This is a genomic window from Pseudoalteromonas sp. 2CM37A, assembly GCF_023161885.1.
Lineage (GTDB): Bacteria > Pseudomonadota > Gammaproteobacteria > Enterobacterales > Alteromonadaceae > Pseudoalteromonas > Pseudoalteromonas atlantica.
The window spans coordinates 390,107-505,449 of the sequence record NZ_JALNTJ010000001.1 but is presented as its reverse complement, the minus strand read 5'-3'; the positions used below and the strand labels follow the sequence as shown (position 1 = coordinate 505,449).

Annotated in this window: 105 protein-coding genes and 2 pseudogenes (2 of these 107 running past the window's edge); 68 read left to right on the top strand and 39 right to left on the bottom strand. The window is 39.5% G+C overall.

The genetic code is table 11. The annotated features are described in order from the left end of the window. The 10 genes from MTF68_RS02215 to MTF68_RS02170 all read left to right on the top strand — a co-directional run. Positions 1 to 170 carry the final stretch of a hypothetical protein gene (locus MTF68_RS02215; RefSeq protein ID WP_096041695.1) on the top strand. 550 nt of this gene lie to the left of the window's left edge, so 170 of the gene's 720 nt are visible here — the last part of the coding sequence; the start codon falls outside the window, past its left edge; the stop codon is at positions 168 to 170. Positions 171 to 264: 94 nt separating this feature from the next. Beyond that, the gene (locus tag MTF68_RS02210; RefSeq protein ID WP_157742997.1) at positions 265 to 447 is read left to right on the top strand and encodes a hypothetical protein; all 183 of its coding nucleotides are present in this window, start codon (positions 265 to 267) and stop codon (positions 445 to 447) included. Between the two features lie 156 nt (positions 448 to 603). Then, positions 604 to 2,640 (top strand): hypothetical protein, encoded by a 2,037-nt coding sequence (locus MTF68_RS02205; protein WP_248461532.1) that lies wholly within the window; start codon positions 604 to 606, stop codon positions 2,638 to 2,640. Between the two features lie 80 nt (positions 2,641 to 2,720). After that, the gene (locus tag MTF68_RS02200) at positions 2,721 to 3,158 is read left to right on the top strand and encodes a hypothetical protein (protein WP_248461530.1); all 438 of its coding nucleotides are present in this window, start codon (positions 2,721 to 2,723) and stop codon (positions 3,156 to 3,158) included. A 234-nt stretch (positions 3,159 to 3,392) separates the two neighbouring features. Next, positions 3,393 to 5,387 carry a hypothetical protein gene (locus tag MTF68_RS02195; protein WP_248461528.1) on the top strand — a complete coding sequence of 665 codons (1,995 nt, stop codon included), beginning with the start codon at positions 3,393 to 3,395 and terminating at the stop codon, positions 5,385 to 5,387. A gap of 19 nt (positions 5,388 to 5,406) precedes the next feature. After that, complete coding sequence (locus tag MTF68_RS02190) at positions 5,407 to 5,832, top strand: hypothetical protein (protein WP_248461526.1); 426 nt, start codon at positions 5,407 to 5,409, stop codon at positions 5,830 to 5,832. Next, a complete protein-coding gene (locus MTF68_RS02185) occupies positions 5,829 to 6,266 on the top strand; it encodes a hypothetical protein (RefSeq protein WP_096041701.1) in 438 nt (145 codons plus the stop codon). Before MTF68_RS02190 ends, MTF68_RS02185 begins: the two co-directional genes overlap by 4 nt. A gap of 79 nt (positions 6,267 to 6,345) precedes the next feature. Continuing rightward, positions 6,346 to 7,509 carry a hypothetical protein gene (locus MTF68_RS02180; protein ID WP_248461524.1) on the top strand — a complete coding sequence of 388 codons (1,164 nt, stop codon included), beginning with the start codon at positions 6,346 to 6,348 and terminating at the stop codon, positions 7,507 to 7,509. An 89-nt stretch (positions 7,510 to 7,598) separates the two neighbouring features. Then, on the top strand, positions 7,599 to 8,393 hold the full coding sequence (locus tag MTF68_RS02175) for a hypothetical protein (RefSeq protein ID WP_248442284.1): 795 nt from the start codon (positions 7,599 to 7,601) through the stop codon (positions 8,391 to 8,393). A gap of 382 nt (positions 8,394 to 8,775) precedes the next feature. Next, positions 8,776 to 11,832 (top strand): ATP-binding protein, encoded by a 3,057-nt coding sequence (locus MTF68_RS02170; RefSeq protein WP_248461523.1) that lies wholly within the window; start codon positions 8,776 to 8,778, stop codon positions 11,830 to 11,832. A 17-nt stretch (positions 11,833 to 11,849) separates the two neighbouring features. On the opposite strand, the gene MTF68_RS02165 is transcribed toward MTF68_RS02170, so the two are convergent. The 6 genes from MTF68_RS02165 to MTF68_RS02140 form a co-directional block, all read right to left on the bottom strand. Further along, a complete protein-coding gene (locus MTF68_RS02165; RefSeq protein WP_029773612.1) occupies positions 11,850 to 12,689 on the bottom strand; it encodes a UDP-2,3-diacylglucosamine diphosphatase in 840 nt (279 codons plus the stop codon). A gap of 229 nt (positions 12,690 to 12,918) precedes the next feature. Further along, positions 12,919 to 14,643 (bottom strand): proline--tRNA ligase, encoded by a 1,725-nt coding sequence (locus MTF68_RS02160; protein WP_248461522.1) that lies wholly within the window; start codon positions 14,641 to 14,643, stop codon positions 12,919 to 12,921. 90 nt (positions 14,644 to 14,733) lie between these two features. Further along, entirely contained in the window at positions 14,734 to 15,438 is a 705-nt protein-coding gene (tsaA, locus tag MTF68_RS02155; RefSeq protein WP_029773613.1) for a tRNA (N6-threonylcarbamoyladenosine(37)-N6)-methyltransferase TrmO, read from the bottom strand. 292 nt (positions 15,439 to 15,730) lie between these two features. After that, entirely contained in the window at positions 15,731 to 16,300 is a 570-nt protein-coding gene (locus MTF68_RS02150; RefSeq protein WP_248461521.1) for an outer membrane beta-barrel protein, read from the bottom strand. A gap of 240 nt (positions 16,301 to 16,540) precedes the next feature. Then, entirely contained in the window at positions 16,541 to 17,005 is a 465-nt protein-coding gene (locus tag MTF68_RS02145) for an acyl-CoA thioesterase (protein ID WP_004586653.1), read from the bottom strand. Between the two features lie 133 nt (positions 17,006 to 17,138). Further along, a complete protein-coding gene (locus MTF68_RS02140; RefSeq protein WP_248461520.1) occupies positions 17,139 to 18,785 on the bottom strand; it encodes an electron transfer flavoprotein-ubiquinone oxidoreductase in 1,647 nt (548 codons plus the stop codon). Positions 18,786 to 18,991: 206 nt separating this feature from the next. Between MTF68_RS02140 and MTF68_RS02135 the strand changes: the two genes are divergently transcribed. Further along, positions 18,992 to 19,741, top strand: a complete 750-nt coding sequence (locus MTF68_RS02135; RefSeq protein ID WP_004586651.1) for an electron transfer flavoprotein subunit beta/FixA family protein — start codon at positions 18,992 to 18,994, stop codon at positions 19,739 to 19,741. Beyond that, positions 19,742 to 20,668: an FAD-binding protein gene (locus tag MTF68_RS02130; protein WP_248461519.1), complete on the top strand. Its 927-nt coding sequence runs from the start codon at positions 19,742 to 19,744 to the stop codon at positions 20,666 to 20,668. A 50-nt stretch (positions 20,669 to 20,718) separates the two neighbouring features. On the opposite strand, the gene MTF68_RS02125 is transcribed toward MTF68_RS02130, so the two are convergent. Together MTF68_RS02125 and asnS are read right to left on the bottom strand one after the other, a co-directional pair. Next, a complete protein-coding gene (locus MTF68_RS02125; RefSeq protein WP_064387319.1) occupies positions 20,719 to 21,651 on the bottom strand; it encodes a substrate-binding domain-containing protein in 933 nt (310 codons plus the stop codon). A 151-nt stretch (positions 21,652 to 21,802) separates the two neighbouring features. Then, positions 21,803 to 23,200, bottom strand: coding sequence for an asparagine--tRNA ligase (gene asnS / locus MTF68_RS02120; RefSeq protein WP_024033570.1), 1,398 nt, complete (start codon positions 23,198 to 23,200; stop codon positions 21,803 to 21,805). A gap of 447 nt (positions 23,201 to 23,647) precedes the next feature. Between asnS and MTF68_RS02115 the strand changes: the two genes are divergently transcribed. Beyond that, positions 23,648 to 24,082, top strand: a complete 435-nt coding sequence (locus MTF68_RS02115; protein WP_004586647.1) for an ATP-binding protein — start codon at positions 23,648 to 23,650, stop codon at positions 24,080 to 24,082. Between the two features lie 18 nt (positions 24,083 to 24,100). Here the strand turns inward: MTF68_RS02115 and MTF68_RS02110 are convergent. From MTF68_RS02110 to bioA, 7 genes and pseudogenes are all read right to left on the bottom strand, one after another. Further along, positions 24,101 to 24,547, bottom strand: a pseudogene (locus tag MTF68_RS02110) (CatB-related O-acetyltransferase); the annotation flags it as partial. Between the two features lie 265 nt (positions 24,548 to 24,812). Beyond that, positions 24,813 to 25,001: pseudogene (locus MTF68_RS02105) on the bottom strand (chloramphenicol acetyltransferase); the annotation flags it as partial. Positions 25,002 to 25,019: 18 nt separating this feature from the next. Further along, complete coding sequence (locus tag MTF68_RS02100) at positions 25,020 to 26,033, bottom strand: ABC transporter ATP-binding protein (RefSeq protein WP_004586644.1); 1,014 nt, start codon at positions 26,031 to 26,033, stop codon at positions 25,020 to 25,022. Positions 26,034 to 26,047: 14 nt separating this feature from the next. Further along, entirely contained in the window at positions 26,048 to 27,547 is a 1,500-nt protein-coding gene (locus tag MTF68_RS02095) for an iron ABC transporter permease (protein ID WP_126007128.1), read from the bottom strand. After that, the gene (locus MTF68_RS02090; protein ID WP_248450965.1) at positions 27,548 to 28,588 is read right to left on the bottom strand and encodes an extracellular solute-binding protein; all 1,041 of its coding nucleotides are present in this window, start codon (positions 28,586 to 28,588) and stop codon (positions 27,548 to 27,550) included. Beyond that, positions 28,589 to 29,401 (bottom strand): hypothetical protein, encoded by an 813-nt coding sequence (locus MTF68_RS02085; protein WP_248461518.1) that lies wholly within the window; start codon positions 29,399 to 29,401, stop codon positions 28,589 to 28,591. It abuts the gene before it with no gap. A 163-nt stretch (positions 29,402 to 29,564) separates the two neighbouring features. After that, on the bottom strand, positions 29,565 to 30,866 hold the full coding sequence (gene bioA, locus MTF68_RS02080; protein WP_248461516.1) for an adenosylmethionine--8-amino-7-oxononanoate transaminase: 1,302 nt from the start codon (positions 30,864 to 30,866) through the stop codon (positions 29,565 to 29,567). Between the two features lie 92 nt (positions 30,867 to 30,958). Here bioA and bioB point away from each other — a divergent pair, with 92 nt between their 5' ends. The 6 genes from bioB (at position 30,959) to htpX (ending at position 37,584) form a co-directional block, all read left to right on the top strand. Then, positions 30,959 to 31,999 (top strand): biotin synthase BioB, encoded by a 1,041-nt coding sequence (gene bioB, locus MTF68_RS02075; RefSeq protein ID WP_004586639.1) that lies wholly within the window; start codon positions 30,959 to 30,961, stop codon positions 31,997 to 31,999. 11 nt (positions 32,000 to 32,010) lie between these two features. After that, a complete protein-coding gene (locus MTF68_RS02070) occupies positions 32,011 to 33,168 on the top strand; it encodes an 8-amino-7-oxononanoate synthase (RefSeq protein ID WP_248461515.1) in 1,158 nt (385 codons plus the stop codon). Continuing rightward, a complete protein-coding gene (locus MTF68_RS02065; RefSeq protein WP_248461514.1) occupies positions 33,165 to 34,061 on the top strand; it encodes a methyltransferase domain-containing protein in 897 nt (298 codons plus the stop codon). Before MTF68_RS02070 ends, MTF68_RS02065 begins: the two co-directional genes overlap by 4 nt. A gap of 29 nt (positions 34,062 to 34,090) precedes the next feature. Then, on the top strand, positions 34,091 to 34,774 hold the full coding sequence (gene bioD, locus MTF68_RS02060) for a dethiobiotin synthase (RefSeq protein WP_096739629.1): 684 nt from the start codon (positions 34,091 to 34,093) through the stop codon (positions 34,772 to 34,774). Between the two features lie 145 nt (positions 34,775 to 34,919). Then, the gene (locus MTF68_RS02055) at positions 34,920 to 36,491 is read left to right on the top strand and encodes an FAD-dependent oxidoreductase (RefSeq protein ID WP_248461513.1); all 1,572 of its coding nucleotides are present in this window, start codon (positions 34,920 to 34,922) and stop codon (positions 36,489 to 36,491) included. A 229-nt stretch (positions 36,492 to 36,720) separates the two neighbouring features. Next, positions 36,721 to 37,584: a protease HtpX gene (htpX, locus tag MTF68_RS02050; RefSeq protein WP_024033579.1), complete on the top strand. Its 864-nt coding sequence runs from the start codon at positions 36,721 to 36,723 to the stop codon at positions 37,582 to 37,584. 82 nt (positions 37,585 to 37,666) lie between these two features. Here htpX and gloA read toward each other — a convergent pair whose 3' ends face one another. Beyond that, complete coding sequence (gene gloA / locus MTF68_RS02045; protein ID WP_248461512.1) at positions 37,667 to 38,194, bottom strand: lactoylglutathione lyase; 528 nt, start codon at positions 38,192 to 38,194, stop codon at positions 37,667 to 37,669. Between the two features lie 185 nt (positions 38,195 to 38,379). Between gloA and MTF68_RS02040 the strand changes: the two genes are divergently transcribed. Continuing rightward, positions 38,380 to 38,889 carry a YetF domain-containing protein gene (locus MTF68_RS02040; protein ID WP_248461511.1) on the top strand — a complete coding sequence of 170 codons (510 nt, stop codon included), beginning with the start codon at positions 38,380 to 38,382 and terminating at the stop codon, positions 38,887 to 38,889. A gap of 82 nt (positions 38,890 to 38,971) precedes the next feature. Here the strand turns inward: MTF68_RS02040 and MTF68_RS02035 are convergent, their stop codons facing one another. Continuing rightward, positions 38,972 to 39,592, bottom strand: a complete 621-nt coding sequence (locus MTF68_RS02035; RefSeq protein WP_058550084.1) for a trimeric intracellular cation channel family protein — start codon at positions 39,590 to 39,592, stop codon at positions 38,972 to 38,974. Between the two features lie 415 nt (positions 39,593 to 40,007). On the opposite strand from MTF68_RS02035, the gene MTF68_RS02030 reads away from it, so the two are divergent. From MTF68_RS02030 to MTF68_RS02005, 6 genes are all read left to right on the top strand, one after another. Next, positions 40,008 to 40,616 (top strand): cold shock domain-containing protein, encoded by a 609-nt coding sequence (locus MTF68_RS02030; RefSeq protein ID WP_248461510.1) that lies wholly within the window; start codon positions 40,008 to 40,010, stop codon positions 40,614 to 40,616. A 300-nt stretch (positions 40,617 to 40,916) separates the two neighbouring features. After that, positions 40,917 to 41,390 (top strand): hypothetical protein, encoded by a 474-nt coding sequence (locus MTF68_RS02025; RefSeq protein WP_248461509.1) that lies wholly within the window; start codon positions 40,917 to 40,919, stop codon positions 41,388 to 41,390. 5 nt (positions 41,391 to 41,395) lie between these two features. Next, positions 41,396 to 42,001 carry a hypothetical protein gene (locus MTF68_RS02020; protein ID WP_248461508.1) on the top strand — a complete coding sequence of 202 codons (606 nt, stop codon included), beginning with the start codon at positions 41,396 to 41,398 and terminating at the stop codon, positions 41,999 to 42,001. A gap of 132 nt (positions 42,002 to 42,133) precedes the next feature. Next, positions 42,134 to 42,967, top strand: coding sequence for an AAA family ATPase (locus tag MTF68_RS02015; RefSeq protein ID WP_248461506.1), 834 nt, complete (start codon positions 42,134 to 42,136; stop codon positions 42,965 to 42,967). Continuing rightward, positions 42,957 to 43,442 carry a hypothetical protein gene (locus MTF68_RS02010; RefSeq protein ID WP_248461504.1) on the top strand — a complete coding sequence of 162 codons (486 nt, stop codon included), beginning with the start codon at positions 42,957 to 42,959 and terminating at the stop codon, positions 43,440 to 43,442. The genes MTF68_RS02015 and MTF68_RS02010 overlap by 11 nt, the downstream gene beginning before the upstream one ends. A gap of 11 nt (positions 43,443 to 43,453) precedes the next feature. Further along, positions 43,454 to 44,164: a hypothetical protein gene (locus tag MTF68_RS02005; protein ID WP_248461502.1), complete on the top strand. Its 711-nt coding sequence runs from the start codon at positions 43,454 to 43,456 to the stop codon at positions 44,162 to 44,164. A gap of 360 nt (positions 44,165 to 44,524) precedes the next feature. On the opposite strand, the gene MTF68_RS02000 is transcribed toward MTF68_RS02005, so the two are convergent. Together MTF68_RS02000 and MTF68_RS01995 are read right to left on the bottom strand one after the other, a co-directional pair. Next, complete coding sequence (locus MTF68_RS02000; RefSeq protein WP_248461501.1) at positions 44,525 to 45,127, bottom strand: thiamine biosynthesis protein ThiC; 603 nt, start codon at positions 45,125 to 45,127, stop codon at positions 44,525 to 44,527. 389 nt (positions 45,128 to 45,516) lie between these two features. Further along, on the bottom strand, positions 45,517 to 46,218 hold the full coding sequence (locus MTF68_RS01995; protein WP_024033592.1) for a metal-dependent hydrolase: 702 nt from the start codon (positions 46,216 to 46,218) through the stop codon (positions 45,517 to 45,519). A gap of 304 nt (positions 46,219 to 46,522) precedes the next feature. Between MTF68_RS01995 and MTF68_RS01990 the strand changes: the two genes are divergently transcribed. The 4 genes from MTF68_RS01990 (at position 46,523) to MTF68_RS01975 (ending at position 52,256) form a co-directional block, all read left to right on the top strand. Next, positions 46,523 to 47,350, top strand: a complete 828-nt coding sequence (locus MTF68_RS01990) for an ATP-binding cassette domain-containing protein (protein WP_248461500.1) — start codon at positions 46,523 to 46,525, stop codon at positions 47,348 to 47,350. Then, entirely contained in the window at positions 47,350 to 48,798 is a 1,449-nt protein-coding gene (locus tag MTF68_RS01985) for a DUF3526 domain-containing protein (protein WP_248461499.1), read from the top strand. The genes MTF68_RS01990 and MTF68_RS01985 overlap by 1 nt, the downstream gene beginning before the upstream one ends. After that, on the top strand, positions 48,795 to 50,057 hold the full coding sequence (locus MTF68_RS01980; RefSeq protein WP_096041729.1) for a DUF3526 domain-containing protein: 1,263 nt from the start codon (positions 48,795 to 48,797) through the stop codon (positions 50,055 to 50,057). The genes MTF68_RS01985 and MTF68_RS01980 overlap by 4 nt, the downstream gene beginning before the upstream one ends. Positions 50,058 to 50,147: 90 nt before the next feature. Continuing rightward, entirely contained in the window at positions 50,148 to 52,256 is a 2,109-nt protein-coding gene (locus MTF68_RS01975; protein ID WP_248461498.1) for a TonB-dependent siderophore receptor, read from the top strand. A 53-nt stretch (positions 52,257 to 52,309) separates the two neighbouring features. Here MTF68_RS01975 and MTF68_RS01970 read toward each other — a convergent pair whose 3' ends face one another. From MTF68_RS01970 to msrA, 3 genes are all read right to left on the bottom strand, one after another. Beyond that, positions 52,310 to 53,068: a transporter substrate-binding domain-containing protein gene (locus MTF68_RS01970; protein WP_248461497.1), complete on the bottom strand. Its 759-nt coding sequence runs from the start codon at positions 53,066 to 53,068 to the stop codon at positions 52,310 to 52,312. 137 nt (positions 53,069 to 53,205) lie between these two features. Beyond that, the gene (locus MTF68_RS01965; RefSeq protein WP_248461496.1) at positions 53,206 to 54,120 is read right to left on the bottom strand and encodes a 2OG-Fe(II) oxygenase family protein; all 915 of its coding nucleotides are present in this window, start codon (positions 54,118 to 54,120) and stop codon (positions 53,206 to 53,208) included. A gap of 236 nt (positions 54,121 to 54,356) precedes the next feature. Next, on the bottom strand, positions 54,357 to 54,956 hold the full coding sequence (gene msrA, locus MTF68_RS01960) for a peptide-methionine (S)-S-oxide reductase MsrA (protein WP_248461495.1): 600 nt from the start codon (positions 54,954 to 54,956) through the stop codon (positions 54,357 to 54,359). Positions 54,957 to 55,191: 235 nt separating this feature from the next. Between msrA and MTF68_RS01955 the strand changes: the two genes are divergently transcribed. After that, positions 55,192 to 55,386, top strand: a complete 195-nt coding sequence (locus MTF68_RS01955) for a CPXCG motif-containing cysteine-rich protein (protein WP_004586615.1) — start codon at positions 55,192 to 55,194, stop codon at positions 55,384 to 55,386. A gap of 63 nt (positions 55,387 to 55,449) precedes the next feature. On the opposite strand, the gene MTF68_RS01950 is transcribed toward MTF68_RS01955, so the two are convergent. Then, positions 55,450 to 55,653, bottom strand: coding sequence for a hypothetical protein (locus tag MTF68_RS01950; protein WP_248461493.1), 204 nt, complete (start codon positions 55,651 to 55,653; stop codon positions 55,450 to 55,452). A 99-nt stretch (positions 55,654 to 55,752) separates the two neighbouring features. Here MTF68_RS01950 and MTF68_RS01945 point away from each other — a divergent pair, with 99 nt between their 5' ends. The 3 genes from MTF68_RS01945 (at position 55,753) to MTF68_RS01935 (ending at position 57,934) form a co-directional block, all read left to right on the top strand. Next, positions 55,753 to 56,235: a GNAT family N-acetyltransferase gene (locus MTF68_RS01945; RefSeq protein WP_248461698.1), complete on the top strand. Its 483-nt coding sequence runs from the start codon at positions 55,753 to 55,755 to the stop codon at positions 56,233 to 56,235. A gap of 172 nt (positions 56,236 to 56,407) precedes the next feature. After that, complete coding sequence (locus MTF68_RS01940) at positions 56,408 to 57,019, top strand: MarC family protein (RefSeq protein ID WP_248461492.1); 612 nt, start codon at positions 56,408 to 56,410, stop codon at positions 57,017 to 57,019. 30 nt (positions 57,020 to 57,049) lie between these two features. Next, positions 57,050 to 57,934, top strand: a complete 885-nt coding sequence (locus MTF68_RS01935; protein ID WP_248461491.1) for an alpha/beta hydrolase-fold protein — start codon at positions 57,050 to 57,052, stop codon at positions 57,932 to 57,934. A 497-nt stretch (positions 57,935 to 58,431) separates the two neighbouring features. On the opposite strand, the gene MTF68_RS01930 is transcribed toward MTF68_RS01935, so the two are convergent. Continuing rightward, positions 58,432 to 59,568, bottom strand: coding sequence for an MFS transporter (locus MTF68_RS01930; RefSeq protein WP_248461490.1), 1,137 nt, complete (start codon positions 59,566 to 59,568; stop codon positions 58,432 to 58,434). Positions 59,569 to 59,769: 201 nt separating this feature from the next. Continuing rightward, positions 59,770 to 60,981: a porin gene (locus MTF68_RS01925; protein WP_248461489.1), complete on the bottom strand. Its 1,212-nt coding sequence runs from the start codon at positions 60,979 to 60,981 to the stop codon at positions 59,770 to 59,772. Between the two features lie 637 nt (positions 60,982 to 61,618). Between MTF68_RS01925 and MTF68_RS01920 the strand changes: the two genes are divergently transcribed. From MTF68_RS01920 to MTF68_RS01900, 5 genes are all read left to right on the top strand, one after another. After that, entirely contained in the window at positions 61,619 to 63,208 is a 1,590-nt protein-coding gene (locus tag MTF68_RS01920) for an ABC-F family ATPase (protein ID WP_248461697.1), read from the top strand. A gap of 150 nt (positions 63,209 to 63,358) precedes the next feature. Further along, on the top strand, positions 63,359 to 63,841 hold the full coding sequence (gene purE / locus MTF68_RS01915; protein ID WP_024033606.1) for a 5-(carboxyamino)imidazole ribonucleotide mutase: 483 nt from the start codon (positions 63,359 to 63,361) through the stop codon (positions 63,839 to 63,841). Between the two features lie 2 nt (positions 63,842 to 63,843). Next, complete coding sequence (locus MTF68_RS01910; RefSeq protein WP_248461488.1) at positions 63,844 to 64,995, top strand: 5-(carboxyamino)imidazole ribonucleotide synthase; 1,152 nt, start codon at positions 63,844 to 63,846, stop codon at positions 64,993 to 64,995. Positions 64,996 to 65,110: 115 nt separating this feature from the next. Then, a complete protein-coding gene (locus tag MTF68_RS01905) occupies positions 65,111 to 66,274 on the top strand; it encodes an endonuclease/exonuclease/phosphatase family protein (RefSeq protein WP_248461487.1) in 1,164 nt (387 codons plus the stop codon). A gap of 104 nt (positions 66,275 to 66,378) precedes the next feature. Further along, the gene (locus MTF68_RS01900) at positions 66,379 to 68,883 is read left to right on the top strand and encodes a prolyl oligopeptidase family serine peptidase (RefSeq protein WP_248461485.1); all 2,505 of its coding nucleotides are present in this window, start codon (positions 66,379 to 66,381) and stop codon (positions 68,881 to 68,883) included. Positions 68,884 to 68,968: 85 nt separating this feature from the next. Here MTF68_RS01900 and rrtA read toward each other — a convergent pair whose 3' ends face one another. Continuing rightward, positions 68,969 to 69,547 (bottom strand): rhombosortase, encoded by a 579-nt coding sequence (rrtA, locus tag MTF68_RS01895; protein ID WP_248461483.1) that lies wholly within the window; start codon positions 69,545 to 69,547, stop codon positions 68,969 to 68,971. A 97-nt stretch (positions 69,548 to 69,644) separates the two neighbouring features. On the opposite strand from rrtA, the gene ggt reads away from it, so the two are divergent. The 3 genes from ggt to MTF68_RS01880 all read left to right on the top strand — a co-directional run bounded on the left by ggt (position 69,645) and on the right by MTF68_RS01880 (position 74,141). Continuing rightward, positions 69,645 to 71,423: a gamma-glutamyltransferase gene (gene ggt, locus MTF68_RS01890; protein WP_004586603.1), complete on the top strand. Its 1,779-nt coding sequence runs from the start codon at positions 69,645 to 69,647 to the stop codon at positions 71,421 to 71,423. Between the two features lie 142 nt (positions 71,424 to 71,565). Then, the gene (locus MTF68_RS01885) at positions 71,566 to 73,260 is read left to right on the top strand and encodes an NAD-dependent malic enzyme (RefSeq protein WP_004586602.1); all 1,695 of its coding nucleotides are present in this window, start codon (positions 71,566 to 71,568) and stop codon (positions 73,258 to 73,260) included. A gap of 152 nt (positions 73,261 to 73,412) precedes the next feature. Further along, the gene (locus MTF68_RS01880; RefSeq protein ID WP_004586601.1) at positions 73,413 to 74,141 is read left to right on the top strand and encodes an SIMPL domain-containing protein; all 729 of its coding nucleotides are present in this window, start codon (positions 73,413 to 73,415) and stop codon (positions 74,139 to 74,141) included. Here MTF68_RS01880 and MTF68_RS01875 read toward each other — a convergent pair. Then, the gene (locus tag MTF68_RS01875; protein WP_248461482.1) at positions 74,131 to 75,489 is read right to left on the bottom strand and encodes a DUF2254 domain-containing protein; all 1,359 of its coding nucleotides are present in this window, start codon (positions 75,487 to 75,489) and stop codon (positions 74,131 to 74,133) included. The genes MTF68_RS01880 and MTF68_RS01875 overlap by 11 nt on opposite strands. Before the next feature lie 118 nt (positions 75,490 to 75,607). On the opposite strand from MTF68_RS01875, the gene MTF68_RS01870 reads away from it, so the two are divergent. The 14 genes from MTF68_RS01870 (at position 75,608) to MTF68_RS01805 (ending at position 91,025) form a co-directional block, all read left to right on the top strand. Further along, the gene (locus MTF68_RS01870; protein WP_054982679.1) at positions 75,608 to 75,982 is read left to right on the top strand and encodes an MAPEG family protein; all 375 of its coding nucleotides are present in this window, start codon (positions 75,608 to 75,610) and stop codon (positions 75,980 to 75,982) included. 11 nt (positions 75,983 to 75,993) lie between these two features. Further along, positions 75,994 to 76,623 (top strand): sulfotransferase, encoded by a 630-nt coding sequence (locus MTF68_RS01865; RefSeq protein WP_064385351.1) that lies wholly within the window; start codon positions 75,994 to 75,996, stop codon positions 76,621 to 76,623. Between the two features lie 75 nt (positions 76,624 to 76,698). Then, positions 76,699 to 77,271, top strand: a complete 573-nt coding sequence (locus MTF68_RS01860; protein ID WP_055014789.1) for a tRNA-(ms[2]io[6]A)-hydroxylase — start codon at positions 76,699 to 76,701, stop codon at positions 77,269 to 77,271. Positions 77,272 to 77,454: 183 nt separating this feature from the next. Then, positions 77,455 to 79,374 carry a pilus assembly protein N-terminal domain-containing protein gene (locus MTF68_RS01855; protein WP_248461481.1) on the top strand — a complete coding sequence of 640 codons (1,920 nt, stop codon included), beginning with the start codon at positions 77,455 to 77,457 and terminating at the stop codon, positions 79,372 to 79,374. Further along, the gene (locus tag MTF68_RS01850) at positions 79,371 to 80,048 is read left to right on the top strand and encodes a hypothetical protein (RefSeq protein WP_248461480.1); all 678 of its coding nucleotides are present in this window, start codon (positions 79,371 to 79,373) and stop codon (positions 80,046 to 80,048) included. Before MTF68_RS01855 ends, MTF68_RS01850 begins: the two co-directional genes overlap by 4 nt. A 395-nt stretch (positions 80,049 to 80,443) precedes the next feature. After that, positions 80,444 to 80,833 carry a hypothetical protein gene (locus MTF68_RS01845; RefSeq protein WP_248461479.1) on the top strand — a complete coding sequence of 130 codons (390 nt, stop codon included), beginning with the start codon at positions 80,444 to 80,446 and terminating at the stop codon, positions 80,831 to 80,833. Between the two features lie 64 nt (positions 80,834 to 80,897). Continuing rightward, positions 80,898 to 81,665, top strand: a complete 768-nt coding sequence (locus MTF68_RS01840; RefSeq protein ID WP_248461478.1) for a hypothetical protein — start codon at positions 80,898 to 80,900, stop codon at positions 81,663 to 81,665. Between the two features lie 6 nt (positions 81,666 to 81,671). Beyond that, positions 81,672 to 82,970 carry an ATPase, T2SS/T4P/T4SS family gene (locus MTF68_RS01835; RefSeq protein WP_248461476.1) on the top strand — a complete coding sequence of 433 codons (1,299 nt, stop codon included), beginning with the start codon at positions 81,672 to 81,674 and terminating at the stop codon, positions 82,968 to 82,970. Further along, on the top strand, positions 82,963 to 83,838 hold the full coding sequence (locus tag MTF68_RS01830) for a type II secretion system F family protein (RefSeq protein WP_248461475.1): 876 nt from the start codon (positions 82,963 to 82,965) through the stop codon (positions 83,836 to 83,838). Before MTF68_RS01835 ends, MTF68_RS01830 begins: the two co-directional genes overlap by 8 nt. Further along, positions 83,835 to 84,650 carry a type II secretion system F family protein gene (locus tag MTF68_RS01825; RefSeq protein ID WP_248461474.1) on the top strand — a complete coding sequence of 272 codons (816 nt, stop codon included), beginning with the start codon at positions 83,835 to 83,837 and terminating at the stop codon, positions 84,648 to 84,650. The genes MTF68_RS01830 and MTF68_RS01825 overlap by 4 nt, the downstream gene beginning before the upstream one ends. Before the next feature lie 9 nt (positions 84,651 to 84,659). After that, a complete protein-coding gene (locus MTF68_RS01820; RefSeq protein WP_248461473.1) occupies positions 84,660 to 85,823 on the top strand; it encodes a hypothetical protein in 1,164 nt (387 codons plus the stop codon). Continuing rightward, a complete protein-coding gene (locus tag MTF68_RS01815; RefSeq protein ID WP_248461472.1) occupies positions 85,820 to 88,651 on the top strand; it encodes a response regulator in 2,832 nt (943 codons plus the stop codon). The genes MTF68_RS01820 and MTF68_RS01815 overlap by 4 nt, the downstream gene beginning before the upstream one ends. 338 nt (positions 88,652 to 88,989) lie before the next feature. Beyond that, positions 88,990 to 89,814, top strand: coding sequence for an alpha/beta hydrolase (locus MTF68_RS01810; RefSeq protein WP_248461471.1), 825 nt, complete (start codon positions 88,990 to 88,992; stop codon positions 89,812 to 89,814). Positions 89,815 to 90,248: 434 nt separating this feature from the next. Then, complete coding sequence (locus MTF68_RS01805) at positions 90,249 to 91,025, top strand: DNA/RNA non-specific endonuclease (RefSeq protein WP_248461470.1); 777 nt, start codon at positions 90,249 to 90,251, stop codon at positions 91,023 to 91,025. Between the two features lie 896 nt (positions 91,026 to 91,921). On the opposite strand, the gene MTF68_RS01800 is transcribed toward MTF68_RS01805, so the two are convergent. The 6 genes from MTF68_RS01800 to MTF68_RS01775 form a co-directional block, all read right to left on the bottom strand. After that, positions 91,922 to 92,881 carry a sugar-binding transcriptional regulator gene (locus MTF68_RS01800; RefSeq protein WP_248461469.1) on the bottom strand — a complete coding sequence of 320 codons (960 nt, stop codon included), beginning with the start codon at positions 92,879 to 92,881 and terminating at the stop codon, positions 91,922 to 91,924. Between the two features lie 163 nt (positions 92,882 to 93,044). Further along, the gene (gene ugpC, locus MTF68_RS01795; protein WP_029772719.1) at positions 93,045 to 94,058 is read right to left on the bottom strand and encodes a sn-glycerol-3-phosphate ABC transporter ATP-binding protein UgpC; all 1,014 of its coding nucleotides are present in this window, start codon (positions 94,056 to 94,058) and stop codon (positions 93,045 to 93,047) included. A gap of 10 nt (positions 94,059 to 94,068) precedes the next feature. Beyond that, the gene (locus tag MTF68_RS01790) at positions 94,069 to 94,899 is read right to left on the bottom strand and encodes a carbohydrate ABC transporter permease (protein WP_004586533.1); all 831 of its coding nucleotides are present in this window, start codon (positions 94,897 to 94,899) and stop codon (positions 94,069 to 94,071) included. A gap of 2 nt (positions 94,900 to 94,901) precedes the next feature. After that, positions 94,902 to 95,774, bottom strand: a complete 873-nt coding sequence (locus MTF68_RS01785) for a sugar ABC transporter permease (protein ID WP_248461467.1) — start codon at positions 95,772 to 95,774, stop codon at positions 94,902 to 94,904. A 118-nt stretch (positions 95,775 to 95,892) separates the two neighbouring features. After that, the gene (locus MTF68_RS01780; RefSeq protein ID WP_029772292.1) at positions 95,893 to 97,197 is read right to left on the bottom strand and encodes a sugar ABC transporter substrate-binding protein; all 1,305 of its coding nucleotides are present in this window, start codon (positions 97,195 to 97,197) and stop codon (positions 95,893 to 95,895) included. Between the two features lie 138 nt (positions 97,198 to 97,335). Beyond that, positions 97,336 to 98,658 (bottom strand): hypothetical protein, encoded by a 1,323-nt coding sequence (locus MTF68_RS01775; protein WP_029772291.1) that lies wholly within the window; start codon positions 98,656 to 98,658, stop codon positions 97,336 to 97,338. 466 nt (positions 98,659 to 99,124) lie between these two features. On the opposite strand from MTF68_RS01775, the gene MTF68_RS01770 reads away from it, so the two are divergent. From MTF68_RS01770 to MTF68_RS01750, 5 genes are read left to right on the top strand one after another with little or no spacing between them, the layout of a single operon-like run. Continuing rightward, the gene (locus tag MTF68_RS01770; protein WP_029772290.1) at positions 99,125 to 99,508 is read left to right on the top strand and encodes a response regulator; all 384 of its coding nucleotides are present in this window, start codon (positions 99,125 to 99,127) and stop codon (positions 99,506 to 99,508) included. A 12-nt stretch (positions 99,509 to 99,520) separates the two neighbouring features. After that, positions 99,521 to 100,426 (top strand): MoxR family ATPase, encoded by a 906-nt coding sequence (locus tag MTF68_RS01765; protein WP_248461466.1) that lies wholly within the window; start codon positions 99,521 to 99,523, stop codon positions 100,424 to 100,426. A gap of 1 nt (position 100,427) precedes the next feature. Beyond that, entirely contained in the window at positions 100,428 to 101,423 is a 996-nt protein-coding gene (locus tag MTF68_RS01760) for a DUF58 domain-containing protein (RefSeq protein ID WP_248461465.1), read from the top strand. Beyond that, entirely contained in the window at positions 101,416 to 103,377 is a 1,962-nt protein-coding gene (locus MTF68_RS01755) for a DUF3488 and transglutaminase-like domain-containing protein (protein WP_248461464.1), read from the top strand. Before MTF68_RS01760 ends, MTF68_RS01755 begins: the two co-directional genes overlap by 8 nt. Positions 103,378 to 103,385: 8 nt before the next feature. Beyond that, entirely contained in the window at positions 103,386 to 104,708 is a 1,323-nt protein-coding gene (locus tag MTF68_RS01750; RefSeq protein ID WP_248461463.1) for a Na+/H+ antiporter family protein, read from the top strand. 209 nt (positions 104,709 to 104,917) lie between these two features. Here MTF68_RS01750 and MTF68_RS01745 read toward each other — a convergent pair whose 3' ends face one another. Genes MTF68_RS01745 through MTF68_RS01735 form a run of 3 tightly spaced genes read right to left on the bottom strand, consistent with a single transcriptional unit; the run spans position 104,918 to position 107,026 of the window. After that, entirely contained in the window at positions 104,918 to 105,352 is a 435-nt protein-coding gene (locus MTF68_RS01745; RefSeq protein ID WP_024033640.1) for an acyl-CoA thioesterase, read from the bottom strand. A 5-nt stretch (positions 105,353 to 105,357) separates the two neighbouring features. Continuing rightward, positions 105,358 to 106,176 carry a M23 family metallopeptidase gene (locus MTF68_RS01740; RefSeq protein ID WP_248461462.1) on the bottom strand — a complete coding sequence of 273 codons (819 nt, stop codon included), beginning with the start codon at positions 106,174 to 106,176 and terminating at the stop codon, positions 105,358 to 105,360. Continuing rightward, positions 106,169 to 107,026: a 6-carboxytetrahydropterin synthase gene (locus tag MTF68_RS01735; RefSeq protein ID WP_248461461.1), complete on the bottom strand. Its 858-nt coding sequence runs from the start codon at positions 107,024 to 107,026 to the stop codon at positions 106,169 to 106,171. The genes MTF68_RS01740 and MTF68_RS01735 overlap by 8 nt, the downstream gene beginning before the upstream one ends. Before the next feature lie 204 nt (positions 107,027 to 107,230). On the opposite strand from MTF68_RS01735, the gene fabA reads away from it, so the two are divergent. Continuing rightward, positions 107,231 to 107,746 (top strand): bifunctional 3-hydroxydecanoyl-ACP dehydratase/trans-2-decenoyl-ACP isomerase, encoded by a 516-nt coding sequence (fabA, locus tag MTF68_RS01730; protein ID WP_004586523.1) that lies wholly within the window; start codon positions 107,231 to 107,233, stop codon positions 107,744 to 107,746. A 66-nt stretch (positions 107,747 to 107,812) separates the two neighbouring features. Here fabA and rmf read toward each other — a convergent pair whose 3' ends face one another. Then, positions 107,813 to 107,983 (bottom strand): ribosome modulation factor, encoded by a 171-nt coding sequence (gene rmf, locus MTF68_RS01725; protein ID WP_004586522.1) that lies wholly within the window; start codon positions 107,981 to 107,983, stop codon positions 107,813 to 107,815. Positions 107,984 to 108,591: 608 nt separating this feature from the next. Here rmf and MTF68_RS01720 point away from each other — a divergent pair. The 3 genes from MTF68_RS01720 to MTF68_RS01710 all read left to right on the top strand — a co-directional run bounded on the left by MTF68_RS01720 (position 108,592) and on the right by MTF68_RS01710 (position 110,754). Continuing rightward, a complete protein-coding gene (locus MTF68_RS01720) occupies positions 108,592 to 109,224 on the top strand; it encodes a TetR/AcrR family transcriptional regulator (protein WP_024032240.1) in 633 nt (210 codons plus the stop codon). Positions 109,225 to 109,274: 50 nt separating this feature from the next. Then, positions 109,275 to 110,264 carry an MDR family oxidoreductase gene (locus MTF68_RS01715; RefSeq protein WP_248461460.1) on the top strand — a complete coding sequence of 330 codons (990 nt, stop codon included), beginning with the start codon at positions 109,275 to 109,277 and terminating at the stop codon, positions 110,262 to 110,264. Between the two features lie 73 nt (positions 110,265 to 110,337). Then, on the top strand, positions 110,338 to 110,754 hold the full coding sequence (locus MTF68_RS01710; RefSeq protein WP_004586518.1) for a VF530 family protein: 417 nt from the start codon (positions 110,338 to 110,340) through the stop codon (positions 110,752 to 110,754). 255 nt (positions 110,755 to 111,009) lie between these two features. Here the strand turns inward: MTF68_RS01710 and MTF68_RS01705 are convergent, their stop codons facing one another. Further along, a complete protein-coding gene (locus MTF68_RS01705; protein WP_248461458.1) occupies positions 111,010 to 111,441 on the bottom strand; it encodes a DUF3859 domain-containing protein in 432 nt (143 codons plus the stop codon). Between the two features lie 156 nt (positions 111,442 to 111,597). On the opposite strand from MTF68_RS01705, the gene MTF68_RS01700 reads away from it, so the two are divergent. Next, the gene (locus tag MTF68_RS01700) at positions 111,598 to 112,590 is read left to right on the top strand and encodes a YHYH protein (RefSeq protein ID WP_248461696.1); all 993 of its coding nucleotides are present in this window, start codon (positions 111,598 to 111,600) and stop codon (positions 112,588 to 112,590) included. 23 nt (positions 112,591 to 112,613) lie between these two features. Continuing rightward, entirely contained in the window at positions 112,614 to 113,138 is a 525-nt protein-coding gene (locus MTF68_RS01695) for a hypothetical protein (RefSeq protein ID WP_248461457.1), read from the top strand. A gap of 55 nt (positions 113,139 to 113,193) precedes the next feature. Here the strand turns inward: MTF68_RS01695 and MTF68_RS01690 are convergent, their stop codons facing one another. Next, positions 113,194 to 115,011, bottom strand: a complete 1,818-nt coding sequence (locus MTF68_RS01690) for a serine/threonine protein kinase (RefSeq protein WP_248461456.1) — start codon at positions 115,009 to 115,011, stop codon at positions 113,194 to 113,196. 235 nt (positions 115,012 to 115,246) lie between these two features. Between MTF68_RS01690 and MTF68_RS01685 the strand changes: the two genes are divergently transcribed. Further along, a protein-coding gene (locus tag MTF68_RS01685; protein ID WP_248461455.1) for a TonB-dependent receptor crosses the window boundary here: on the top strand, positions 115,247 to 115,343 show its start. It continues 1,919 nt past the right edge of the window; the window shows 97 of its 2,016 coding nt (coding positions 1-97); it begins with the start codon at positions 115,247 to 115,249; its stop codon lies beyond the right edge, outside the window.

Here is a 115,343-nt window from a genome sequence, read left to right as displayed (position 1 = left end):
ATCTGTGCATTTATTTTGACTACCCCGTGAGTTACAAATATGGCCTTACTGATGGCGGTGGCAGTATTATGTTTATTTTGATGCGAGTTATGTCAATGGGTGGGAATTTTGTAATGATAGGTCTCTACTTATATTGGCTAGGGGCAGGGTACTTGAAATCAATTTTTTAGCTCAAGCAGAAATTTTCAACATAAATCATTATGTAAAAAGTGTTCATAAGCACACAAAGTTTAAAACAAAGGGAATGTGATGATTAAAGGATTTGTGAGTATCATTTTAATTGCCGTACTGGGAATTACGTTATTAAATATAGGACTGTACCGGTTTGCAATTCAGCCTGAATCTCTACAAACAATGACCTATGGGTTAATGTGTATTGGCGGACTTTTAAGTATGTACGGTTTGCTCGCTATGTTTTATGAAGGGCTTACTAAAAAGGCATATTAAATCTTTAGGGTGTATAAGCTGTAGGCTTTAATTCACTTAAAGTATATACAGTTGATTGCTCTAATTATCATTTTTGATTAAATTGCATACTTTATATAAATTAGGTACAGTTTATAACTGTAAATGCTTTATGGATAAACCAACAAGGATGGATTCTTGAAAATACCCCTATTTTACCTTTCATTGTTAAGTGTTAGCTGTGCTATTAGCTCGGTAACATATACAACACACGTTCAAGCAAAAACAGTTAAATCATCCGCACATATTGGTACATGGCAAAACAATGACGAAGACGGTGATGGTGTGCCTGATGAGCACGATGATTACCCGTTTGATGCAACTAAAACTACAATGTCGGTTGTTCAAGAACAAGAGTTTAATAATAACGTTGGCCAAGCAAACCCTGTTGGGAATATCCCTTTTGCTGTTGAGGGGGTTATTTCACTTTCATCTGATATAGATGACTTTAAATTTACTGTTACTGAGGCTGATGTGCAAAGCGGTAAGTCAATGAGTTTTATTGTATTAGAGGAGTCTTCGCGGTTTCATCCTCAGCTTGGTATTTTCAAAAATAATGGTCAAGTAGTTGAACATATCGAATTAGCTATTGATAGAGTTGCGCCACTTGGCGCAGCTATTGCTTTCAATCCTAAACAAAGTGGGGAATATAACCTGTCAGTACTTGATCGAAATGGTAATCATGCTGATGATTTTAAATATCAAGCATTCGGTTTTATTGATACAGATAAAGATGCAATACCCGATAACAAAGAGCAAGCACTTAAACTAAATTATAAAATTCAGGATTCAGATCGAGATGGCATTGCAGATGGTAATGAATATTGGGTATTTAGTAGTAAAAATGTATTTGCGCATGACGTAGATGGAGACTCAGTACCTAATTGGCTAGATGACGACTCCGATGGCGATGGCATACCTGATACTTTAGAGGGCACTGCTGATCTTGATACTGATCAGTTACCTGCATTCGTTGATTTAGACAGCGATAATAACATTATTAGTGATAGGGACGAACAAGCTCAGAGTAATGGCACTTTAATTGATACAAATAGAAATGGAATCCCAGATTACATTGATATAGACGATGATGGTGATGCAGTTTTTGATGTGAATGACGAAGAGCCAAAAAAATTCCTTACTTACACTAGCGCAGAAAGTGATTCAGCAATAACGTTAGCATCAATCTACTATGAACTTTCAGACTCAATATCGCTTCCCAATAAAGGAAGAGTTTTTAGACCTCTAATTATTAAAGGCGAAAATTTCCCTGAAAAAGGTGGTTTTGTTGTAATATCAAAAGGGGATGAGCGCCTTCCCGTTGTTAATATGCCCATTACGCAAGCTACAAACACTTCAATAAGCATCGTAATACCTAATTATGAAAAAATTGCATTGGAAGGTGAAGAGCTTACATTATTTATTACCAAAGATAATATCCGTAGCAATGACTTAACATTCCAGCTTTTACATCCCAAAACGCCTCTAATAAAGTCGATATCGACATCTCAAGCAGTACCTGGCGAACAAATCCAAATTGAAGGTGAAAGCATTAACGATTTGGCTAAAGTTGTAATGGGAGAAGGTAAGTATGAAGCCGACTGGGTATCAAACAGCCTTGCAGTATTTGTGCTCCCTGATGAAGCAGCAAGTGGTTCATTTTATTTACAAAACGTTTATGGCAAAAGTAATTCCATGTACATCAATATTGATAATCAAAGGGAAGTAACACTCGACTTGAACCTCCCAGCCGCATACCACGATTTGCAAGGGGAAGTAACTGTAATACCACAAGGGGCTAAGTACTCACAATTATCATTTGTTGATGGGCAAGCGTTTAGCTTTAATAAAGAAGGCTCTACAGTCTCAATTTGGTATGACGGGATTGCTATTTTATCAGCTGGTGTTGTGGGCAATGAAAGCGCGCTGTCGCTAAGTTTGCAAAGCACAGCTGAGGAGTATGTTTTGAAACCTTTTTTTGTTTCTGCAAGTCAATCTAAACGATTGGAAGCATTAAGAAACTTACGTTCATTAGAAGAGTATGATGAGTATTTAGCGTATTTTACAAAAGGTGTAGAAGAGGATTTTAGAGTGTTTTTTTCTCCAAAAAACTACAAGCTATCCATGAAAATGCTCAAGCTTAGAAACAAAGTAAAAGCGATGTCTTATGAATAAAAAAGCTTATGATGATAGATATAATTTAACTTGCGTGAGCAAAATTCAATCAACCGAATATAAACATAATGGATTAAATAATGTTTAAAAAAATGCTTATCTCTTTACCCTTGTTATTTAGCTGTGCACATGCGTTAGCGGCTAAGCCGAATGTTGAGTTTAATGCTAAAAATAACCAAGCAGATATTTTTATAGAAAAATGCCAGTTATGGCGAAATGCAATGCGCGACGATAATAAAGAGGTTATGTGGAGCTTTGTAGAGGAAAAATATAAAGGTACGCTTAAACCTAAAATGGCTAAGAAAATGGAAAAAGTGGCTTCTAGTCATCGGCGAGCTCTAGATGAAGCTGGCTCGTACTTTAAACGCGCTGAATATTTATCCAGTGAAGTGCCAAATGATGTCGCCCAAGTTATTATCAAGTGGGATAATGGTGGTACTACTAGGAATATTGGTGCTGTAGATAGCTGTGTGTTTGAGCTGTTGCCTGGCACAACAAAATGGGTGTTAGATATATAGCTAACTAGGCATTAATTAAAAGTTGACTTTGTCATAATAAATCAGCGATATGTATCGCTGGTTTTATTTTTTAAAATTTAGTGAAGGCCCGCGCATAAATACTAACTAAATTTTAGTATTATTAAATAGTATAACTTTAAAGCTAAATTATGGATTACTAAACAGGATGGACTCTTGAAACTACCTCTATTTTACCTCTCATTATTGAGCTTTAGCAGCGTTTTTAGCTCGCTAATGTTTATAACACCATTAAACGCAAAAACTATTAAACCAACTATTCATATAGGTACATGGCAAAACAAAGATGAAGACGGTGATGGCGTGCCAGATGAGCACGATGATTACCCGTTTGATGCAACTAAAACCACAATGTCGGTTGTTCAAGAACAAGAGTTTAATAATAACGTTGGCCAAGCAAACCCTGTTGGGAATATACCTTTTAAAGCGGCGGGGGTTATTGCTAAAAATGTAGATATAGATGATTTTAAATTTAATATCCCCAGCTCAATGCTATTTGAAGACTTATCAGTGACGTTTATACTTTTTAAAGATGATTCACGTTTTACACCGTCTTTAACGATTATTAATAATAATGGCGATGTTATTTCTTCTATACCAACAAACATTGAACACGTTGGTAAAGTCGGTCAGGTTATTACTTTTTCACCTAAGCAAGCAGGTGAATATAATTTAAGTATTACTGATAGAAACAACTTAGGTGCAGATAGCTTTACATATACGGTACATGCATTTATTGATATAGATAAAGACGCAGTTCCCACAAACAAAGAGCTTGCTTTGGGAATGAACCACCTTGGGCAACATACAGATGCTGATAAAATACCCGATGGAAATGAGTACCATATTTATACAGCTAACTTTATCTTTAGTCATGATGTCGACAATGATGGTACTCCAAACTGGCTTGATTTAGACAGTGATGATGATGGCATTAATGATGCTATAGAACAAACCTACGATTTAGATGGTGATAAAAAACCAGCCTTTATAGACTTAGACAGTGACAATAATGCAGTTTTAGATTCAGATGAATTAAACTTAGTTGAATTTATCCGTTATGATCTTGATGGTGATGGCATCCCTAATTTTTTAGATACTGACGACGATGGCGACTTTTTGTTTGATGAAAATGACACTCAGCCACTAGAAAAACTAATTGGTATAAATAACTTATACCCATCAAATACACCAGTCATTAGCTCTGCAACATACTCTCATAGTGACTTGGCGGTATTTATTAACAAAGTTAGGCCGTTTTTTCCTGCTAATTTAAATGCAGAAAACCTAAAAGGTGATGCGGCACATTTGGTAATATTAAAAGGGGATGATAAACAGCCGGTCGTTAATTTACCAGTGACGATTACATCAGAGAATAAAATTGAATTTGTTATACCTAATTATCCAAAGGTAGCGTTGGGCGGAGAACCCATTACATTTTTTCTAGCTATAGATGGCTATAAAACCAACAGTATTGATGCCACGTTACTGCATCCAAAAACACCAGTTATTACAGGCATTCCGACTAAAAATGTAGTCGAAGGCGATAAAGTATTAATAACTGGTGCAAATTTAGAAAGTGGTACTGCATTAGTTTTTGCAGATGGCCCAACAATTCAGTTGGATTATATAGATGATACTAATGCTAGTTTTATTGTGCCTAGTGATGTTGGTACAGGCTGGTTTAGCTTACAAAATGTATATGGTGAAAGTAACTATTCAAGTATCAAAAAAGAACACGGTATATCCCTAAAGGTTGTCATGCCTGATTACTTACATATTAAGGGGCCTTTTTATGTAGATAATTTAGACGGCGAGTTTTATGGCATTAATGCCTTTAATAACAAACAGGTACAAATAAGCTCAACCACTGATTATATTTCTCTTTATTACAAAGATGGCATTCGATTATTCCAAAGTTACATAGCCGATGATAGTCAAATAGAGCTAAGTGTTGATAGTACGCTTAAATCTTTTGTTTTACGTGCTTTTGCATATCAAAACAAAGTTGAGAATGTGCAACAGTTAAAAAATAAAATAAGTGATTTAGTATCATACAAAGAGTTTAAATACTGGTATGAAGAAAATTTAAGGCAAGAGTCGATTGACGCATTTTTAAAAGATGACTCTTATAGCATTATTGGTAAAGCCACAGCAGTAGCCGATGATCTTTATAAAAAACTAAAAAGTGAACGTAAAAATAATAATTAAGAGTGAATAAGGGAACGTTATGTTAAAAAAAACCATGTGTGTATTGCTTGGTTCATTAGTTTTGCAAGGGTGTGTAGACTCCCACTTAGTGACGGGGGTTATTGAAGATTCAATTAAGTTTGAATCTGGCGATAGCATGTTAATCTATGATGTAAGCATTGAGGGTAGTAAGCATAGCTGCACAATGCTATTGGCTGTAATGGGAGAGGACTTATGGGCGCTAGAAAACGAAGATACCTTATTAGGGGGGTTAGCATGTATTGATAAAGAGGGTCGAATTTTATCTGGTCCTCCGGAAGTAGATGGTTTTACTTGGAAACCAGTAGAGGGCGGTTTTGAATTTACTATGAACGCGACTGCTACAGAGCAAAATAATAAAAGTGAAAAACTTAATATTTACACAACGTCCCCCTTATTTGTTCCGTTAACAAAGGATTTGAAATGAAATCACAATTAATAGCGCTTTCTAGCATCATATTTTTAAGCACAGCAGCTTTTGCTGATGAATCTAACGTAAATTTGCCAGCCAAGGATAATCAAGATCCATTATTTATAAAAAAATGCGAAGAATTTAGACAAGCAAAAGCTGATAAAGACATTGATACTTTGATGACTTTTGTACCAAAGCATTTTAAAGATACGGAAGACGAAAAAAAACGAGCTATTGCATATTTGAGTAAAGAAGCTGAGAAGTTTCAGGAGTATGCACAAGATCCTAATTTTGAGATTACCTCTATTAAAATATCTACTAAAGCACCTAAAAAAAATGCATCCGTTAGGATTGAAGCTAAATCAGGTGATAAACGTAGTTACTCTACGGGTTGTGCTTTTGAAAAAACAAAAGCTGACGGTTGGATAATCATTGTTGCGTCTAGTTAATAGCTTTTCGACTACTTTAAGTATTTATATATTATGAGAGTATGTAACTAAGCATACTTTTTTATTCAAAGAGGGAATTTTGGCTAATTCAATTATATTAAAATCACTATTAGAAACGATTAAATGGCTATTCATTTGGCTAACAGTAGCAGGGCTTGTGCTAGGTGTTTTAAGTCAAGGCTTTATTTTTGATACAAGCGATGGGCTTGATGTTTTATTAATTATTGTGCTTTTGATGTTTCAACACCGATTAAAATTTGATGAACACAATAATCAAATTGATGTAAAGTTGGGGGCTTATTTTTTTAAGAAAGAAATCTTCACGTATAGTCACCACACCATTGATATGAACAGTATAAACACAATATCGTTTAGAGCAGATAAAGCTGTAAATATCATAGATATTAATTACACTTCAGCAGAAGGTAAATTGAGCACTTATACGTTTAGGTGTTTCAAGCAAGACAAACAAGCACAGTTAGTGGTGAGTAAGCTGTCAACCGTTGAGCGCGTTTATGCAGCTAAACGTGAAGAGGCCGAGGCTGAAAAAACAAACTCAACAACGGTGAACAAATTTACAAAAATATTTCCGCAACATACTATTTTAGGTAATGCGGAGGCTAAAAATAATATTCCCATACTTAGGTGTGCGCTACCGCTCCCTGATAGTAAGAAAAGCTTAGTTCATTTTGTCGTCGTGTGTTTTGCTTTGCTTACACTATTTATTGCTTATTCATCACAAAATTGGAAATCATCTTTTGCATTTTTAGTAATAACTTATGTAAGTTATCACTTTGCTAGGGTTATTGTTTGTAATAAATACTATTTTATAAAAACAGCGCCTCTAAGCTCCATTATAGTAAATGGTGACGAGCTTTATTTACCCGCACTATTATTTACTGATAAAACACCGCGTACATTAACTAAGCAGGATATTATTAGCATTGAGGCTAAATGGAATTACAACTACGATTCAATTGATGACTCTATTGGCAGAACTACAAAAAGGTCACACTTAATATCGCTTGTTTTTAATACCACAAAAGGGCAGAGCATTTCGCTGACGCACTGGAGTGTTGATAGTGAAGCCCTAGTATATTCGTTATTAAAATACCAATACCCAGTTTCATTAGATAGAGCAAGCGAAATGGTTTACCCATTTAAGCGGCACGTAGGATTATTCGTTTTATTATTCATACTCATTATACTTGTTATGAACCTAGAAAAAGTTATATCTATTTAATCTAATAGGTACTTTATTACATGCGCTGATAACAGCTTAATATAGCGTGTTATATCGCTTTTTAGCTCCTAAGTTTTAAGGATGAAATTTTGAAAAATATTGTTAAGTTAATAGTTTTTATCACTGTGGTTTTTTGTGGTTATGCACATGCGCAAAATAGCCTAACACTTAATTATCAAGTCACTAAAGAGTTAAATCATTTCGCACATATTAAAATAAAGGTCACCGATAAATACCTTCGTACAGATTATATTTTGCCAAATAAAACCTTTACAGAAATGACCATTAAAGATGATGGCCAATATATTCTAGATCATCAAAAAAACATTGCTTACAGAACTGATTACTCAGTTACGTATAAGCGCGCAGAGGATGCTTTAAAAGGAATGCTGCAATACGCTCCAGGATTTACCAAAGAGCAAATTTATGAAATGAGCTTAGATCCTAAAAATGACCCTAATAATTACATTGCTTATGAAAAGGAAGGAGATAACTTATTTGTAGGATATTTAGATGGTGATAAAGTAAAAACAGTTAAAATAAGTGCATTCCCAAATCAATTTATATCATCTACTGAATATACTTGGCTGTTAAAACGAGCAAAAGAAGATACTTATTTTGGAAAAGCGTTGGTTGGTTTTTTAGACGTGCCTTTAATAGACTTTATGCGCAAATTTAAATACGACACAGGTCAATTACCGACGGAAATCACATTGCACAATGAAGGAAAAGCTGTTTTTTTAAAGACAGTTAGTAACGATGGCATAGATCAAGACGATCTTGAAATAGAGTCTAAGTTTATAATTAAAGACATAACACATGAATCGATTCAATTTTTGAATAATTTAAAGAATATCGCCAAAGAAACAGGGGTAATAGAATGAAAAACTTCACTGTAATAATTATTTCATCTTTAATAGCTTTATTTATATTGAGCTATGGCCTTTTTTCGATGACTCTAGACTCTGATTCGAGCCCATTAATCAACTATATCTGTATTGGAGGAGGGTTTACCTTTTGTGTGGTTATAGCGATATTTGTTGTAAAAGAAGGTTTGCATAACCAGAAGACTCCTAAGTAGCTCCTTGATTGAGCGCTTGTTCATCTTGGGTTAACTCTTTGAGGTGGTTATTTGTTTTGTCTAATACATTAGTACTTTAATTATTAAAAATATTAAAGTTAATAACGATAAGTAGTTAGTTTTGGGCTCCTTTTTAGCTTTTAATACTCTATACTGTAGCGAGTAAAATCTGTTGGTGAAGGTTAATGTTAGAAAGGAATGTATTTATAACAGCAGCAAAAGGTAATAAATTATTACTGGTTGCCATTATTGTTTTTTTAGTTATTGCATTGCCTTCGGTGTATGTGTTTGAAAAAAAAGTGCGCGCAGAGATATATAACGATGCACGTAGTGAACTCAATCGTGAGCTTGAAACAAAAGCCGCGTCTTTAAAAAATCATTTAAACGACAGTATTACCGCTATTCGCTTTTTAAACGCCACTCCACCTATTCAAGGTATATCTAGAGCGACCGACAATCAATTAATCGACCCACTATTACAAACTCCAATTGCTGTATGGCAAGACCGCCTTGCTGATATTTTTAGCGGGTTTATGCAAACCGACGATTCTATTTTGCAAGCACGTTACATTATGCTTGCTGAAAATGGCCAAGAGATAGTACGTGTAGACCGCTTTTTAGGTGACATAATTAGGCTAGAGGGCGCGCAACTGCAAAAAAAAGGCGGGCGAGACTACGTACTTAAAGCCAGTATGCTTGATGAAAAAAGCGTGTATATATCGCCTATTAACTACAACCGCGAAAACGGTGAAATACAAAAACCCTTTGTGAGTACATACCGCGTAGCTAAGCCTGTTTTTGATCATTTAAAGCAAGTGTTTGCAATTTTAGTGACAAACTACTCCGCAGATAAGTTATTTGAAAGTTTAACGTTTGAACTTCCACCTGGGATTAATATTTATTTGCTTAATAATGAAAGCGAATTTTTATACCACCCAAACCCTGATTTACGGTTTGGCTTTGAATTTAACCAAGCCAAAACCTGGAGCGATGAATTTAGCCCCACACAAAACATGAACTCTCACGAAACATTGTTAATAGGTGATGCGCCAAAACAGTACTTTTTAAATAAACGAGTAAGTTTTGAAGGCGATATTGCCATGCTGCCGTTAGAGATGGCCGTTTCTATTGATTCTGAAACCTTGTTGGAACGCGTTGCAAAAAGGCGCGAAAGTTTTATTGCCATCACCGCCACATTTTTTACTATATTTATAATTATAACGCTGTTATATCAGCGTTATATTAATCGCAAGCTGCTTATACACTCTTTAACAGAGCAAAATAATAAAGTGATTGAAAATTCACTCGACGCTATTTTTACCATAGACAGTGATGAAACTATTATTCATTGTAATCAAACGGCTAAAAAAGTTTTTGCAAGTAGGCTAGGAAATGACAACACCCGCTTTAGTAACTTATTTACCCTTGCAGATGAAGATAAAAACTGCATTAGTGAAACCATAGAGCATGGCTCTAAAATGCCATTTGAAGCGGTTTATACTGGTGATGATGGCAATAAAGAATATTATTCAATCACGCTGACCAGCGTATTTGATGTATTTAGCAATCGTTATCAGGTTGCTGCTATTTTGCGTAATATCAGCTCGTTAAAGCAAACTCAATCACAGTTACAGGGTTTAAATAGCACGTTAGAGTTAAAGGTATCTCAGCGTACTGTTGAACTTGAGCGAGCGATTGACCAAGCCCTTGCCGCAAGCCAAGCAAAAAGTGACTTTGTAGCCAATATTTCCCACGAAATACGCACACCCATGAACGGTGTTTTAGGTATGCTTGAAATGCTTAAAGAAGACAGCCTCACTGAGCAACAGCAACACTATTTAAAATTAGCCAATAGCAGTGCACATTCGTTAATGAGTTTAATTAACGATATTTTAGATTTTTCTAAAATTGAAGCGGGTAAACTAGATATTGATAATCACTCGTTTGATGTTATCTCTGTCTGTAGCGATATGATTAATTCAATTGCGCTGCAGGGCCAACGTAAAGGGCTAGAGGTCTTTTTAAATACCCAAAACGTGGTTGATAGAATGGTTATTGGTGATAGCCATCGCCTTAAGCAAATTTTAATTAATTTAATAAATAATGCGTTTAAGTTTACGCATAAAGGCGAAGTAAGTTTAACCTTAAACTCTAAATACATTACCGACAGTAAAATTTTAATGAGCTTTATAATTAAAGACACCGGTATTGGTATTGCCCCTGAAAACATCGATAAACTGTTCGATGTGTTTACCCAAGAAGATTCAAGCACTACGCGCCATTTTGGTGGCACCGGTTTAGGGTTATCTATATGTAAAAAATTGGCGCAATTAATGGGCGGTAATATCACCGTTAGCAGTGAAAAGGGCGTAGGCAGCACCTTTATTGCCACGGTAGAGTTACATGTGGCGCAACAGCAAAAACTTAATACCGGCATTGAGCTTTCTAAAGAAATCAGTGTAGCGGCGCTTATTGCTCGCGATAACGTATTTAAAAATGTATGCGGATTATTAACTCAAACCTGTAAAATTCAGCCAAGCCATATTACAAGGCTCGACTACTTTAGTGAACACAGCGAATTTGATGCCGATTTACTGATTATTGATGACGAACACCCGCAAGTTAATGCGCTAATAAGCTACTGCGAAAAGGCAGATAAAAAATATGTGCTTATATTGCGAGACATGGTGGTTAATAAGCAATCTAAAAAGGTGTTTCCTGAGCATAGCCACATTTTGCACAAACCACTTACGCAAGATCAATTTACCTATAAGCTAGGCAGTATTTTTGGCGCTAATAATGAGTTTGTTTTAACCGCGCCTAAACAAGCAAACGACATAGAGCCAGAGCCTGAGTTGTCTAAGTATCATGTATTATTGGTTGACGACAACATGATTAACATTGAGGTAGCGAAAGCTATTTTAAAACGCACAGGGATAAAAATTACCTGTGCAAGTGATGGTATAGAAGCACTCTCTGCCCTTAAATTTAATCAAGAGCAACCGTTTGACTTAATTTTAATGGATTGCCAAATGCCTAATCTAGATGGCTACGATACCACCAGCGAAATAAGAAATGCTAAAGCTGGGGTTGAGTATATTAGCATTCCAATTATTGCCATGACCGCAAGTGCAATGGAAGGCGATAGAGAGCGTTGCATTACCGCCGGCATGAATGATTATATTACCAAGCCAATAAAGCCTAAAACACTTAAAAATAGGCTACTAACCTGGTTAAACTAAATGGGCTAAGTCAGCAGTTACGCTGCTGACTTACTTGGTTTGGTATCAGTTTGAATAGGTTTAACTAAGCTGGTTACATCGGCTGTATCAAGTACTTTTTGCGTATCAGACCAATGCAACAGCTCTATTTTACCGTTTGGTTGCTCAACTAATGCGGTACAGCTTTCAATCCAATCACCATCATTACAATACACTATGCCATCTACTACTTTAATTTTAGGGTGATGGATGTGTCCGCAAATAATGCCATCGACTTTTTGTTTTTTTGCCTCATGTATAGCGGCATCTTCAAAAGCGGCAATGGCTTCACGGGCTTTATGTACGCGTGCTTTTATCCATGCAGCAAGCGAATAGTAGTTACCGCCAAACACTTTACGAACTCGGTTAGTCCAACGATTTAAAAACAGCAGTAAGTCGTAACCTGCATCGCCTGCAATACTTATGAGCTTGTTGTAGCGGGTTGCCGAGTCAAAGTCATCACCGTGGATCAGTAAAAAGCGCTTATTGGCTTTTGTGGTATGGATAAACTGCTGGTGGACTTCTACACCAAATAAAGTTTGATTTATGTAGTGGCGAAAGGTCTCGTCGTGGTTACCAGGTATGTATATTACACGGGTGCCATCAAGGGCTTTTTGTTGAATACAACTAAGCACTTGGTAGTGAGATGGGTGCCAATAAAAACTGCGCTTCATCGACCATAAATCAACAATATCACCCACTAAATAAAGCGTATCGCATTCAATTGAGTTTAAAAAATCTAATAAGTAGTCAGCTCTACAGTCTTTATACCCTAAATGTACATCCGATATCCAAACGGCTGGATAATGTTGTTTTTTACGCTGTTGATTGTTTGTCATGCCCGTCATCCATAGTGTAATAATTAAACACTGTAGATAAATCTAATGACACTTATGAGACACTTTAGCGAAGCCTCCATGACAATTTATATCAAACCAGCTAATTAAAGTTTATTGTTATGGAAAGGAGATTAGGTGACTAGCTTTTATATATATTACCATTAAACGCGCATAAAAAAGGCCGCATGTTTAAATGCGGCCTTATAGTTTGTTTTAAGCGTAGGTGTTATTAACCTTTAACAGCCGCTTTTATAGTCTCTATTGCGGTGCCTAAATCAACCATTAACTTTTCACCGGTACGGCGATTTTTAAGCTCAACCTTATTTTCATCAAGATTACGCTCACCAATCACTAAAGTATAAGGTACACCCATTAATTCCATGTCGTTAAACATAACGCCAGGGCGCTCTTTACGATCATCAAATAAAACATCTAAGCCTGCATCTTTTAAACCTTGGTATAGATTATTAGCAATATCAGGAATACGATGCGACTTATGCATGTTCATTGGCACAATAGCTAAATCAAATGGGGCAATAGATTGTGGCCAAATAATACCGTAATCATCATTATTTTGTTCAATAGCCGCTGCCACAATGCGCGAAACACCAATACCGTAACAACCCATAGTCATTACTTGGTTTTTACCCGACTCGCTCAGTACGCCTGCTTTCATGGCTTCTGAGTACTTAGTACCAAGTTGGAAAATATGACCAACTTCAATACCGCGTTTAATTTGTAAAGTACCTTGCCCACACGGGCTCGGATCGCCTTCAACAATGTTACGAATATCAGCAACTTGATATTCTTTAACATCACGATCCCAGTTAATTCCGCTAAAGTGCTCGTCATCTTTATTAGCACCGGCAACAAAATCTGCCATTACATTAGCGGTTCTGTCTACAATAATTGGCATTGTTAAACCCACAGGGCCAAGTGAACCAGGCTTTGCACCAATTGCTGCAACAATGTCAGCCTCAGTGGCCATTTCAAGTGGAGAGTCTACAAGAGGGTGCTTTTCAGCCTTTAATTCGTTTAACTCGTGATCGCCACGTATTACAAGCGCAACTAAACCACGTTGTTCGTTTTCATCTGGCGTACCGTAAACAATTAATGTTTTAACACCGCGGTGTGGTTTAACGCCGTAGTGCTTTTTAAGCTCGCTAATTGTTTTAGCATCTGGTGTAGGAAACGCTTTAAGCTCTTTAGATGGCTCAGGACGACTTTGAGTGGGTGCTAACGCTTCTGCTTTTTCGATGTTAGCTGCATAATCGCTTGCATCACTAAAGGCAATTGCGTCTTCACCTGATTCAGCAAGTACATGAAACTCATGTGATAAGCTACCACCAATAGAGCCTGTATCAGCAAGTACTGGGCGGTATTCTAGGTTTAAGCGTTCAAAAATATTACAGTACGCTTTGTGCATTACTTTATATGTGGCATCTAAACACGCTTCACTTAAATGAAATGAATACGCGTCTTTCATTGTAAATTCACGTGCACGCATTACACCAAAGCGTGGGCGTCTTTCATCGCGCACTTTAGTTTGTACTTGGTACAAAGTAACAGGCAGTTGTTTATAGCTGCTAATCTCTTTACGAACAAAATCTGTAATTACTTCTTCATGCGTAGGACCTAGCGCAAACTCACGGTTATGGCGGTCATTAAAGCGAACAAGTTCAGGACCAAATTGCTCCCAACGGCCAGACTCTTGCCATAAATCAGCAGGTTGAATAACCGGCATCAACATTTCTATTGCGCCTGCTTTATCCATTTCTTCACGAACAATATTTTCTACTTTACGAAGCACGCGTAAACCAGAGGGTAACCATGTATATAAACCCGAAGCGACGCGACGGATCATACCGGCTCTAAGCATTAATTGATGCGAAACAATTTCAGCATCTGATGGCGTTTCTTTAAGTGTTGCGAGTATATATTGACTGGTACGCATGATTTTTCCGAAATTAAGTAATATGTTCTATTTAATAGGGCGCTAAGTTTACCAGCGCTTGCTTTTACACTAAAGCGCTAACTGCACTTTTTAGTTATTTTCTATACTTGTTACTAAGTTATGCTCGCCGTTAACCTGCCAGCGTATATTATAATTATACAGTGTCATACCATAACTTTGCTCGCCTTGTTTTTGTTTTTTATAGGCGGGGCGTGGGTCTTGTTTTAGTACATTAGCAATAAAATCTTCAAGCTCAGGGTAGTGTGTTTGCTTGGCAATAAAATCAATTGCCTCGGGTGAAAACGCGACACTCATTTGTGTTTCTGGTCGGGTATCGGCAAAACCGGCACTGGCGTCGTGCATTGCATCTGAATACGGTAAGTAAGGCTTTATGTCCACAATAGGCGTGCCATCGAGTAAATCAATACCAGCAAGCAGTAAACTAAGTTGGCCGTTTTTATACTCAACACCTTCAAGTTTTACAGCGCTCATCCCAATGGCGTTGGGTCTAAATGTGGCGCGCGTTGCAAAAACACCTTTGCGCTCATTGCCGCCTAAACGTGGTGGGCGTACCATAGCTGAATACCCTTTATCGGCGGTTTCATGAAACCTAAATAACAGCCAAATATGGCTAAATTCTTCAATGCCTCGCACAAATTCTTCACGATTAAACTCAGCAGTAAAAATAAGTTTGGCTTTAGCTTGAGGCACTAAACGTGGTTGCCTAGGTATTGCAAACTTTTGTTTATAAGGGGATTGAATGTGGCCAACAGCCGAAATGCTATAATCGCTCATAATGCTCAGTTAACTAAAAAATAGGGCGCTATTCTACCTCTATTTAGTATTTATAGCAGTACAGTTAATGCGTTATATTTTAGACTAGCTGGTTTAATTGGGTATTAGACTAAGTGGTTTAAAATGTAGTAATTAGTGTTTATACCAATTTGCTAAATTAAGTGGAGTTATTTTGAGGCTGGAGCGACACGTTTAGCCCCGCAAAATGATTAGCTATTATTACGGATGGGTATTATTTATAAGCAACAAAAAGGTGAGCACATGGCTCACCTTTAAGTGTTTTAAATGCTAATTAAAACATGTATTGAATTGATACAGATGCAACATCCATTTCTGGGTCGATTTCATCATCTAGTTCGTAGCGTTCGTACTCTAAGCGCATTTGAACATTGCTAGAAAACGCGTATTGAATACCTGCGCCGTAAAACACGTCGCCGCCGTCTTGTGATGCTGAAATGCTACCAACAGGAAGCTCTTGCTCTACATCTGCATCCCATTCAAACCAACCACCTTTAGCATATACTGAAAAGCTTTCAGAAAGCGGAGCCGCTAAAATAGCTGATAATGACACACCATCAACTTCTGCTTTGCTGTCGATGTCGCTCACTTCATCAAAGTTTTGATAAGCTAACTCAACGCTAAAGTGTTCGTTAAATTGTGTACCAATGTAACCTTTTAGCATTTGTGCATCGTCATCAAATTCAGTGTCGTTTTCGCTGTCTTCAAATTCAAATGAGTATTGGCCATAACCAACACCTGTATAAATGCGAGGAGAATCAAAATCCGTAATGTCAGCGTGTGCTGCAGAGTTAAAACCCAGTGTTGCTAAAGCAATTGCAGAAAGAGAAAGTGTTTTAATCATTGTATAGCTCCTTTAAAAAAATAATAAATGTTTGATTTAACTTATCAAACGACAATTAGTTATTTGCAGTGAGCATGCCAACAATAGGGTGTGGTTACAAAATAGCCGTAAAAACGACTTATACGGCATTTTTACGGCTATTTTGTATTTTTTATAAGCAGGGTGAACTTTTTTAGTTTTTTGTTTTCTAAGTAAAGGTTGTACCTTTTACACGGTCTATGTGAATTTTACATTGTACTTTTATACTTTATGAAGCAAATTTTCTGTCTCAATTGCAATTTGTTTCATTTTAATAGCGTAGTTTTCCAATTTAATATCTTCTTCTGTTTGTGCTTTAAAAGCAGGAACCTCTACCGGGTAACCTGTTTCGTCCATTGCTACAAAGCTAATAACACAGTGGTTTGTTTCTACCATGTTTTGAGTTTTAGGATCGCCACACCTTACTTGAATAAATATTTGCATACTTGTTGAGCCTGTATGCGCAATTTTTGCTTCAACTTCGACAATTTGGCCAACCAAAATAGGGCGTCTAAATTTAACCCCAGCAACAGAAACGGTAACGCAATAATGGCCGCTCCAACCTGCAGCGCAGGCATAACCCGCTTGGTCAATCCATTTCATGACCACACCACCATGAACCTTCCCACCAAAATTTACATCGGTAGGCTCTGCTAAAAAACGAAATACAACATTTGACGACGGCATATTAAATACTCACTTTATGAAACTTACCTATGAGCATACCGTAAAAAAGGGGCCGAAGCCCCTGCAATTTAGGGTAGGTTTATAATTTATATGTAAAAGATAGGTTTTTAATGCACCTTTGTGCATAAAATAGTTACATATTAGGGTAGTTTGGCCCGCCAGCACCTTCGGGTGTTACCCAATTAATGTTTTGGCTTGGGTCTTTTATGTCGCAAGTTTTACAGTGCACACAGTTTTGAGCATTAATCACAAACTGATCTTCACCTTCAATTTGTTGCACTTCGTATACCCCTGCAGGGCAATAGCGCTGTGCGGGTTCGTCAAACTTTACTAAATTAACCGCAATAGGAATGGCGGGATCTTTAAGCTTTAAATGGCAAGGCTGCGACTCTTCATGATTAGTATTAGATAAAAACACGCTAGAGAGTTTATCAAAGCTAAGTAGGCCATCAGGCTTAGGGTAGTCAATGTGAGGGCTGTTAGCTGCATCCTTTAGCGTGTCGTAATCGGGCGTGTTGTCTTTAAAGGTAAAGGGCAGTGCACCGCTGAAGATGTTTTGATCAAGGGTATTATACGCACCCCCAGCAAACTTACCTAAGGTATGCATAGCGGGGCCAAAATTACGCGATTGGTAAAGCTCTTTATAAGCCCAAGAATTTTCAAACGCGTTTTTATAATCAGCTAAATCAGTATTAGCTTGGCCACTTTGGAGCGCTTTAAAAATAACGTCTGCCGCCACCATGCCCGATTTCATTGCGGTATGGTTACCTTTAATTTTGGCAAAATTGAGCGTACCGGCATCGCAACCTATTAATAAGCCACCAGCAAAATGCATCTTAGGCAGCGAGTGAAGGCCGCCTTTTGCAATTGCACGGGCGCCATAGGCAATGCGTTCACCCCCTTCAAGGGTTTGCTTAAAAACAGGGTGGTGTTTCATTCGTTGAAACTCATCAAACGGGCTTAAATGCGGGTTAGAATAATTTAAATCAACAATTAACCCTACAACCACTTGATTGTTATCGCAGTGATACATAAAAGAGCCGCCATTGGTATCGCCACTTAGCGGCCAGCCCGTACCATGCACTACTTTACCTTGCTGGTGTTTACTGGCATCTATTTGCCAAATTTCTTTAAAGCCTAAGCCATAGTGCTGTGGTGACACATCTTTATCAAGCGCAAACTCGTTGATAAGTTGCTTACCTAAATGGCCGCGACACCCCTCAGCAAATACAGTGTATTTAGCGCGAAGTTCCATACCTGGCATATAACCATCTTTTTCATTGCCGTCTTTATCAACGCCCATATCGCCTGTAATAATGCCTTTAACGGTGTCTTGCTCAATAATTAAAGAGTGAGCGCTAAAGCCTGGGAATATTTCAACGCCTAAATTTTCAGCCTGCTCGGCAAGCCATCGGCACACATTGCCCATAGAAACAATGTAATTACCTTCATTATGAAATGTTTTAGGGGTCGCAAAGCGAGGGAGAGTAGTGGCTTTTTCGCTGTTATTAAACCAATAAATTTCATCCTGTGTCACTTGTGTAGTGACGGGGGCGCCAAGCTCTTGCCAATTAGGCAAAAGCTCATCTAAGGCTTTGGTTTCAAATACCGCACCTGAAAGAATATGCGCGCCTACCTCGGAGCCTTTTTCTACCACACAGATAGTTTGTTCTTGTTGTTTTTCTTGCGCTAGCTGTGCGAGCTTAATAGCACTGGCAAGGCCCGCTGGGCCCGCACCTACAATAACTACATCAAATTCCATGGTTTCACGTTCGACCATAATAACCTCTTAATCAATGACGGGCTTAGCTAAATTAGATAAGCAATGCAGCCTTTTTAATACTTGCACATTAAATGTTACAGGCTGTGAATACTTTAAGGTTATTTTAGGTTGACGTTTACGTCAACAGGAAGTAGTCTGAATTCATAAAATAAATAGGTTGACGTACACGTTAGCTTGTAGGTTTAAATATAGATGGAGTTCCTATGAAAGTTCTCGTTCCAATAAAAAGAGTGATCGATTACAACGTTAAAGCACGCGTAAAGGCTGATAATAGCGACGTTGACTTAGCAAATGTAAAAATGGCAATGAACCCATTTTGTGAAATAGCGATAGAAGAAGCCATTCGATTAAAAGAAGCGGGCACAGCAACAGAGGTTATAGCGGTAACAATTGGTGCAAAAGCAGCCCAAGAGCAGCTACGCACCGCACTTGCATTAGGTGCAGATAAAGCCATTCACATCGAAACCGATGAAAAACTAGAATCGCTGCACATTGCTAAATTATTAGCAAAATTAGTTGAGCAAGAAGCCCCAGAACTAGTTATTTTAGGCAAGCAATCTATTGACTCAGACAACAACCAAACAGGCCAAATGCTGGCGGCTTTAACTAAGCGCGGCCAAGGTACGTTTGCCTCTAAGGTGGATATAAACGGTAACACAGTGAATGTAACCCGTGAGGTAGATGGTGGCTTGCAAACTGTTGCACTTAAACTGCCCGCTATTGTAACTACCGATTTACGCTTAAACGAGCCTCGCTACGCATCGCTGCCAAATATAATGAAAGCAAAGCGTAAACCACTTGATGTAATAGCAGCAGATTCGTTAGGTGTTGATTTAACACCCCGCGTACAGCTAATAAAAGTAGAAGAGCCGGCTAAGCGCAGTGGCGGTATTATTGTTGAAGATGTAGCCCAGCTGGTAGAGAAACTTAAAACAGAGGCAAAGGTGATTTAAATGAAAACACTTGTAATTGCAGAGCACGATAACGGTGCACTAAAACCAGAAACCTCAAAAACAATCAATGCGGCAAGTAAATTAGGCTTTGATATAGATGTACTTATTGCGGGCTTAAATATAGGTGCAATGAGCGAACAGGTTGCCGGTATTGAAGGTGTAACAACTGTACTCACTGCCGATAATGCACTTTATCAGCATCAGTTAGCTGAAAATATGGCCGAGCTTGTTTTAGCTATTGCCGATAATTATACGCATATTGTTGCCAGTGCAACCACCACAGGTAAAAACTTTATGCCTCGCGTTGCAGCGCTTTTAGATGTTGCGCAAGTGTCAGAAATAATAGAAGTAATAGATAGCGATACATTTAAACGGCCCATTTACGCCGGTAATGCAATTGCCACGGTTAAATCGCTTGATAGTAAAAAAGTGATCACCGTACGAGCGAGTAGTTTTGACTTACAAAACCAACAATCACCTGCCAGCATAAATGCATTAGATACGTTAAGTGATACTCAATTAAGTGACTTTGTAAGTGTTGAACAAACCGAGTCAGAGCGTCCTGAGCTAACTGCAGCAGAGGTAGTTATATCAGGTGGTCGTGGCATGCAAAATGGTGAAAACTTTGCTTTATTAAACGGTATTGCTGACAAGTTAGGCGCTGCAATTGGTGCGTCTCGTGCTGCCGTTGATGCAGGCTTTGTACCGAACGATATGCAAGTAGGGCAAACAGGTAAAATAGTGGCGCCTAATCTGTATATTGCCGTGGGCATAAGTGGTGCTATTCAACATTTAGCAGGTATGAAAGACTCAAAAGTTATTGTAGCGATTAATAAAGACCCTGACGCACCTATATTTCAGGTGGCAGATTACGGCCTAGTTGCTGATTTATTTGAGGTATTACCGCAGCTTGAAAACGCGCTATAAACATATTCTGGTTGTAAAGCCGCGGTGAACTTAGGTTCCTGCGGCTTTTTTTATTCAGCCTCAACCAAAGAATAATGATGCGCTGACAAAGTATCTAAAACACGCTTATCTTTTAATAAATTGAGCAACACCTCTGTTTGTTCTACAGAGCGGCTCGATTGGCTATTTACCAATAAAATTAGGGGGCGAACAAACGTATACTCACCATTTTTAATAGTTTCATCTGAAACGTTAACGCCATTGATACCCAGTAAATTTATTTTATTTATTTTTTTAGAGCCAAGCAGCTGCGAAACTGCACCGTAAGAGTCAAAAGCAATGGCATTTGGCATGCGTTGTACTATGCCAAGGGCTTGGTTAAATTCGTCATACATTTGCACTTCCATTTTAGGAAATAACCCGTGGTTACCTGCCTGCTTTAGTTTAATTGTATTACCATTTGGAACCCGCATAAAAGATAGGTTTAAAAACTCTAATAAAATATCAAAGGTGCCATGGTTATAGGCCTTACTAAACAGAAGGATTTTATTATCTCTTTGTGTCTCAGGTTTATAATTTGGGTTAACTTCTTGCCACGTTTTATATTTGCCCGCATAAATGTCGCTGAGTTGCTCTACGCTTAGCGAATCAATGTTATTTTTTTTGTTAGTAAAAAATACCAGCGCATCTTGCGCAATAACAATTTGACGTACATGAGGGTATTGCTCTTGCTCTTCATTGGTTAAATAGCGCGATGAAGTACCAATATCAATAATGTTTTGTGCTATGGCTTTAATGCCTTTAGTACTGCCCATGGAGCGGACTTGCATGGCCGTATTTGTTTGCTCTTCATAATTGGGCTTTAATAAAAGCAACAGGTGCGAGACCGAAGAAGAACCGCCAATAAGTAAAGGCTTGTGATCGGGGGCAATATTAGAAACTGAAGTTGCAATGTTAGAGGATGAAAGCAGTACGGTTGCTGCCAAAATAAGGTTTTTTATCATGCTATTAGCCAAATAACGAATACGTTATAAAACTATAGTTCAAAATTTATAAATCTCTAATTTATAAACAGTATTTTACAAAGCCATAATTAAAAACAACAGGCATTAAAAAGCCAGCAAAAAAGCTGGCTTTTAAAATCAATTAATTTGATTAGTAGGTTGCGCTGCCTTTAGTACGAGGGAAGGCAATTACATCACGTACGTTGCCCATACCTGTAACATAAGCAACTAGGCGTTCAAAACCTAAACCAAAGCCAGAGTGTGGCACGCTACCGTATTTACGTAAATCACGGTACCAGCTGTAATCTTCTTTGTTTAAGCCCATTTCATCTAAACGCGCATCAAGCACATCAAGGCGCTCTTCACGTTGTGAACCACCAATAATTTCACCAATGCCTGGTGCTACAACGTCCATAGCGGCAACGGTTTTACCGTCTTCGTTTTGGCGCATGTAAAACGCTTTAATATCGCGCGGGTAGTTTTTAATAACAACCGGTGCTTTAAAGTGCTCTTCAGCTAAGTAGCGCTCGTGCTCAGATTGTAAATCTACACCCCATTCAACGGCGTACTCAAACTTTTTACCACATGATTTAAGTATTTCTACGGCGTCAGTGTAATCAACTTGGGCGAAGTCTTTTTCTACAAACTCTTCTAAACGGCTAATCGCTGTTTTTTCGATACGTTGTGCAAAAAATTCCATATCGTCACGGCGCTCTTCAAGTACCGCTTTAAATACGTACTTAAGCATGTTTTCAGCAAGTTTTGCAATATCTTCTAAATCAGCAAATGCTACTTCAGGTTCAACCATCCAAAACTCAGCCAAGTGACGAGACGTGTTTGAGTTTTCTGCACGGAATGTTGGGCCAAAGGTGTAAATTTTTGACATAGCCGATGCGTATGTTTCACCATTTAGCTGGCCAGATACCGTTAAAAAGGCTTCTTTACCAAAAAAGTCTTCGCTGTAATCAACGTCGCCTTTATCAGTGCGTGGCAAGTTTTGCATATCAAGTGTTGATACGCGGAACATTTCACCTGCGCCTTCACAGTCACTGGCTGTGATGATTGGGGTGCTGATCCAGTAAAAGCCTTGCTCGTGGTAAAAACGGTGAATTGCTTGTGCTAAACAGTTACGCACACGTGTTACCGCACCTATCATGTTTGTACGTGGACGAAGGTGAGCGTGCTCACGTAAATACTCAATGCTGTGGCGCTTAGCAGCCATAGGGTATGAATCTGGGTTTTCTACCCAACCTAAAACTGTTACAGAATTAGCTTGAATTTCAAATGACTGACCTTTACCTGCAGATTGCACTAACACACCAGTAACCGATACAGAACAACCGGCTGTTAAGCTAGTAACTTCATCATAATTATTTAGTGAATTAGGAACTACCGCTTGAATAGGATCAAAACACGAACCGTCATGAACGGCTAAAAATGATATTCCTGCTTTTGAATCGCGGCGTGTACGGATCCAGCCTTTTACTGTTACTTGGCTGTCTACCGCAACATTGCCTTTTAATAGCTCTGAAATCGCTAAATGGCTCATCTTCACTCCAATGATATAAGTTGCCTAACTGTATAATATTAACTACTCAACGCAGCGGTTAAATTTAGTGCGTTGAACTTGAACCGTGTATCTTACCTAGTTAAATAAAATAAAAAAACTATTGTGAGCAACTCTTTAAAAGTTTTTATGCAAGTGGGTTACTTTTAAAGCGTTTTTTGCTTTAAATTACCACTATTGTTATTTGGTGCTCTGAAATTTAGTGATTTTGTGGCATTATTACTGCGTGTTGACTCTACGGATTGAAATTAGCCAACCTTGAGGCTATTCAATCACCGAGCAAAATTTGTAAGCTAGTGGGCGCGCTAACTGCTTCAGCGTTATTCTAATGGCTTACAATGATGAAATAATAAGTAACAATTAAGCCGGTAAATCAGCACATCATAATTTTAACTATTTAATATTTACCATTACCCAGAAATGGATGCTATGAAACAAGTTTTTATTTTAAGAGGGCTACCAGGAAGTGGTAAGTCTTACTATGCACAAACCCTAGCCGACGAGCTTGGTGGAGTAGATACAAGCCAGTATTTAATATGTTCAACCGATGACTACTTTGTCAATGAACAGGGCGAGTATCACTTTGATAAATTTAAACTACCGCAATATCATAATTTAAATTTAGCGCGCTTTATAAATGCTTTAGCGCAAAATATTCCGCTTGTAATTGTTGATAACACCAATATAAAAAAATGGGAGTTTATTGCGTACTCTCAAGCAGCACATGCACTTGGTTATCAAGTTAAAGAAGTTATTGTTGGTGAAGTAAAAGACAAGTCTATGCAGCATTTATACGCTAAGCGCAACACGCATAACGTGCCTTTAAAAACCATTAGTAAAATGGCGTACATGTTTGAGTGGTAGGTGAGTGTTACTTATGGGTTATTTAAGCTTTATTAAAGCGCTTAAATCACATTGAGTAATGGCATCTAGATGAGCAGTGATTTTTTCATTGCTCCAATCCCACCAAGCTATATCTAATAACGTATTTATTGTGTTGCTATCAAACCTAGGCTTAATTACTTTTGCCGGATTACCACCTACCACGCTATAAGGGGGTACATCGCAGGTAACCACCGATTTACTTGCAATGATAGAGCCACTGCCAATATTTACCCCTGGCATTATGGTTGCGTCATAACCAATCCATACATCGTGACCGATAACCGTATTGCCTTTAAAGGGTAACTCGCCAGCCTGCGGGGCCGATTTTTCCCAGCCGTTGCCAAATATAAAAAATGGATAGGTAGAAAACCCCGCTGTTTGATGATTAGCGCCGTTCATTATAAAGGTCACATTTTTAGCTATGGCGCAAAAGTTCCCAATAAGGGTCTGTATACCTTTCAGGATTTAAATTTGTTCAAACTAGTGGCAATTTAATCGCGGCGCGAGGTTTGTGACCTAGTGGGCTAAGTGAAAACGGAGCAACAAAGAGTTAATTGCCCCTAGGCAGAACCCTTCGGGCAGAGCGTGTTTGGTCTTTATGCTGCGTTATCGCCTATTTATGTGAAATAACCACACTACATAGGCTCTGCCTTGTCTAAAAACCAAACACACTACTGCAAATTTAATCTCGAAAGATAAACAGACCCTCTCGATCCCCAATAAAATCGAAATGGTAAAGGACATTTTTTTCGAAGTTTTCAGGGCCGTCAGGATCGTCGTAATAGGTATAATCACCCACCACTATATTAGGCGAGGTAATAAAGTTTTTTAAAAAGCCAACCTGAGGAAAGCCCTCAACAGGGGCAGGGTTATTTGGATTAGGGCCCTGTTTAGACATAGCTACCTCATAGTTTAATTATTGTTTTTTATACACAGCCAGCGGGTGAGTAGTAACAATAGATACATGAACGCTGTCACCCGGATTAACCACAACCTCGTGGCTTACACGGCTAGTAACGAGCGTATTACAGCTTAATTTAACCGCACATAAACGGCTGCCACCTTCAAAGCGTACCCAAACAACTTCACCGTTAGGTTGATTTAAGTTTTGAATAAGTTGTACATCGTCAGGGCGAAGCAACACATCTACATCGCCACTGTCGCAGTCTATACCTTGGCCTGGTGCTACGCCAATACTGGTGGTTGCTTGGCCATTTTCAAACTGCCCAGCAATAAAGCTTGCCTCACCTAAAAAGCGTGCTACAAAGCGGTTGTTTGGCATGCTAAAGCATTGTTCAGGGCTGTCGAGCTGTTGTATTTTACCGTTTTGTAATACACCTACACGGTCACCTACCGAAAGCGCTTCTTCTTGGTCGTGAGTAACCCATACTGCAGGCACTCCCGCTTCTTTTAGGGCGTTTCTTATATCCCAGCGCAGCATATCTTTTAATGCGGCATCAAGGTTAGAAAGTGGTTCATCAAGTAACACAAAATCTGGCTGGTGAGCAAGTGTACGCGCAAGTGCTACGCGCTGTTTTTGACCACCAGAGAGGGTGGCTGGCTTTTTTGCTCTAAAATCATTTAGACCAAGCAGTTTAATCCAATGATCGGCAATGGCGGTGTCTTTTAATCTAAAACAAATATTTTGCTCAACCGTTAAATGAGGAAACAATGCAAAATCTTGAAACACCATACCGACACTGCGTTTTTCAGGGGGCACATTACGTTTTGGTGTTGCGCGCCATTTGCCTACGTTTATTTCACCCTCGCTAATGGGGATAAGCCCTGCAAGTGCTTGCAATATTGTACTTTTACCGCAGCCCGTAGGGCCTACTAGCATGAGAATTTCATTTTCACCTAACGATATATTTAAATCGCTTACTACACGGTTACTGCCGTAATCTATAGACAACTGGCTTACAGATAGCATTTGTTTTTAAATCCTCAATGTTCTAGTTGGTTACGTTTTTCGCCAGACATCATAATAGCTAAGCCACAGGCAGAAATCACCACTAACAATAATCCGGGAATGGCAGCACGGCCAAAGTAACCGGCTTCGTACACACGCCATAAATAGGTTGAAAGGGTTTCGAACCCGGTCGGGCCTAGCAATAGCGTTGCTTCAAGCTCGCGCATTGATTCTAAAAATACCAATGCAGCACCGGCAATAATACCACGCATTGTTAGCGGCAGGGTAATGCGAGTAAAGGCTTCACGCGGGCTTGCACCTAATACGCGCGCCGACTTTATTAAGCTTTGATCTAAATGCTCTGTACTGGTGCGAATAGAGCCAACTGCAAGCGGTAAAAATCGTAGCATGTAAGCAATAATCAGAAGCGCTAATGTTTGATATAAAAACGGGAGTTGCAAGCCGCCATATACCAGCGCGGTACCCATCACAATGCCAGGAATACCAAAACCAAAATAGGTAACACGCTCCATTATTCTGCCGGCTTTTCCGCTTAATGCGGCATGAGCAACAGGGATAGCCACGATAACCGCCACTATGGCTGCAATGGCTGAGGCGTACGCTGAGTTCCACGCTATGCTAAAGTCAAAGTTGCTGTAACCATCGCGTGCTAACCAAACAAAAAATATCGCCAGCGGTAAACCAATAGCTAACAATAAAATAGGGCCAAACGCAGCAATCATTGCGGTTATTTGCCATTTAGTTGGAAATAAAACCAGTGGGCGGCCGTGTCGTTCAGAGGCGGTTTTTATTTGGGATTCTATTAAAAGTAAAAAGCCAACAATAACCATTAATTGCAGCGACAACATTGCCGCGCGCCCTAATGCAAACGCATTGTATTCTACGTAAATTACCCGGGTAAAGGTATCTAGGCGCATCATTGCGGGTGTACCAAAGTCTGAAAGTGTATAAAGCGCCACTAATAATGAGCCCGCTGCAATACCGTTAACTACACGGGGTAAAATTACTTTAAACACACTTTGTGTCATCGACATACCCAAGGTACGCGCTGCATTTACCATGCTGGCATCTAAACTCAGCAATGACGAGCGTGTAGTCATCATTACAAAAGGGAAGGTATACAAGGTCATTACAATGGCTGCACCGCTTAACCCATACATGGGTGGGGTTTCAAAGCCAAGTAAGTTATTTATTTCACCACCTGGGCCAAACGCAGCGTACAAAGTAAATGCGCCAATATAACTTGGAATAGCCAAGGGCGCGGCAAAAATCACCAGCCATATTTTTTTAAAAGGCAAATGCACATAAGCACTTATAAAAGCCAGTGGTACCCCAATCAGAATTGAGCCTAATACGGTTAAGCCCATTAGCGATAACGTATTGCCCAGTATTTTTAAATTATGACTGTCAAAAAGGGTACTGGTGTCGCTAGCAAGGGTAATTAAAATATAAACAGGGGTAATCGTAATGAGCGCTGCAAGCAGCGCCATTGGGTAAGAAGCAGGTATTCGCATTTATAAAACGCCGTTGTTGCGCATCAAGTTGATGGTGGGGCGTAAATCCGCAAGTTGAGTTAAATCAACCTTTGGTGGAGATATGTCACTCAGCGACGGTAAGCCTGCCGGTTGAGTAATGCCATTAACAAGCGGTATTTCATACGCTTCTCGGGCTAAATAACCTTGTACTTCTTCGCTTAATAAGTAACGCATAAAGTTAGTAGCAAGTGGGTCATCGTTTAGCGTTAAAATACCCGAGGCATTGACTAAACAACCTGCATCTTGCTCGGTAAAGGCTAAGTCTAATTTAGCATCTGGTTTACCCGATTTAAGACGCAGCGTGTAGTAGTGATTAGCAAAACCAATATCTACTTCACCACGTTCTACTGCCATTACAACACCGAGTTCACCGGCGTATGTTTTAGCGCGCTTTTTAACTTTTTTAAGCCATTTAGCGGTTTTATCATCGCCTTCTAAAATACGCATAGCGGTAACAAACGATTGAAACGATGCATAAGCAGGCGCCCAACCAATTGATAAATCGCTATCTGCAATTTCCATTATGCTTGTTGGAATTTGATCTTTAGTTAAACGTGATGTGTTATACGGCAATGTTCTGATCCGACCGGTAACCGGCGCCCATTGATCGTATCTAAATTGCGGTTGTAACTGTGCAGATAAATCACTCGGTAGGGGCTTTGCAAGGCCTGCATCGGTAACTAGGCCAATAGCGCCTGAGTCAACCGCCCAAAATAAATCGGCGCGGCGTACACCTGCCTTTGCCTCTGCCACTATAGTATTGGCAAGTGCAGCAGTCGGACCGCGGCGAATAGCTAAGTTAAAGTCAGGATTTTTTTTCTGAATCGCTTGCAATACATTTTCATACAAACCACCTTCACCACGGCCTAGGTATAAGGTTAAATCACCTTTAAGCTTTGGTAAATTATCAACAGAAACTGGGTTTGCTATATCGGCAGCTAGTGCGCGAGAAAGGGGCAGTGGCAAAGCGCCAACAACCCCTAACGCAGCTAGGCCTTGTATAAAGGTCCTACGCTTCACTTAAAAAACATCCTTACGCGACTTCTCCGCTTTTTCTATTAGCGTTTTAGCGCGGTCTAATTTAGTGTGCATATCACTTACCACGTCACGTACTTCGTCAACGCTTTTAGCGCTTTTAATTGTTTGCGGTAGTGTTACGTTAAAATCTTTTTCCAGCACTTCTACTAGTTTTGCATCTTGTTCGATAAGCGTACCTTCTACGCCTTCAAAAAGGTGTAAATACGTATCGTGAACAATTTCAGTGGCTTCATCGTTTAAGCGCTCTGCAAATTTAGCAACAACACGGTCAAGCTTGTGCTTGATTTCGTCAATGGTGGCACTTTGGGTCATGCCTTCTGTAGCAGTGGCTTTAACTGTATCAAGTAAGCCTTTTTGCTGGAATTTTGCCGCAAGCTTAACAGCACCAAGACCTTGCCACAAGGCTATGTTCATGGCTTTTTGCTGATTGCGCACTTCTTGGGCAGGCTTGTTGTTATCAATGGCCATTTTTACACCATAAATACCTTGCCAAATTGAGGCATATACAGGCACAAAGTTAGTTTCAATAGCGCTGTGAAACTTAACCGACTCCCAATATTCAATTAAATCGTCGCTGTTTACAGCCTTTGCACCGCTTTTGCTGTAGTCAGTTACCATGGTGTCTACTTTACCAACCATCCATTCAACTTCTTCTGAATAGTCTTTAATGTTTTCTTGTAAATGGTTTACGTGTTCACCAATTGGGCCGTTAGCTAGCGCCGGTTGCGTTACAAAAGCAGAAGCTAACAATAAGCTTGCACCTAATGTTTTTACAGATTTAGAAAGGTGTTTCATAGTAAAGAGTCCGAAAAGGTAATTGTAAATGATAGACATTATCATATCCGTAATATTTACTAAAATCAATATAACAAATACGTCAATGCAAAGCTCAAAACCTGAGCAAAATTAATACCTAACAGGCAAATAATGACTATGCCTCTTAGGTATAATTTAACGCTTAGCAGTAATGCTTACCTGCAATTGCAGTGTAAATGGCATCACATAAGGTGTTTATACTGGCTGAGTCACTTATATACGGGGGCATTAGGTAAATAAGTTTACCAAAGGGTCTAATCCATACGCCTTGCTCTACAAAAAAGGCTTGAATTTTAGCAACATCTACATTGCCAGCAGCATCAGTTAGCTCTACAACACCTATTGCGCCTAAGGTACGCACATTGGCTACCGCATCTAATTCATTGCACTTTTTAAGCTGTTGTAGTTGAGTGTTTATATCGCTAATGCGTTGTTGCCAATCCTGCGCCAAAAGTAAATCTATACTGGCGCACGCAACCGCACAGGCAAGCGGGTTGCCCATAAATGTAGGTCCGTGCATCAAAACGCCGGCTTCGCCTTCACTAATGCCTATGGCTATTTTATCACTGGTTAGTGTGGCCGAAAGGGTCATTGAGCCACCGGTAAGGGCTTTGCCAATACATAAAATATCGGGCTCTATATTAGCGTGCTCTACAGCAAATAATTTACCTGTGCGGCCAAACCCTGTGGCTATTTCATCGCAAATCAGTAATACATTATATTGCGTGCATAATTTACGAACGCAGGCTAAATACGCGGGGTGATAAAAGTTCATGCCGCCGGCGTTTTGTACTATGGGCTCAATAATAAAGGCGGCTACCTCGTGGTGGTGCGTTTTAAAGTATTGTTCAAGCGTTTGGGCTTCTGCTTGGTTAAACTCGCCATCAAATTTACTTACAGGGGCGGGTACAAACACATGCTCTGGTAAAAAACCTTTATACAAACTGTGCATAGAATTAACCGGATCGCACACGCTCATAGCGGCAAATGTATCCCCATGATAACCCTTATACGGTGTCATTAATTTTTGCTTGTGTGTAAACCCTTGGCTTAACCAATATTGCAGCGCCATTTTAATCGCTACTTCTACACTTACCGAGCCGCTATCGGCTAAAAACACCTTAGTTAAACTTTTTGGGGTAATTGTAATAAGCCTTTTACACAGCTCTACCGCGCTGTTATGGGTAATGCCGCCAAACATTACATGGCTCATGCTATTAATTTGTTCAATCATGGTGTTATTTAATACCGGGTGATTATAACCATGAATTGCGCTCCACCATGAGGCCATGCCATCAATGAGTTGCTCGCCGGTTTCTAGGTAAATTAAATTATGATTTGCATGAGTAACAGGATAAACCGGAATAGGCTGTGTCATTGATGTGTAAGGGTGCCAAATATGGTTACGATCAAAATCAAGGTCAATCGTTTGTTTTTTATTCATATGTAAACTTTAACGTGGTGGGTTTCGTTGACAATGGTACTTCAAGACGTAGACTAATCCAACATCACCACTGAGAAAAATAAGAGACTACTATGGAACTTGCACCTGTTCGCCACGATTGGACCCACGCCCAAGTAAAGGCATTATTCGAAATGCCATTTAACGATTTATTATTTAAAGCAGCATCGGTTCATCGCGCTAATTTTAATCCTAACGAAGTACAAATATCTACTTTATTATCTATTAAAACAGGGGCTTGCCCAGAGGATTGTAAATACTGTCCGCAATCGGGGCATTATAAAACCGACTTAGAGCGCGAGCGCCTACTAGAAGTAGAAAAAGTGGTAGAGCAAGCACGCCTAGCTAAACAAAAAGGCGCAACCCGTTTTTGTATGGGCGCAGCATGGTCAGATCCAAAAGACAGAGACATGCCGTATATTTCTAAAATGGTAAAAGAAGTAAAAGAACTTGGCCTAGAAACCTGTATGACGCTTGGTAAACTTACCAACGAAAAAGCACATGAGCTAAGTAGCGCAGGGCTTGATTACTACAATCATAACCTTGACACTTCGCCTGAATATTACGAGCAAATTATATCAACGCGCACCTTTGAAGATAGATTAAACACCATAGATCACGTACGCGATGCCGGCATGAAAGTATGCTCAGGCGGTATTGTCGGTATGGGCGAGCAAGCAAGCGACCGTTACGGTTTATTAATGCAGCTGGCAAATTTACCACAACAACCAGAAAGCGTACCTATTAATATGCTGGTAAAAGTAAAAGGCACACCGCTTGAAAACGTAGACGATTTAGATCATTTTGAATTTATACGCACTATAGCTACTGCCCGTATTATGATGCCACACAGCTATGTGCGTTTATCGGCAGGTCGCAGCGCCATGAACGAGCAAATGCAATCAATGTGCTTTTTTGCAGGCGCTAACTCAATATTTTATGGTGATAAGCTACTGACTACCGAAAACCCAGAGGCCGATGCCGACATGAAGCTAATTAAAAAATTAGGCATGAACCCAGAAAAACACCAAGACTACTCAGACGAAGCCGTTGCCGCATCACTGTCATCGCAAGTGGCCGATAAAGCAACGTCAGCCTTATTTTACGAAGCCTAAGCTTACCCTTTATGCCATTTGAATTTTTAAATACGCATTTGCAGCAACAACAGCAACATGCGTTATTACGTAAACGCCATGTGGTGCAGCGCGCTACAGCACGTACCATTACGTTAAATAACGCAACGTACCTTAATTTTGCCAGTAATGATTACCTAGGCTTTGGTGATTGCAGTATTAACCTTGAGCAAAACAACGTACTCGGTAGCCACAGCTCACCCTTAGTTACTGGGTATCAGGTGCAGCAACACCAGCTAGAGCAATACTTATGTAGTGCGCTTCGCTACGAGGCAGGCATGTTGTTTAACTCGGGGTTTAGTGCAAATAGCAGTGTAATTAAAGCGCTGTTTAACGATAAAAACGCTGCGCAAAACAGTGCAATTTTTCAAGATAAACTCAACCACGCCAGTTTGATTGACGGCGCAATGCACTCAAATGCCGCATTGATCCGCTTTAACCATAACGATTTAAAGCATTTACGTTCGCGGCTCGAAAAATCAAAAGCACACAATAAGCTAATTATTAGCGAGGGGGTGTTTTCGATGGATGGCGACACCGCCCCTATAAAAGAGTTGCTTGCTTTAGCTAAAGAGCACAATGCTTGGCTTATGATTGACGATGCACATGGTTTTGGTGCACTAGGTAAAACCGGTTTAGGTAGCTGTGAGGCATTATTAGATGAAGGCTTAGCACTTCCCGATATACTGGTTATTACTTTTGGAAAAGCAGTAGCAAGCAGCGGAGCCTGTGTATTAGCAAATAATGAATTTATTAATTACATGCTGCAGTTTAACCGCGACTACACGTATTCAACCGCTATGTCGCCGCTTATGGCTGCACTTACGCTTACGCGCTTGCAAGCCATTAAATGTGCAGATGTTAAACGCGAGCAGCTTAGTAGTAACATTGCTTTTTTTAAGCAGCTTTGTAAACAACATGCCATTGCGGTAATGGAGTCAAACACTGCTATTCAGCCCATTATACTTGGCTGCGCCGAACAAACGTTACACGCAGCACAAAGGCTAAAACAGCAGGGTATTTGGCTAACCGCTATTCGCCCACCCACGGTTGCGCACAATACCGCGCGGTTACGTGTAACCTTAACAGCGGCGCATACTCATGCAGATATAACAGCACTTGTTGAGCAATTAAAAGGCGCAATAGCATGATTGCGCAGGCTTTAGCTCATACCCACAGTAAGCAAGCTTTAAATAAAAAGCCAGCGCTTTTACCTATAAATGGGGCTTCACAAAAGCGTGCGCTTATACAAAGTGCTGAGCAAGTACGCCCTCATACAGCGCTTAAAAAGGGGGCGAATGATAAGTTTTCTAAAGCAGCTGAGCAGTACAACAGCCATGCCAATGTACAAAAACAGGCAGCAAGCGATTTATTTAAATTAATAAGCTCCCAGTCATGCAACCAAAGTAAGCGCTGTGTAGATTTAGGAGCTGGCCCACTGGTTAATACCTCACAGCTAAGCAAACAATACGGCCAAGTGATTGCGATAGATTTAAGCTTAAACATGCTTAAAAGCGCTGCATTAACTAACCCAAAAGTTTGCGCCGATATGGATAACCTGCCGCTACAAGCCAACAGTATTGACGCCATATTTAGTAATTTTGCAGTGCAGTGGTCGGCTAATTTTGAAAAATTAATGCATTCGCTTTATAAAAGCTTAAAGCCTGGCGGGCAGGCTTATATAAGCACAGTTGTTGCGGGTTCGCTTAACGAAATTAAAACAGCGTTTGCAGCGCTTGATAACCGTAGCCATATAAATACCTTTAATACACACGCTTATATAAACCGGTCGGTCCAAAAGGCAGGGTTTAGTATTAATAGTTCGCAAAAAGTAATTTATACCGATTGTTATTCAAGCCCATTAAAAGCCATCAAATCTATTAAAGCCATTGGTGCTACAACGCAAAATCATGCTAATTCACGCCAAGGGTTATTAACGAAGTCGGCGCTACAACGGGTATGTAATGCCTATCCGCTTTTAAACAATCAAGCGTGTGTATCTTACCATGTGGTATTGTTATCATTACAAAAAAGCCATGAGTAGCTAATACTAAAATTAATCAAGGCAGTAAAATGAAAGAATTTTTTATTACCGGTACCGACACCGACGCCGGAAAAACCCACGTGACTAGTTTGCTATTAAAGCTACTTGCCCAACATAAAAAAAACGCAATTGGCTTTAAGCCACTTGCCGCAGGCTGCGAAATGGCGTTTGATCAGCTAGTAAACGCCGATGCACTAATGCTAATGGAAAGCGCCACGGTAAGTGCCAAATACGATGTAATAAACCCCTTTGCCTTTGCGCCGCCTATTGCGCCGCACATAGCCGCAGAGCAAGTAGGGGTTAATATTACGCTCGATAAACTAAGCACAGCGTACTCAACACTTAAACAACAAGGTGCCGATTACCACCTAACCGAAGGCGCTGGTGGCTGGGCACTGCCAATTAATAACACCGATTATTTATACGACTGGGTTAAGGCCGAGCAACTACCCGTAATTTTAGTAGTAGGCATGAAACTAGGCTGCTTAAACCATGCTTTACTTACCGCTGCCCATATGCAAAGTTTAGGCATTAACTGTGTAGGCTGGATTGCCAACCAAGTAGACCCAAATATGGACGAATACCAAGCTAACCTTGATTCGTTAAAGGCACGCTTGCCATTTCCTATTTTGGCTATAAGCCCATACAGCGAGCAAACCCCTAAACTACAAATATACAAAACCTTACTAAATACCCTCAATATACAGAGCTAATTGTGGCTGCTTTGCGCTTTTAAATGCGAAGCAGTTTTTATATAAAATACATGAGCTTATTAATTGTATTTACGCCTTGAAATTACCCCCTTTAGTACACATATTACAAGTTAAAGCTATTGTTACTAAGGAAATAAACCGCTACATGACGCACCCATACATTAAACGCTTCGCTCAAAACACACAGGTAACGGGGGAACCCGAGGTAAAGCCAATTGCTCAGCCTAAAAGCCGTGTGGGCATTTTAGGTGGCGGCACAGCAGGGGCAACAATAGCTATTCGATTGGCAGCGCTAGGGATTCATACCACTATTTTTGAGAAAAAAAAGTCACTTATAGATGGCCCACCTATGTGCCATTTACACGCCGGAGGTAATTTATACCGTGAAATACCAGACGAAGACTGCATAGATTTACTCAAGCAATGTATCGATATTTTACGCTTATACCCCTATACCATAGATGTACGCCCAACCGTGTTTGCAGTGCCAACGCGCGATGACGATTCACCCGATGATTTACTACCAAGATTAAATAAAATCACCAACGCGTATAAAGAGTTAGTAGAGCAAGACCCTAACAACAAAGTACTTGGCGAGCCCGACAATTACTACCAGCTGTATAGTCATGAGCAAATGATAGCGCTGAGTAAAGAAGAGCAGGTTGCAGAGCCTAAAACGCTAGATGAGTGGATGATCCCCGTTGCTAAGCACCTAAACTTAAACAAAGTAAAATACCCGCTAATTGTTGCTCAAGAATACGGGTGGAATATATTTAGGTTATCGGCCAGCGCCCAACTTGCGCTTGCCCAGTACGAACACGCTAATGTACTTACCAGCACAGAGGTAAAGCAAGTCAGCCAAGCTGAGCAAACCAGTGCTAATAGCCAATCGCCAACCTGGAAAATTGAATACCAAAACAACCAAAGCGACTCTACGCAAACAGTAGAGGTAGACTACCTTATTAATGCCTGTGGCTTTCAAACCGGTATTGTAGATGACATGGTAGGCGTAGAGGCCAAACGTATGGTCGAATTTAAAGCCTCTTACATTACGCATTGGCAAGGCGCTGGCGGGCAAATTCCGGAAATTATTATCTATGGTAACCGTGGCACGCCAGAGGGCATGGCACAACTAACGCCTTATCCTAATGGCTATTATCAAATTCATGGTATGACCAACTCAATTACCTTGTTTAACGATGGCCTAGCCGATACCAACAAGCAAAGTGCACAGCCGCAATTGCCAGCTAAATACTTAAATTACATAAACAATGGGTGGGATCAGCGGGTACTAAAAGCACGTAGCCAAAAAGCGATTGATTATGTCGCCGAGTTTGTTCCGGCATTTAAAAACGCCAACACGCAAAACAATGCCTTGTTTGGTGGCCAGCAAATCCCAGGAGAAGACGACACCTTGCGCGTCGCAGATGTTAGCTTATATTCGCATATTAGCTACGCACGTGCCGAAAACGTAAAAGCGTCATCTACCTTAATCGCTGCTGATGAAATAGTGGCTGAATTTACTAAACTTGGCTTAATAAGCGACGATGCGCGCATAAATGAGCATCGTACTCATCACCAGTGGACGTATCTTCAACAACACAACCATGCAGATATAACCAAGGTTGCACAATTACTCGCAAAAGAGCGCGGTTTTCCTACAGATATGGCAACAATTAATAATTGCATTACAAGTAGCGGCATAACCAGCAACTAATTGTTTTTATTGGCGTAACGAGGTTTAATAACTGCGTTACGCCACTCTTTACTCCGTTTTTAAACTCCCCAAAAAATTTATTAATAAACCTGCAAATATCCCTTGCGTTATGACATAGTTTGTCACAGAATAGCCTCAACGTGATGACATAGTGTGTCATCACGTAATGATTGCTTTAACCTAGTTTAATTTTATGTTCGGTGAGCAAACCTATTTTTGTGAGGACAATATGAAACGTATATTTTTGTTTTTATTAACTAACCTAGCGGTTATGTTGGTATTAGGTGTAGTGCTTTCAATAATAATGAGCGCGCTGGGTTTAAGCCATCGTAGCCTTGGCGGAATATTACTTATAGCCTCTGTATTTGGCTTTGGTGGCTCGTTTATTTCGTTATTTATGTCTAAGTGGATTGCAAAAAAATCAACTGGCGCACAGGTAATTACACAACCGCGCAACGAAACCGAGCACTGGCTTGTACAAACGGTATCAGCACAAGCTCAAAAAGCAGGTATAAAAATGCCTGAAGTAGCAATTTACGACAGCCCAGAAATGAACGCCTTTGCAACCGGCCCAAGCAAAAACAACTCGCTTGTGGCGGTAAGCACAGGTTTATTACATAACATGAATCAAGACCAAGCCGAAGCCGTACTTGCCCACGAAGTATCGCACGTTGCTAATGGCGACATGGTAACGCTTACGCTAATACAAGGCGTGGTAAATACCTTTGTAATATTTGCCGCAAAAGTACTGGCAGGCATAGTTGATAACTTTTTAAATGGCGATGAAGAAGAGGGCGGTAGTAGCTGGTCTTACTTTTTATTCGATATGTTATTCCAAGTTGTATTTGGTGTGCTTGCAAGCATAGTGGTAGCAAGTTACAGCCGTAAGCGTGAATTTGCAGCCGACAGCGGCGCAGCTAAATTAGTAGGTGCAGACAAAATGCGTTCAGCGCTTGAGCGATTAAAGCAAAACCACCCGTCGCAATTACAAGGCTCAATGATGGCCTTTGGTATAGCAAGTGGTAAAGGGATGGCTGAACTGTTTTCATCTCACCCACCGCTAGATGCGCGAATAGACGCCCTGCGTAAATAAGCTAACTCTTATTTAAAAACACAAAAGCCAGCTAATTAGCTGGCTTTTTAGTATGTGGTAACCGGTTTATTAAGCGTTCAGGCTATTTACCAAAAATAATATCGGTAATGCCCTCTGGTGAGAGTATTTCTATCCAGTAGCCGTCAGGGTCTTTTATAAATGCTAGGCCCTTCATTGAGCCATCATCTGGCTTTTTAACAAATTCTACATTGTATTTTGCAAAGCGCTCACTGGCAGCGTATACATCGGGTACGCTAATGCCAATATGGCCAAAGCCTTTAGGCTCTTGGTTACCGCTGTGGTAGCCCTCAAAGCTATCGTCGTCTTCTGTGCCCCAGTTATGGGTAAGCTCGATTAGTGCAGGGCGACCAAATACCCATTTAGCTTTGGTTTTATCATCACCTTGCGGCTGCTCTGGCTCGTAGCCTAAAAAGTACAGCGTAAACTTCATTTCAGGAAAGTCATACTTACCTAACAGCTTCATACCTAATACGTTTTGATAAAACTCGAGCGACGGTTTGGGATCTTTAATACGCAACATAGTTTGCTGCATCACATAGCCTTTAGTGGCCTGTTCAATTTGCTCTGGCGATTCGTTATAGCTAGACATGGTAATCCTTTGTATAAATTAAGAAGCGAAAACTTAGATATAATGCTTAAGTTATCATAATCAACCATCGTCTAAATTTAAACTGCTTTAAATTACTATTGCCTATCTTATTCATACAGTTTTAATTTGTAAGCATGTACGGTTTAACTAAAGGCTATACGTAATTTTAACTACAGGGAGTAACTATGTTTTTTGATGATATGCAGGGCTTAATACGCGTACTTATTATTGGCGTACTTGGTTATGTAGCGCTGGTGTTTTGGCTGCGTATATCGGGTAAGCGTACGCTTTCTAAATGGAACGTGTTTGATTTTATTGTCACTATTGCGCTGGGCTCTATTTTAGCCTCGGTGATTATTACAAAAAGCGTTGCGCTGCTAGAGGGCATGCTCGCGTTTATTGTGTTAATAGGGCTGCAATATTTTATTACGTGGCTAAGTGTACGCTCATCTAACTTTGCTTCGCTTATAAAAGCAGAACCTACGCTATTGCTGAGTAATGGAGAATATTGCACGGCGGCACTTAAATCGCAGCGGGTAACTAAATCAGAAATTCGCGCTGCCATTCGTGGTGCGGGTATATTAGCCATAGATGATGTAGCCGCTGTAGTGCTAGAAACCGACGGCAGTTTTAGCGTACTTAAGCAAAATAACAGTGGGTTAAAAACCGCGTTAAGTGATGTAAGCGAGCAATAAAGTAAGGCGCTATTACTTATACTTATACTTATATTAATTAAGGCAGGTTTAATTCCTGCCTTATCATTTATTAAAGCCTAATTTATTTAGCGTGCTGCTCTAACAAACTAAAGGTAGGTAAACGCCACTTAAAGCGAATTGACGCCATACGTATTAAGTAGCCTGCAACAAGGCTTACAATAATGCTGATATTGTCATCAATATTGTAATGGTGCAGTGCCAAGAATAAGCAGGCAACAAGTAACGATACACTCGCGTATAGCTCGTTATGTAATACCAACGGCGCTTGGCGACATATTAAATCGCGCAGTAAGCCACCAAAAACACCCGTTACAACCGCAGCCACAACACAAATACCATAGTGCAGGCCCATATTTAGCCCAACTTGGCAGCCAATAATGCTAAACGCCGCAAGCCCTAGCGCATCTAAGCGCATAAAAATGCCTTTAAATTTAACCACCCACTTAGCAAGCCACGTAGTCACAATGCCCGCTATACAAGTAATTAAAAGGTATTCAGGGTGCTGAACCCAGGTAAGCGGGTAATTGCCAAGTAAAATATCTCGCACACTGCCACCACCAATTGCTGTTGCACTGGCAACCAGTACAACGCCAAACCAATCCATTTTCATTCGCCCAGCGCTAAGTGCGCCGGTCATGGCTTCTGCAGTAATACCAATAATATAAACAACGGTTAATAGCATGAGATAATCACTTGAAAATTGCACGTAAAAATAAGGTGTGGATTGTATAGATAAATTAAGTAAATAACGAATGAAAAATCACACTAAAAACGCTTAATTCAGATAGAAATAACTAATAACAAAACCGAGTGTAAACAAGCTGTTAAGCTAATCGCTTCGCAAAAGTTAGCTGTCGTAGAATAAAGGACAAATGGCCGTAATTTATAAAATAAAACAGGCTATTTTTTGCTGTTTTTTAAAGCTCAAAGATCGGTATTTTCCCTATACGGTTAAGTGTTTTGCCAACTAATTGGTGTGTTTAAATTAACCTAATATGAATATTTGGTTGCGTGGTAGCAATTTAGGAACGTATACTAACGATTCTTAACTTAAATGGAATTTGCGTAATCGCAGCTTAATCAGCACAGGTAAATACATGAACAAAGGATTGTTAAAAGCGTGGAATGACGAAAAGGGCTTTGGTTTTATTAAATCAGACACCTTAGCGCACGACACCTTTATACACATTTCAGCGCTCAAACATATGAGCCGCAAGCCAAAAGTGGGCGACACCATCTATTTTGAAGTTGCTACACAGCCCGATGGCAAAACCAAAGCCGTTAATTGCCGGATAGAAGGCGTAACTGCACTTAAAGTCACGCCTAAAAAATCAAACCATCATCGTGTTGCTAAATCTAATTTTACCGATAGCTTTTTAGGCAAAGTAGCCTCAATTAGTATTATCGCCGTACTTGGTTTTGTCGCAGTTAATAAATACAGCCATTATAAAAGTAACGAGCAATTTAATAACAACACACCTGTTATTACCAACGCCGATTTAGCCACTTTTGACGAGCAATATCCAAAAAGCGTTATTCCAAAAAGCACGCAAAATTATACCTGCGATGGCAGGCAGCACTGCAGCCAAATGACCTCACGTGCAGAGGCGGTATTTTTTATAAATAACTGCCCGAACACAAAAATGGATGGCGATAGGGATGGTTATCCGTGTGAGAACGATACAAGGTTTCAAAATGAGTGGTAATTTTATAAATCGATTAGTAAAGGTTAAGTTTAAGATAGGTTTTACTATGCCTGTATATAAGCACAGTTATTCGCAGTTTGTCCCATAACATCATTTAAAGGCTAAATAACAAAGGTCATTGAATAACTCTTGTAGCTAGTTGTTGTTAATAGAGTTATTTAGCGTAAATATCGAACAATGTAATATGCGCCGTTTTGGGGTGTTATAAACCACCAAAGTGGGGTTCAATAAGCTGTTAGAAAACGAATTAATTAATATTATCTGGTACGATTATCAAAAAATAAGTAGTTGGAGGTTTATGTGTCTACAAGTTTAAATTTGGTTCTGTATCGAACTAAAGATGGGAAATTAATTGAAGAAGATTTGAAAACAGTCCGATGTGAGGAGATTTCAGGCTCTCTTCTAGAGAAAATTAAATCAGAATTTCCAATGATAGAGCGGCAAGTTTACTTTGATGATTCCTTAACAGAATCGTTTGATATTGATTGCTTTTCTGTTTCAGATACAGATGGGGTTTGTAAACTTTTAGAAGATATGTTTTTAGAACTTTTGAGGTTTGAAAACAATCGGCTAAATAGTGAGCAAGCTGATTCCTCTGCTCTCCAAGGTAAATCAACTAAGCTTGCTGCAGATATTCATTCAGATGAAAATCAATCAAGCCCAATTGAATTGGCTGTAGTGCGTTTCCGAATATTAACTGGAATCATTGGCATATTTACTGAAGCAAGAAATAAATTCAGTGATGATATTGGTATTGTAATTAAGCTGGGATGAAACCTATGAGTGAGAATAATGATAATAACCCAGCGCCAGAAGTGAAAGCTGAGGCCAATAGCGACTCAAAGCAATCAACCGTAAAATCACCTGGGGATTTAGCAAGACGTGCAGAGCATCTATGCCAAGCAACTTTGGCTACTCATGCTGCAAATTCAGATAGCCTAGAAGTCACAAGACCCACGGTTACAAATTGCCCTGATGGCGGACACGACATAGGTGTGACAGGTCAAACCGGAGAGGTAAAAGAGTTAGTTTCGACCCTAACTGGACAGTCTACCAATAACCTAGAATTTCTAGATAAAAGCGCTAAAAATGGGAAGCTTAAAGTAAGAATTGATGTCAAAAATGGAAAAACTATATCTGCAGATGTTATTGATAAACATGCTGCTGATTCAAATAGAAGTCCTGACTGTCAAGTTAACTTGCTTGTTCTTACGAATGAAAGTGTCAAAGTAACCCCAGCAGCTCAAAAAAAGTTAAATGAACAACAAAAGCTTTTCAAAGAGAACGGTACATTAGTTGATATAGCATCACCTGACGGGTTAAAGAAAGTAGAGTCAAAGAATAAGGCTATCGAAAAAACTGAAACAGAGAAGAAGTCTTCTTAGTTGTGGATATTTATGTACTGTCGTTTTCTAACAAGTTTCTAAGCGTTATATGCTTTGAGTTACTCCAACTACTGGTAAAGCACCTGATATGGAAGTTTGAAGTGAAAATTATTATCAATAAAGGAAGTTATTTTGAAAGTTATTAGTTTAATAAACATGAAAGGTGGTGTTGGTAAAACAACATTATCAGTGAATATTGCAGATAATTTAGCTCGTAGGTATAACAAAAAAGTATTGATCGTAGATATTGATCCACAGTTTAATGCCACTCAGTGTCTGTTCACTCCAGACCAATACATGAATCACCTAAAAGATAAAAAAGAAACTATCACAGATCTCTTTGATAAAGAGACCAAAATTAGTATTAGTGTGGTAAATGGAGCTTCCGAAACTACTGCAAAAATACTGGCTGATATAGAACCTGTAAAAGTGAAAGAGAATCTTTGGTGTTTGCCCGGGAATTTAGAACTGTATAGGTTAGAGATCGCACCCGGTGAAGGTCGTGAAAATAGACTTAAGAAATACCTTCAAAGCAATAATGAGTTATTTGATTACGTTATAATAGATACTCCGCCCACCCCATCTTTATGGATGACAAGTGCATTAATAGCATCTGATTACTATTTAATTCCTGTTAAAGCAGATCCTATTTCCTTAACCGGGATAGATTTGCTGAATAATATTGTAAGCGAAAAGAAAGACGATCTAGACTTATCTATCAAGTGCATTGGTCTAGTTTTAACTATTACAGAGAAAGGAACAAGAGTATATAATTCAGCTAAAAGCTCTATAGCTGGAAATTCAAGGTGGAGTAATTTAATTTACAATAGAGAACTCCCTAAGCGTACAGAAGTTGCAGGTAAACAATTGAACAACTTTATTTTAGACTTGAGTGATACAACGATTAAAACAGCTCTGTCAGGCATTGTAGATGAGATGCTTACAAGGATAGATGATGAAAATTAAAGATAAAAACAAAGTGTTGCAAGCTGCTAATTTTGTGGAAGAGCTAGCATGGTTATTGAACTCTAATAAAAAAATTGATCTCGAAAACATATCAGAGTTCCTAAGAAACCAAGTTGAGCAAAGTAAATCAGTAGTACCTGAAACTAAACAAGTAAATAAACTTAGTCATTACATAGGCGTTTTGCCATTTCTCTTGCAGGATAAAGAGTTATTTAGAACAAACAAGGATATTATCGAGTTTGCAGAAAACCTATTTAATATCAAAATGTCTAGAACTGATCGGCGTTCACGATATGAATTAGTTGGTTTTATTGTTACTGAAATCATAAAGGTAGATAAAGAAAAACTCTTATCGATAATGAATTCACTATCAGTATTAACAGAGAGTGACGATAAGTTAATTCAGTTCAGAAAAGCTCGAAATGATATAGACTTCTCTTGGAATGAAGCAATTTCAAAATTAAATAAATCTTAATAGGTAATAATATGTCTAGAGAATTATCAGCTGACTTGGAACAGTTAGTCTGCTTCATTAAAAATTATAACCTTGAAAGCCTTGCTGAAGACAAAGCGATATTGCCTATCGTTTCAAAAATTCATAAAAAATATTTTTCATTGTTAGCCTTATTAGTTGAGCTTGATAGTAAAGATATTAAAAATAATGGATTTTCCAGTAATGATGATTGTAAAAACTATTTGTTTGAGTCTCTATCTGATTTAGGGAATAGTTTTTTTCTTACTTTTAATGGTGGATATAAGGCTTCTAGGCTAATGTTACGCAGCTCAATTGAGACCTTTGTTAAAGGTATTTCAGTTGAAAAACTACCAAACATAACCTCTGAAAAGCGTGTTTCCAAAATATTTGAAGAAGCTTCTCAAATTAGTTTATTTTCAAATGAACCACTCAAGTCGAGCTTCAATTTGATAAAAAAACAATATTCTGATTTATGTGAGGACACTCATACTGCTCGCAAATCAAACATGCAACACATATCCGCCCTAAATTATTTTCCTACTCAAGATATTGCGAGTGCAAGAAAAGTTTCGGATATATTTGTATCACTGACGCAGTGTTATATTTTTATTATTTCAATGAAATTTAATCAAGAGTTTCATCAAATACACCATGTAAATAAGTCAAATATAATTAAGGCAATAAAAAGAAGTAACCGTCCTGTGGTATTAAACGTATTGTAACTTTTACTATTGTACGCATATAACACATATGAGCCTTAACTCTGTCAAAAGGTAATTGGGGTCAAATCTTGACTTCATACATCAAGCCTAAGTTAGTTTAAGCCAACGTGGTCAAATCTTGACTTCATACATCAAAGCATAAATCGGTTAAAAGCTTTTGATATAAGCTATTTATAGCCTCTAAAAGCGTAGCGCCTCATAACCTCTTTGTGAATTAATCTTTGTTTGCGAAAGAGCGCATTAGCTTGAGATACGCTAGGCGAATGCTTTAAACATAAAACATCGGCGAATTAGCACTCTAAATCACGCCGATGTTTATAACTTATTTAAGTAAGTGCCTTACTAAAAAGGCACTAAACCTTAGTCTTGCTTACGGTTAAGGCTAAATAAGCAGATTGCTAGAAGTAACGTTGCAATCATACCTGATGCACCAGCAACGCCTGATGGTAGGAATCCATCACGCCCAGCAATAATTAATACTGCATTGGCAAGCATTGCAACCGCGCCTGCTAGGGCTGTAAGGCCGCCAATGGCTTTGCCACCTTTAGCTAAGTAAGACAGGCCAAAAACAACAGCTGCTAATCCTAATAATAATTTAGCTGCGTAGTAAATCATAAATGATAAAGACACCACGCCGCCAATTAAAGGTTGTGCGCCTTCTACTGCGCCTGCAACTTTACCAAATGTAGAAAACAGCGTAAGGCCAATGCTTACCTGTACTATGTTTAATATTGCGCTAAATGTGATAGCCGACCAACCTAGTTGAGCGTTTTTAGCTTGCACCATAGTGGTACTTGCAAAGGCCACAAGCACAGTAAACAGCACGGCTTCTAGCCCCCATGCATATTGTCTTGAAAAGCTAATTTCAGCACTGTAAAGGGCAGTAAAAATAGCCTGGGTTATCGCCAACGCCAACAATAACGATGCTGTAATTAGGGTGGTGCGTTTATGTGTAAATTCCATTATGTACCTCTTATAATTTTATATTTGACGCTTTAAAAGTTGTAGTCGCTTTGCATACATCAAACAGGTGAAAGTATTGCTGCTATAAGACAGGTAAAGCGGGGTAATTATTTCACTAAAACCAATAAAAATAATAATTAATATCAAATAGGCTAAAACTTGCGCTTTTAATGAAACTTAAATTGGCAAAGCCGCATTGAGTTAAGCTGTTGAGACTTTAAAAGAGATGCGCCTCTTATCCTCTTTGTGAATCAACTTTTAAATTAAATGTTGGAGTGACTTCGACTAACTAAGCTGGCTGTTTATTTAAAAGGAAATTAAAACAATCACTTAAATAAGCATTTATACCCATAAACAATGTTTATGGGTATTTTTATAAATGTTATTTATTAAGATAAAAGCCTAAAATGAGACCAATCACTTAATGCGGTAATAGTTTGCTCTGTAGGCGGGGCTACATAGATTAAACCTGCAATGGCAATTATTGATGCCAAGGTAATTAATTTATTGTCGAAGTCGGCTATTTTTAACGCGGTGCCAAAGGAGCGTTTAATGGTGACATTGCTTAAATCTACACTGTAAATTTCATCGAGTAATAAATGAATTAACCCGCCGATTAAAATAAACCCACCTGTTAACCAGGCAAAGGTGGCTGCTTGTGTGGTTGTTTGCTCGTTTAGTTGCCAGGTTACTTGCGTTGTTAACAGCGCGCATAGCACTAAAAATAATAATGAGTGGCAGCTGCCTCTGTGCACGGTGATCCATTCAAAAATGGGCCTAATAATGTATTTCATAAACCCGTACACCAATAACGGCACTACGATTAGCTCTATAAAACTAATTTCGATTATTAGCTCGGTGGTTATGTAATGCAGCACCAGTAATACAGCGCTCAGTGCGAATAAGTTAAAAATAGTATTGAGCGAGGTTGAGTTATCTGAATCTATGTCGGGTAATAAGCCGCCAATTGAGCCTAAAAACCATAACCAAAGTGCGCCGTTTAAATCAATATGCCCTGCAGTTAATAAAGTGGCCGAGCCTAAACCTGTGATGATGACTGCAGTATTAAGATGAGTATTGAAATTTGCCATTGTATCTCTTGATAGAAAAATAGGTTGGCATTTTAGCAATTGAAAAGTTCATTGTTCAATTTACTTTAAAGGTAAGACGTAAATAACTTAAGTACTTAATTTTAAACGCTGCCTTAGGAATGATTTTAGCCTAAATGGTTATGGATTTTTGTAATAAGCAAAACCCGATGGATATATCAACGTAGGTAACACTATTAAAACCTTTGCATCATTTGTTAATTATTAATATGTTATAGTGTTGCAATGCGTGTTTGATATAGTATAACATTCACTGCATTCTAATTTCCCTTAATAGAGTTTGAATGTGAGTACACCTACAGCTGTTAATCAAACATCACCGAAAGAATCTCCACGTGTGGAACAAACACGTAATGAAGACCTAAATACAACTCAAGCCGCTACACAAACAGTTAAAAGCGAAGCCATTATTGAAGTGGACTCGTTAAGTTTTAGCATTAAAAACAACGCTATTTTAAAAAACTTAAACTTTAGCGTAGGCTCAGGCGAAATTTACGCGTTACTTGGCGGTAACGGGGCGGGTAAATCAACCACGTTAAAAACTTTGCTTGGGTTTAATAAACCCACTCAAGGCTCTGTAAAAGTAGCGGGCAAAGAGGTAACACACGCACTTGATTTTGTACGCGGTAAAACGGCGTACTTACCTGAGTCGGCCACGTTATATCCGCATTTAACTGCCCGCGAAAACGTGGCGTATTTTTTATCGCTTGCTGATATTAAAAAAACCGATGAGCAAATTAATGCTGCGTTTAACCGTGTAGCGCTACAGCAAGCTGCATGGGAGCGTCCTATGCAAACGTACTCTAAAGGCATGAGGCAAAAAACCGCGATTGCACTGGCTATTTTACGCCAAGCCCCAATATTTTTACTCGATGAGCCTACATCGGGCCTTGACCCTGTTGCTATTGATGAGTTTAACCAGTTAGTACGTGAGCTTGCATTAACCGGCGATACTATTTTAATGGTAACGCACGATGTATACGGCGCATGCCAAGTTGCAAACCGAATTGGTTTATTAAGAGCGGGCGAGCTGGTGGGCGAATTTGACGCGCCAGAAAACGGCCGAATTGATACCGAGCAAGTCCATGCCGCCTTTGCACAAAGAGGCGCGTAATGAGCAAAAATAATTTTTCAAAAATGGTGATAGTTGCCAAAGATGAGTGGCGCTATTGGCTTCGCTCAAAACTGGCGATGACCGTTTTAGCCATTGGTTTATTACTTACGCTTTCATCTGTGGTGGTTACTGCCATAACAATGCACGAACTTAGCCACACTCGTAATGAATTACAAAGCAATGCAGAGCAAAGCTTTGCTGAGCAACCCGATCGCCATCCACACAGAATGGTGCATTACGGGCATTACGCTTTTAGAACACCAACACCACTTAGCACACTCGACCCAGGGATTGATGCCTACACAGGTAACTCAATATTTTTAGAAGGGCATAGGCAAAATAGTGCAATGTTTGCCGAGCAGCGAAAAGGCACAGCTTTAACAAAACTGGGCAGCTTAACGCCTGCTTTTATTGTGCAAACATTAGCGCCGTTACTGCTTATTTTAATTGGTTACAGCTCTATTAGCCGTGAGCGCGAATCGCAAACGCTGTCGTATTTATTGGCGCAAGGCACCAAGGGCAGCACGCTTATTGCGGGTAAAGGGCTGGCGCTTTTGTGTGTTGTTGGGTTAATTATTGCGCCATTAGCGGTGTCGGCGTTATTTACGCTTAGCGCGGGTGAGAGCCTTTTAGCAGTTGTTAGTTTTATTGTGGGCTATGCATTGTATTTAAGCGTGTGGGTGTTAGTTGTTTTATTAGCATCGAGCGTGTTTAGTAAAAATAGTGGTAGCTTTACAGCGCTTGCGTTTGTGTGGATTTTACTGTGCATTGTTATGCCGCGCGTAGCAAGTACCAGTGCCTCTACGGCTGTGCCATCGGCCGGTAAAATAGAAACCGACTTTGCAGTAAAAGCTGAACTTAGAAAACTAGGTGATGGCCATAACACCAACGACCCCGCCTTTAAGCAATTTAAACAATCTCTGCTTAAAAAATACAACGTAAACAGCATTGATGAGCTGCCAGTAAACTTTAGAGGGTTAGTGGCCAGTGAATCAGAGGCCAAACAAACTAAGGTATTAAACCAGTTTGCCGAGCAGCGCATGCAAAGTGAGCTTAAACAAACGCAGGTATCGCGTTACTTTGGTTGGGTATCGCCTATGGTGGCTATTCGCTCGCTGTCGATGATTGTAGTTGGCACAAGCATAGAAACCCATCATCGCTTTTTACGCGAAACCGAACAGCTGCGCTTTGATTTTGTGCAAGGGCTTAACAAAGTACACATTGAAAAGCTTGATTACCAAGTTGATATGAACCGTAACGCCAATACCGAGGCCACTAAAAAAGCACGCGTAGGATCAGAGAACTGGCAAATACTGCAAAACTTTACCTTTGATGTAGATAGCGCAGATGTTCGCGCGCAAAGAATTGTACCTGCTTTTTTACAGTTAATACTGTGGATTGTAGTACTTGTAGGCGGTATTAAATTGGTAGGAAAACGTTTGATATGAGTTATTTAATTACACAACTTACACGAGAATGGGGCTTTTTACTGCGTCAAAAGTACCTTGTGGTATTGCTGTTATGTAGCTTTGTTTTATCGGGCTTTGCAATATATAGCGGGCTTAGCGAAGTAAGCGCGCAGCAGCAAACAATAGAGCGTTTAAAAGAGGCAGATCAAAGCGATCGCGCTAAAGTGCAGAAAAAGCAAGACGATCCGGGCATGTTGGCTTATTACAGTTTTCATTTAACGTATTCTCAGCCATCTAACCTTGCTTTTGCAGCATTAGGGGAACGCGATATATTCCCGTGGAAACACCGTATTAATTTATTGGCCATAGAAGGGCAAATTTACGAAAGCGATGCGCAAAATGCCGAGCTGGCACAAGCCGGTAAAATTGATTTTGTATTTGTAATTAGCGCATTAGCACCACTGGTTATTATTTTGCTGTTTCATGACTTATTTGCAAATGAGCGCACTAGCGGCAGGCACGACTTACTGGTTACTACGGCTAAATCGTACTTTGCTTTGTGGGGCGCACGTATAACGGTAAGGTTTTTAGCAGTAATAGTGTGTTTAATGCTGCCATTTTTTATAGGTGCATTTATAGCTGGGGCAAGCGCGTTTGAAATTGCGTATGTATCGATACTTTGTATTGCATACCTTGCATTTTGGACTGCGCTGAGTGTGTGGTGGGGCAAAAACGCGACTAGTGCGCCGCGCGTTGCCTCTGGCCTAATTGGTTTATGGGTATTATTTGCTTTTATTATTCCTATTTTAGGCGACCTTGCTATAAACAAGTCGGTACATTCGCCTAAGGGTGGCGACATTATGCTTACTCAGCGTGAAGCGGTAAATGATGCCTGGGATTTACCAAAATCTGCCACTATGCAGCCTTTTATTAAAGAGTACCCAGCACTTGCGCCATACATTACTATGAGCAGTGAGTTTGAGTGGAAATGGTATTACGGATTTCAGCAAATGGGCGATTTAAAAGCAGCGTCGCTTTCAAAATCATACCGAGACGCAGCCGCTAAAAAATATGACTTAGCAGGCGTTGTGTCGTGGTTTTCGCCACCACTGTTATTGCAGCGCAGCTTAACGCGAGCCGCCCAAACCGACTCAGTAGCGGCGTATGCATACGAGCAGCAAATTCGTGATTATCATCAGCAATTACGTGAGTTTTATTACCCTTGGTTATTTTATAAGGGTAACCCGCCTAAATCAGTTCTCAATAACATGCCACGCTTTGAGGCTATAGCAAAGTAATCCTTACTAGGTGCGCTAAACACCGTTGTTTAGCGCACCTAGTAACAACACCATAATTATAAAATACTTATATTACTAACAAGGTTCACAATGAAAACCAACACAACAGGGCTTAAGCTCACCTATTTAAGTGCGTGCCTAGTAAGCTTATTTAGTAGCCACGCTTTGGCTGCTGAGCAAAACCAGCAAACACACAGTGCTAACACAAATATTGAGAGGCTTTCTGTGGTTGCTACGCGCCAAGCTTACCAAGGTAACTTTAGCCCACTAGAAACTCCACAATCAGAGCTTAAAATTGATTTAGAAGCCCTTGAAAATGCAGGTGCAGTAAGCCTTGACCAAGCGCTTGATTTATCGGCCTCTGTTGCACGGCAAAATAACTTTGGTGGGCTTTGGAATAGTTTTTCGTTACGTGGCTTTGTAGGCGATGAAAACCTACCGAGTAACTACTTAGTAAATGGTTTTAATGCTGGGCGCGGTTTTGGTGGCTCGCGTGATTTGTCGGGTATTGAGTCGGTTGAGGTTTTAAAAGGCCCGCGTGCGGCTTTATTTGGCCGTGGTGAGCCAGGTGGTACAGTAAACTTAGTTACTAAACGCCCAACGTTTGATACGCAAGGTGAAATTAAGCTCTCGGTAGCAAGTTTTGATACTTACCGCGCCGATGTAGATTACACCACGGCGCTTAACGATGACGTTGCAATTAGACTGGTTGGTTTTTATGAAGACGCCCAGAGCTTTAGAGACACCATAGAAACCACTAAACACGGCTTTAGCCCGTCAATAGTGTGGAATATTAACGACAGCAGCCAACTTGTTTATGAGCTTGAATACAGCGACCAAGAAGTACCGTTTGATAGAGGCGTATTAGCCATAGATGGCGAACTTGGGCTTATACCACAAAGCCGCTTTTTAGGTGAGCCGGGCGATGGCCCAATTGAAGCCGATGTACTAGGGCATCAGTTAGAGTACATTCATGACTTTGACGATAACTGGAGCATTTTATTTGGTGCAAACTACCGTGATACCTCTATGGAAGGCTTTGCAACCGAAACCGGTTTTGGCGGCGTAGTTAATGGCGAAGTAAACCGCTTTAGGCGCTACCGCGATTTTGATGCTCAATACCATGTATTGCGTGCAGAGCTAAGCGGCAGCCTTGAGCTGGGCGGTTTTGAGCACCGTTTAATTATGGGTGTTGACGCTGATAAATTTGAAAACGATCAATTTATTTTACGTGTACGGGGCGATCAATACATTAATGTATTTAACCCTGTATACGGCGCGTATGAATTACCAACGCCTACATCTAATACCGACCGCGTAGAGATTCAAGAGTCGGTAGGGGTATTTATTCAAGACCAAATAAGCGTAACCGATAAGTTAGATATTCGTATTGGTGCCCGTTTTGATGATTACGAGCAGCGCTTAAATAACCGTTTAGCAGGCACTAATACTAAACAAACGCAGTCGCGCGTGAGCCCGCAGTTTGGTGTGGTGTATGAAGCCGGTGATTATGTATCTGTTTATGCAGCCTATGGCGAAAACTTTCGCCCGCTTTCGGGCACTGATACCAATGGCGATGGTTTTGAGCCAAACCAATCTACCTCTGCTGAGCTAGGTGTAAAATTTACCCTTAACGATGGTGCGTTATTTGGTACCGTTGCTGTATTTAAAGTAGATCAAGACAACATGCTAGTAGTAGATGACCCAACAGCGTTTACCTACGCAGCCATTGGTGAAGCGCAAAGTAAGGGAATAGAAATAGACCTAACGGGTGAGCTTAGCGATAGTTTAGAAATTTGGGCGTCGTATGCGTATGTAGATGCCCAAATAGAAAACTCATTTTTTGATGCTAACTTTGGCTACACAGTAGAGGGCGGCGAGTCACTTTTAAATGTACCTGAGCATCAACTTAGCTTGCAGCTTGTTAAATCGGGCGAGTTATATGGCAATGCAATTAAATTTGGTGGCGGGCTATTATTTGTAGACGAACGCAATGGCTATTTTGGTACCGACTTTAAACTACCCAGTTATACAACCGCGCGTGTATTTGTAAATTACGATGTAACAGACGCTATTGGTGTTACGGCTGAGGTAAATAACCTGTTTGATGAAACGTATTACACAAACTCGTTTGCCGATGCATGGGTACAACCTGGTACACCACGTAACGTTAAATTTTCTGCCTCTTATAAGTTTTAATTGGTATTTTGCGCTGTAAACGTAAAAAGGTCGCTTAGTTAAAGCGACCTTTTTTATTTGGCGTGTTTGTATTTTTTTAATATTTTAGAGTACTCGCCTGAATTTTTTAACTTTTGCAGCTGAATATTAAAGTCATCACGTAATTTTTTTGATTTAAATAAATAGCCACTAGGGCTTTTACCAAACAGCGCAAAGTGATCTACAGGTTGTGTGCTATCAATACCTTTAAGGGTTGAGCGATAGTAATCAAAACTTTGTTTATCCATTTGAATGACATTAGCCTTATTTGAAAAAAGCATTTTAACTTGAAGAGATTGGTCGTGTACTTCGTAATATTGTGTATTGGCTTTTGCCATTTTTGCATATTCTTCACCTAAATGTATGCCGGCACTGGGCCACGAGATTAAGCTGTAATGTGTTAAATCTGAAATTTTAGTAAAGTTAAAATGCTTGCTCCTTAGGGTTATCGCAACGTTTTCGTATTCATAGGCTTCATTTGATATATAACCGCTTAGGAGATTGCCGTTTTCTGTGCTTAAGTTTATGTCGGCTAGTATGTCGAGCTTTCCATCTATATACCCCTTAGCGCGGCGAGTATAAGGGTAATAGCGTGGCTCTATTTCATACCCTAAAGGGGTTAACGCGGCTTTAATAATATCGAGGGTTAGCCCGCTGTTGCTATGTGACATGACGTAAGGCGGTAGTGTTTCACCAAAACCTACAACTAGTTTTTGTTTAGTAGGCGATGCACAGGCAAAAGAGGATACAAGCAGTGTAGTTATTGTAGTTATTATAAAAAAGTTTAACTTCATTAGGCTGTTTAAATTAACTTAGCATACTAAAAAGATAGTAACTAAGTGGTTATGTAACAAGTAAATAGCCCATTAAAGTATGATTAAATACCTTTAATGGGCAAGTATTAGGCACAAAAGGTTAAACTTGGCACCGTTTAAAAAGGTGCGTAGCCGTCTGGCGTTGTTTTTGGCGTAGTCCAACGCTCTTTTGCATCAATATCTGTACGTTTTGAACCCGTCGCTGGTATACGGCCATTATCGCCAAAAAGCCATAACACTAGGTTTGTTCTGTCGCCACTGGTTATAGGTTTTGCCGCGTGTGGTACATTGCCTTTGTGGATCATGGCGGTGCCTGGTTTAAAGCTAAGTTGTACAACTTTTGCGTTTACTTGGTCGTAAAAATCAAGTTCTGATCCGCTAAATTCTTCCCCTGGTAAGTTTAAATTAATATTTAATGTTACTGATGATGCATCGGTATGCGGACGAATAGACGCATCTGTACTTGGGTCGTAATAAATAGAAAAACCAAACGTTTGCGTATCGTAACCTATGATTTCAGGAAACAATAAACGTGAAATAGGGCGCATGTATGTATTTAATACTTGGTTATAAAATGCCTGAAAACTAGGAGCAGCTAAATAGCCCTCTGATCGTTTGTCGAGCATAGCTCCGCGGCGGTTTAATACAATACCGTATGGTGGACGCATAGGAATGTTAGCATTCCATACTTTTTCTAGGTAACCACGTAAAACTGCTAGGCGCTCAGGATCAAAAAATTGAAACTGATAAACATCAGTCGCTACTTCTTCTAGTAGTGATTTTACTAAATGCTCTTTTGATGGATCTTGCCATGCAGCATTAACGGCTTCACGTAATTTTTTATCTAGTAATGAATCGTCCAAGGTAAAGGTGGTTGTATCTACTTCGGTTTCTTCCCACTCTTTCCAGGCTTGTGTAAGTAGTTGGTCATTGTTGTACCAAAAATGCTGTACAGAGTGCTCACGATTTAACATGGCTTCTCTTGAAGGTAACGCTAGAGCACGAGCAAGTTGTAATTGGGTGGCAGACATAATGTGTAACTCCAGTTGTTGAATTAGGTTTTATCAATCTAGGAGTGCAATTTATTATATTTATAAAGTTAGATAAATAAGCTGTTTTAGGAAACAGTATCAAAATAATGTTTATAATTAGGGGCGGAATGAATAGAATTAGCTGTTAGCTGTTAGCTGTTAGCTGTTAGCTGTTAGCTGTTAGCTGTAATGGGGATGGGTTTGTGTAAACCCATCAATTGTTCTAACAATAGTTTTTAATGTGTGACTCTATCGCCCCAAATTTCTTCTAGGCGGTTATCGCGTCCGCAGCGCCAGCGGTAGGTATTGTAGCGTATGGGGTTATTTTTATAATAATCCTGATGGTAGCTTTCCTTACCTTTAATTGGGTAAAAAGTGCTGGTATTAAGTATTGGCGTAACCACTTTTTGATTTGGAAACTCTGCTATTACTGCTTGTTTGGTTTGCTCTGCTATTTTGCGCTCTTGCTCGTTAGCTACAAATATGGCGCTTAAATAACTTGGGCCTTTATCGCAAAATTGGCCTTTGGTATCAAAGGGATCAATATTTACCCAAAAATGATCAAGTATGCCTTTGTAGCTTACTACATCAGGGTCGTAAGTAATTTGTACTGCTTCGTAATGACCTTGATGGTTACCATTGTAGGTCGGGTTTTTAATTTTACCGCCGGTAAAACCCGATATAACATCTTTTACGCCTTTGAGCTTTTCAAAGTCGCTTTCCATACACCAAAAACATCCACCGGCTAAAACTGCTTTTTCGGTTTTGGCTGCATGTGAAAAGGTGCTAAACAAAATTGCGGCAGATGTTAATGCAAGCGTAAGTGATTTTTTCATAAAATAATCTACCTCTAGTATGAGTTTAAATACATATTCTTAATAGCTAGACCTGCTAAGTGTTATTACTATTTCATTGTTTTTAGTAGGCTAACGTGAATAGTGAAAAAGTAATATACGTAATGGTTTTTAATTAAAGGCATACGTACATTAGCTAACCTCAATAGCACAATGTTGTATTATTAGAGTGTGTTTATTAAAGCGAAAGCATTGAGATAAAAGTAGCAGGTGTTAAATGAACCAGTTAACCGAAAAATCGATAAGTTGCCCGTATTGCGGCGAAAGCATAGAAGTATTATTAGACGCGGCAGATATTGGTGAGCAATACATAGAAGACTGCCAAGTATGTTGTAAGCCTATTTCGTTTGTTGTTTTTGAAGATGAAGACGAGTTAAAAGTAAATGTATACAGTGAAGACGATACATTTTAATCCTTCGTTGCTCTTTATATAGGTGGCTGCACAGTGACAGCCACTACCGTTTAAACAAGGGCGCTAGCTATTATCTTGCTCTCGGGCTAGTTGGTTTGGTAACAGCTCTTCTACTATTTCGCGAGCGGGGAGTGTATAACGTGTGCCGTCAAACATTACCGAGGTAAACTCGTTTATATTGGTAATGCCTGTTAGGGTCCAGCCCTCACCACGTTTAGGGCAGTATACGGTTGTGGTAGGTTGAATTACTTTAAAATCGTCGCTCATTATTGCTCTCAATATTGGCTATAAAGATAATGCTTGTGAATACGCTATGGTAAGTTAATAATGCTTAACCATAAAGCGCTATTTTTACTCCTGTATAAAATGTTTAAAACAACTCAGCTTGAACGCGTTACATTGCGTTTAATTACTCATAAGCATGCCCCGCAGTTATTTTCTATTTTGAATCACCCGCAAGTGAGCGAATTTAACGACTATAAAACCCCCTTAAGTAAATGCCAAATTAAGCAATTAATACAAGACGATATTTCCGCCTATTACGAAGGCGAAGTGATTAGAGTGGCTATTGAACATAATATAAATGGCAAACTTATGGGCACCTGCGGGCTTTATAATTTATCGCCTTGTAAAAGTAGGGCGTTTATAGGGTTTGAGCTTGATCCTATGTATTGGGATAAGGGCATTATGTTTGAGGTAATAACTGGCTTTGTTAAAACACTTAAACAGGCTATACCGCTTAATTACTTAGCGGCGCAGGTAAGTGCACATAATGCGCGTTCGCATAACTTATTAGTTAAATTAGGCTTTAGCTTGGGTGAGCATTCTATTTGGTATAAACACGTTTAGAACTGCATTAGTAATGTATTAGTGCTGCATTTACATAATACACGTTAGTAAATTTCATCATAAGAGGAACAAATGCAATATAAAAAATAGCCAATTTGGCTTATAGTTAAGCGTAAGCAAATGAATTTGTTACCCGAGTTTTTAAAACGTGTTCGCTTAACAAGGATTTTATATGCTAGAAAAACTATCTCAAGATGCCCTCGTTATTTGGGCCACTATTGACCCAATAGGTACTATGGCGCTTTTTGCTGCGCTCACTTCTCATTTAACTGATCAACAACGTCGTAAAACTGCTTTTAAAACAGTGCTATATGCAGGTGCTGTGTTACTTGGCTCTATTTTAATAGGGCAGCTTATTTTAAATGCGATGGGTATACGGCTGGTATCGTTTCAGTTAGGGGGCGGGATAATTTTATTTTTGTTTGGCCTACAAATGATATTTGGTAATGATTCAAATAAAGCAAAACAAGACCCAGGGCACGATATTGCAGTGTTTCCCCTTGCTATACCTGCTACTGCCACACCAGGGGCTATTTTAGCCGTTATATTACTTACCGATAATCACATTCATCCAATTTCAACCCAAATAGGCACAGCTTTAATTACAATGGCAGTGTTAGGTGTAACCTTAATTTTGTTGTTGCTGTCGGGCAAAATTATAAAGCTAATTGGTATTGGCGGGGCGTCTATTTTAACGCGTGTGATGGGGATGATACTGGCTGCTTTTTCTGTAGAGCTGATAATGACTGCACTTGAAGTTAAGCAGTGGGTTAAGCTCGATTAAATAACTCCTAAACATCTAAAGGAATGACGCATGGCAATAAAAATAACAAAACACTATTTTATTAATTTAAGTTTAGCCGTAGTCATTTTTGCTATCGGTATTTTAGCCATACGCTATTACAACCATTATGTATCGCACTATACCGACGTAACAATTAACTCAAGCGTGCTTAATGAGTCGCGCAAAGTGTTTATAAGATTACCCGTTAATTACGATCCTAAAAGAGCGTATTCGTTAATTATTAAAACCGATGGTAACTTTAATTTAGATACATGGGATAAAGAACTTACAAAACAAGCTAAGAGTGAAAAAGGGGATAAGGCTATATTGGTGTCTATTCCTAATTTGTTTTTTACTGATACACGTAATCGCGATTTAGTGCCTCCTTATGCTCGCCAAGATGTAAATACACAAGCGCGCCCAGAAAATGAAACACTTATAGAGCCAAATGGTGAAGCTGACAAGTTTTTAGAGTTTATTGAAACTGAGTTACTTCCGTATTTATCGGTAAAATATAAGCTTAGTAATAATCGTGTATTAAGTGGTTTTTCGGCAGGTGGCAGCTTTGTGCTTTATACACTGCATACAAAACCTGAACTGTTTAATGGCTACTTTGCTTTTAGCCCAGCGGCTTGGTATGACGATATGACAGTGGTTAATAATGTAGAAGCATTTTTAACTACTCAAGCAAATAAAATTAAGTCGCCTACTTATTTATACCTTTCTGTGGGTGGAGCAGAACATCCGTTAATGTTAAAAGCGTTTGATAATTTAGAGTCTGCTTTAATAGCAAACCCTAATAACAACCTTGTGTGGCAAAGCGCTATAAACGAAGGTGCTGAACATTCAGATAATCCAACACTGAGTGTATCAAAGGGGTTAGCTGGTTATAGTACGTTTATTAAAAATAGGTAGATAGGCTTAAATGATGGCTGTATACATATACAGCTATCGGTGTTTTATCTATTTATGATAACGAATTAGCTGGATAGCACTTTACTTAGTTTAATGTTATTAAAGAGTTACAGAGGGAAGTTGTTTCAATTTATTTTTGCACAAAAAATAAATTGAACTGTATTTATATACAGTATTGTGCTCTTGAGTTAGAATGCCATCAGTACATTTGGACATATACCAAACTCACTGTTATTGCTTTTAACCATCCTTACGCATTTGTGATCAGCGATAATCTGTTTAATTACTTTGCAATTTAAATATATTTTCACCGTCTTTATATACTCTTAATGCAATTAATACAAATTCGCTGGTGGCTTTACAGCAAAAGAACACATCATACTAAATTATCGTTAAGTGCTTAACTTAGCTAAAGAGTGAAGAAGAATAAAAATAGCCAATAAATAGGGGATAATTGGCTACTTAATTTGATAATTTTACCGGTTATTGATTACTGCTTAGTGCGCTTTAGGTTTTACAAGAAGGGCGATAGCTACAACGGCGCTTAAAATACTGCATATTATAAATACGTTATGTTCACCCCCAGGTATGTACTCCATAAAAGAGGTAAAAAACTGACCGGAGAACACCGCCATTGTAAAATACGATAAGTTACGTCCGCGTACATTTTCTGGGCTTAGCTCTACGGTCATGTGGTTTAAAAGAGGAATGCTAAAACCAAAGCCAATACCAATTAATAGCGCGCCTAATACTAATATCAATGTACTTGATTGTATAAAGCAAAGGTATGATAAACCAAAGGCAAAAAATGCGATTGCTAATACATTTTTCTCACTAAGGCGTTTAGTTGCTTTAGGCATAAATCCCGCTGTAAATACCGCAATTAACGATATAAAAGCCAATAGTTGGCCTATTTCAGACTCATTAAAATTTAGTGCGTGCAAGGTAATAGGTAAAAGCACGGTTGAGGTAAAAAATATGGTCATAGCTAGGGTTGATACTATATAAACCCCTTTAAGCGTTAATGCGTTTGAATGACTCTTTTTTATTTGTTGAGTTTGCTCTGTGTTATGGGCGTTTAATTGCTGCTTACGGGGTACAAACATGAGTAACATAGCTAAAAATACCCAAGCAATTAAATATAAAGCAAGGGGTAATCCCCAATACATTGACGCTAAAACACCACCTAAAAATAAAAATATAACGCCACCTAGCTCTATCGCCATGCCTTGTTTGGCAATCATATTCAGTCGGGCTTCGCCGCTGTACCACGTTGAAATTAATACGGTGCAACTTGCCATCACTATTGCTGTAATACCACCTAATGCAAAACGATTAATAAATACTAAGGTTGGGCCATGTAAAAAGTAAGCACATGCACCCACTAATCCGTATAAAAATAAACCTATTATAAGTAAAGGGTATGCGCCGTACTTGTCTATTAATCTTCCGGCTAGGGGGGCAAACACCACCGCACCTAAAGAAGGTAAAGTAATTAATAATACGCTGTTGCTTTGTATGCCTAAGCCATCAGCAATGGTAACTAAACCCGGCGCTAACAGGGTACCAACCATTATGGTTAAGCTGGCAATACATAGTAGAGTAAAATTACCGGCGGTTTTGAGTGTACTCATTTTCTCTCCATTAATTTCGGGTGAATTTGTAAGCATGTTTACATCATTATTAATACGCAGCGCACACAGCTTTTATAAAGTGTTATAGCAAATAATAGCGATTGTTAACGCATTCAAACATTTAATTTTTTTCATCATTTAACGTTTAAAATAAAAAAGCCCAGCATATAGCTGGGCTTTGTGTGTTGTTATGGTGGGAAATTAAAACTTGTATCTAAAACCAAATGCAATCCCGTCGTCTTCTGACGCTTCCATTTGCGATTGCTGGTCTTTGTCATCACTTTCAAAGTCGCTAAAATCTTTACGGGCTTCAGCGTAGGCAATGGTGTTTTCGTCAATTAAGTAATGAACACCAATCACAGCAAACTGACGTTTGAATACATCATTAGGATCGGTATTAAAGTTAGGTTGAATAACGTAATCGTCACCGGCATCTAAAATGTTATAAGCCACAAAAGGGCGCACATCGTTATCAAAACGGTACGACATAAAGGTTTCTACACCAATAGAGTCTTTAATTAAGCGCCCTAGGTTATCGGTATCGTGGTTTTCACTTTTATTTATGTTAGCGGCAACGTATAAACCTGGTTTTTCAATGCTGCCCCACATTACACCCGCACCAAAAATTAAGTCTTCAACAGTTTGTGTTGTGCCATCGCCATACGTTACATCAAATTCACCACGGTTTACGCCTGCTGTTAACGTTAGCATGTCGGTTGCGTTATAAGTTACAGAACCACCAAAGGTGTAGTTAAATTCTACTTCTTGAGCTGCGCTGTCGCCAGTATTCCACAGGGCTTCACACGCTTCTTCCGAAATGTCATTAATATCACAGGTATAAAATTCGCTGTTTTTAAGTTGCGCTTGAACTGCAAAGCTAAAGTCGTTGTAGCTATTTCGGTATTGAATTAGTTTATCACCACGGCCAGTACCATTTACTGCACCGTCGTCTTTATTGTATGTGTAAACCCCCGCAGCATTACCATCCCATACAAAGCTGTTATTGGTGCCATAAACTACGTCGTACCACGCACCCCATTGTTTACCAATGGTAATTTGTCCGTACTTTTCGTGCGAAAGGCCAGCATAACCTAAACGGTTATATAAAAACTCATCTTGAATAGATTCAAAGCGGTTATTGTAAATAATATCGCTACTACCAACAGGGTTTACACCCCATTCAACTAGCGCCAGTGCCGACCAGTCTTTTTTAAGTTGGCGAGTAAAGCCAAAGTTTATACGCGATGTACCATTTACCACTTCGGTTTGGTTTTGCGTATTAATAACGCGCACATCAAGGTAACCACCTACTTTAATAGTGTTCTTTTCATCCTTATAGAGCTCTACTGCTGAAGCAGCTGGCGCAACTACTATGCTTGTTCCTAATAGTAGGGTTACAAAGTTTTTAATCATTTGTGATGCCTTGTGTGTATTAACTTTAAAAAGTGACATTAAATTTAGAAGGCATGAAGACTAGCAAAGCCCTAATAGGCTCAAAAGTGAAAAATAATCAATGAAATTAACACCAAAAATGAATAAATATTCACTGGAGGTTAATGGTGTTTTTTATCTGTTAAGGGATAGGTTTTTTTTGATTAAAAACTACGTAAATAGTGCTGAAAATAGCGTAAGTAAGTGGGTTTTAAATTGAGTTTTTTTCATGTTGGATAAAAATAAAACGCTAGTGCAAAAACTCTAAAAAGCATTTTATATCATAAATATATACCCAGTTATCTGTTTTTTAAAATGCTTTGCGATAAACAATCGACTTATTAAGTTAAACGGGTTTATTAATTAAAATTTAAACCCTGATATGGCGTACAAATCGCGCTATTATTTTTAGCTAAGCGCATTTTTTTAGTTGAATAAGCATTCACTGGCTTAATCGCGTTTTTAGGCACTATTTGTTAGGCATTAATTTACGCCTTTAATGAGTGGAATAGGGCATAGTTCATACGCTTTCAACCTTAAACTTTCATAGAAAAAAAGCTGTATTTAGTTTAAACTGCGCGCAATTTAAATACATCATGTCCCCTTGGAGGGTAGCGCTATTATTAGTACAGCTAACATCACCATGCAATTTGGTGCTAAACCGTTATTTGAAAACATATCTGCAAAGTTTGGCGAAGGAAACCGTTACGGTTTAATTGGTGCAAACGGCTGTGGTAAATCTACATTTATGAAAATCCTAAGTGGCGAACTAGAGCCCTCTGCAGGTAACGTAAGTACAGATCCAAATGAACGTGTGGCTAAACTAAACCAAGACCAGTTTGCTTACGAAGAATACTCTGTAATTGATACTGTGATCATGGGCCATAAAGAATTATGGGATATTAAACAAGAGCGCGATCGCATTTACTCATTACCAGAGATGAGTGAAGAAGACGGCATGAAAGTAGCCGATTTAGAAACTGAGTTTGCCGAAATGGACGGCTATTCAGCTGAGTCTAAAGCGGGTGAGCTTTTATTAGGGGTAGGTATTTCGACAGAGCAGCATTACGGCCCTATGTCTGAAATAGCACCCGGTTTTAAACTACGTGTGTTACTTGCGCAAGTACTGTTTTCTGACCCTGATATTATGCTACTTGATGAGCCAACCAATAACTTGGACATTTACACCATTAAATGGTTGGAAGATGTGCTTAATCAACGCGACTGCACCATGATCATCATCTCGCATGACCGTCACTTTTTAAACTCAGTATGTACGCACATGGCCGATATTGATTACGGCGAACTTCGTATTTACCCAGGTAACTACGATGAGTACATGTTTGCAGCAACACAAGCACGTGAGCGCCTATTAAGTGAAAACGCGAAAAAGAAAAGCCAAATTGCTGAACTACAACAGTTTGTATCGCGCTTTTCTGCAAACGCGTCAAAGGCTAAACAAGCAACGTCGCGTGCAAAACGTATTGATAAAATTCAGCTAGAAGAAGTAAAAGCCTCTTCTCGCCAATCGCCGTTTATTCGCTTTGAGCAAGAAAAACAGCTATTCCGTAACGCATTAGAAATGACCAACCTAAGCCAAGGTTTTGAAGACAATACGTTGTTTTCAAATTTAGAAGGTTTAATCGAAGTAGGCGAGCGCATTGCTATTATCGGTGAAAACGGTGTAGGTAAAACAACATTACTTAATACGCTTGCTGGGCGTTTAGCACCTAAGTCGGGCGAGTTTAAGTGGTCTGAAAATGCCAATATTGGTTACTACGCGCAAGATCATGCTGACGAGTTTGAAAAAGACATGAACTTGTTTGAGTGGATGGAGCAATGGCAACAAGAAGGCGACGACGAGCAAGTGGTTCGTGGCTTTTTAGGACGCATGTTGTTTTCGCAAAACGATATCAAAAAGTCTGTAAAGGTTATTTCAGGTGGTGAACAAGGCCGTATGTTATTTGGTAAAATTATGATGCATAAACCAAATATACTGTTAATGGATGAGCCAACAAACCACATGGATATGGAGTCTATCGAGGCGTTAAACCTTGCATTAGAAGCGTACGAAGGCACATTATTGTTTGTATCGCACGATCGCCAGTTTGTATCATCGGTTGCTACCCGCATTTGGGAGATAAAAGACGGCCAGGTGATTGACTTTAGAGGCAACTACAGCGAATACCTAGCAAGCAAAGAAGTATAAGCACTTTGTAACTGCAACCCTTTAAAAGCCATGTTTAAACGTGGCTTTTTTTGTTTTTGTGAGTCGCAATTAAACTTGGTTTGGGTATAATACCCGCCTAAAACCGGACATAAGTCCGCTATTTTTAAAATACATTACTGAGGAGTATTTATGACTGTTGGCATTATTATGGGTTCTAAATCAGATTGGCCAACCATGGAACACGCAGCGCTCATGCTCGAAAAATTTGGTATTGAGTACGAAACAAAAGTGGTCTCTGCGCACCGCACTCCTCAACTTCTTGCAGATTATGCAAATTCAGCCGCAGATCGTGGTATAAAAGTGATTATTGCTGGCGCCGGTGGTGCTGCGCATTTACCGGGTATGGCAGCGGCATTTACATCACTCCCTGTGCTTGGTGTTCCAGTTAAATCTAAAGCCTTAAACGGTGTAGATTCATTGTTATCTATTTGCCAAATGCCAAAAGGCGTAGCCGTGGGTACACTGGCTATTGGTGAGCCAGGCGCTGCTAACGCAGGTTTACTTGCTGCACAAATTTTAGGATGCCAAAACCCAGAAATTTTTGCAAAAATTGAAGCATTTCGTAAAGAACAAACCGAGACTATTTTAGCTAACCCTAATCCTGCAGAGTAAAAATGAAAATTTTAATTTTAGGTGCCGGCCAACTTGCACGAATGATGAGCCTAGCAGGCGCCCCCCTTAATTTAAATGTGGTTGCGTACGATGTAGGCAGCCAAAAAATTATGCATCCGCTAACCGGTGAAATTTACACAACCACACTTGAGCAGGCAATTAGTGACGCTGATGCGATTACCGCAGAGTTTGAGCATATCCCCGATGATGTACTTACACTGTGCTGCAACAGTAATAAATTTTACCCAGGTAAAGCTGCAATTAAAACCGGTGGCGACCGCGCATTAGAAAAAGCGCTACTAGATAAAACAAACGTAGCGTGTGCGCCGTATCAACTGATCACAGAAAAAGCGCATTTAGAATTAGCGGTTAAAACCCTAGGTAAACCGCTGGTTATTAAAACGTGCCAAGCAGGGTACGATGGTAAAGGGCAGTGGCGTTTAAAATCAGATGACCAAATAGAGCAAATTTGGTCGGAAATGGCTGATTTTATTGCCTCTGGCACACAGGATGCACCACACAGCATTATTGCTGAAAAAATGATCCCGTTTGACCGTGAAGTCTCTATTATTGGTGCACGCGATAAGCAAGGTAATGTGGCTATTTACCCAATTACTGAAAACGAGCACACCAACGGCGTGCTTACTTTGTCGATTGCAGGTAAAAATAACACGCTGGTTGAGCAGCAGGCCCATAGTGCATTTACAAAAATTGCCAACGAGCTTAATTATGTTGGCGTACTTGCCATTGAGTTTTTTGATGTAAACGGCACTTTACTGGTGAACGAAATTGCGCCGCGAGTTCATAACTCAGGGCACTGGACACAGCAAGGCTGCCATTGTTCGCAGTTCGAAAACCACATGCGAGCTGTAGCGGGTTTACCGCTAGGTAATACAGAGCTTAAGCATATTACCGCTATGATTAACGTGCTGGGCCAAGGATATATTCCTACCGAGGTTTTAACAGTCAGTGATGTAACCAGCCACTGGTACGGAAAAACGGCAAAACCTGGGCGTAAAATGGGGCATATTAATGTATCTGCAGATAACATTAATAATCTTGCCGATAAGCTTGGGCAACTTACAGATTACTTACCTGAGCAAGCGTACCCCGGCATTTTAAAAGCCGCTACTGCACTTATGCTAAGTGAGTAAAGGCTGCAATTAACTAATTAAATACCGGCTTAAGCCGGTATTTTTTTGTCATAAAAATAGGTATTAATTGTGTAATACTGGTAAAGTCTATTTTTTAATTTTTTGAAGTAAAAAAATGAAACTAAACATACTTTATGGCGCATTAGCCATTGCCGCTTCATTTAGTTTAAATGCTACAGCCAGCCAGAGCCTTCGTATTGCCACCTTTAATGTGAGTATGGATGCGACTAATCACACGCCAAAAGGCGAGCAAGTAAACCCCGATGCGCTAGTTAATGCTCTAAAATCAAACCACCAGCAAATAAAAAATATAGCCGAAATAATTCAGCGTGTTCGCCCTGACATTATTTTATTAAACGAGTTTGACTACGTACCAAAAGCGCAAGGTATAGATTATTTTAAACGCCAGTTTTTAAATGTAAGCCAAAATAAACAAGCCCCCATTGATTACCCATACAGCTTTATTGCCCCTGTAAATACAGGCCTTGCTACTGAGTTTGACCTTGATAACAACGGTAAAAAAACCGCTGTAATGGGCGATTCGCAAGGTTTTGGTTTTTTTGAAGGGCATTACGCAATGGCTATTTTATCTAAATACCCCATTAACCTTGAGAAACTGCGCACGCTTCAAACGTTTAAATATAAAGATATGCCTAATGCGCAAATGCCAGTAGACCCAAAAACAAAAGAGAATTGGTATAACACGCAAGAATGGCAGGCGCTTAGGCTTAGCTCAAAATCGTTTTGGGATGTACCTGTTGTAGTAAATAATAAAACAGTGCATGTGCTTGCCTCGCACCCAACACCGCCGGTGTTTGATGGCGACGAAGACAGAAACGGCAAACGTAATCATGACGAAGTTAGGTTAATTGCCGATTATGTTGCTAATAAAGCCTATATTTACGACGATAATGGCCAAAAAGGCGGATTAAAAGCAAACTCGCGGTTTGTTATTTTAGGTGACTTAAACGCCGCACCTGAAGGGGATAAAGCACGGGTTGAAACCACCAATCAAATTTTAAATAATCCACTTATAAATTCGCAATTTATACCGCAAAGCGCCGGTGCTAAAGAGCAGTACCCGCAGTCATACGCAAAGCACTTTACCGCTAACTGGCAGGCGCGTGTGGATTATGTTTTACCCTCTACCTATGGGTTTAAAATACACGATGGCGGGGTGTTTTGGCCCACTAAAAACAGCGAGCAATATAGATTAATAAAAGATAGAAACGCATCGAGCGATCACCGGTTGGTGTGGCTCGATTTGCTAATAGAGTAAACTCAGCTTTACCGTGAAAATGTGTTATTTATCTTAAAAAATTGCAATAACTCAAGTGCTTCTGCTTAAATACGGCTCAATTATAATAACCGTATAGAAGCACTATGATTTTTAACCTATCGTCATCAAAAACATTAGTAGCGCTTGCTGTAACCTCTAGCATTATGCTTGCAGGTTGTAGTGCTACCGCTAATACCTCTTCATCACAGCAAAGCGCTTTACCAGCAACTCCCGTTGCTGCGGTTGTAAACACACCTGCTGATGCTGGCTCGCAAAATATTACGCTAGAACAAGCCATGGCAAACCCTGATTGGATAGGCAACCAGCCTAAAAATGCGTACTGGGCAAGTGATTCAGCCACCATTATTTATGCTCAAAAGCAGCAAGGCAGTAACCTAAACGATATTTATAGCCAGCCAATTAACAGCAAAAAAGCGATGCAAGTATCACTTGATAAACTGCATACTGTAGGTGCTTCTAAAGCGGTTTATTCATCAGATAGAACACTTCAAGCTTATACGTTTAAAGGCAATGTATTTGTTAAAAACCTAACAACGGGTGAACTTAAACAAATAACTGCCACCTCAGCTAATGAGTCTAAACCACAGTTTTTAAACAATGGAGATTTAGTTTACCGCCAAGGTAATGTGTTTTTTAAAGTTGATTTAAAAACAGGGCTAAGTACAGAGCTTGCTAACTTAAAATTGGCCGATGAGCCAAAAGGCTTACAAGAGCCAACTAGTTACATTGCAAAAGAGCAGCATAAACTGATTGAGTTTGTGGCGCTGCAGCATAAAAACAAACAGGATACGCAAACACGCAATGAGCAACTAAATGCGCAAAATAGCTCCATTGCTAACACTGCTTTTTATTTAGGTGATGGCAATGTAATTAAAGAAGCGCAACTATCGCCAAACGGTGATGCTTTAATTGTTGTGCTGCAAAAGCAGCAATCGTGGCGTGATAAAGGCGATATTATGCCTAATTACATCACCGATGATGCCACTATAGAGCCTAAAAAAGTGCGCCGTCGTGTGGCTGATGCAAAAGAGCAAACATCATCGGTGATACACATTAACCTTGTAGATAAAACACAAACACCACTGAGCTTTGATACGCTACCGGGCTTTGATGAAGATGTTTTAGCCGAGGTTAAAAAAGAAAACTACGCGCGTGATGGTAAAACGTATAAATCTAAAAAAGCGCCACGCGGTATTAACTTAATTACTAATTGGGGTTTAAACCAAGCTCCCATAGTGTGGAACGATGACGGCACGCAAGTTGCCATTATGCTAGAGGCGTGGGATAACAAAGACCGCTGGATAGCCACAATCGACTTTGATAAAAACGAGCTTGTGTCGCAGCACCGCCTGCATGATGATGCTTGGATAGCCTACGCGTTTAACAATTTTGGCTGGTTACATAATTCAAACACCCTGTATTACTTATCAGAAGAGTCGGGCTATAGTCAGCTTTACAAAAAACCGCTTAACGGCAAAGCAACCGCTTTAACTAGTGGCCAGTTTGAAGTATCGGACATTACGTTAACTCATGATAATAGCGCTATTTATTACAAAGCAAACGTAGAGCACCCAGGCCTTTACGAAATTTACCGTGTTAATCCACAAACAGGTAAAAATGAGCAAGTGACAGACCTTAACGGTATGACCGACTACACGTTAAGCCCAGACGAAAGCAAATTACTGCTTAAGCACTCTAAAATAACAATGCCAACAGAGCTTTTTGTTGCCGATGCTAAAGCAAACACCACGGCTACACAGCTCACCCATACGGTGTCGGATGAATTTTTAGCTAAAAAGCTCACTGCACCTAAAATTGTTGCCGTGCCATCTAGCCACACAGAGCAACCTATTTATGCCAAGGTGTATTACCCAAGTGACTATGTAGAAGGTGAAACAGGCAAAACCCGTAAAGCGGTTATTTTTAACCACGGAGCAGGGTACTTACAAAACTCACACATGGGTTGGTCTGTGTATTTTCGTGAGTTTATGTTTCATTCATTACTTGCCGATGAAGGTTACATAGTGATGGACATGGATTACCGTGCTTCTAAAGGTTATGGCCGCGATTGGCGTACTGCGATTTATCGCCAAATGGGTACGCCTGAAACGCAAGACTTAGCAGATGGCGTTAAATGGATGGCGCAAAACGCAAATGTTGATACTAACGCAGTAGGCACATACGGTGGCTCATACGGCGGGTTTATGACTTTTATGGCGCTATTTACTGCCCCTGAGCTATTTCAATCTGGAGCAGCACTTCGTCCAGTAACCGATTGGGCGCATTACAACACCGCTTACACGGCTAATATTTTAAATCACCCAGATGTAGATCCTATAGCGTATGAGCGCAGCTCGCCAATTTATTACGCAGAGGGCTTAAACAAGCGCTTATTAATTAACGCGCCTATGGTTGACGATAACGTGTTTTTTCAAGACTCAGTACGTTTAGTACAGCGATTAATTGAACTTGAAAAACAAAACTTTGAAACGGCTATCTTCCCGGTAGAGCCGCATGGCTTTGTACAGCCGTCAAGCTGGTTAGATGAATACCGCCGTATTCATAAATTATTTAAAGAAACACTTTAATCTTAAATTTAAAAATTAAAGTGTAAAAACAAAAGCGCCGCGTTAACTAACGCGGCGTTTTTATTAATATTAAAAAGCTTAATCGCTATTTTTTTAAGTATTGAATTGCTAAAGGTATGCCAAGCAATGTGCCGCCTATAGCGCCAATTAAGTGCGCATCAATGGCAACGGTTGAATCAATTAATTGGCCAATACTGGCATCGGGGCCGTTTACTTGCTCCATTATTATTTTTATCCACACACCTATAAATAATAAATAACCCGATTTAAGCGACAGGGTAATGTCTTTCACCGCTCCCCAAATAATGACACCATGCAATAGGGCGCTTAACCCCGTGTATATAGATATAGCAGGGCAAAACCATAATACGCCGAGCCCACACCACAGTGCTAAAAAACACACATTAAAGGCATAACGTGCAGGTGATGCGTATTCGCCATGCAGTAACCAAATTAAAAATACGCCAAATGCGTTTAATCCTAAATGCGCCCAGTTAGCATGTACAAATTGACTGGTAAACACTCGCCAAACTTCGCCGTTTTCAATGAGCGCTCGGTTAAATTCAAGTAAATTATTTAAATCAAATGCAGCAAAAACAATACTAAAAAGCATCAAAAATAATGGCGGAAGTAAATAACGAGGTTGTAGCGGTAAATTAAGCATTTTATTATGTTTTTTTAGTCAAAATTTTTGCATATTGTGCCCGTTTAACTTTAAGATGCCAAATACAACTACGTAATTAAGTGTTTTTAGTATTTTTATGCATTTTAAACTTAAGTCATTATTTACTATTGGTTTGTTTGCAGTAACGCTGCCAACAATAGCAAAAGAACCTGCAAAATTAGAAATTCGTGAGCCAGAAGCCACCACCTCAATTGTACAAAAACAATTAGTAACCGGTGATCAATACATGGTGGCCGCGGCCAACCCGTATGCCTCACAAGCCGGACAACAGATTTTAGCTAAAGGCGGAAGCGCGGTAGATGCGGCAATTGCAACGCAATTAGTGCTTACCTTAGTTGAGCCACAATCATCGGGCATTGGTGGTGGTACATTTATGATGTACTACAACAAAGCCGATAACCTACTTACAAGCTTTGATGGCCGTGAAACCGCGCCACAAAATGCAGACGAAAACCTGTTTTTAGATAAACACGGTAAAGCCGTTAAGTGGATTGAAGCAGTTGTTGGCGGTCGCTCTGTGGGTGTGCCAGGTATTTTGCATGCCTTTGCAAGTGCACATCAACAATACGGTAAACTTGCGTGGAGCGAGTTATTTAAACCCGCTATTAAACTTGCCGAGCAGGGCTTTGAAGTGTCGCCTCGTTTACACGGTTTATTGGCACGCCAATTAAACCCAGGTGTAATGAGTATGCCGGTGATTAACGAGTACTTTTACCCTAATGGCGAATTAATTAAAGCTGGTACTATTAAAAAAAATCAGCCCTTAGCAAATTTATACAAAGACATTGCTAAACAAGGCATTGATGCATTTTATAAAGGCGATAACGCTAAGCAAATGGTAAACGCAGTGCAAAATTCAAAAATTGCACCGGGAACATTAAGCGAATCAGACCTGGCTAATTACAAAAGCAAGCAACGCGACGCAGTATGTATTAAATACCGTGCTTATAATGTGTGCTCTATGGCCCCACCGAGCAGTGGTGGTGTAGCGGTATTACAAATTTTGGGCTTGCTAGAACACAAAGACATGAGCGCGCTTAAACCTAATAGCGAAGAGGCAATTCATTACTTTAGCCAAGCCTCACGCATAGCATTTGCCGATCGTAATATGTACATGGGCGACCCTGATTTTACACAAGTGCCTACCAAAGAGCTGTTAAATAAAAAGTACATTGCATCGCGCGCCAAGCTTATTACTGAGCAAGACACAAAAGCAGTTGCAGGTAATCCGGTAGGCTACTTAAGCTACGCAAAAGATGATTCTTTTGAGTTGCCATCAACATCACACGTATCCATTGTAGATAGCTTTGGTAATGCCGTATCAATGACCAGTTCAATTGAAATGGCGTTTGGCTCAACTGTGATGGTTAATGGCTTTATTTTAAATAACCAATTAACCGATTTTGCGCTTTCGCCACGCATTGACGGCAAATTAGTAGCTAACCGCGTTGAGGCGGGCAAACGCCCACGTAGCTCTATGTCGCCGGTAATGGTGTTTAACAACGACGGCAGCTTACGCTTAGTGGTTGGCTCGCCAGGTGGCAGCCGTATCATTGATTACGTAGCACAAGTGGTTATTGGTGTGCTGGATTGGAATTTATCGGCACAAGAGGCGATTAACCTGCCAAGAACCACCAATCGTAACGATTACACGAGCCTTGAAAAAGGCACCGCGCTTGAAGCCATAGCCCCACAATTAACTAAACGCGGCCATGCGGTACGTGTGCTTGATTTAAACTCTGGCTTACATGCCGTAGAAGTTAAAAACAATAAATTGTATGGCGGTGCCGATCCGCGCCGTGAAGGGGTTGCTTTGTCGGATTTAACTGACAAAAACGCCACTATCAAATTTTAATTTATGTATAATAGCCATGCAGGCAGTGAAGCCTGCATGTGTTTTCTCTCAATGGTCTGACAAGCTTAATTGTCATTGCAATTTAACCTTTTACAATGATAATGGCAGATCATAACTTAAGACTCCGTTAAAGCCTGGAAATATGACAACTAATACTGATCCTAACTACCTTTATATTCCTTACTCTGGCCCTGGCCTAATTGAAACTCCGCTTTTAAACAAAGGCAGCGCGTTTAGTAAAAAAGAACGCGAAAACTTTAACCTTGCGGGTTTGCTTCCTCCACGTTTTGAAACAATTGAAGAGCAGGTTGAGCGTTGTTATCAGCAGTATTCAAGCTTTAACGATAACTTAAACAAGCATATTTACTTGCGTGCCATTCAAGATAACAACGAAACACTTTACTACCGTTTAGTGCGTGATCATCTTGAAGAAATGATGCCAATTATTTACACGCCAACGGTTGGTGATGCCTGTGAAAAATTCTCAGATATTTACCGCAGTGCACGTGGCTTATTTATTTCGTACGAAGATCGCTATCAAATTGACGACATTCTACGTAACGCCACCAAAGGCAAAGTAAAAGTAATTGTGGTTACCGATGGCGAACGTATTTTAGGCCTAGGCGATCAGGGTATTGGTGGCATGGGTATTCCTATTGGTAAATTATCACTTTACACAGCGTGTGGTGGTATTAGCCCAGCGTACACATTACCTGTAATGCTTGATGTAGGTACTAACAACGAAAAACTGCTAAATGACCCTATGTACATGGGCGCGCGTCATAAGCGTATTGCGCAAGATGAATACGATGAGTTTTTAGACTTGTTCATTAAAGCAGTTAAACGTCGCTGGCCAAATGTATTACTGCAGTTTGAAGATTTTGCACAGCCAAACGCTATGCCTTTACTTAAACGCTACCGTAACGAAATCTGTAGCTTTAATGATGACATTCAAGGTACTGCAGCGGTAACTGTAGGCTCTTTATTAGCTGCGTGTCGTGTTAAAGGCTCAACCCTTAGCGAGCAAAAAGTGGTATTTGTTGGCGCAGGCTCAGCCGGTTGTGGTATCGCCGAGCAAATTATTAGCCAAATGGTGTTTGAAGGTATTAGCGAAGCACAAGCGCGTAGCCAAGTATTTATGGTTGACCGTTTTGGCCTACTCACTGAAGGCATGGAAGGCTTACGCGATTTCCAACAAGCACTAGCGCAACCACAAGCTGCATTAAGCGAGTGGACCTACAGCGGCGAATACGCTTCATTGTTAGATGTAATGCACTGTGCAGCACCTGATATTTTAATTGGTGTATCGGGTCAACCGGGTTTATTTACCGAGCAAGTTATCCGCGCTATGCACTCAGGCTGTGAGCAGCCGATTATTTTCCCATTAAGTAATCCATCTAAGCAGGTTGAAGCACACCCAGCAGATGTTATTAAATGGACTGAAGGTAAAGCACTTGTAGCAACGGGTAGCCCGTTTGAGCCAGTAGAGTTTAATGGTGAAGTGTTCCCAATTCCACAGTGTAACAACAGTTATATTTTCCCAGGTATTGGCCTAGGTGTAATTGCAGCAAAAGCAACACGCATTACCGATGCAATGTTGAGTATGTCGAGCGAAATGCTTGCAGAGTCATCACCACGTGCAAACACCGGTAAAGGCAGCTTATTACCTGCACTGACTGAAATTGAAACGTTAAGTAAGCGTATTGCATTTGCAGTGGCTAAAAAAGCAATTGAAGAGGGCGTAGCTCTTGAGATTAGCGACGATGCACTGTGGGCTGCTATTGATAGAAATTACTGGTTACCTAAATACCGTAACTACAAACGTTGCAGCATTTAATTACGCTGAGTAACGTAAAGTAAATAAGGCTGTACATTGCGTTACAGCCAGTTACAAAAAACAGGCAATTGCCTGTTTTTTTGTGCTTGTTCATTTATTGTTAACCACGTAGGCTCTTTAATGGTGACAACAAAAATACAATGGATAATGCAATGAAAACACACATTCTTTTATTAAGTAGCGCAATTGCCTTAAGTACCTTAAGTGTTGATGCGCATGCAAACTCAACACCTAACGCCCCTCATATTTATGTTAAAGGTGAAGCAACCGTAACCACTATGCCTGATTACGTACAATTAAGCGTAGGCATTGTAGAAATAGATAAAGACCTAATTGATGCTAAAAACAAGGCCGATAAAACCATGGCCAAAGCGATCAAATTAGTAAAAGAGCTTGGCATTAAAGACGGTAATATTAATGCAGGGCATATTTCTATAAATCGCGAAAGCCAATACAACAGAAGCTCTGGCGAGCAAGAATTTAAAGGCTTTAGAGTGTCGCGTACGTTAAGCGTTAAACTCTCGCAAATCGAAAAATACCCTCAGCTGTTACAAAACCTAGTAAATAACGGCATTAACCAAATAAACCAAACGCAATTTTTAGCGAGTAACTATGAAGAGCTGCACAAACAGGCGCAAAAATTGGCCATTCAAGATGCCCGTAAAGCCGCTAAAGAACTAAGTGCTGATTACGGCGTTGAGCTTAAAGGGTTATATACGGCATCGCTAAGCCCAATGAACGTACCTGCGCAGCCTTATGCACGCTCAGAAAAAACCATGATGGTGGCAGATAGCGCACCCGGTAATTTTGTTCCTGATGCGTATCATGCTGGAGAAATTAAAGTAACAGCGTCTAGCTATGCGGTTTACTTTATTGACTAGTGTGCTGGCAGGTAAAACGAGCCACTAGTTTATCCCCTTGTGGCTTGCTAATGCGGGCAATCGCGTTAAGCATGTTGGTAATTTCTTGTCTGTCGTATTCGTTACTTACATGCTCGTTTATGTCATCTACAATGGCATTTAAGTAATTAAATAGGCTGTTTCGGGCTGCATCATTGCCATGCGCTACAAACAATATATTTTTAAATGCCTCTAAAACGTTCGTCATTACATACGCATCGCCTTTTGCATAATTTCGCAGTGGCGTAAAGTTATCGTGCAGTAACTCATCAAAACTGGTTTCGTGTATAAAGAGTAACGGGGCGTTGTCGCTGTGTTTAAACGAATAGTTTGTATCGTTAAGCGACAGGCGCTCAATTAATAAAATACTCAGCATATCTATCGATTTAACCGCTGTACCGGGATCGTTAATACCTGGGCTCATTGCTTTAACGGCAATTTCTGAAATTTGCGTTAATCCATAACGGTAATGATCGCTAATGTACTCTTCTATATAAAAAATAAAGCAGTCTAAAATTTTAGCAATAAGTTCTTCGTTATTAGAAATGTCTTTATCGCATTTTAAAAACGGATAGCCTTTAACGGTAAAGTAACCTTGGTTTACCGAGATATACACCCGAATATTTTCCTCGGCTAATATGGCGCATAACTTATCTGTATGCACCCCTTTGTAATAACCCTCGGTAGTGCTATTAACTGAGTGCCACTGTGTAAAATCAGGAAAGTCACTGAACGGCTTTTCTGATTGCCTATCAATAATGGCTTTAATTTCGCGTTTAGTTTGGCTAAATAAACCGTTAAGTACATTATCTACTTGAATGGCTTTAGATATTGAATGAATAAAAAATACAAACAAACCAAGCGATACTAAGCCAAACACCAATGACAGCAGCACCCCAAGCGATGGAATAGCGGTATCGCCACCTTCAAGCTTATTAATATTAATGAGCATAATAATTGAGTAAATTATGCTGCCTAAATAAAAGCCCAATACCATTTGATGCGACTTACGGGTAATAAGCCCAGGTACAACCCGCGGAGATAAACTGGCACTGGCCGAATTTAAAACCACCATCACCATAGAAAAACTAAACACCGTAAGCGATATAATACTGCCTGCTAGGGTGCTTAAAATGGTGCGGGCATTTTCGGCGCTATCTACCAGCACAACAGATATAAACGCCTTGAGCTGCTCTACAGGTGCTATGTATTCAAGCGACATGGTAATTACAGCAAAAAGTAAAAAACCAACCGAAAGTACAGAAGGGTAAAAGCCAATGCTGTTGATCATTTCACGATAGCGGTCGGCTACTTTGCGAGGGACAAACATAAATTCCTTTCATTGCATTATAAAATTCAACTAATACACACTGTAGCATAGTTACTAAGTAAACTTATGATTGTGCAAAACTATGTTATTATTGCCAAAAATAAAACAGGACAACACCGTGATAGTTTCTACGTATGCTGCGCTTTTAGCGTTTTATTATATTTACTTAAGTTTTAATGTGATCAAAGTGCGCCGCAGCGAACAAGTGTCGCTTGGCGATAACGGCAACCCTAAATTACAACGTGCTGTGCGTGCCCATGCTAATTTTATGGAATACGTACCCTTTGCGATTATTTTGCTTTTTTTAGCCGAATACCAAGGCCTTGCCAGCCATTATTGTAATATTTTAGGTGGCGCATTATTAATAGGGCGCGTTTTTCACAATTTAGGCATTGTTGAAAACAATCTTAAATATCGCCAAATTGGTACCATTGCCACCTTTTTAGTGATGGTTATTAGTGCCTTTTTATTGCTTGTAACACGCAATAGTTAGTAATAGCTGTTATGAGTAAAATATTTATAATAGGGCTTCCGCGTACAGGCACCACCAGTGTATGCCACGCTTTTTTAGAGTTTGGCATTGCCACGGCGCACACCGCGTACACCTCGTATTGTTTCGAAAACGCTACAGCCATAGCCGATACCCCTGTATTTAATGACTACCCAGCATTAGATAGCCATTACCCCGGCGCTAAATTTATATATTTAGCGCGTGAAAAAACACCTTGGGTTGCCTCAATTAGGCAATTGCTGCTGCGAATGCATACTAATTTAACGCGCCCAGACGGTGGTTTTAATATTCATATAAAGCGTTGTTACTTAACGACCTTTACTGACTTATCGATTGATAATATTAACCAGGATGATTATTTAGCAAAGTGCTACAACACACATTTAGCTAACGCGCGTGAGTATTTTAAGCACCGCAGTAACGACTACTTAGAAATTGATATAGCAAAGCCACAAAGTTTTGCCGAGCTTACTGCGTTTTTGGGCATTAAAAGCGAGCGCACCGACTTTGAAAAAATGAACATAGGCGGCAAAGTGACCGCATGGAACGATATTAAACACCCGTTAAAAATTGACTCAACAGCAAAAGGGCGCATAGATAAGCATTTACCTTATATGCGTTAATTTTGCTCTGCGCTGCAAGATTTTTACTATTAAATACGCTAAAATCCCCGCATTATTTTTTAAGTAGTACAAAAAATGTTTGAATTAAAATACAACACCCCCTTTGAATGGACCGAAGCGGTTTTAGCCGACTTTAATACGTTTTTACAAGACCACGCTGCCGCTGAAAAAAAGGCATCGGGCATGGCTATTTCTATGCTGTCTCATTACCCAGACAAACGTAAACTGGTAAAAGCCATGACCGATTTAGCGCTTGAGGAGTTAATACACTTTAAACAAGTGCTTAAACTGCTTATTGAACGCGATACTAATTTAGGTGATGACAAAAAAGATCCATACATAAAACAAATACGCGCTTTATTTAGACATGGCCGTGATGGATTTTTAATGGATAGATTACTGGTTGGCGGCGTTATTGAAGCCCGCGGCCACGAGCGTTTTTCATTGGTTGCCCAAGCATTACCAGAGGGTAAAGAAAAAGACTTTTATGTGGCGATTGCTAAATCAGAAGAAAAACATAAAAACTTATTTGTAGAGTTAGCGTACGAATACTTTGATAAAGAAGAAGTTGATGTCCGTCTAGAAGAGCTACTAGTCGCTGAAGCTGAAATTTGTAAAAGCATTCCTTTTACTGCCGCACTGCATTAATACTTTTGGCACAAAGCACTGCTTTGTGCCTTCTCTCCTAACTTCATTTGCATTTTGCAAATCAAAATACTAAAGCCGCCTGTGCTCATATCTCCAATCATCTTAATTTATTGAATTTAAAGCTAAATATTTGCTGGTCTTAAACTTGCTCTGTTAATTCAACGCATACTTGAGGACGCGCATATGTTTAAAGCCATTATTTTTGTAATACTTTTTTTACCGTGCTGTGTATACGCCAAGCAAAGCAATTTAAATTACATAGAAAACGCTAATGGCGACAAAGTAAAAAAAGTATCCCACTTAGTTAAGTGGACCCATACTCGCTTTGTATTTAACCGCGATATAGCACGTGTTGCGCTAGGCCACGAAACCACACTCGATGTAAACGTAGTAAACGGACGCGAGCTATTAATTTTAGCTAAAAAGTTGGGCCGCACCTCTATGATGGTGTGGTATGACGACAACACATCAGAAACATTTTTACTGGGTGTGACCGAAGACTACAGCGTACTTGAAAATGCCCTTAACGATATTCACCCTAACTTAGCGCTCACCATCGCACCTGATAGACACGCGGTAGTTCTACGCGGCGAAGTACCTACGCTTAATTATCGCCATGCAGCCCACGAAGCGGCAAAAAACTATTTATATGCAAGTAGCTCGCAATCGGCGCAACCTGTTATAACCTCTGCGCCTAACCAAGGAATGTTTAATTCTTTAGCGCAGCGTTTACAGGGCATGGGTAATTTAAACAATGGCTTAGCACAAAGCTCAAGTAAAGTAGCGATTATTAACCTTATTAAAGTTACGCAAGCGCCAAAGCCTAAGGAGGCGCGCATAGCGCAGGTGTTAAAATCGATGGGGGCTGACAAAGTAACTGTAAAACGTATTTCGGTTGATGAGTTATCAAACGATGATAACGATGTGTTTATGCTCAGCGGCACAGTTAAAAATCAAATTGAACTGGTGCGTTTGTTAAATACCATCAATAAATTATTTGAACCAGAGCAAGCAAGCCAAGCACCCACATCGGCACTAGATCCAAACGGGCTTATCAGTAGTGCAACGCAAAACGAAACAAGCGCTATTGAAGTACTCGCAAATGAGTCTGGCGGGTTATTAAATGGCGATTCTGGCCTGACTTTAAGCAATGTTAATTCAAACGTAGCGCGGGCAACTTTGCTTGCGGTGGCTAAAGGTAAAGTGCTCTCAAGCATTGAAGTAGAAGACTTACCTCAAGTGAGGGTGTCGGTGCAGCTTTATGAAGTTAATCAGCGCCGCTTAAAGCAATGGCGTCCAGATATTAGTGTGCTTACGAATGGGTATAACAACGAGCAAGGTTTATTTGGCCTAGAAGGTATGAATGCCCGTGAGTCTGGCTCAGCATCAATAGAAAACGCACTGCAATTAATTGGCGGACAATTAACAAATAACTTGCAGTTATCAACCTCGCAATTTGCCATTGATATGTTGTTTTCTTTGCTAGAGCAAGAGGGAATTTCAAGAACGCTTTCGCGACCTACACTTACCGTACTTGCAGGCGAAAGCGCGGTATTTAAAGTAGGCGGCGAAGTGCCAGTACCTACAAGCTATAGCCCATCTGGCGTTACCAGCGGGCAACAAGGTAACAGCGGTTCAGTGTTTAGTGGAACTGAGTTTAAATCGTTCGGCGTTGAGCTCAATGTTCGTGCTTTAGTGGATGACAAAGACCGCATAACCCTTGATTTAAATCCTGTTATTTCATTGCCAGACACCACACTCACAGCAGAAATAGCACAAAGCACCGGCAGCAGTTTAAACAGCAGTGCATTTAATACGCGCAGCATGCAAACATCTACCCGTTTACAAGATGGGCAACCTTTAATTATTGGTGGCTTAATTAGTACAGATAACAACGCCAGTCACGACTTTGTACCCGATGCAAACGGCGAGAGCCTGTTTGGTAAATTAAGCGAAACAACCAGTAAAAGCGAAAACAACCGCGAGTTGATTATTGTGGTTACCCCTAATTTAGTCCGCGAGCCGGTTAATAATTTACGTGTGTGGCAAACAGTTGATTTAGATAGCCAAATGGCCAGTTTTATACAGGAGCAAGGGTTATGAAAATAATATATATCGTTATTTTACTGAGTGTATCGGGCTGCGCACATATAGATTATGCGCCCAGTGTAAACCCACATACTGCGTTAAGTGAAATTGTTACTAAGTATGCACTAAATACCAGTGCTTTAACTTGTGAAGGGGTAAGCGCGGTTAATTGTTTAGCCTTAGTGCATGAGCTTAATCAGTTAATGCTTGAGCACCCAAACAATAAGGTTATTTTATCTGTATCAGCTTATGCGCTGTATAAAAGCGGACGAGCTAATCAGGCGCAATCGGTAATAAACAAGCTTCTTAATTTACCTAATCCGCCTTTAAACGCGCTATCTTTAGGTATTAACCTGGCTATTGAGCAAGGCAATTTAGCCAAAGCTAAACAAATTGCCCAATACGCTATTGATGAATTTGGTACTGAGGCTTCACCGTATTTACAAATGGCGTCTATTTATTATGCGCAAGGGCATTATGTTATTGCAGCTAACTATTTAGAGCTTGCCTATAAATTTGGCACGCATAAAAGCCATTATTACTATCACAAAGGGCTAATAGCTGAGGCGACACCTGATAACGCATTGGCGTGTCATTATTATAATGAGGCAATAGGTTTTGATGCGCAGCACAGCCAAGCCACAGCGCGCTACGCGAAACTTTCGGTACTTGGTAATTGTAAAAGTTAAGGCCGCAAGGCCTTTTTATTTTATTAAACTACGCACTCCTTAGTTAAACCCGCTCATAAAAAGTATAAGCAACGTACCTACCTAAACAATTAAAATACCCTTACTCGTCGTTGTTTAAACCTATCTCGCTTTGTGAATAATCCCAACTAATTGCTCGTCTCTCTTACTTTTAAAAGCTTGCCATAAATGAGTTAACACCTTGCCTTTTAATTAATCTCTGCTTGCGTTGTAACGCACTTTAATAATGATTTGCAAAATGCGAATCATAACAAGGATAAGCAAAGCATATTTTAAAAAACAAAAGTAACTAACTGATTTTTATGTACTTAATAAATGGCACGGTCCTCGCTATATATAAAGTGGGCATAAGCTCTAACACATTTAAGGTGATCATTATGAAAACTATGAAAAGCAACTTAAACGGTAAAAAACAACAAGGCTTTGTACTTACTTCTGAGCTAATTATTCTTTCAACTTCTATGGTGGCAGCGCTGGTAATTGGTTTATCAACCTTACGAGACTCTGTAACCAGCGAGCTTGAAGATGTAGCAGAAGCAATTGGCTCGTTAGATCAAAGCTATGTATTTGATGGCATGATCAACGCCGAAGGCACTGCAGAAATTTCAGGCTCTGGCTTTGTTGATGCAGTAGATGTTTACGCAGGCGATGGTAGCTCGTTTACTTTTGTTGCCTCTGACTTTAGTGAAAGTGCTGCACTTATTAATGCAACCCCAAGTGGCGATGCTGCAACACGTACAGCAGCAGGTGGTTCACAAGGTAATTAAATTTATAACTACCTAAATCACACTGCCACAACCGTGTGGCAGTGAAATTTGTCAGGAGGAAATTATGAAAAGTAAAAATAATAAAGGGGCGACTACCGCTGCAGTCACCTTACTTATCACCTCTGGCATGTTGGCCTCAGCGCTTGGCATCAGACAAGTAAATGAACAAGACTTAGTTACTGCTTGGGTGGTAAATAAAAATATGTCGGCGGGGCAAGTAGTGAGTGTGCACGACATTGCCCAAAAAGATGTAAACCCCAGTAACTATGCAAATATGGCGCTAAGTATACAAAATCCCCGCGCCTTTATTGGTAAGCAATTAGCCACTAATAAAATGGGTGAACAACCACTATTTGAAACAGATTTTATGCAGGTTAAAAGCCAAAATTTATCAGAGGCGATCCCCGCAGGCAGAGTGCTTTATACATTAAAATTAACCACTTTAGATATTCCATTATCGCGGGTGCACAAAGGCGACCGCTTAGATATTGTTGCTAAAACAAACCGGCTTGTAAGAACCGTTGCGCGCGATGTGCAGCTTATTGGTATTTCAAAAGGTCCTGGCAGTAAAGCACAAAAAAATGGCGTCATGGACAGCCTAGCAAAAAAAGAGCCAGCAACCAGCGCGGGTGTGTCATTAGTGTTGGCTGTACTTCCTAAAGATGTGTATTCGTTAGCCGCAATTGATACCCAAGATAAGGTATCGATAATTGTGCACAGCGCTTATGACATTGAACAAGGGCGCTTACAAAATTTCTCCCAATTACAAACTAGCCGAACAATTCAAGTGGTTAAAGGCGTTAAAAACCAAGCTGTTTATGTAGCTAAGTGAGGCGCTATGTTTAATTTATCAAGTAAACCAGAGTTTGTAGAAACCAATTTAAATACCTTTGAATCACTTAAAAAAATTCTCCACGATGCAGTAATTGAAGAATACGAGCAAGACCCAAGTGCTTTACTGAATGATGCGCTGCTTGAAAAAATATCTGCCCTTTGCAGTGATATTGACGAATTTGCACAATCATCATTTAACAGCCATCAACAAGCTCAAGTAGTACAAGCCGTTTACGACGAAATACAAGGTTTAGGACCAATAGCGCAATTTATGCTGGATGACCAAGTAAGCGATATTTTAATTAACGATACGCAAAATATTTGGATAGATAAGCAAGGTAAATTGCTATGTACAGCCAGTAAGTTTGACGATGAACGTCACTTGCGTCGTTTTGTTGATAGATTACTTGATAGTTGCGCTCGACAAGTCAACGCTCTGAATCCCATTGTAGATGGCAAACTAAAAGATGGCAGCAGGGTACATATTGTAGTGCCACCGGCATGCACCAGTGCTGCTATTGTTTCGATTAGAAAATTTAACCACAAAAAAATTAACGATGATTTTTTAATCGACAATAAGTTTTTAAGCAAAAGCTGCCTCACTTTTTTAAAAACCGCGGTGGCCTTAGGGGTTAATATTTTAGTGTGTGGTAATGCCGGCGCAGGCAAAACTACTTTGTTAAATGTACTGGCTAATTCAATAAATACCAACGAGCGGGTAGTAACTATAGAAGAAAGTGCAGAGCTAAATTTGCACCATAATCATGTGGTGCAATTAGAGGCGCACGACACCAACAGCGATGGCAAAGGCGCCGTTACCCTGCGTGATTTAGTAAAAGCGGCACTAAGAATGCGCGCCGATAGAATACTTGTAGGCGAAGTACGCGCAGGTGAAGTAATAGACATGCTGCAAGCCATGAACTGCGGCCACCAAGGCTCAATGACCACCGTACATGCTAATAGTGCAAGCGATGCGGTAACCCGATTATCAACGCTAGTGCAATTACATAACGCGCAGCTAAGCGATACCCACACCAGCGCATTAATCGCATCAAGCATTCAGTTAATTGTGCATGTTTCTCGAAATACAAACGGTGTAAGAACCCTAAAAAGTATTGGCGAAATAAAGCGAGTAGACGGATGTGCGCAATACTCTGCGCTGTATAGCGTAAGTGATACCGAGCAAGTAAATGATAAGGCAATTAGTACCTCAAGCGTGGTGAGCTTTATGCAAAGCCAAGGTGCCAACGCAAACGAAATAAGTGCATTACTGCAACCGGCCAGGGAGCGTAATTATGAATAAACTTGATTACTTACTGGCCATAGCAAGTGTTATGTCATTTACCTTAGCACTGAGTGTTTTTATAACACTTAAAGTAAAAACACACGCTGCAAGTACTAAGCACGAGGTCGATGTACTTGAAGAAAAAGACATTATCACAGTGTCACTGCGGGTACTTGGGATTAACATCAGTAATGCTTTATTTATAAGCGTTGCTTGCTCGCTTGCCACCAGTACTTGGTATGTTGCACAGTACTTTTATCCTCAAGCAACTACGAGTGCATTAATCGTTTCTTTGGTTGTATTTATAACCTGCTTTATAGTGATTATTGATTTAGCGCACTATAAATTAGCCAGGTTTGAGCACTTATTTTTAGAGTACATAGAAACCGTACAATCGTGTTTAAGTACTGGGCTTTCACTTGTTCAGGCTATGCAATTTGCCGACGAACACGCCGATAAATGCATTAAACCGCAAAGTCATTTATTACTGCAGCGCTTAAATATGGGCAGTGATATACAAAGCTCGTTTGCCCCTTTAATTAAACGCTACAACTGCGAAACCGTGCGGTTATTTGCACATAGCATAATTACTCATACACAAAGCCAGTGCGATTTAACTGACATGCTTAAAAGTGTATGCAAAATGATGTCGTTAAGAACGCTAGATCGCCAGCAGCTCAAAGCTAAGCTTTCTGGTACTAAATACGCAGCGCTGTTTAGTGGCGTTTTACCCTACGCTTTAGTGCCTTTATTTAATTACACCGATCCAACCTGGTTCGATCCGCTGTTAAATAACCCCAATGGCATGGCCTTTATTACCGTTGCTGTGCTTTGCCAGTTATTTGGCTTTTTATGGCTTCGCCTAAGCTTGAGGGTAACGCTATGATAGACCTATTTTTATTTGTTGGCTTATTGGTGAGTATGGGGGCATTTATCCATATTCAAAAGCAGTCATTAAAGGCTGAGGTTCAGCAACCTATCAAAACCAATATAAATTGGTATCCATTAATTGTTATTTCAAAAAGCCAATTTAGACAAGCTGGGTATCAGTTAAATAAAATTTTATTGAGCATGTACTGCCTTAAAATGGCCGCCACATTTTGTGCTTATACTGCCATAGAGATCACTGGTTATGTATTAAGTACACCGCTTGTAGCCATTATCTGTTTTATTAGCTTTTTTGCGCCTGATATGTGGTTTTTATTTAAAAAAGGCCAGCGTAAAGTACAAATAAACAATAGCTTAGAGTTTTTTTTAAGTGTGCTGTTAGTGTATATGCGCGCTGGCTTTTCGCTAGAGCGCGCATTTGCTTTAGCGGTTGATCACGGTTTAAGTAAAAAACACCCTTTATATAAAGAGCTTAAACTATTTTTGTTTGAGCTCAGTGCCGGTAAAGACCGCGAAACTGCCTTTAATTCGTTATATGACAGAACAGCGGTCTCGGGTTTAAAAAAATTAGCTAATTTAATGCTTATTGGCTCTAAGCTTGGCACCCCGTTAATACAGGCGGTTGAGTCACAATTAGAAAGCTTTGCGCTTAAAAAAAATATTTTATTAGCTAAAAAAGTAAATAAAAAAGCACTGCATACCACCTTTCCCATTATCTTAATTTGTTTTCCTATGTTTTTAGTACTGGTGTTTTTTCCTGCGGCGCTGCAGGTAATGAATGTACTAAAAATGCTGGTTGAAGTGCTATAGGAGCGCTCTATGAATAAACAATACCAACAGGGCTACATACTCACTATTGAGCTGATTTTAATTATTACCATTTTAATTATTGGCTCAATTGGGGGTGTTATTTTAGTGCGCGATGCACTTATTAAGCGCTATTACACAAAAGTAGATAACCAAATAACAGTGGTTGATGCTAATAACACCCCTTTGGGAATCGCCATTGGGTTTGATGAGCACCAAGCGCCTTTAATTTTTTACACAGACCGCCAAGCAAATGCAACATATCGCGCTTTAATTGGGATACGCGATGACAGGTTCACCTCACGAGAAGCCATTTATTACGATGCGCCTAATTGCCAAGGCAACCCGTGTATAAAAAGTTTAAGTGATGAGTTTTCAGATAGTTTAGGAGTTAGTAACACCGCGAATAGTGGCAATGTAAGTTATATCAATGCGCTACAGCAAGGCCCTAATTATGCCATTGGCCAATTAAGTAACTCCGTAATGGGGCAATTACTAAAAAGTACAGCATTAGCGTGCCCCGCAACCGGTGACGAGATTATATCGCGCTATATGTCTCAAAAGGTAGTTACTGGTAACCCGTGCGAAAGCTTTTCAATTGCTAAACAGCAAGCCGATAGTAGTTGTTTGGTTGGTGTAACTGCACTTGGTAATCCGTTATTAGGCATAGACAGTCAGCAATTATCGCAGTCGTGCAATAGTTGCCAAGCAGGGTATGAGCCGCAAGGCGATATTCTTGATTTATATTTGCCACAAGTTGAAGTGTTATTAGGAACCGCGCTAGATGCACTTTCGCTCATAGGTGTAGCAAGCAGTGTAGATGTAGAGCTAGGCAGTATTTGCTGCCCACAAGGTACGCAACTAGAAGAAGATGAAAATATAGTAGAAACACTGGTATTTACTATTTTAGAAACAACTTTTGAGCTGCTAGGTATCGATTTAATAAATAACGACATAATTATTCAAACGCTGGCCCTTATTGGCATAGAGCCTGGCGTAACTTACTGCGAGGCTTCGCTCAATTTAACCTCGGCAGAGCCGGTGTTAAATGCACAAGGCGAACCCGCTTTAAATAACTTACTTCCGCCATTTAGAGTAAAACTTCCATCACATACAAGTGCTAACAGCACGCGTTGGATTTCTACACCGCCGAAAGGTGAAGGAGTGCGCCCATGAACAGCTCATATGCAAATAATATAAATGAATTTAACAACACACAAATAGATGAAATAAAACAAGAAATAACCGAAACGCTGACCCTAATGAAGCAGTTTTACGATGTTTCTATTGTGAAATTCGTTGATTATAATGCCTTGTATACGCAACAAATTATTAGCTGCGATGACCCATACAAAGCCGACAGTGAATTAAATAGCTTGGCACAAACGTGCACACAAGAAAAACTCTACATAATTGAAGACACCTTATTTGACCCACTAACAAAAGGGCGCTGCCAACAGGTACGCTTTTACTCTCAATATCCCATTTATAATTTAGATAACAGCTTAATTGGGGTACTGATCATTGCCGATATTTCACCTAAAACACTTATTGGCTCTCAAAAAGAGCAATTTGTATCTTTTGCGCAATTACTGCAAACCCAGCTCAATAAGCATTTTACCCCAACTAAGACAATTAAACCGAGTGAGACAAAATCACTGAATAGATTTGTTCACTTATTTAGCTTAGCGCCGGTGGCCTTTTTAATTGCGCTGGTTATTTGCTCGTTCTCGGCTTTGCTTTTATATACGTTAGATAAAAAAGACAAAAAAAGTGCCTATGCCATACAAACTCAGCAGTTAAGGCAAACGCTGTTTGATGCATTAGAGCGTTTTGACAACCAAGTACTTTATATTACTCAAAAAGATAAAATTGTCGCAGGCTTTTTAAAAAGCCAACAAAGTTATACTCAGCAACAATTAAGTGATTTAGTAAAAACGCAGGTATCAAGCAGTTTAACGTATAAAGGTTTTGTTGTTTTTGATAATGACTATAAACAACTTGCCATATGGTCTAAAAACAACTTTGATTTAGCAGCTTACGGCTTTACTAATTGGCTAAACGCATTTTCAATGCGAGCAAATAAACAATCAGTAGAGGTATTTACTGTAGCCGATACAGCGTTTTTAATTTCAGAAATAAACATGGGTAATAGCGCTATTTATACACTCACAGCCTTTGATTTAAGTAAGTTTTTAAATGCCATAATAGGTAAGCTAAATACGCAAAATTATAATTTATTTATATCAACCCCTCAGTTTATATTAGGAAGTACGGGGGAGCTAAATGTTAAAACTATCCCTAACAGCATAAGCGCAGCAAGTAGTCGTTTTCCTGCTACGTGGCGCTTGCATGTGCAACCCATCAAACCGATAACGCCTGCTAATGTATCTAGGTTCGACTTATTTAAACTGGCATTAATTAGCTTAGCTATATTTGCATTTGTTTATTATTTTTTACGTTTACCAAGGCGCTTACATGACGAAATTAAACAAAAAAATACCCTTATACTTAATAGAGAATCGCTGTTTTCAAGCTCGCTTGATGCGCTGCCGCATGGCTTTGCCATTTTTAATAGTAACGAATTTCCGGTAATAACTAATCAGGCATTTAACGAATTGTTTTCTCATGTTATTCAAAACAATAAGCAATTAAGTTACAGCCAAATAATGAGTATTTCTCAACAAAATAATATTATTACCCATTATCAAGAACATAATAAATTAGCTAATGAACATAGCCAATTAATAGATATAGGATTTAGTGATGGCCGCTGGATCACCGTTGTGCAAAGGCATACCGACTTTGGTGGCTTTGTTTGTTACTTTAGAGATGAAACACAAGCGCATCAAAAAGAGTTATTACTTGCCCAAGTAGTAGAAAAATCTAAGCAAGCTAACCAGCTAAAAGATAAATTTGTAGCACGCTTAGCAATGCAATTAAAAGCGCCACTTAGTTCACTGCAATCTATAGTAGAGGTTAATTATAAAAACAGTAAAGCCAATTTTAGCAATGAGTTAGAAAATGCATGCACACAGTTAAGTTGTGTTGTTCAGCAGTTAGTTAATATAAATAAAACTGATACCGGTAAATTAAAGCTTAAAATGAGCGCTATTAATTTATCTGACTTACTTAAAAATACGGCCGATATTCTTAATAAAGACTCTGATGATAAAAATATAATTATTAATAACAATGTGCCTATAGATAAAGGCATAAGCAGTGATGAAAAACTGATTATGCAATTAATTATTCAGCTTGCTAGTGAGCTTATAGAAAGCACACATCAAGGTAAATTGTCGTTAAATTCTGAGCTGATTAACGAGCAAGGAAAACATTATTTGTCGCTGGACTTTTCTATAAATAACTTAGCAAATCAGGGCAGTTTTTATAGTCAGTTACAAATGGTATGCAAACAACGCTCTTTTGAAAGCGATATTAATTTTGATGCTACATTAGAGCTGCGGTTTTTTATCTCAATTTTTAAAATGCTCGGCGGTAAAAATATTACTGTGCACGAGCGCGGTAAAACAACATCTATTAATTTATCGTTATTAGTTAACACCGTAGAATTGTTACCCGTAAGTGCAAACAAGCAAGACTCCATCACTGAAACTACAACGCATACAGAATTTAACAACACCAAATCGTTATTGTTAGTTGATGATGAGCCGCTCGTAGAAATGGTTATTAAAGCCATGCTGAAAGATGAAAACGTAGCAATAGATTATGCAAGCAATGCAATAGAAGCTATGTTGATGGTGTCGCAAAATAATTACGATATTATTTTAATGGATATTGTTATGCCAGAACTCTCGGGCACAGACGCGATGCTTAAAATAAAAAAACATAACGCAGACAAGCAGACCAAAATTATTGCCCACACTTCAGATTCTGACACAAATAGTAATGCTAAGTATGTTGAACTTGGGTTTGACGACATGCTTGAAAAGCCAGTAAAGCAGCAAGTATTAATTAATAAAATTAAGCATTTGCTAAGCTAGGCCAAATTGAACAATATAAAACTGTAAAATACACAGGGCCTATTATTTTTAATAGGCCCAAACTGGCAGTAATTATTTCATGTAGCTGCTACTTTATTTCATAATTTTAAAAATGAAGGTTATTTTATAACTCTTTATTTTTTACTCTTTTCGCTTAACTCAAAATAAATCCTACTTACTATTAATAGCCACAGACCGCGTTTTAAAGCGCTCTCAGGTTTTTGTAATTATTTAAACCTCAAAAAAATTATTTAAAAAACAAGCTGGGATGATAATTGCTCATCACTATACATACACAGGTTTAGACTAAATTTAAAATATTGATGAGGATATTAAGTATGAGTACAACACAAACCATTACCGTTGAAGGCCACAAAATTGCGTATCAAGAAATGGGCGAGGGCACACCGCTACTATTATTACATGGTATTCCGACTAACAAATCGCTATGGCGAAATGTTATGCCAACACTGAGTGAGCAGCATCGTGTTATTGCACCAGATTTACTCAATTACGGCGAATCGGATATGCCAACAAATACCGATGTATCAATTAATGCTCAGTGTAAAATAATCAGTCAATTTATGGATGAGCTAGGTATTGCTAAAGCAAACATTGCCTCTCATGATATAGGTGGCGGAATAGCACAACTCATGGCGGTAAATCACCCAGAAAAAGTAAACAGCTTAATATTAATTGATAGTGTTTGTTTTGATTCTTGGCCAATACCAGAGTTTGAACCTTTGCTTGAGTCTGGTGTAGAACAAGAAACATCGGTTGATGAGTTTGTTGATACGCTAAATGATTTTATGCCAAAAGGTGTATACGATAAAAGCATAATGACCGATGAGCTGAAAAAACAGTATTTAAAGCAATGGAGTAATGAGCAAGGTAAAGCAGCGTTATTCAATAATATGCGCCGACTTAATAAAGAGTACACACAAGCAATTGCCGGTGAGCTTAAAAGCTTAAAGCATGAAACCCTCATTTTATGGGGTGATGAAGATAACTTTCAAAAACCTAAATATGCACCTCAGTTAGCTCAAACCTTACCAAATGCAACACTAACTTGGATAGAAAAAGCAGGGCACTGGGTTATAGATGAAAAACCAGAACGAGTAACTTCGTTAATGGGTGAATTTTTGGCTGATAAAAAGTTTTAAAACACCTTAGTTTTAAAGGCCTAGTTAGCCACAGCTGTATTAATTTTTATATAATTAGTTACTCAAACGGCTTTTTGTTTTCATCTATTTTTTAGTATTAAACCATTTAAGTATAAATCGCTATTAATAGCTCAATATTCATACATTAAAAGTATGCGTAAACGCTTCATATCAGGGTGATTACGTATAGAAAAACACAAAGAGCTCAATTTAACATAATACATGCAGGTATATAAAAACCCCTTTATTCGCTAGGTCTACAAGTGACGTTACTACGTTAAATATAAGGCGAGGGTAACTGTATACTCGCGACTTTTATTAGTAATACCAAAAGCCTAAGACGATATTATTGTATTTATAAACAATTAGTTAGATACATATTGCTGTAATAATGTACTGCTAATTTTTACCCTCATTTAATTGAGGATAAAACAATGAAGACAATAATAAAGGCATCAATAGTACTTACAGGTTTATGTTTTGCGCACAGTGCAAGTGCAGACAATTGTTTACAAGGTTGCCCAACAGGTTTAGATAATGGTAATACAATTGAGCGAAGTATTTATACTTTAAAAAATAATCGTTACACAAAGTTTGCAGATTGGGTGGCTTACCATGTTACGACTAGCACTATGAGTGGACCATCGAGAAGCAGAAGTTGGAAAGCCGATCCGGATTTATACTCACATTACACGTTAGAGCCTAGTGATTACACCGATGCATACGCAACAATAAATACCGATAGAGGCCATCAAGTTCCATTAGCATCTTTTAGCAATACGGATGATTGGAAACTAACAAACTTACTTTCTAATATTACGCCGCAATCATCCGCATTAAATCAAGGCCCATGGGTTAGGCTTGAATCTGCAGTGCGAAATCACGTAGGAAATGGAAATGATTTATATGTAGTAACAGGTCCATTATACGAATATTATTTTGCAGAGTTACCACAAGCTAACGAAGCGCATACCATTCCAAGTGGCTATTTTAAAATTGTTATGCAGCAAACTGGTAGCACAATTAAAGCATCGGCATTTATTATGGAGCAAACAGCAAGTCGCAGTGATAACTTTTGTAATACCGAAGTAAGTATTGATGAAGTTGAATCGCGCTCAGGTATAAATGTAATGCCAAACTTATCGTATAACAGTGCACAAACAATTGAATCATCAATATATGGTTTAAGGTCTGAACTAGGTTGTAACTAAGTCATATTATTTTTGCGTTAGGCCTTAGGTTTTGAAGAACTTAAATCTAAGGCTTTAAATTAAACCTGATATGAGTCGCAAAAAATCTTGTAGCAGTAAGTTAGCTCTAAATAAAATGATAGAAACAACGATTACTAAATTTGATTCTGTTTAAAAAGGTAATTAATTTTCATAAAGGGAATATAGAGGCTGCTATATGGAATTTGTAATTGCTTGGTTTTATAAGATTGAAAGGCTACATAAATAGTTGCGAAAATATCAGTGTAAAAACTAGTCCGTAAGTTGTTGTTAAAAGTTACTGTGCATAACAATTTAAACGGTTAACTGAAAGACCAACTTTAAAACGACTATTACTCAAAACACCAAAAATAGGGGTTTATACCTAAATAATAGAAGCTACTTAACTTTGATTATGTATTAATTCACCTTATTTAACATAATATAAATTATAGGTAGTTATATGTATTATAATAAGGAGTGTGTATTACACTCCTATTATGTCCAATACTAGACGGTATCGGACATTAAGGTTGTTTTTACCAAGCTTTATCAAGCCTTACTTTGCTATGTACTTTTAGTTTATTCCAGGTCATTACGCTTTTATTATTCATTACACTCAAAACTTTACTAACTATATTACTTACAAAGAACTTTAAGCATTGGCTACTTTAAAATTTTAACTACACCAGTTTTTGTTTTGCGGTTTTCATCAACGTTCTTTCATTGCGGCGCTCTTTTATTACAGCGCTATTTAAAACGTTTTACAAAAAGCCTAAATTTATCAATCCTTTATTGGTATTTTAAATGAGCCTGTTAGTTTTCCTTTTTGAAAAATAAAGGCTCATTCAGTCAGTTATTATCCGTAGATTTTAAAAAACTACCTAAAACAACCTTGGTTAATCCATACTTAAAATACGTTCTGCTGTGTATTCGTTAGTAATTAAACCGCTGATCATATTCGATCTAACTGCACCAAGTATCGCAAGTACTTTATCTTCACCGGCGGCTATAGCGTAAATTTGTTTATTACCTTCAATTTTTAATGGCGTACTGGCAACACGTTGGTTTACAGTGCAGTCAATTAATTGGCCGCGTTTGTCGTAAACCCAGCTGATCATTTCGCCCACAGCCCCTAAATTTTGTAGCTCTTTTAGCTCTTGCTCATCAACAAAGCCATCAATATGCAATGGCGATTTTTCGCCTAGGCTACCTACACCCACAAATGTTACGTCGGCTTGGGTGGCCAATTTTAAGTTACTGGTAATATTATGTTGTGAATGCAATTGCTGTTTCTCTTCAACACTTCTTGGTAATACAGGAAGCGGCATTGGGTAATGCTTTGCATTTATATGCTCGGCCATTCTAACAACTACATCATAAGGTGAAGCCGACCCGTCAAGTGCCATGTTACCAAGCATAGCCACAACTTTGTGTTGGCTACAATCTAGCGTTGGCAGTTCATCAACGCATGCACGTAATACGCGCCCAGTACCCATAGCTAAAATTTTCGGTGTTTCTGATTTTAAATGGCGTTGTATTTCAGCTGCACCGGCTTGCGCTAAACCTACTGTAGAGTTTGGTTCTGAGCCATCGCTAGGCACTACTTCACAAGAGTCTAAGCCAAAACGGCTTTTAATTTTTTCTGCTAAATCCATACATTTAGCAATAGGATGATCGAGCCTTACTTTAATAAGCCCTTGGCTTACAGATAATGCCACCATACGTTGAGCCGATTGACGAGATACATTGAGCTTTTTGGCAATTTCGTCTTGTGTTTTACCCGCAACATAATAGAGCCACCCTGCTCTAGCTGCATCATCGAGCTTACGTATTTCTGTATTTGATAGCTTTGCCACATAAACCTCTTATTTTGATAAGCCGCTTAGTTTAGCGATAAATCATTTTATAATATTTGCAAATATATCATTCATTTATAAAATGCCGAAGTGTCACATTAATTTAATAACCAATACTTTAGGTAAATTTGCTATTCCTAAAGTATTGGCCTAAAACGGCGGATTAAACTGTTGGGTTTTTAATCGTTAACCCATTTTTATCAAATCTATGTACCTTGTGCTCAGGCGCACTTAAATATATTGTATCGCCATATTGTAATGGGCAATCGCCATCTGCTTTCACCGTAACCGTGCTGCCATCGTTAATAGTTACATGTAAAAAGCTTTCAGAACCTAAATGCTCGATAACGCCCACAGTACCTTGCCAAGTTCCTGACTCAGTTGAAATTTCAAAGTGCTCAGGACGCACACCTAAACTATGCGTTTGTGCATGGCTATCGTTATCTACTTCAATAAAGTTCATTTTTGGTGAACCAATAAAGCCTGCCACAAATTTATTTACCGGGTGCTGGTACAGCTCAAGTGGCGTACCGACTTGCTCAATAATCCCCCCATTAAATACTGCAATTCTGTCTGCCATTGTCATCGCTTCAACTTGGTCATGTGTTACATAAATCATTGTTGTAGCTAAGCTTTTGTGTAGTTCAGAAATTTCTAAGCGCATATTTACACGCAGCGATGCATCTAAATTTGAAAGTGGTTCGTCAAACAAAAAAGCCGACGGTTGCCTAACAATTGCACGCCCTATTGCTACACGTTGGCGTTGCCCGCCCGATAATTGCCCTGGTTTACGGTCTAAGTAATCAGTTAAATTAAGTATTTTAGCGGCATTTGCTATTTTACTTTCTATTTCAGCAGGGCTTACTTTTGCACGTTTTAGTGGAAACGCAATATTATTGCGTACACTCATGTGCGGGTACAAAGCGTACGACTGAAATACCATAGCTAAACCACGTTTTGCCGGTGGCGTCTGTGTTGCATCTTGGCCATCAATCTCAATTGTGCCGCTGGTTGTGTCTTCCAATCCGGCAATCATACGTAGTAATGTTGATTTACCACAGCCCGATGGCCCTACAAATACAATAAATTCACCGTCTTTTATCTCTAAATCAAGCGGTTTAATTACGTTAACTTCATCAAAACTTTTGGTTACTTTTTTTAGTGTGATGCTGCCCATGTGTGTTCTCCTACTTTACTGCGCCAAAGCTTAAGCCGCGCACTAATTGTTTTTGACTAAACCAACCAAGAATTAATATTGGCACAATGGCCATGGCAGATGCTGCCGACAACTTGGCGTAAAATAACCCTTCAGGGCTTGAGTAACTGGCAATAAATGCCGTTAGTGGTGCGGCATTCGCAGCGGTTAAAATGAGTGTCCAAAATGCTTCGTTCCATGCCAAAATTACGTTTAACAGTAATGTTGAGGCTATGCCAGGTAATGCGATTGGCAGTAATACATGAAATATTTCTTCACCAATAGTTGCACCATCCATTCGTGACGCCTCTAAAATTTCACCCGGAATTTCTCTAAAGTAGGTGTATAACATCCATACCATAATCGGTAAGTTTATTAAGGTCATAACAATAACTAAGCCCAGTTTTGTATCTAATAAGGCAAAGTCTCTAAAGAGTAAATAAATAGGAATTAACACCCCTACCGGCGGGAGCATTTTTGTAGAAAGCATCCACATAAGTAGGTTTTTAGTTTTTTTCGTTTGCACAAACGCCATTGACCACGCGGCTGGTACGGCTATTAATAAGCCCAATAAACTTGAACCGAGTGATATAACCACCGAGTTCCAAAAGTGATCAAAATACGGCGAGCGGGCTAACACATCTTGATAGTTTTCCAGTGTCCAATCAAAAGCAAATAACGCTGGTGTGGCTGATATTGCTTCTGCTTCGGTTTTAAAACTGGTGATTAATGTCCATAAAATTGGGAAAAATATCATCCCACTGATGGTCCATGCTGCCAGGGTATAAATTAGTTTTGATTTTTTATTTGCTGCACTAGCCATGATTAACCCTCTAAGTTTTTACCAATAAGGCGCATTAAAAATATGGCTACAATATTGGCAATAATTACTGCAACTATGCCCCCTGCTGAGCCCCCGCCTACATCAAATTGTAATAACGATTGGGTGTAAATTAAGTAAGTAATATTGGTGGATGCATACCCAGGCCCGCCACTGGTTGTCACTAAAATTTCTGCAAAAATAGAAAGTAAAAATATAGTTTCAATTAAAATAACAGCGGTAACAGCGCGTGATAAATGCGGCAGCACGATGTAAAAAAACTTACTAAAAGGCCCTGCACCATCTAAATCGGCAGCTTCGAGTTGTTCGCGGTCAAGTGATTGAATCGCCGTGAGTAATATCAACGCAGCAAACGGTAACCACTGCCAAGAAACAATAATAATGATTGAAAACAAAGGCATTTGCGCAAAAAAGTCGATAGGTTCAAACCCGAGCCAAATTGCAAAGTGTGCAAATAATCCGTTTACAGGGTTCATAAACATGTTTTTCCACACCAAAGCCGATACGGTTGGCATAACAAAAAATGGGGCGAGAACCATAATACGAACATAGTTTCGCCCCCATATTGCTTGGTCGAGGAGAACAGCTAAACCGATACCACCACAAATTGTGATAGCTAATACACCCGTTACTAAATAAAGGGTATTAAAAAAGGATTCAACAAATGCGGGATCTGTTAAAAAAAACCCGTAGTTTAAAAAGCCTACAAATTCGCGTTCACCAGGAATAAGTAAGTTGTAATCTACAAACGAGAAATAGAGTGTCATGCACAGCGGCACTATCATCCATCCTAGTAATAAAATTACACTAGGAAATAGCATTATGCGTGCAAGCGTACGAGACTGTGTAGTTGCCATATCAGTGACCTTCAAAAAGTCAGCATTAACCTTAGCAACAACGACAAACGGCTACTAGATAACATGCTAATGCTGACGAAAAATACGAGGTAAGCGTTAAACTTACCCGCCTACTTATTTATTTTGGGTAGCGCGCTTTACGCATTGTGCGCTCAACTAGGCGTTGTGATGTGTTAAGCGCTTGCTCAACAGTCATTTGCCCAGTAAGTGCAGCGGAAAACTGCTGCCCAACAGCAGTGCCAATTCCTTGAAATTCAGGGATAGCAACAAACTGAATGCCAACATAAGGCACGGGTTTAACTGTAGGGTTTTTCGGGTCGGCCGAATTAATAGAATCAAGCGTTATTTGTGCAAACGGTGCTGCATTCATGTATTGCTCGTTTTCATAAAGTGATGCGCGAGTACCCGGCGGTACTTTTGCCCAGCCTTTGTTATCGGCGACTAATTGGCTGTACTCTTTTGATGTAGCCCAGCTAATAAATTTCATTGCAGCATCAGATTTTTTACTGCTAGAAGGAATTGCAAGTGTCCATGACCATAGCCAGTTACCACGTTTACCTAGGCCATTATCTGGTGCAAGTGCAAAGCCTACTTTATCAGCTACTTCAGAATCTTTTTTATTGGTTACAAATGCGCCAGCAACCGTTGCATCAATCCAAATACCACATTTACCCGTTTGAAATAACGCTAGGTTTTCGTTAAACCCATTCGCTGACGAACCCGCAGGTCCAGACTCTTTCATAACATCTACATAGTACTGGAGTGTGGCTTTCCACTCAGGGGTATTAAACTGTGGTTTCCAATTTTCATCAAACCAGCGAGCGCCAAACGAATTTGCCATTGAAGTAATTAAAGCAACATTTTCGCCCCAACCTGCTTTACCACGTAAGCAAAGGCCATAAACACCTTCATCTTTATTGGTCATCGCTTTTGCAGCTTTTTGAATAAAGCTCCACGTAGGCGCGTTTGGCATTTCTAGGCCGGCTTTTTCCATTAGGTCTGTACGGTACATAACCATAGAGCTTTCGCCATAAAATGGGGCCGCGTATAATTTGTTATCTATGGTTAAACCACTGCGAATAGCCGGTAGTAAGTCATCAACGTCGTAATTTTCACCTAGGTTATCAAGCTCAGTTAGCCAGTTTTGTTTACCCCAAATTGGCACTTCATATGTGCCAATTGTCATTACATCGTATTGGCCGCCTTTTGTGGCAACATCGGTTGTTACACGTTGACGTAAAATATTTTCTTCTAGTGTTACCCATTTTAATGAAATATCTGGGTTTTGTTCTTCAAAATGATTGCTAAGCTCTTTCATGGTGATCATGTCACCATTATTAACAGTGGCAATGGTTATGGTTTCTTTAGCGGCTACGTTAATAGCCATAACTGAACACGCGAGCATTAATAATTTAGTTTTCATCGGGTTAACCCTCATAAATATGTTAAATGACGCTTAAAAATAACTGTAAAGCGCCTTAGTAAATAAAGCGGTGAGTAATTTCAACGTATTTAGAGCGCTGAAATTACCTTTAAACCAAACAGTAAGTTAGTAAGCTATTTAAAATTTAACTGAGATTTCTGAGGTGAAACCGTCAAAACCACGACCAATTTGGCCGCCTGAGTTTGCGCCTTCTTCTTGGTTTACATACTCAACTTTTAAAAGTGTCGAATCTGTAAACCAGTAACCCGCGGCTACTTGTAAGCGCTCAACGGTGTTATCGTTTTGGCTGATTAAATCGGAAGTGTTTTCTGACTCTGCATAGCGCGCGGCTACGTAAAGTTTTTCAGGAATGATATATTGCTGTGCTTCAACGGCGTAATATTCTACTGAGCTTTCGCCTTTAATTACACTGTTAGAATCAAACGTGGTACCGTTTTCGTCTGCCACGCCATCTGTACCAAAGTAGGTAATACCTGCCACTGCGTTACCTGCAGAGTCTGCAAAGGTGTAATCGTCAGACGATTTACCCAACATTAAAATGATGCTGGTTTGATCTGATGGCTGATACGCTAAATTTAATTGAATGATAGACTGATCAAGCCCTGGCATAACACCTACGTGAGTATCACGTTCGCTTGAAGGAGAAGCCGAAAAGTTATAGTTTTCGCCATCACCAAAACGGTAATTTGTTGTTGTGAGTCCATCTAAGCTCGCTACGCCATTTTCAAAACGAAGTTGGTCGCCTTGGTTAGCTTGTAAGTAATTTAAGCCAACTTTAAAGCCACCTTCAAACTCTAATGTACCTTGTAAGCGGTAATTAAAGCCTCTATCTTCTTGAAATGCTTCGCCAAAGCTTGATGTAGTAATGTGACCTGCCACGTTATAAGAACGAAGCACACCACTGTCAAAAGTTTCTGTGTAGCTTAATTGTGCACCGTTTTCTGCGGTTGCGTAGTCGTTAATGCCGTTACCAATTAAGGCATTACCTTGGTTATCTGCGCCGTCTTGAAAACCTTTGAACTGAAATGGAGACGCGCCAATATTACCTAAACGAAGCGTTAAATTTTCGTTTTCGTTTGGTGTGCCGTATAAGCCAAGTAAATCAAATTCAATACCTGCAAAGTCGTTATGGAACGAAAAATCACGGTCGCCGCCGCCAAAATCGTTTGGCTCTTCGGCTATATCAATGTCGGCAGTAATGTATTCATTTATATGAAACTTAAGCATTAAGTTAGCTCTAATACGCCCAAAACCTGATGATTGTTCTTCATCTCCAGGACGAAATGCACCGTCTTTAGCTTGAATAGACTGAAAGTTTTGCATTGCTAGAAAGTTAACGTCAAGGCGGTCAAAGTAATCTGACATTTCTGCTTGTGCAGGCGCTGCCAACGCTGCTGCTACTAAAGTTAGCGCAAATTTAGCTTTCTTATTATTTAACATAATGAACTCTCTATTTAGTGTGTTGTGTATTTTCAGTGTGCAGCTAAAGCAAATGGGCATTTTATATAAATGTGTTTTTAAACTTCGCAATGGGCATTGGCTCAGCTAGTGAGCATAATCACAAATGAATAATGTAACGTCAACATCTTTTATTACAAAACATTTACATGAAATCGTATTTATAAAAATTTACATTTATAAACAAGGGTTTAATAGTTTTGAATTCCAAAATAAAATTGCCAGTTATGACTAAAGTCTTATTTAAAATGTTCTGTAGAGGGCTATTGAAGAGCGTTATTTAACATTTATTAACCAATTAAATGGTGTGGGCGTTTAATTAATACGGCAGGTTTAGGCGCGTAAAAGCGCTAATTGGTTGTTTTTTGATTTACTTTCTTGAGCTTATACAGTGCTTAGCATAAAATTAAATTACTTTAGATGTATAAAAAATAGAAGTAATTAACATATGGAATTTGTGCGCCCGCTTGAGCCTATACTTATTATTGATGACGTTAAGGAAATACGTGACTACCTAAACCAAATATTAACGGAGCTAGGCTTTGAAGATATTTTAGAAAGCAACGATTACCTTTCTGCAAAACCCCTTCTTGATAAAAAATCACCCAATGTCATATTTTTGGATGTGGACTTACCTGATTCTGAAAGCTCTGATATTCTAGAACATATTAATGATAGCTACCCTCACGCTCACGTTGTTATGTGCTCAGGTCATAACACTCTTGAAAACGTGCAAAACACATGGGAATTAGGCGCTAAAGGCTTTATAGAAAAACCTTTTAACGCTAAAAAAGTTAATTCTGTTATGAAGCGCCTCGAACTAAGCGAATAAAATAAGGTCAGTATGCAAAGCACTGTTACGGCAATTATCGACGATTTATCGAGTGTTATTTTTGGAAAAAAACAACAAATAAAACTAGCACTCACCTGCTTATTCAGTGAAGGACATTTACTGATAGAAGATTTACCCGGTATGGGCAAAACTACGCTCTCACATGCACTTGCTGCTGTGCTTGGGCTGTCGTATCAGCGTATACAATTTACAAGCGATCTTTTACCTGCCGATATTTTAGGAACTAATGTATTTAACGCTAATGAGCACACGTTTACATTTCATAAAGGGCCGATTTTTAGCCAAGTTGTATTAGCAGATGAAATAAACCGCGCGGGCCCTAAAACGCAAAGTGCATTGCTTGAGGCAATGGAAGAGCAGCAAGTTACAGTAGATGGTACTAAGTACACATTACCAAATCCTTTTTTTGTAATTGCCACGCAAAACCCGCTTTTTCAGTCGGGTACTTACCCACTTCCAGAATCGCAGTTAGATCGATTTTTAATGCGCATAAGTTTGGGTTTTCCTCCTAAAGAGGCTGAAAAACAACTTATTTTAAACTTTAAACCGCGAGACTACAGCCAATTACCACAAAGAATAGACGCTAAGCAGCTACAACAAATTCAAACCTTAATTAACCAAATTGTGATAAGTAGCCCTGTAATCGATTACATTATTGAATTAGTAACGCATACTCGTCAAAGCGCTGCATTTGCAGGCTCGCTCTCTCCTCGGGCAAGTATGGCGCTTGCCAAAGCGGCTAAGTCGTGGGCATTTATTGAAGGGCGAGAGTTTGTAACCCCTGACGATGTACAAGCTGTATTTGCAAGTGTGTGTCAACACCGCTTAGGACTGCATAACGAGTCAGGAGAAGCGCAAGTAAATGAAATCTTAAAAACCGTTGCTGTGCCAGTTTAACGTGTTATTTAAAAAAAAAGCCAAAAAGGTCGGTATATTAGGCGCATTAAAAAAGCGTTTACTTAATAAACTACTTAAAAACAAGCATTCAAAGCAATCCATTACGCTGGCTCATAACAATATTTATGTAGTGCCCTCGCAGCTCGGCTTTTACTTTATTATTGTGGCTATTTTAAATTTTGTTATGGGCATTAATTATCAAAATAACTTAATTTTGGTGATGGCTTATTTAATGTTTGTGGTGATGATTATTGCCGTACTGCTTGGTTATACAAATGCCAGAGGGCTAAAAGTTGAATATATAAAAAGTTTTGCCAGCTTCTCACCAAATAAAGGCTCGGTTAAATTTATTTTAAAAGCCCCTACACTTACGCAATCAGTATCGCTTAGCTACTCGAGTGACCCTGAATACGCAAAGCACTTAGCGCAAGTTACGCCCAAAGACAGCGCTTTAATTATTAACCTACCTTATAATGCCCGCGGTAAATATACCCTTGAACGTTTTAAAATACACAGTAATTACCCATTTGGGCTGGTAAGCGTGTGGAGTTATATACAACCCAATGACTCTGTTTACGTTTACCCTGTGCCAGAGCATGTATTAAACGACACTTACAACAGTACGTTTGAACACACAACGCAAACAGGCAGTATTAAAGAGCCCGGCAGCGAAGAGTTTGATGAGCTAATTACGCATTTACCAGAAATGGGATTGCAGCGAATTTCATGGAAACATTACGCTAAATCACAGCAGTTACTCGTAAAAGAATTTATAGATTATAAAAAGTCCGATATTGTTTTTGATTTTAATCTGCTAACGGGTAACACCGAGCAACGCTTGAGTCAGCTTTGCTTTTTAGTGTGTAATGCATGCGAAAACAACACACCGTTTACACTGATTTTGCCCTCAGCAAATTACAAAGCAACTAACAACGCGCACGATAAATCACAGTGTTTAGCACTTCTGAGCGAATACGGCGGAGCAACTAATGGCTGAGCTATTAAATTACCGGGCAATTAATTTAGCAATGAGCTTTATATACGCCTGCTTATTTGCGTTTTATTTATCGCATATGCCCATACTGTTTATTGGGGTTTTATCGCTTTTATGCCTTTGGAACGTGTACTTAACACTGACTAACAACCCTAAACCTAACGCGTGGCTTGCAAATATTTTGGCTGGATTAGCTTTAATATTAATGATTTACACCATAGGTATAGGCGATACTGTCATATTGTTTGTTGCTATGTTATTGCTCTCTAGTATTTTTAAATTACTGCAGGCTAAAACAAAAAAACATTACCATATTATTGTCACACTCACGTTTTTTTCTATTTCATCGGCGTATTTGTTTAACCAAAGCATAATAACCACCTTAACCATGAGCGCCCTATTTTTACTCAACTTTGCTGTATTGAGCTTAATTGAATCTTCTCATAGTTTAAAATTAGCCTCTAAACAAAGTGCTAAGCTGTTATTTATTGCTTTGCCTTTAGCAATATTTTTGCTGTTGTTTTTACCTAAAATGCCCGCTTTTTGGCAGTTACCTGGGCCAAAGCTTGCTAAAACAGGGCTCTCTGAACAGGTTGACCCGTTTGATATTGCAAAGCTGTCTAATTCTGATGAACTGGTTTTTAGAGCGCGTTTTAATAACAACACGCCCGCCTCGCCTTATTATTGGCGAGCACTTGTACACGATACTTTTGATGGTAAAGCGTGGAAAACATCTGATTTATTAAAATATAATAATCAAAGTGCTGATCCCAATAAACAAATTGCGATACAACATACCTACACTATTATTGCCGAGCCTGCTAATCAAAAATGGTTATATGGGCTTGGTTACGCAACCAGTAACAATAAAAATGTTGAAAGTAATGCGCTAGGGCTATTACGAAAAAAACAATATCAAGCTAAAAGCTTGCAGTATCAGGTATCAAGTGCAGCACTGAGTACAGAGCAACTTTCAGATTGGCAGACCGCTTATTACACACGCTTAAATAACCAAACAAACCAACAAGCAGCCAAGCTTGCTGCCAAACTTAAACAATCAACCACCTCGCAAAGCGACTTTTATAATGCATTGCTTAGCTACTTTGCTAAACAAGAATTTAGCTACACGTTAACCCCCGAGCCTATGACCGGTGACAGCACTATCGATCAATTTTTATTTGATAAAAAACGCGGCTTTTGCGGCCATTACGCGAGTGCAGCAGCGTATATTTTTAGAAGCGCCGGTATTCCCGCGCGCTTGGCTAGTGGTTATTTAGGTGGCGAAAAAAACCAAACAAATAACTATTTATCGGTTCGCCAATACGATGCCCACGCTTGGGTTGAGGTTTATATTAATAATCAGTGGCAAATTTTTGATGCCACTGCGGTGGTCGCCCCCGAGCGGTTGAATGGTTCACTTTCGCAAAACGAAGAACTCAATGATGAATTTAAAAGTAATCTCGATTTTGGCTTAGTGAGTTTAAGTAACTTTGCAGCCGTTAATTGGTTAAGGCTAAAACTAGAAACCCTTGATTACCAATGGACTAGCTGGGTACTTGGCTTTGACGAAGAAAAGCAAAGTAACTTTTTAAAATCACTTTTTGGTAGTAAACATCTTTGGCTGGTCCCTTTAGCGGTTATTTTAGGACTTGCTTTTAGCTTTGCTGCTTACTTTATTTATTTAAATTGGCCACGCAATAAAAGTAAACGCCCGCCGTTAGTTTCAGAATTTGAGGCAATTAAGCACTGGGCAGATAAAAACCACATAGCAGCGCCTAGTCACTATTCACCTAATCAGCAGTTAATATACTTTGCTGAGAAAAGCCCTGATGCTGCGGAACCTTTAAGCGAATTTAGCTATTTATTTAACCAAGTGCGCTACGCTAAAAAACCTTTTACTAAAGAACGTAAAAATCAGGCTAAAGATCTGATAAAATTAATTAAATCTTCAAAATAGAGAAAACTATGAATGCGGTTGTTATAGGCGTTATTTTAATGCTTGGGCTCTCTTTAGCCCGTGTAAATGTCATTGTAGCTATGATAATTAGTGCACTTGTAGCCGGTTTAACAGCGGGTTTAGGAATAAAAGAAAGTGTTGATGCATTTAATTCTGGTTTGTCGGCCGGCGCTGAAATTGCACTAAGTTACGCAATGTTAGGTGCCTTTGCAGTGGCTATTTCAAAATCGGGATTAACCCGTATCCTCGCCGAAAAGCTATTAAACAAAGTGAATGCACAAGGTGCTGGCAGCGAAACCTTTTTAAGCTATTTTATTTTATTAATTATATTAGGCTGCGCTATTTCATCTCAAAATTTAGTGCCTGTGCACATAGCCTTTATACCTATTTTAATCCCCCCTTTGCTGGTTGTGTTTAATCAACTACGTTTAGACCGCCGCGCTATTGCTTGTATATTAACGTTTGGTTTAGCTACCTCTTACATGGTATTGCCTTATGGATTTGGTGGCATTTACTTATACTCTATTTTGCATAAAAACTTAGTTGATAACGGCCTAGACATAGTTAACACACAAGTGCCTATGGCAATGATTATTCCTGCCTGCGGTATGTTGGTTGGGTTAATTATCGCGGTGTTTATAAGTTACGCAAAGCGCCGTGACTACCAAGCGCAACCGTTAACAACACAAAGTAAAGCTACCGAGATTGAGAAACCAAAAAAAGTGATGATCGTGGGTTTGTTTGCTGTACTTTCATCATTGGTTGCACAAAACCTAAGTGGCTCTATGATATTAGGCGGCCTTGTTGGCGTGATGATATTTAGTGTATTTGGTGTTGTTAAGTGGGAAGAAAACGGCGACGTATTTAGTAAAGGCGTCGCCATGATGGCGATGATTGGCTTTATTATGATTTCGGCTCAAGGGTTTGCCTCAGTAATGAAAGCAACCGGTGATGTAGCAAGTTTAGTTCACAGTGGCGCGGCGTTATTTGATGGCAATAAGCCCCTCGCTGCGGCCTCTATTTTATTGGTGGGATTATTGATAACAATGGGTATTGGTAGTTCGTTTTCTACAGTGCCAATTATAGCTACCTTATTTGTTCCTTTATGTTTAGATTTAGGTTTCTCGGTTATGGCAACTGCGGCTTTAGTGGGTACAGCGGGTGCATTAGGTGATGCGGGCTCTCCAGCCTCTGATTCTACACTTGGGCCAACCTCGGGTTTAAATGCCGATGGTCAACATGATCATATACGAGATTCGGTGATCCCCACCTTTATACATTTTAATATTCCATTACTTATATTTGGTTGGATTGCGGCTATGGTGCTCTAACACTTCTGCACTTATAGTGTGTATAATTGATTATTTTTAAGGCATGCATTCCATGCCTTTTTTATACCTCCCTATTTTGTTGACCTAATCTATATATTTTTATGGTTGCTAAGATTGCTTTTACAATTAACTAGTATGATGTGTTCTTTTACTGTAATTAAATAAGCACCTAATAAAGGCGCTTATTTAAAGGCCGCTTGCCTTAATATTTACTTATCAAAACCATAAATCATTTTATCGCACACAACCGGTGTCGGTCTGTGATCATCATCTACGGCTACAAAGGTAAAGCTGCCTGAAATCGCCGAGTGCTTATCATCTTTATGCATGGTTTCTAAACAAATATCCACATCCACTTTAAGTGATGTATTGCCCACATGCACAACTTTAGCAATTAGCTCAGCAAAAGTACCTGCTGGAATAGCCTCTTTAAAATCAACTCTATCAGATGAAATAGTCACTAACGGCTTTCGGCAAAAACGAGTGGCGGCAATAAAAGCAACCTCGTCCATCCATGCTAACGCATCGCCACCAAACAATGTGTTGTGATGATTAGTGCGCCCAGGAAACACCGTTTTAGTAACCGAGGTCGTTGAGTCTTCAATACGCTTTGCAATAATTGCATCGCGGTTAATGTCTGTCATAGTATCTACTTTTTATTAGCAAGCTTATCTTGCATCAATAATGCTGGGTCTAGGCGCTCGCCTTCCCAGTTAAAACGCCAATCAAGGTGTGGGCCTGTTACACGCCCTGTTGCACCTATTTCAGCAACTTTGTCGCCTTGGCTTATTGTATCGCCTACTTTTACATCTAATTTGCTTAAATGAATATATGTAGAGGTAACGCCATGGCCATGGTCAATAATAAGCGTACCGCCAGAGTAGTATAAATCGGGGTCAGCAAACACCACGGTGCCACTAATCGGAGCATAAACAGGCGAGCCGGTTTTATTGGCAATATCTAAACCAAAATGTGGGCGTCGCGGTTCGCCGTTAAAAAAACGTTGGCTACCATAAACACCCGATATACGTCCTTGTGCAGGCTTTAATACCGGGTCTAAAAAGTACTGTAAATCAGAGTTAACTGCGCGCGCTTTACGTATTGCTTGCGCCTCACGGCTAATACGTGCGCTTACTTCTTTAGGGGGCGACACATACTTTTTAGCCACACCCGTAATTTTATCAATTTTATAATCGCGTTTAGTGATCATTAAATCTTGCGTGTGTGTTTTACCGTTATTATCTACCCACGTAAGGGCGTGTTTTGCTTTCGCGTCGCGACCAAAGCCAAACACAAAATTGCCAGAGTCTGATAACTTTAATGTTTTACCATCTAGTGATACCGACTTTACATTTTCAAGCTTGCCTGTCACTAAGCCGCCCTGTGTAAGGTGCCCTTTTAGCTCAAGCGCTAATGCACTAAAGCTAGTTGTGGTTACAAGCGCTGTGGCTAAAAGAGTTTTAAGCATAACTAATCGATCCCTTTCCTACGCCTTCATATGCGGTAATTTTTACGTCTTTGTCGGGGTATTCTGCCTTAACTTGCTCAGCAAGATGTTGAGCAATACATTCTACCGTTGTATCAACAGGTAAAATGTCACAGCGTGACTCGCTAATCGCCATTTCAAAGTAACCTTGTGCAGCGGTGTAAGCAAAACACACATCATCGTTTTTAGCGCTTATGTGTTTTAATTCGTTTGCAGAGATTTGGTCTTCACGCGTGGCTAAGTAAATATCTTGCCATTTTTCTGCCCATTGCTTTTGTAAGCGTGGCATAGACATACCATCTAAACTAATACCAATTTGCGAGCGATGGCCATGAATAATACGCTGACAGTTGCCATCGTGCTTTTTAAGGCCATGGCTGTAATGGTAATAAAAACTTTGGCTGTGCTCTGGTTTAAGCGACAACTCAATTTTTTCAATGTTTCCTGGCAGTTTTGGTAAAATAGTGTCGATTAAAAATTCAGTCACTGATTCAACGCTAATTTCTGGTGCATCTATCATGCAATAAGCTTGATGCGGAGCACTCATGGCTAAATGGTGGTTATCACCAAATGTGCAATCGAGCGTTTTGTGCGAATCAAATTCTTGCACTGTGCCATTTAAACCTTTAGCAATTGCTAGTTTGTGGTCTAAACAGTCGTCAATTATGCCTTTAATTTGCTTTTTAACTAAGCCAAAGTCTAACACCATAGACTCTTCATTTAGCTTGCCATGCAACGTTAAGTCAACAATCCAGCTCTCGCCAACGGCGCCGCGTTTGTTACATAAGTAAGAAAAATCAATCACTGTTAGTGAGTTAACAAAAAGGATCATAAACTTCCTTTAAACTGGTTATAAGTCAGGGGTAATTATAATGATTTCTGATTGTAATTGCGCGGTTTTATAGTGCAAAAAGCAATCGCCACTACTGATTGGCGATAAATCACGCAAAAAAGTGTTTTTTTCAACTGCTCCGAGTTGTTTAGCGTACAAGTGTACGCTAAAGTACTTGGCAATTTCTAAGCGAAGATAAGTGTTATGGAACCTAAAAATAGCTATACAAAAGAAGATTTGATCCTATGTGGTCAAGGTGAAATGTTTGGTGAAGGTAACTGCCGTTTACCAAGCGACAACATGTTAATGATGGACCGTATTACTTCAATCACTGCTGATGGCGGCGAGCACGGTAAAGGCCAAATTGTAGCTGAGCTTGATATTGACCCAAGCCTATGGTTTTTCGATTGCCATTTTAAAGGCGACCCAGTTATGCCAGGTTGTTTAGGGCTAGATGCTATGTGGCAACTCGTTGGCTTTTTCTTAGGCTGGTCTGGTGGGCCTGGTTTAGGCCGTGCTTTAGGTGTGGGTGAAGTTAAATTTACCGGTCAAATTTTACCTACCGCTAAAAAAGTAACGTACCGCCTTGATATGAAACGTGTAATTAAGCGTAAATTATTTATGGGTATGGCTGATGGCACAGTTGAAGTAGATGGCCGCGTAATTTACGAAGCAAAAGATTTAAAAGTGGGCTTATTTCAAGACACAAGCGCATTCTAAAATTAGTAATGTATGCAAAAAGGCCTCCAATTGGAGGCCTTTTTACGTTAATTCTTATTTGATGAATTAGGTTTTATACATGTTTCGGTTTTCAATTGCTTCACGCCAACCGCCTAACCATTCTGACTTAGGATCGATTTGCTGATAAGGGCATAGCTCTTTTGAGCGCCCGGCTAAACCTGCTTTAAAACCTTGAGAATGAGCTCTTTCTAAACGATCTCTTTTTTGTCTCTTCATCGGTAATATCCTCACCTTTTTTAATTATAAATTTTGTAGCATTAGTGAAATCTACATTTAATGAATAGTTAATAAAAATGTTAAATTCAAATAGCAAAATTAATTAATTTGTTTGACATTAACTAACATGCTGATGCAAAAATAATTTAACATTAATAAAAACACAGTGGTCGTACCACCTCATTTCTTACTGCTTCTTTAATTTACAATACGGCTCTCTAACCGCTTAAATGCACTTATGTGCTAAGGCGTGTTCTACTTTGCTGATTTAAATATATCCATTAAAGCGATTAAATAACTGCTTAATGAAAACACCTAATGGGCAGCATATAGTTGGTATTTATGGTGCATTATCGCCTTATCTAAATGCCAAACACCACTGCAAATTTAACCAGCAAAAATCAACACGACCTATTTATCCGACACAGCTTTTTTGGCTAAGTTCCAAACAAAAATGTAATCATGACAATTTTATTGCAATTTGCCCTTTTGTTTAAAAAACAGCTTTAACGATTTATTTTTAAACAATTGGTATTTGTGCTTGATTAATTAAAGTCGATCGGTCTAATATGGGTTAACTTAAAAAATGCTATTAGGGGTTACTTATAATGAATACTGCTCAAGCACCTGCACGGCGCGGAAGACCCCCTAAAATACCTCGCGAAAACGCCGATACCAAAGCGCACCTTATTAGGGTTGGCCTAGAAACCTTAACTGAATTTGGTTTTAGCGCAACTGGCCTTGATACCATTTTAAAAAAAGCCGGCGTGCCTAAAGGCTCGTTTTATCATTACTTTAAAAGTAAAGAAGCGTTTGGTATTGCTTTAGTTAATGCCTACGATGACTACTTTATTACTAAGCTTAAAAAATATTTAACCGATAGCAATACCCCGCCCCTGGAGCGCTTAATTCACTTTACGCAAAGTGCCATTATGGGCATGCAAAAATACCAGTACAAACGCGGTTGTTTAGTCGGCAATTTAAATCAAGAGCTCAATCATTTAAGTGATGAATTTAAAACCCGCCTACTACAAAGCTACGTAGCATGGCAGCAGCAAGTTGAGCAGTGTTTAAATGAAGCACAGCAACAAGGTACGCTTGCTAAAACTGTTGATACGCAGCTTATGAGTGAATATTTTTGGATTGGCTGGGAAGGCGCCGTTATGCGCGCTAAACTTACCCAATCAAGTAAACCCCTTACGTTGTATACAGAAATGTTTTTACGCGCATTACTTACCTAATGCGCATTTTATTTAGCCATTAAAAACCGATCGGTCTAAAAGGATATGTTATGAGTAACTCAGTTAAAGCTATTGTAATTACGAAAGACGAAAACTACGCTGCGGCGCTTAGTGAAGTGCAACAAAGTGACCTACCAGATCAAAACGTGCAACTTGATGTACTTTACAGCACACTCAATTACAAAGATGGGTTAGCCATTACAGGTAAAGGCCCTGTTGTGCGCAGTTTTCCTATGGTGCCAGGCATCGATTTAGTGGGCAAAGTAAGTGAAACAAGTACGGATGAATTTACTGTTGGCGATAATGTAATTTTAAATGGCTTTGGTGTGGGCGAAAAACACTGGGGGGGCCTTGCACAAAAGGCATCGCTTAATAGTGATTGGTTAATCCCCCTCCCTGCAGCGCTTTCGCCAAAACAAGCAATGCAAATTGGTACCGCGGGCTACACTGCAATGCTGAGTGTTATTGCCCTTGAAAAACAAGGCATCACTCCAAGTGATGGCGAAATATTAGTGACCGGTGCAAACGGTGGTGTTGGCAGCTTTGCTATTTATTTATTAAATCAGCTAGGCTATAACGTAACCGTTGCAACAGGAAGAATGGAGCAAAGCGATTACTTAAAAGAGCTAGGTGCGTCACAAATCATTAGCCGCGATGAGCTTTCAAACCCAGGTAAACCACTTCAAAAAGAGCGCTTTGCGGGTGCTATAGATTCGGTAGGCAGCCACACGCTTGCTAATATTTGTGCATCGCTTAAATACGGTGGTGTGGTTACTGCGTGTGGTTTAGCCCAAGGCATGGATTTACCCGCATCAGTAGCGCCCTTTATTTTACGTGGTGTATCTTTAATTGGTATAGACAGCGTTATGCGCCCTAAAAAAGACAGAGTAGAAGCATGGGACAGACTAGCAAGCTTAGTAAAAGCCGATTACCTTGATAAAATTTCAACCGAAATTACACTTGAGCAAGTAATTGAAAATGCCGAGCAACTTATGGAAGGTAAAATTCGCGGCCGCGTAGTTGTTAATTGCCAAAGTTAAGCAATTTTATCTATTAAAGCCTCGTTATTAAATTTATAATGGCATTTGTATTTTTATTAATGAGGCAACACCTATGAGCAACCAAGATCTTTACAGTAATAACCCACTGCAAGGCGTAAAATTAGAGCAAGTGGTTGAAGAACTGGTTGAGCAATATGGGTGGGAGCTACTACACGCTTATTTGCAATTAAACTGTTTTAAAAACAACCCTGATGTAAAATCGGCGGTTAAGTTTTTACGTAAAACACAATGGGCACAAGAAAAGGTAGATAACTTTTACCTATACCGCCTTAAAAACTTACCTAAACCCGACGATGTGCAATACGAATTACCGCCACGAGATAGAGTTATTCCTGCTGATCATAAACCGGGGGAGCCGTGCGAATTAAGTTTTAGTGATGCAAAGCGAATTATGGAAAAAAAGGCCACTAAACAACGCGCCAGGGCACGAAAACAACGCTCAAATGCAACTAACCCGTGGGGTAACTAAGTTAACCTCAACTCTGGATAATAAATCTATCTCTAGCAGCTATTTTCAGCGCTAACAGCGTTGAATTTACTTGCAATAGGCTAGCTATTGACGCGTAAATTCGCCTTGTTTTCACCGAAAACCGCTGGCTAGAGAATTAAGCTTAAAGATCATCATGATAAATTATGTTGGTCTATCTCTTAACCAGAGTTCAGGTTAAGTTATATTTTTAAAGCCAATGTATATTGGCTTTTTTTAGCCCTGCAATTTTAGGACTTAGTAACCTCGTTTACGCCAAAAATCATTAACAGAGCCTTGCTCTTCAAGTGCAACGTTAAATGTTTTATCGGCAATAATTTTATTATTAAGGGTGAGTGTCATTCGCCAATCACCTAATTTATTTTCAATAGGCTCCCACAGCGTATCACCTAAATAAAACTGCCAGTCGTTCTCTTTAATGTATTCAACGCCTTCAAAGGGCGGCATTATTTCGCCATTACTGTCTGGTATATCGGGGTGATAGATGCAAAAGTGAAGTTTTTCGCCTTTTGCTTTTTTAACATTAATTATTAAACCAAATTCAACATCAAGCTTGGCAATTACAGTGGTAGTAAACTGCTCAATTTGTGGCAATGCTTTACTTTTGCTATCCCAAGTAGAATAAATCCCACAACTTTGAATCGACACCTCAGGTTTTGATTTTGCCATTACACCATTCTTTACTTTAGGCTGTTAATGCACTGATTTTATAATACATGCAGCTTAAGTAAAATCACCTGATTAACAAACATACTCAATGTTGATTTATTTTTGCACATTTAAGATCAAAAATAGCGTCAATTAGTACTTAATTGGCAGTGTATGATGAATCACACTCTATGTAATAAAGTTAAACTATTAAAAATTTCGTTATTAAGCGCAGCAATTTCTTCTCTTGTTGCATGTGGCAGTGATGAGCAAAACCTAACAACCGCCACTGATGAAAGTACAAGTTCAAGCAGTGAAAGTACAACAGCAATAAGTGGCACCAGCTCAACCGAGCAAGTGCTATGTGAATACAGTTACAATGAATACAACGACTCAACATCAGTGCAAACCACCAGCTCTGCTGATTGGGCATGCACAGGTACAACACGCGATGTAGTCGCTAATGGCATTCCCGATCATGATGTGGGCACGTTTCCTAACCCCGATAATCCAAACACCATTTCTGAGCAAACAGTGAGTGAGAGCTTTACGTTAACGCCTATACAAAGCGATACCGCAACCTTAATGGGCGGCCCTCGAGGCGTGTTAGGCATAGTACTAAATGGCGTTAAAATTGATGCCGGTACCGGCGGCAGTTGTGATGACTCTGGCGATAATTGCTCGCTTGGAGATAACAGTGGCAACTGGAGTATTGAAGCACTAAGCCAAGATACCTTTAGTTTTGGTACTGACGATAACAACGCACACGTACAGCCCGATGGCACATATCATTATCATGGTATGCCTGAGGGGTTTATCTCCCTTAGAGGCGGCAACAGCTCAACAATGACTCTAATTGCATGGGCGGCTGATGGGTTTCCTATTTATGCGCGCTATGGCTATAGCACCGCGGATGATGCAAGTTCGTCACTTAAAGTGATGACAGGTAGCTACCAACATATTAGTACTGTAAGCGATAACCGCCCTTCTACCGATATTTATCCACTGGGAACTTTTGCACAAGATTGGGAGTATGTAGCTGGCTCTGGCGATTTAGATGAGTGTAACGGGCGCTTTGGGGTTACCCCTGAATTTCCACAAGGCATATACCATTACTATGCAACCGATACTTATCCGTTTTTTCAACGCTGTGTTAAAGGCGAACTATAAATTTACTTATAGGCAGAGTGAGTATGATGAAAATACATAAAAAAGCACTGGTTGCACTTATTTTAGTGGCCAACATTGTTCTAGCACCGGTTGTTTATGCACATTTAATGGTGGCTCAACACGGAACATTAAACGTGATAGATAACCATGCCTTTATTGTGCTCTCGCTGCCTATTTCTGCATTTAATAACCTTGATGATGATTTTAATAAAAAAGTATCTATGGATGAATTTAACGCCCATAAAAAGCAAATCAGCAAAACCATAATGCGAGGGGTTTATTTAAACGATCATCATTATAAGTTTTCTTTAGAGGGCTTATTACTAAACCCTGAAGTGTCGCATACTGATACTAATAACATTGAGTACATAACGATTACGGGCCGATATACAGTGCCCGATATAAGCGCACAGCTAAAATTAAACGTTAGGTTATTTAGTCAAAACTCTGATTTAAATAAGTACCACATTACCGCCACTAACAAACAGCAAAAAATGACTCATCAGTTTGCCTTAACACCGCGTACGCCTTTTAGCACAGTGTTTTAAACTAACAATTAAGTAGCCAAGGGCAAACTTAATATTAAGCTGCCCTTTTTTATTTTTACTGCGCTAATAATTTTGGATTTTTAGGAAAGAAATTCTCTGGTTGTTTTTCGCAAAGCGAAAATTCGCGAGTGTTTTTATAAGGAAGCTTCATAAATCCTGCTACCCCTACATCAGTAATGTTAACTGCATACTGCATTAATTTATTAAGTAACCGTTTAAACTCTACTTCTTTGCTTTCATCGAGTAAACGATAGTAATGGTGTATTTTCATTCTATCTGGCAGAGCTTCAAATATAATACAGCCCGTATGATGAATTTGATTTAGCTCAAACACGCATCTAATCACTTTTTTAGGAAGTTGCAGCTGCTCATCAGGATCTTTACCATCTTCAAAGTAAGAATGTGGACGTGCAATTTCGTTTGCCTTCATACTAACAACTTCATAATCAAGCTCAGGGAGGTTATCAAACTTAAACGCCCCGGTTCCATCTCGCTCTAATTGAATAGTTTTACGCGCATCAAATAAACAACACTTAAATAAACCTTTTTGACTTATCGCTTGAGCAAGCATTACGGTATTATTAATGGCATCGGTAAAGGCTGTTTTTAAACTTTCATCATGCATAATAAGCGATGACTCAACAAACAACGACTCATCTTTCCAATGAAAACTCAATCCACCCACTACTGGGTATTTAGCTAGGCGGCTAATTGAGGCCAAAAAGGCTTTTTCGGTATCGCCGGTATCAAACAAAAACTCTTTATAGTAGCGGTCTAATTGAGCATCGTTAACATCTAGCAGCTGCTGATTATGATCGGCTTGTCGTAAAAACTGTTTGCGCGAGCTATATACTACGGTGTCGGGCTTATCACCTTTGCCAAACCAATACGGGATAGCAGGACGAGGCTCCGCTTTTTTAAGCTCAGGTAAATACGCCTGAGCCATTTTGGTAATGTTACGCATAAAGTAATCGCCTGCGCCATCGCGTATGGTTTTATTTTTAGACAGCATGCCATCAATTACATTGGCAAACTCTTTGGGTAAGCCAAGTGAGCTTGCAGGAATGGCTTGCGCGCCAAAACGACACGACTGAGCGGAGGCAAGTGCATATAAGGTAGAAGCCACACCTTGTTCATCAAAGCGTGGCGATGACTGCTCACCCGACATTTGCGCATCACCTATAAAATACACATCGCCCATTCTGGCATTAGTAGTGCTTAAATCTCCCGACATTAAATCCATAAAATTACTGGCTATAGGCTCACCCTTACTATCAACCTGTGCGTAAACAGAGCTTCCCCAATCAACTAAAGACAGCGCATCGCTTTGCTCATCCCATACCAAATTAGAAGGTTTAATATCGCCATGCACTATAGGTTGAGGGGTTAAACCATTTTTATGATTACGCAGGTCAATTAGTACATTACGCAGCCGCACCGCTAATTGCATAATATGGGCGGCACTAAAACGCCCTTTTTTTAGCGATACTTTTTCAAGGTCTTCACCAATGGCGCGGGCCATCATTAGAATACCTTGCTTTTTTATACGCTCAAAAGCATAAAAGGTAGGCACTAGCGGGTTATTGATTTGCGAGAGCATATACGCTTCGTCTTCTAGGCGGTCGCGCACACTTTGGGCAAGCGTAATACGCGAGAACTTAAACACCCAAGGTAAGGCATTTTCGTCATTGCCAGCAAACACAAAGCCAAACGCGCCTGAGCCAATCATCTCTACATTTTTATACCCAAGCGCACTCAGTTGTTTAATACAAATATTAAGCCATTGACGGTGTTTTTTGGCATCTCTATGTGACAGCAAATAAACAGATTGCTCTTCGTTAATATAAAAATTGCGAATTTCTTTGGCTTTCAATACAGGCTCTTTGTTTTATAGGTTAAATAGTGAGTTAGCCACATGATTATTAGTGTTATATAGCCAGATTACAATACTCACTAGGTAGTTTTTACTCATACCTAAATAGCTGACTAGCTAAGTGCTAAACATGCACTATTACACCTTGCTAACAAATGTTGCATCCAATCGATTAGCTAAGCCGTATTTAAATTATCTGCTTATTTTAGATAGTAAATACATAGGGATTTTAGCGATGAAGAGATTAGCTTTACTTACACTGAGCACGTTATATAGCATTAGCACCTACGCTAATATAGAGACCCTTACTGTTTATGGGCATAGAGATGGTT

Bases quoted from the DNA above. Each gene is read 5' to 3' on its own strand.
- MTF68_RS02200 (WP_248461530.1), top strand. From the start codon at position 2,721: ATGTTTAAAAAAATGCTTATCTCTTTACCCTTGTTATTTAGCTGTGCA.
- MTF68_RS02195 (WP_248461528.1), top strand. From the start codon at position 3,393: ATGTTTATAACACCATTAAACGCAAAAACTATTAAACCAACTATTCAT.
- MTF68_RS02190 (WP_248461526.1), top strand. From the start codon at position 5,407: ATGTTAAAAAAAACCATGTGTGTATTGCTTGGTTCATTAGTTTTGCAA.
- MTF68_RS02185 (WP_096041701.1), top strand. From the start codon at position 5,829: ATGAAATCACAATTAATAGCGCTTTCTAGCATCATATTTTTAAGCACA.
- MTF68_RS02170 (WP_248461523.1), top strand. From the start codon at position 8,776: ATGTTAGAAAGGAATGTATTTATAACAGCAGCAAAAGGTAATAAATTA.
- MTF68_RS02165 (WP_029773612.1), bottom strand. From the start codon at position 12,689: ATGACAAACAATCAACAGCGTAAAAAACAACATTATCCAGCCGTTTGG.
- MTF68_RS02160 (WP_248461522.1), bottom strand. From the start codon at position 14,643: ATGCGTACCAGTCAATATATACTCGCAACACTTAAAGAAACGCCATCA.
- tsaA (WP_029773613.1), bottom strand. From the start codon at position 15,438: ATGAGCGATTATAGCATTTCGGCTGTTGGCCACATTCAATCCCCTTAT.
- MTF68_RS02150 (WP_248461521.1), bottom strand. From the start codon at position 16,300: ATGATTAAAACACTTTCTCTTTCTGCAATTGCTTTAGCAACACTGGGT.
- MTF68_RS02145 (WP_004586653.1), bottom strand. From the start codon at position 17,005: ATGCCGTCGTCAAATGTTGTATTTCGTTTTTTAGCAGAGCCTACCGAT.
- MTF68_RS02140 (WP_248461520.1), bottom strand. From the start codon at position 18,785: ATGGTCGAACGTGAAACCATGGAATTTGATGTAGTTATTGTAGGTGCG.
- MTF68_RS02135 (WP_004586651.1), top strand. From the start codon at position 18,992: ATGAAAGTTCTCGTTCCAATAAAAAGAGTGATCGATTACAACGTTAAA.
- MTF68_RS02130 (WP_248461519.1), top strand. From the start codon at position 19,742: ATGAAAACACTTGTAATTGCAGAGCACGATAACGGTGCACTAAAACCA.
- MTF68_RS02125 (WP_064387319.1), bottom strand. From the start codon at position 21,651: ATGATAAAAAACCTTATTTTGGCAGCAACCGTACTGCTTTCATCCTCT.
- asnS (WP_024033570.1), bottom strand. From the start codon at position 23,200: ATGAGCCATTTAGCGATTTCAGAGCTATTAAAAGGCAATGTTGCGGTA.
- MTF68_RS02115 (WP_004586647.1), top strand. From the start codon at position 23,648: ATGAAACAAGTTTTTATTTTAAGAGGGCTACCAGGAAGTGGTAAGTCT.
- MTF68_RS02100 (WP_004586644.1), bottom strand. From the start codon at position 26,033: ATGCTATCTGTAAGCCAGTTGTCTATAGATTACGGCAGTAACCGTGTA.
- MTF68_RS02095 (WP_126007128.1), bottom strand. From the start codon at position 27,547: ATGCGAATACCTGCTTCTTACCCAATGGCGCTGCTTGCAGCGCTCATT.
- MTF68_RS02085 (WP_248461518.1), bottom strand. From the start codon at position 29,401: ATGAAACACCTTTCTAAATCTGTAAAAACATTAGGTGCAAGCTTATTG.
- bioA (WP_248461516.1), bottom strand. From the start codon at position 30,866: ATGAATAAAAAACAAACGATTGACCTTGATTTTGATCGTAACCATATT.
- bioB (WP_004586639.1), top strand. From the start codon at position 30,959: ATGGAACTTGCACCTGTTCGCCACGATTGGACCCACGCCCAAGTAAAG.
- MTF68_RS02070 (WP_248461515.1), top strand. From the start codon at position 32,011: ATGCCATTTGAATTTTTAAATACGCATTTGCAGCAACAACAGCAACAT.
- MTF68_RS02065 (WP_248461514.1), top strand. From the start codon at position 33,165: ATGATTGCGCAGGCTTTAGCTCATACCCACAGTAAGCAAGCTTTAAAT.
- bioD (WP_096739629.1), top strand. From the start codon at position 34,091: ATGAAAGAATTTTTTATTACCGGTACCGACACCGACGCCGGAAAAACC.
- MTF68_RS02055 (WP_248461513.1), top strand. From the start codon at position 34,920: ATGACGCACCCATACATTAAACGCTTCGCTCAAAACACACAGGTAACG.
- htpX (WP_024033579.1), top strand. From the start codon at position 36,721: ATGAAACGTATATTTTTGTTTTTATTAACTAACCTAGCGGTTATGTTG.
- gloA (WP_248461512.1), bottom strand. From the start codon at position 38,194: ATGTCTAGCTATAACGAATCGCCAGAGCAAATTGAACAGGCCACTAAA.
- MTF68_RS02040 (WP_248461511.1), top strand. From the start codon at position 38,380: ATGTTTTTTGATGATATGCAGGGCTTAATACGCGTACTTATTATTGGC.
- MTF68_RS02035 (WP_058550084.1), bottom strand. From the start codon at position 39,592: ATGCTATTAACCGTTGTTTATATTATTGGTATTACTGCAGAAGCCATG.
- MTF68_RS02030 (WP_248461510.1), top strand. From the start codon at position 40,008: ATGAACAAAGGATTGTTAAAAGCGTGGAATGACGAAAAGGGCTTTGGT.
- MTF68_RS02020 (WP_248461508.1), top strand. From the start codon at position 41,396: ATGAGTGAGAATAATGATAATAACCCAGCGCCAGAAGTGAAAGCTGAG.
- MTF68_RS02010 (WP_248461504.1), top strand. From the start codon at position 42,957: ATGAAAATTAAAGATAAAAACAAAGTGTTGCAAGCTGCTAATTTTGTG.
- MTF68_RS02005 (WP_248461502.1), top strand. From the start codon at position 43,454: ATGTCTAGAGAATTATCAGCTGACTTGGAACAGTTAGTCTGCTTCATT.
- MTF68_RS02000 (WP_248461501.1), bottom strand. From the start codon at position 45,127: ATGGAATTTACACATAAACGCACCACCCTAATTACAGCATCGTTATTG.
- MTF68_RS01995 (WP_024033592.1), bottom strand. From the start codon at position 46,218: ATGGCAAATTTCAATACTCATCTTAATACTGCAGTCATCATCACAGGT.
- MTF68_RS01985 (WP_248461499.1), top strand. From the start codon at position 47,350: ATGAGCAAAAATAATTTTTCAAAAATGGTGATAGTTGCCAAAGATGAG.
- MTF68_RS01980 (WP_096041729.1), top strand. From the start codon at position 48,795: ATGAGTTATTTAATTACACAACTTACACGAGAATGGGGCTTTTTACTG.
- MTF68_RS01975 (WP_248461498.1), top strand. From the start codon at position 50,148: ATGAAAACCAACACAACAGGGCTTAAGCTCACCTATTTAAGTGCGTGC.
- MTF68_RS01970 (WP_248461497.1), bottom strand. From the start codon at position 53,068: ATGAAGTTAAACTTTTTTATAATAACTACAATAACTACACTGCTTGTA.
- MTF68_RS01965 (WP_248461496.1), bottom strand. From the start codon at position 54,120: ATGTCTGCCACCCAATTACAACTTGCTCGTGCTCTAGCGTTACCTTCA.
- msrA (WP_248461495.1), bottom strand. From the start codon at position 54,956: ATGAAAAAATCACTTACGCTTGCATTAACATCTGCCGCAATTTTGTTT.
- MTF68_RS01955 (WP_004586615.1), top strand. From the start codon at position 55,192: ATGAACCAGTTAACCGAAAAATCGATAAGTTGCCCGTATTGCGGCGAA.
- MTF68_RS01950 (WP_248461493.1), bottom strand. From the start codon at position 55,653: ATGAGCGACGATTTTAAAGTAATTCAACCTACCACAACCGTATACTGC.
- MTF68_RS01945 (WP_248461698.1), top strand. From the start codon at position 55,753: ATGTTTAAAACAACTCAGCTTGAACGCGTTACATTGCGTTTAATTACT.
- MTF68_RS01940 (WP_248461492.1), top strand. From the start codon at position 56,408: ATGCTAGAAAAACTATCTCAAGATGCCCTCGTTATTTGGGCCACTATT.
- MTF68_RS01935 (WP_248461491.1), top strand. From the start codon at position 57,050: ATGGCAATAAAAATAACAAAACACTATTTTATTAATTTAAGTTTAGCC.
- MTF68_RS01930 (WP_248461490.1), bottom strand. From the start codon at position 59,568: ATGAGTACACTCAAAACCGCCGGTAATTTTACTCTACTATGTATTGCC.
- MTF68_RS01925 (WP_248461489.1), bottom strand. From the start codon at position 60,981: ATGATTAAAAACTTTGTAACCCTACTATTAGGAACAAGCATAGTAGTT.
- purE (WP_024033606.1), top strand. From the start codon at position 63,359: ATGACTGTTGGCATTATTATGGGTTCTAAATCAGATTGGCCAACCATG.
- MTF68_RS01910 (WP_248461488.1), top strand. From the start codon at position 63,844: ATGAAAATTTTAATTTTAGGTGCCGGCCAACTTGCACGAATGATGAGC.
- MTF68_RS01905 (WP_248461487.1), top strand. From the start codon at position 65,111: ATGAAACTAAACATACTTTATGGCGCATTAGCCATTGCCGCTTCATTT.
- MTF68_RS01900 (WP_248461485.1), top strand. From the start codon at position 66,379: ATGATTTTTAACCTATCGTCATCAAAAACATTAGTAGCGCTTGCTGTA.
- rrtA (WP_248461483.1), bottom strand. From the start codon at position 69,547: ATGCTTAATTTACCGCTACAACCTCGTTATTTACTTCCGCCATTATTT.
- ggt (WP_004586603.1), top strand. From the start codon at position 69,645: ATGCATTTTAAACTTAAGTCATTATTTACTATTGGTTTGTTTGCAGTA.
- MTF68_RS01885 (WP_004586602.1), top strand. From the start codon at position 71,566: ATGACAACTAATACTGATCCTAACTACCTTTATATTCCTTACTCTGGC.
- MTF68_RS01880 (WP_004586601.1), top strand. From the start codon at position 73,413: ATGAAAACACACATTCTTTTATTAAGTAGCGCAATTGCCTTAAGTACC.
- MTF68_RS01875 (WP_248461482.1), bottom strand. From the start codon at position 75,489: ATGTTTGTCCCTCGCAAAGTAGCCGACCGCTATCGTGAAATGATCAAC.
- MTF68_RS01865 (WP_064385351.1), top strand. From the start codon at position 75,994: ATGAGTAAAATATTTATAATAGGGCTTCCGCGTACAGGCACCACCAGT.
- MTF68_RS01860 (WP_055014789.1), top strand. From the start codon at position 76,699: ATGTTTGAATTAAAATACAACACCCCCTTTGAATGGACCGAAGCGGTT.
- MTF68_RS01855 (WP_248461481.1), top strand. From the start codon at position 77,455: ATGTTTAAAGCCATTATTTTTGTAATACTTTTTTTACCGTGCTGTGTA.
- MTF68_RS01850 (WP_248461480.1), top strand. From the start codon at position 79,371: ATGAAAATAATATATATCGTTATTTTACTGAGTGTATCGGGCTGCGCA.
- MTF68_RS01845 (WP_248461479.1), top strand. From the start codon at position 80,444: ATGAAAACTATGAAAAGCAACTTAAACGGTAAAAAACAACAAGGCTTT.
- MTF68_RS01840 (WP_248461478.1), top strand. From the start codon at position 80,898: ATGAAAAGTAAAAATAATAAAGGGGCGACTACCGCTGCAGTCACCTTA.
- MTF68_RS01835 (WP_248461476.1), top strand. From the start codon at position 81,672: ATGTTTAATTTATCAAGTAAACCAGAGTTTGTAGAAACCAATTTAAAT.
- MTF68_RS01830 (WP_248461475.1), top strand. From the start codon at position 82,963: ATGAATAAACTTGATTACTTACTGGCCATAGCAAGTGTTATGTCATTT.
- MTF68_RS01825 (WP_248461474.1), top strand. From the start codon at position 83,835: ATGATAGACCTATTTTTATTTGTTGGCTTATTGGTGAGTATGGGGGCA.
- MTF68_RS01820 (WP_248461473.1), top strand. From the start codon at position 84,660: ATGAATAAACAATACCAACAGGGCTACATACTCACTATTGAGCTGATT.
- MTF68_RS01815 (WP_248461472.1), top strand. From the start codon at position 85,820: ATGAACAGCTCATATGCAAATAATATAAATGAATTTAACAACACACAA.
- MTF68_RS01810 (WP_248461471.1), top strand. From the start codon at position 88,990: ATGAGTACAACACAAACCATTACCGTTGAAGGCCACAAAATTGCGTAT.
- MTF68_RS01805 (WP_248461470.1), top strand. From the start codon at position 90,249: ATGAAGACAATAATAAAGGCATCAATAGTACTTACAGGTTTATGTTTT.
- ugpC (WP_029772719.1), bottom strand. From the start codon at position 94,058: ATGGGCAGCATCACACTAAAAAAAGTAACCAAAAGTTTTGATGAAGTT.
- MTF68_RS01790 (WP_004586533.1), bottom strand. From the start codon at position 94,899: ATGGCTAGTGCAGCAAATAAAAAATCAAAACTAATTTATACCCTGGCA.
- MTF68_RS01785 (WP_248461467.1), bottom strand. From the start codon at position 95,774: ATGGCAACTACACAGTCTCGTACGCTTGCACGCATAATGCTATTTCCT.
- MTF68_RS01780 (WP_029772292.1), bottom strand. From the start codon at position 97,197: ATGAAAACTAAATTATTAATGCTCGCGTGTTCAGTTATGGCTATTAAC.
- MTF68_RS01775 (WP_029772291.1), bottom strand. From the start codon at position 98,658: ATGTTAAATAATAAGAAAGCTAAATTTGCGCTAACTTTAGTAGCAGCA.
- MTF68_RS01770 (WP_029772290.1), top strand. From the start codon at position 99,125: ATGGAATTTGTGCGCCCGCTTGAGCCTATACTTATTATTGATGACGTT.
- MTF68_RS01765 (WP_248461466.1), top strand. From the start codon at position 99,521: ATGCAAAGCACTGTTACGGCAATTATCGACGATTTATCGAGTGTTATT.
- MTF68_RS01755 (WP_248461464.1), top strand. From the start codon at position 101,416: ATGGCTGAGCTATTAAATTACCGGGCAATTAATTTAGCAATGAGCTTT.
- MTF68_RS01750 (WP_248461463.1), top strand. From the start codon at position 103,386: ATGAATGCGGTTGTTATAGGCGTTATTTTAATGCTTGGGCTCTCTTTA.
- MTF68_RS01745 (WP_024033640.1), bottom strand. From the start codon at position 105,352: ATGACAGACATTAACCGCGATGCAATTATTGCAAAGCGTATTGAAGAC.
- MTF68_RS01740 (WP_248461462.1), bottom strand. From the start codon at position 106,176: ATGCTTAAAACTCTTTTAGCCACAGCGCTTGTAACCACAACTAGCTTT.
- MTF68_RS01735 (WP_248461461.1), bottom strand. From the start codon at position 107,026: ATGATCCTTTTTGTTAACTCACTAACAGTGATTGATTTTTCTTACTTA.
- fabA (WP_004586523.1), top strand. From the start codon at position 107,231: ATGGAACCTAAAAATAGCTATACAAAAGAAGATTTGATCCTATGTGGT.
- rmf (WP_004586522.1), bottom strand. From the start codon at position 107,983: ATGAAGAGACAAAAAAGAGATCGTTTAGAAAGAGCTCATTCTCAAGGT.
- MTF68_RS01720 (WP_024032240.1), top strand. From the start codon at position 108,592: ATGAATACTGCTCAAGCACCTGCACGGCGCGGAAGACCCCCTAAAATA.
- MTF68_RS01715 (WP_248461460.1), top strand. From the start codon at position 109,275: ATGAGTAACTCAGTTAAAGCTATTGTAATTACGAAAGACGAAAACTAC.
- MTF68_RS01710 (WP_004586518.1), top strand. From the start codon at position 110,338: ATGAGCAACCAAGATCTTTACAGTAATAACCCACTGCAAGGCGTAAAA.
- MTF68_RS01705 (WP_248461458.1), bottom strand. From the start codon at position 111,441: ATGGCAAAATCAAAACCTGAGGTGTCGATTCAAAGTTGTGGGATTTAT.
- MTF68_RS01700 (WP_248461696.1), top strand. From the start codon at position 111,598: ATGAATCACACTCTATGTAATAAAGTTAAACTATTAAAAATTTCGTTA.
- MTF68_RS01695 (WP_248461457.1), top strand. From the start codon at position 112,614: ATGATGAAAATACATAAAAAAGCACTGGTTGCACTTATTTTAGTGGCC.